Annotated in this window: 105 protein-coding genes, 2 tRNA genes, 2 other RNA genes, 1 pseudogene and 1 riboswitch (1 of these 111 cut by a window edge); of the genes and pseudogenes, 65 read left to right on the top strand and 45 right to left on the bottom strand. The window is 61.7% G+C overall.

The annotated features are described in order from the left end of the window. The 4 genes from AB5Y94_RS18685 to gcvP all read left to right on the top strand — a co-directional run. Positions 1-873, top strand: the 3' portion of a protein-coding gene (locus tag AB5Y94_RS18685) for an FAD-dependent 2-octaprenylphenol hydroxylase (protein WP_185450613.1). It extends 363 nt beyond the left edge of the window; only the last 873 of its 1236 coding nucleotides appear in the window; the start codon falls outside the window, past its left edge; the stop codon is at positions 871-873. A 479-nt stretch (positions 874-1352) separates the two neighbouring features. Then, positions 1353-2450, top strand: a complete 1098-nt coding sequence (gene gcvT / locus AB5Y94_RS18680; protein ID WP_005299702.1) for a glycine cleavage system aminomethyltransferase GcvT — start codon at positions 1353-1355, stop codon at positions 2448-2450. A gap of 107 nt (positions 2451-2557) precedes the next feature. After that, positions 2558-2947, top strand: a complete 390-nt coding sequence (gene gcvH, locus AB5Y94_RS18675) for a glycine cleavage system protein GcvH (protein ID WP_010634317.1) — start codon at positions 2558-2560, stop codon at positions 2945-2947. A 253-nt stretch (positions 2948-3200) separates the two neighbouring features. Next, entirely contained in the window at positions 3201-6077 is a 2877-nt protein-coding gene (gcvP, locus tag AB5Y94_RS18670; RefSeq protein ID WP_024942767.1) for an aminomethyl-transferring glycine dehydrogenase, read from the top strand. Between the two features lie 150 nt (positions 6078-6227). On the opposite strand, the gene AB5Y94_RS18665 is transcribed toward gcvP, so the two are convergent. Continuing rightward, positions 6228-7526: an anaerobic sulfatase maturase gene (locus AB5Y94_RS18665; protein WP_017786686.1), complete on the bottom strand. Its 1299-nt coding sequence runs from the start codon at positions 7524-7526 to the stop codon at positions 6228-6230. A gap of 112 nt (positions 7527-7638) precedes the next feature. Then, positions 7639-9180 carry an arylsulfatase gene (locus AB5Y94_RS18660; protein WP_117404154.1) on the bottom strand — a complete coding sequence of 514 codons (1542 nt, stop codon included), beginning with the start codon at positions 9178-9180 and terminating at the stop codon, positions 7639-7641. Between the two features lie 461 nt (positions 9181-9641). Here AB5Y94_RS18660 and AB5Y94_RS18655 point away from each other — a divergent pair, with 461 nt between their 5' ends. Next, a complete protein-coding gene (locus tag AB5Y94_RS18655) occupies positions 9642-10391 on the top strand; it encodes a class I SAM-dependent methyltransferase (protein ID WP_124250006.1) in 750 nt (249 codons plus the stop codon). Between the two features lie 91 nt (positions 10392-10482). On the opposite strand, the gene AB5Y94_RS18650 is transcribed toward AB5Y94_RS18655, so the two are convergent. Both AB5Y94_RS18650 and AB5Y94_RS18645 read right to left on the bottom strand, forming a co-directional pair. After that, positions 10483-10728, bottom strand: a complete 246-nt coding sequence (locus tag AB5Y94_RS18650) for a hypothetical protein (protein ID WP_005299713.1) — start codon at positions 10726-10728, stop codon at positions 10483-10485. A 110-nt stretch (positions 10729-10838) separates the two neighbouring features. Then, entirely contained in the window at positions 10839-12170 is a 1332-nt protein-coding gene (locus AB5Y94_RS18645) for an ATP-binding protein (protein ID WP_368206289.1), read from the bottom strand. A 171-nt stretch (positions 12171-12341) separates the two neighbouring features. On the opposite strand from AB5Y94_RS18645, the gene AB5Y94_RS18640 reads away from it, so the two are divergent. Then, positions 12342-13634 carry an MFS transporter gene (locus AB5Y94_RS18640; protein ID WP_124250004.1) on the top strand — a complete coding sequence of 431 codons (1293 nt, stop codon included), beginning with the start codon at positions 12342-12344 and terminating at the stop codon, positions 13632-13634. Between the two features lie 63 nt (positions 13635-13697). Here the strand turns inward: AB5Y94_RS18640 and ahpF are convergent, their stop codons facing one another. The 3 genes from ahpF to AB5Y94_RS18625 form a co-directional block, all read right to left on the bottom strand. Then, a complete protein-coding gene (gene ahpF / locus AB5Y94_RS18635; RefSeq protein ID WP_124250003.1) occupies positions 13698-15284 on the bottom strand; it encodes an alkyl hydroperoxide reductase subunit F in 1587 nt (528 codons plus the stop codon). 125 nt (positions 15285-15409) lie between these two features. Next, entirely contained in the window at positions 15410-15976 is a 567-nt protein-coding gene (ahpC, locus tag AB5Y94_RS18630; protein ID WP_005299724.1) for an alkyl hydroperoxide reductase subunit C, read from the bottom strand. A 664-nt stretch (positions 15977-16640) separates the two neighbouring features. Next, positions 16641-17087 carry a CBS domain-containing protein gene (locus AB5Y94_RS18625; RefSeq protein ID WP_017765922.1) on the bottom strand — a complete coding sequence of 149 codons (447 nt, stop codon included), beginning with the start codon at positions 17085-17087 and terminating at the stop codon, positions 16641-16643. 211 nt (positions 17088-17298) lie between these two features. On the opposite strand from AB5Y94_RS18625, the gene queA reads away from it, so the two are divergent. The 7 genes from queA (at position 17299) to nlpI (ending at position 24345) form a co-directional block, all read left to right on the top strand. Continuing rightward, positions 17299-18366, top strand: coding sequence for a tRNA preQ1(34) S-adenosylmethionine ribosyltransferase-isomerase QueA (queA, locus tag AB5Y94_RS18620; protein WP_258116558.1), 1068 nt, complete (start codon positions 17299-17301; stop codon positions 18364-18366). Between the two features lie 121 nt (positions 18367-18487). Then, positions 18488-19624, top strand: coding sequence for a tRNA guanosine(34) transglycosylase Tgt (gene tgt, locus AB5Y94_RS18615; RefSeq protein ID WP_016350389.1), 1137 nt, complete (start codon positions 18488-18490; stop codon positions 19622-19624). A gap of 50 nt (positions 19625-19674) precedes the next feature. After that, complete coding sequence (gene yajC, locus AB5Y94_RS18610) at positions 19675-20010, top strand: preprotein translocase subunit YajC (protein ID WP_005299732.1); 336 nt, start codon at positions 19675-19677, stop codon at positions 20008-20010. Between the two features lie 18 nt (positions 20011-20028). Continuing rightward, complete coding sequence (secD, locus tag AB5Y94_RS18605; protein WP_005299734.1) at positions 20029-21882, top strand: protein translocase subunit SecD; 1854 nt, start codon at positions 20029-20031, stop codon at positions 21880-21882. Between the two features lie 9 nt (positions 21883-21891). Further along, a complete protein-coding gene (gene secF, locus AB5Y94_RS18600) occupies positions 21892-22839 on the top strand; it encodes a protein translocase subunit SecF (RefSeq protein WP_017787216.1) in 948 nt (315 codons plus the stop codon). A gap of 99 nt (positions 22840-22938) precedes the next feature. Beyond that, positions 22939-23307 (top strand): rhodanese-like domain-containing protein, encoded by a 369-nt coding sequence (locus AB5Y94_RS18595; RefSeq protein ID WP_010634304.1) that lies wholly within the window; start codon positions 22939-22941, stop codon positions 23305-23307. Positions 23308-23397: 90 nt separating this feature from the next. Next, a complete protein-coding gene (gene nlpI / locus AB5Y94_RS18590) occupies positions 23398-24345 on the top strand; it encodes a lipoprotein NlpI (protein WP_005299750.1) in 948 nt (315 codons plus the stop codon). Between the two features lie 143 nt (positions 24346-24488). Here the strand turns inward: nlpI and AB5Y94_RS18585 are convergent, their stop codons facing one another. Together AB5Y94_RS18585 and AB5Y94_RS18580 are read right to left on the bottom strand one after the other, a co-directional pair. After that, positions 24489-25361 carry a U32 family peptidase gene (locus AB5Y94_RS18585; protein ID WP_368206288.1) on the bottom strand — a complete coding sequence of 291 codons (873 nt, stop codon included), beginning with the start codon at positions 25359-25361 and terminating at the stop codon, positions 24489-24491. Between the two features lie 12 nt (positions 25362-25373). Continuing rightward, complete coding sequence (locus AB5Y94_RS18580; RefSeq protein WP_054545101.1) at positions 25374-26369, bottom strand: peptidase U32 family protein; 996 nt, start codon at positions 26367-26369, stop codon at positions 25374-25376. Between the two features lie 190 nt (positions 26370-26559). Here AB5Y94_RS18580 and AB5Y94_RS18575 point away from each other — a divergent pair, with 190 nt between their 5' ends. Beyond that, positions 26560-27099: an SCP2 domain-containing protein gene (locus tag AB5Y94_RS18575; RefSeq protein ID WP_362818627.1), complete on the top strand. Its 540-nt coding sequence runs from the start codon at positions 26560-26562 to the stop codon at positions 27097-27099. On the opposite strand, the gene AB5Y94_RS18570 is transcribed toward AB5Y94_RS18575, so the two are convergent. Further along, positions 27046-27462 (bottom strand): hypothetical protein, encoded by a 417-nt coding sequence (locus AB5Y94_RS18570; RefSeq protein ID WP_010634300.1) that lies wholly within the window; start codon positions 27460-27462, stop codon positions 27046-27048. The genes AB5Y94_RS18575 and AB5Y94_RS18570 overlap by 54 nt on opposite strands. Positions 27463-27642: 180 nt before the next feature. On the opposite strand from AB5Y94_RS18570, the gene trmJ reads away from it, so the two are divergent. The 21 genes from trmJ to AB5Y94_RS18465 all read left to right on the top strand — a co-directional run bounded on the left by trmJ (position 27643) and on the right by AB5Y94_RS18465 (position 46890). Then, positions 27643-28371 carry a tRNA (cytosine(32)/uridine(32)-2'-O)-methyltransferase TrmJ gene (gene trmJ / locus AB5Y94_RS18565; RefSeq protein ID WP_117404188.1) on the top strand — a complete coding sequence of 243 codons (729 nt, stop codon included), beginning with the start codon at positions 27643-27645 and terminating at the stop codon, positions 28369-28371. Between the two features lie 93 nt (positions 28372-28464). Then, positions 28465-28968 carry a Fe-S cluster assembly transcriptional regulator IscR gene (iscR, locus tag AB5Y94_RS18560; protein WP_011705634.1) on the top strand — a complete coding sequence of 168 codons (504 nt, stop codon included), beginning with the start codon at positions 28465-28467 and terminating at the stop codon, positions 28966-28968. Between the two features lie 57 nt (positions 28969-29025). Further along, a complete protein-coding gene (locus AB5Y94_RS18555) occupies positions 29026-30240 on the top strand; it encodes an IscS subfamily cysteine desulfurase (protein WP_017781684.1) in 1215 nt (404 codons plus the stop codon). Positions 30241-30294: 54 nt separating this feature from the next. Further along, positions 30295-30678: a Fe-S cluster assembly scaffold IscU gene (gene iscU / locus AB5Y94_RS18550; protein ID WP_005310405.1), complete on the top strand. Its 384-nt coding sequence runs from the start codon at positions 30295-30297 to the stop codon at positions 30676-30678. Positions 30679-30693: 15 nt separating this feature from the next. Then, complete coding sequence (iscA, locus tag AB5Y94_RS18545) at positions 30694-31017, top strand: iron-sulfur cluster assembly protein IscA (protein ID WP_005299772.1); 324 nt, start codon at positions 30694-30696, stop codon at positions 31015-31017. Positions 31018-31138: 121 nt separating this feature from the next. Then, positions 31139-31657, top strand: coding sequence for a co-chaperone HscB (hscB, locus tag AB5Y94_RS18540; protein WP_017780043.1), 519 nt, complete (start codon positions 31139-31141; stop codon positions 31655-31657). A gap of 28 nt (positions 31658-31685) precedes the next feature. Further along, positions 31686-33533, top strand: a complete 1848-nt coding sequence (gene hscA / locus AB5Y94_RS18535) for a Fe-S protein assembly chaperone HscA (protein WP_368206287.1) — start codon at positions 31686-31688, stop codon at positions 33531-33533. Position 33534: 1 nt separating this feature from the next. After that, positions 33535-33873 carry an ISC system 2Fe-2S type ferredoxin gene (gene fdx, locus AB5Y94_RS18530; RefSeq protein WP_010634296.1) on the top strand — a complete coding sequence of 113 codons (339 nt, stop codon included), beginning with the start codon at positions 33535-33537 and terminating at the stop codon, positions 33871-33873. 157 nt (positions 33874-34030) lie between these two features. Beyond that, positions 34031-35335 carry an aminopeptidase PepB gene (pepB, locus tag AB5Y94_RS18525; protein ID WP_368206286.1) on the top strand — a complete coding sequence of 435 codons (1305 nt, stop codon included), beginning with the start codon at positions 34031-34033 and terminating at the stop codon, positions 35333-35335. Then, positions 35332-36615 (top strand): aminopeptidase PepB, encoded by a 1284-nt coding sequence (gene pepB / locus AB5Y94_RS18520; protein ID WP_005299784.1) that lies wholly within the window; start codon positions 35332-35334, stop codon positions 36613-36615. Before pepB (AB5Y94_RS18525) ends, pepB (AB5Y94_RS18520) begins: the two co-directional genes overlap by 4 nt. A gap of 272 nt (positions 36616-36887) precedes the next feature. After that, entirely contained in the window at positions 36888-37316 is a 429-nt protein-coding gene (ndk, locus tag AB5Y94_RS18515; RefSeq protein WP_005299787.1) for a nucleoside-diphosphate kinase, read from the top strand. Between the two features lie 168 nt (positions 37317-37484). Beyond that, entirely contained in the window at positions 37485-38588 is a 1104-nt protein-coding gene (locus AB5Y94_RS18510; RefSeq protein WP_005299790.1) for a bifunctional tRNA (adenosine(37)-C2)-methyltransferase TrmG/ribosomal RNA large subunit methyltransferase RlmN, read from the top strand. A gap of 12 nt (positions 38589-38600) precedes the next feature. Further along, complete coding sequence (gene tapF, locus AB5Y94_RS18505) at positions 38601-39392, top strand: PilW family type IVa pilus biogenesis/stability lipoprotein TapF (protein ID WP_017765910.1); 792 nt, start codon at positions 38601-38603, stop codon at positions 39390-39392. Beyond that, on the top strand, positions 39382-40323 hold the full coding sequence (rodZ, locus tag AB5Y94_RS18500; RefSeq protein ID WP_043170955.1) for a cytoskeleton protein RodZ: 942 nt from the start codon (positions 39382-39384) through the stop codon (positions 40321-40323). Before tapF ends, rodZ begins: the two co-directional genes overlap by 11 nt. Positions 40324-40333: 10 nt before the next feature. Beyond that, positions 40334-41449: a flavodoxin-dependent (E)-4-hydroxy-3-methylbut-2-enyl-diphosphate synthase gene (ispG, locus tag AB5Y94_RS18495; RefSeq protein WP_010634291.1), complete on the top strand. Its 1116-nt coding sequence runs from the start codon at positions 40334-40336 to the stop codon at positions 41447-41449. 138 nt (positions 41450-41587) lie between these two features. Next, entirely contained in the window at positions 41588-42865 is a 1278-nt protein-coding gene (hisS, locus tag AB5Y94_RS18490; RefSeq protein ID WP_017765907.1) for a histidine--tRNA ligase, read from the top strand. A gap of 3 nt (positions 42866-42868) precedes the next feature. Next, on the top strand, positions 42869-43519 hold the full coding sequence (locus AB5Y94_RS18485) for a tetratricopeptide repeat protein (RefSeq protein WP_010634289.1): 651 nt from the start codon (positions 42869-42871) through the stop codon (positions 43517-43519). Continuing rightward, positions 43512-44696 carry an outer membrane protein assembly factor BamB gene (gene bamB / locus AB5Y94_RS18480; RefSeq protein ID WP_010634288.1) on the top strand — a complete coding sequence of 395 codons (1185 nt, stop codon included), beginning with the start codon at positions 43512-43514 and terminating at the stop codon, positions 44694-44696. Before AB5Y94_RS18485 ends, bamB begins: the two co-directional genes overlap by 8 nt. Before the next feature lie 74 nt (positions 44697-44770). Further along, the gene (gene der, locus AB5Y94_RS18475; protein WP_005299803.1) at positions 44771-46270 is read left to right on the top strand and encodes a ribosome biogenesis GTPase Der; all 1500 of its coding nucleotides are present in this window, start codon (positions 44771-44773) and stop codon (positions 46268-46270) included. A gap of 107 nt (positions 46271-46377) precedes the next feature. Then, positions 46378-46611, top strand: a complete 234-nt coding sequence (locus AB5Y94_RS18470; protein WP_010634287.1) for a zinc ribbon domain-containing protein — start codon at positions 46378-46380, stop codon at positions 46609-46611. 90 nt (positions 46612-46701) lie between these two features. Next, the gene (locus tag AB5Y94_RS18465) at positions 46702-46890 is read left to right on the top strand and encodes a hypothetical protein (RefSeq protein WP_017780036.1); all 189 of its coding nucleotides are present in this window, start codon (positions 46702-46704) and stop codon (positions 46888-46890) included. A 77-nt stretch (positions 46891-46967) separates the two neighbouring features. Here the strand turns inward: AB5Y94_RS18465 and mltF are convergent, their stop codons facing one another. Further along, complete coding sequence (gene mltF / locus AB5Y94_RS18460; protein ID WP_029305869.1) at positions 46968-48458, bottom strand: membrane-bound lytic murein transglycosylase MltF; 1491 nt, start codon at positions 48456-48458, stop codon at positions 46968-46970. 149 nt (positions 48459-48607) lie between these two features. On the opposite strand from mltF, the gene purL reads away from it, so the two are divergent. Next, positions 48608-52513 carry a phosphoribosylformylglycinamidine synthase gene (gene purL / locus AB5Y94_RS18455; protein WP_368206285.1) on the top strand — a complete coding sequence of 1302 codons (3906 nt, stop codon included), beginning with the start codon at positions 48608-48610 and terminating at the stop codon, positions 52511-52513. A 59-nt stretch (positions 52514-52572) separates the two neighbouring features. On the opposite strand, the gene AB5Y94_RS18450 is transcribed toward purL, so the two are convergent. The 24 genes from AB5Y94_RS18450 to mepA all read right to left on the bottom strand — a co-directional run bounded on the left by AB5Y94_RS18450 (position 52573) and on the right by mepA (position 77728). Beyond that, entirely contained in the window at positions 52573-54099 is a 1527-nt protein-coding gene (locus tag AB5Y94_RS18450; RefSeq protein ID WP_368206284.1) for an HD domain-containing phosphohydrolase, read from the bottom strand. Positions 54100-54115: 16 nt separating this feature from the next. After that, entirely contained in the window at positions 54116-55549 is a 1434-nt protein-coding gene (locus AB5Y94_RS18445) for an HD domain-containing phosphohydrolase (RefSeq protein ID WP_368206283.1), read from the bottom strand. Next, entirely contained in the window at positions 55546-56676 is a 1131-nt protein-coding gene (locus tag AB5Y94_RS18440; RefSeq protein ID WP_368206282.1) for an FIST signal transduction protein, read from the bottom strand. The genes AB5Y94_RS18445 and AB5Y94_RS18440 overlap by 4 nt, the downstream gene beginning before the upstream one ends. A 190-nt stretch (positions 56677-56866) precedes the next feature. Then, positions 56867-58330: an NADH-quinone oxidoreductase subunit NuoN gene (gene nuoN, locus AB5Y94_RS18435; protein WP_010634280.1), complete on the bottom strand. Its 1464-nt coding sequence runs from the start codon at positions 58328-58330 to the stop codon at positions 56867-56869. A gap of 61 nt (positions 58331-58391) precedes the next feature. Beyond that, positions 58392-59912, bottom strand: a complete 1521-nt coding sequence (gene nuoM, locus AB5Y94_RS18430) for an NADH-quinone oxidoreductase subunit M (RefSeq protein ID WP_017787230.1) — start codon at positions 59910-59912, stop codon at positions 58392-58394. A gap of 78 nt (positions 59913-59990) precedes the next feature. Then, entirely contained in the window at positions 59991-61838 is a 1848-nt protein-coding gene (nuoL, locus tag AB5Y94_RS18425) for an NADH-quinone oxidoreductase subunit L (RefSeq protein ID WP_215269351.1), read from the bottom strand. Beyond that, positions 61835-62143, bottom strand: a complete 309-nt coding sequence (gene nuoK, locus AB5Y94_RS18420; RefSeq protein ID WP_005299823.1) for an NADH-quinone oxidoreductase subunit NuoK — start codon at positions 62141-62143, stop codon at positions 61835-61837. The genes nuoL and nuoK overlap by 4 nt, the downstream gene beginning before the upstream one ends. Further along, on the bottom strand, positions 62140-62691 hold the full coding sequence (gene nuoJ, locus AB5Y94_RS18415; RefSeq protein ID WP_368206281.1) for an NADH-quinone oxidoreductase subunit J: 552 nt from the start codon (positions 62689-62691) through the stop codon (positions 62140-62142). The genes nuoK and nuoJ overlap by 4 nt, the downstream gene beginning before the upstream one ends. A gap of 10 nt (positions 62692-62701) precedes the next feature. Next, complete coding sequence (gene nuoI / locus AB5Y94_RS18410; protein WP_005299827.1) at positions 62702-63244, bottom strand: NADH-quinone oxidoreductase subunit NuoI; 543 nt, start codon at positions 63242-63244, stop codon at positions 62702-62704. Between the two features lie 128 nt (positions 63245-63372). After that, positions 63373-64341 (bottom strand): NADH-quinone oxidoreductase subunit NuoH, encoded by a 969-nt coding sequence (gene nuoH, locus AB5Y94_RS18405; protein WP_024941387.1) that lies wholly within the window; start codon positions 64339-64341, stop codon positions 63373-63375. Next, positions 64338-67067, bottom strand: a complete 2730-nt coding sequence (nuoG, locus tag AB5Y94_RS18400) for an NADH-quinone oxidoreductase subunit NuoG (RefSeq protein ID WP_368206280.1) — start codon at positions 67065-67067, stop codon at positions 64338-64340. The genes nuoH and nuoG overlap by 4 nt, the downstream gene beginning before the upstream one ends. 68 nt (positions 67068-67135) lie before the next feature. Continuing rightward, positions 67136-68503 carry an NADH-quinone oxidoreductase subunit NuoF gene (gene nuoF / locus AB5Y94_RS18395; protein WP_368206279.1) on the bottom strand — a complete coding sequence of 456 codons (1368 nt, stop codon included), beginning with the start codon at positions 68501-68503 and terminating at the stop codon, positions 67136-67138. Then, positions 68500-69042 carry an NADH-quinone oxidoreductase subunit NuoE gene (gene nuoE, locus AB5Y94_RS18390; protein WP_368206278.1) on the bottom strand — a complete coding sequence of 181 codons (543 nt, stop codon included), beginning with the start codon at positions 69040-69042 and terminating at the stop codon, positions 68500-68502. Before nuoE ends, nuoF begins: the two co-directional genes overlap by 4 nt. 61 nt (positions 69043-69103) lie before the next feature. Continuing rightward, entirely contained in the window at positions 69104-70909 is a 1806-nt protein-coding gene (gene nuoC, locus AB5Y94_RS18385) for an NADH-quinone oxidoreductase subunit C/D (RefSeq protein ID WP_368206277.1), read from the bottom strand. A 2-nt stretch (positions 70910-70911) separates the two neighbouring features. Next, positions 70912-71586 carry an NADH-quinone oxidoreductase subunit B family protein gene (locus AB5Y94_RS18380; RefSeq protein WP_005299840.1) on the bottom strand — a complete coding sequence of 225 codons (675 nt, stop codon included), beginning with the start codon at positions 71584-71586 and terminating at the stop codon, positions 70912-70914. A 29-nt stretch (positions 71587-71615) separates the two neighbouring features. Further along, complete coding sequence (locus AB5Y94_RS18375) at positions 71616-72020, bottom strand: NADH-quinone oxidoreductase subunit A (protein ID WP_019839212.1); 405 nt, start codon at positions 72018-72020, stop codon at positions 71616-71618. A gap of 258 nt (positions 72021-72278) precedes the next feature. Beyond that, positions 72279-73157, bottom strand: a complete 879-nt coding sequence (locus AB5Y94_RS18370; RefSeq protein WP_042050908.1) for a flagellar motor protein MotB — start codon at positions 73155-73157, stop codon at positions 72279-72281. Next, positions 73132-73890, bottom strand: coding sequence for a flagellar motor protein (locus AB5Y94_RS18365; RefSeq protein WP_005299846.1), 759 nt, complete (start codon positions 73888-73890; stop codon positions 73132-73134). Before AB5Y94_RS18365 ends, AB5Y94_RS18370 begins: the two co-directional genes overlap by 26 nt. 433 nt (positions 73891-74323) lie before the next feature. Beyond that, positions 74324-74452: non-coding RNA, RtT sRNA (locus tag AB5Y94_RS18360), on the bottom strand. Between the two features lie 223 nt (positions 74453-74675). Beyond that, a tRNA-Ser gene (locus tag AB5Y94_RS18355) sits at positions 74676-74763 on the bottom strand. 177 nt (positions 74764-74940) lie between these two features. Beyond that, entirely contained in the window at positions 74941-75558 is a 618-nt protein-coding gene (locus tag AB5Y94_RS18350) for a TPM domain-containing protein (RefSeq protein ID WP_368206275.1), read from the bottom strand. A 20-nt stretch (positions 75559-75578) separates the two neighbouring features. Further along, entirely contained in the window at positions 75579-76319 is a 741-nt protein-coding gene (locus tag AB5Y94_RS18345) for a YgcG family protein (RefSeq protein ID WP_368206274.1), read from the bottom strand. Continuing rightward, positions 76316-76921 (bottom strand): LemA family protein, encoded by a 606-nt coding sequence (locus tag AB5Y94_RS18340; RefSeq protein WP_017781667.1) that lies wholly within the window; start codon positions 76919-76921, stop codon positions 76316-76318. The genes AB5Y94_RS18345 and AB5Y94_RS18340 overlap by 4 nt, the downstream gene beginning before the upstream one ends. A 42-nt stretch (positions 76922-76963) precedes the next feature. After that, positions 76964-77728, bottom strand: a complete 765-nt coding sequence (mepA, locus tag AB5Y94_RS18335) for a penicillin-insensitive murein endopeptidase (protein ID WP_025201825.1) — start codon at positions 77726-77728, stop codon at positions 76964-76966. A gap of 165 nt (positions 77729-77893) precedes the next feature. Here mepA and AB5Y94_RS18330 point away from each other — a divergent pair, with 165 nt between their 5' ends. Further along, on the top strand, positions 77894-78436 hold the full coding sequence (locus AB5Y94_RS18330) for a hypothetical protein (protein WP_017787266.1): 543 nt from the start codon (positions 77894-77896) through the stop codon (positions 78434-78436). A 219-nt stretch (positions 78437-78655) separates the two neighbouring features. Next, positions 78656-78934 (top strand): RNA-binding protein, encoded by a 279-nt coding sequence (locus tag AB5Y94_RS18325; RefSeq protein ID WP_005299863.1) that lies wholly within the window; start codon positions 78656-78658, stop codon positions 78932-78934. A 70-nt stretch (positions 78935-79004) separates the two neighbouring features. Here the strand turns inward: AB5Y94_RS18325 and AB5Y94_RS18320 are convergent, their stop codons facing one another. Continuing rightward, on the bottom strand, positions 79005-79904 hold the full coding sequence (locus tag AB5Y94_RS18320) for an aldo/keto reductase family oxidoreductase (RefSeq protein WP_005299866.1): 900 nt from the start codon (positions 79902-79904) through the stop codon (positions 79005-79007). Between the two features lie 116 nt (positions 79905-80020). Between AB5Y94_RS18320 and AB5Y94_RS18315 the strand changes: the two genes are divergently transcribed. From AB5Y94_RS18315 to ltaE, 3 genes are all read left to right on the top strand, one after another. Next, the gene (locus AB5Y94_RS18315; RefSeq protein ID WP_279484484.1) at positions 80021-80428 is read left to right on the top strand and encodes a helix-turn-helix transcriptional regulator; all 408 of its coding nucleotides are present in this window, start codon (positions 80021-80023) and stop codon (positions 80426-80428) included. Positions 80429-80508: 80 nt separating this feature from the next. Further along, complete coding sequence (locus AB5Y94_RS18310; RefSeq protein WP_139724647.1) at positions 80509-81210, top strand: short-chain dehydrogenase; 702 nt, start codon at positions 80509-80511, stop codon at positions 81208-81210. 90 nt (positions 81211-81300) lie between these two features. Then, entirely contained in the window at positions 81301-82320 is a 1020-nt protein-coding gene (gene ltaE, locus AB5Y94_RS18305; protein ID WP_123245982.1) for a low-specificity L-threonine aldolase, read from the top strand. Between the two features lie 60 nt (positions 82321-82380). Here the strand turns inward: ltaE and AB5Y94_RS18300 are convergent, their stop codons facing one another. From AB5Y94_RS18300 to AB5Y94_RS18285, 4 genes are all read right to left on the bottom strand, one after another. Continuing rightward, positions 82381-82812, bottom strand: coding sequence for a PAS domain-containing protein (locus tag AB5Y94_RS18300; RefSeq protein WP_005299876.1), 432 nt, complete (start codon positions 82810-82812; stop codon positions 82381-82383). Between the two features lie 8 nt (positions 82813-82820). Next, positions 82821-83855, bottom strand: a complete 1035-nt coding sequence (locus AB5Y94_RS18295; protein WP_042008168.1) for a response regulator — start codon at positions 83853-83855, stop codon at positions 82821-82823. 54 nt (positions 83856-83909) lie between these two features. After that, positions 83910-84848, bottom strand: coding sequence for a LysR family transcriptional regulator (locus tag AB5Y94_RS18290; protein WP_005299884.1), 939 nt, complete (start codon positions 84846-84848; stop codon positions 83910-83912). Between the two features lie 73 nt (positions 84849-84921). After that, entirely contained in the window at positions 84922-85623 is a 702-nt protein-coding gene (locus AB5Y94_RS18285) for a DUF2982 domain-containing protein (protein WP_005299887.1), read from the bottom strand. Positions 85624-85788: 165 nt separating this feature from the next. Between AB5Y94_RS18285 and AB5Y94_RS18280 the strand changes: the two genes are divergently transcribed. From AB5Y94_RS18280 to AB5Y94_RS18265, 4 genes are all read left to right on the top strand, one after another. After that, positions 85789-87726, top strand: coding sequence for a bifunctional diguanylate cyclase/phosphodiesterase (locus tag AB5Y94_RS18280; RefSeq protein WP_010634259.1), 1938 nt, complete (start codon positions 85789-85791; stop codon positions 87724-87726). Positions 87727-87812: 86 nt separating this feature from the next. Further along, positions 87813-88538 (top strand): oxygen-insensitive NADPH nitroreductase, encoded by a 726-nt coding sequence (nfsA, locus tag AB5Y94_RS18275; RefSeq protein WP_017786128.1) that lies wholly within the window; start codon positions 87813-87815, stop codon positions 88536-88538. Between the two features lie 187 nt (positions 88539-88725). Beyond that, positions 88726-89490, top strand: coding sequence for a hypothetical protein (locus tag AB5Y94_RS18270; RefSeq protein ID WP_005299895.1), 765 nt, complete (start codon positions 88726-88728; stop codon positions 89488-89490). Then, complete coding sequence (locus AB5Y94_RS18265; RefSeq protein ID WP_017786129.1) at positions 89484-90038, top strand: VOC family protein; 555 nt, start codon at positions 89484-89486, stop codon at positions 90036-90038. Before AB5Y94_RS18270 ends, AB5Y94_RS18265 begins: the two co-directional genes overlap by 7 nt. Before the next feature lie 46 nt (positions 90039-90084). Here the strand turns inward: AB5Y94_RS18265 and AB5Y94_RS18260 are convergent, their stop codons facing one another. Continuing rightward, complete coding sequence (locus tag AB5Y94_RS18260; RefSeq protein ID WP_368206273.1) at positions 90085-91293, bottom strand: MFS transporter; 1209 nt, start codon at positions 91291-91293, stop codon at positions 90085-90087. Between the two features lie 93 nt (positions 91294-91386). On the opposite strand from AB5Y94_RS18260, the gene AB5Y94_RS18255 reads away from it, so the two are divergent. From AB5Y94_RS18255 to AB5Y94_RS18240, 4 genes and pseudogenes are all read left to right on the top strand, one after another. Next, a complete protein-coding gene (locus tag AB5Y94_RS18255; protein ID WP_010634255.1) occupies positions 91387-92262 on the top strand; it encodes a LysR family transcriptional regulator in 876 nt (291 codons plus the stop codon). Between the two features lie 73 nt (positions 92263-92335). Beyond that, on the top strand, positions 92336-93310 hold the full coding sequence (gene cysB / locus AB5Y94_RS18250; RefSeq protein ID WP_139432485.1) for an HTH-type transcriptional regulator CysB: 975 nt from the start codon (positions 92336-92338) through the stop codon (positions 93308-93310). Positions 93311-93391: 81 nt separating this feature from the next. Next, a pseudogene (locus tag AB5Y94_RS18245) lies at positions 93392-93489 on the top strand (IS5/IS1182 family transposase); the annotation flags it as partial. Positions 93490-93785: 296 nt separating this feature from the next. Next, a complete protein-coding gene (locus tag AB5Y94_RS18240) occupies positions 93786-96365 on the top strand; it encodes a hypothetical protein (protein WP_368206272.1) in 2580 nt (859 codons plus the stop codon). Between the two features lie 715 nt (positions 96366-97080). Here AB5Y94_RS18240 and ribA read toward each other — a convergent pair. Beyond that, entirely contained in the window at positions 97081-97674 is a 594-nt protein-coding gene (ribA, locus tag AB5Y94_RS18235) for a GTP cyclohydrolase II (protein WP_005299914.1), read from the bottom strand. A 249-nt stretch (positions 97675-97923) separates the two neighbouring features. Here ribA and cmk point away from each other — a divergent pair, with 249 nt between their 5' ends. The 6 genes from cmk to pyrF all read left to right on the top strand — a co-directional run bounded on the left by cmk (position 97924) and on the right by pyrF (position 103178). Next, positions 97924-98616 (top strand): (d)CMP kinase, encoded by a 693-nt coding sequence (cmk, locus tag AB5Y94_RS18230; RefSeq protein ID WP_010634252.1) that lies wholly within the window; start codon positions 97924-97926, stop codon positions 98614-98616. Positions 98617-98710: 94 nt separating this feature from the next. After that, a complete protein-coding gene (rpsA, locus tag AB5Y94_RS18225) occupies positions 98711-100381 on the top strand; it encodes a 30S ribosomal protein S1 (protein ID WP_005299919.1) in 1671 nt (556 codons plus the stop codon). A gap of 94 nt (positions 100382-100475) precedes the next feature. Beyond that, positions 100476-100760, top strand: coding sequence for an integration host factor subunit beta (gene ihfB / locus AB5Y94_RS18220; RefSeq protein ID WP_005299934.1), 285 nt, complete (start codon positions 100476-100478; stop codon positions 100758-100760). A 156-nt stretch (positions 100761-100916) separates the two neighbouring features. Then, on the top strand, positions 100917-101201 hold the full coding sequence (locus tag AB5Y94_RS18215) for a LapA family protein (protein ID WP_005299936.1): 285 nt from the start codon (positions 100917-100919) through the stop codon (positions 101199-101201). Positions 101202-101210: 9 nt separating this feature from the next. Further along, on the top strand, positions 101211-102377 hold the full coding sequence (lapB, locus tag AB5Y94_RS18210; protein ID WP_123245985.1) for a lipopolysaccharide assembly protein LapB: 1167 nt from the start codon (positions 101211-101213) through the stop codon (positions 102375-102377). Between the two features lie 99 nt (positions 102378-102476). Further along, positions 102477-103178 (top strand): orotidine-5'-phosphate decarboxylase, encoded by a 702-nt coding sequence (gene pyrF / locus AB5Y94_RS18205; protein ID WP_368206271.1) that lies wholly within the window; start codon positions 102477-102479, stop codon positions 103176-103178. 51 nt (positions 103179-103229) lie between these two features. Here the strand turns inward: pyrF and rrtA are convergent, their stop codons facing one another. After that, positions 103230-103808, bottom strand: a complete 579-nt coding sequence (gene rrtA / locus AB5Y94_RS18200; protein WP_172442662.1) for a rhombosortase — start codon at positions 103806-103808, stop codon at positions 103230-103232. Here rrtA and AB5Y94_RS18195 point away from each other — a divergent pair. From AB5Y94_RS18195 to AB5Y94_RS18175, 5 genes are all read left to right on the top strand, one after another. Beyond that, positions 103738-104424: a tRNA-uridine aminocarboxypropyltransferase gene (locus AB5Y94_RS18195; RefSeq protein ID WP_368206270.1), complete on the top strand. Its 687-nt coding sequence runs from the start codon at positions 103738-103740 to the stop codon at positions 104422-104424. The two genes, rrtA and AB5Y94_RS18195, sit on opposite strands and share 71 nt — an antisense overlap. A gap of 22 nt (positions 104425-104446) precedes the next feature. Continuing rightward, entirely contained in the window at positions 104447-105154 is a 708-nt protein-coding gene (gene queC, locus AB5Y94_RS18190; RefSeq protein ID WP_054545073.1) for a 7-cyano-7-deazaguanine synthase QueC, read from the top strand. Between the two features lie 61 nt (positions 105155-105215). Continuing rightward, on the top strand, positions 105216-105887 hold the full coding sequence (gene queE, locus AB5Y94_RS18185; protein WP_368206268.1) for a 7-carboxy-7-deazaguanine synthase QueE: 672 nt from the start codon (positions 105216-105218) through the stop codon (positions 105885-105887). A gap of 1 nt (position 105888) precedes the next feature. Further along, entirely contained in the window at positions 105889-106119 is a 231-nt protein-coding gene (locus AB5Y94_RS18180; RefSeq protein ID WP_005299948.1) for a DUF3820 family protein, read from the top strand. Then, entirely contained in the window at positions 106116-106679 is a 564-nt protein-coding gene (locus AB5Y94_RS18175) for a cob(I)yrinic acid a,c-diamide adenosyltransferase (protein WP_005299950.1), read from the top strand. Before AB5Y94_RS18180 ends, AB5Y94_RS18175 begins: the two co-directional genes overlap by 4 nt. A gap of 65 nt (positions 106680-106744) precedes the next feature. Here AB5Y94_RS18175 and AB5Y94_RS18170 read toward each other — a convergent pair whose 3' ends face one another. Beyond that, entirely contained in the window at positions 106745-107149 is a 405-nt protein-coding gene (locus AB5Y94_RS18170; protein WP_005299952.1) for an H-NS family nucleoid-associated regulatory protein, read from the bottom strand. Between the two features lie 320 nt (positions 107150-107469). Continuing rightward, positions 107470-107641, top strand: a riboswitch (Lysine riboswitch). Between the two features lie 86 nt (positions 107642-107727). Here AB5Y94_RS18170 and AB5Y94_RS18165 point away from each other — a divergent pair. Both AB5Y94_RS18165 and AB5Y94_RS18160 read left to right on the top strand, forming a co-directional pair. Then, entirely contained in the window at positions 107728-109308 is a 1581-nt protein-coding gene (locus tag AB5Y94_RS18165; protein WP_010634245.1) for a Na+/H+ antiporter NhaC family protein, read from the top strand. An 86-nt stretch (positions 109309-109394) separates the two neighbouring features. Then, positions 109395-109976, top strand: coding sequence for a thymidine kinase (locus AB5Y94_RS18160; RefSeq protein ID WP_005299956.1), 582 nt, complete (start codon positions 109395-109397; stop codon positions 109974-109976). A gap of 68 nt (positions 109977-110044) precedes the next feature. Here the strand turns inward: AB5Y94_RS18160 and AB5Y94_RS18155 are convergent, their stop codons facing one another. After that, entirely contained in the window at positions 110045-111382 is a 1338-nt protein-coding gene (locus AB5Y94_RS18155; RefSeq protein ID WP_368206267.1) for a flavohemoglobin expression-modulating QEGLA motif protein, read from the bottom strand. Positions 111383-111540: 158 nt separating this feature from the next. Here AB5Y94_RS18155 and AB5Y94_RS18150 point away from each other — a divergent pair, with 158 nt between their 5' ends. The 3 genes from AB5Y94_RS18150 (at position 111541) to AB5Y94_RS18140 (ending at position 112503) form a co-directional block, all read left to right on the top strand. Beyond that, entirely contained in the window at positions 111541-111996 is a 456-nt protein-coding gene (locus tag AB5Y94_RS18150; protein WP_005299960.1) for a YbjN domain-containing protein, read from the top strand. A 235-nt stretch (positions 111997-112231) separates the two neighbouring features. After that, positions 112232-112319, top strand: a tRNA-Ser gene (locus AB5Y94_RS18145). Positions 112320-112374: 55 nt separating this feature from the next. Next, positions 112375-112503, top strand: a non-coding RNA gene (locus AB5Y94_RS18140) — RtT sRNA. The last annotated feature ends 1 nt before the right edge of the window (position 112504 follow it).

Here is a 112504-nt window from a genome sequence, read left to right as displayed (position 1 = left end):
ATCGAGGGGGCCAACAACATCCAGCTGCTGAGCCCGGCCCGGGTGAGCAGCCTGCAAAGCGGCGAGGCGGGCTCCCTGCTGCTGCTGGAAGATGGCCGCGCGCTGTCGGCCAAACTGGTGGTGGCGGCCGATGGCGCCCACTCCTGGGTCCGTCGACAGGCCGACATTCCACTCACCAGCTGGGATTACGGCCACCACGCGCTGGTGGCGACGGTACGTTGTGCCGAGCCCCACGAGGCGGTGGCGCGTCAGATCTTCACCCCCGAGGGGCCGCTCGCCTTCCTGCCCCTGTGGCAACCGGATCTCTGCTCCATCGTCTGGTCGCTGCCGGCCGCTCGTGCCGAGGCACTCTGTCAGTGCGACGACGAGCAGTTCAACCGCCAGCTCACCACCGCGTTCGACGGCCGCCTCGGCCTGTGCCAGGTGGAAGGGGCGCGCAGCGCCATCCCGCTCACCGCCCGCTATGCCCGTGACTTTGCCCGCGAGCGGCTGGTACTGGTGGGGGATGCCGCTCACACCATACACCCGCTGGCGGGGCAGGGGGTCAACCTGGGGCTGCTGGACGCCGCCGCCCTGGCCGAGCAGATCCTGCGCAATCAGGCGGCGGGCAAGGATATTGGTCTGCTCGCCAACCTGCGCGGCTACGAGCGCTGGCGCAAGAGCGAGGCGGCCAGCATGCTGGCGGCGATGGAGGGGCTCAAGCGGCTGTTTGCCGGTGCCAACCCGCTTAAGAAGCTGGTGCGCGGGGCGGGCCTGTGCGCCTTCGACCTGTTGACGCCGCTCAAGCAAAGTGTGATCAGGGCCGCCATGGGGTTAGAGGGTGAGTTGCCGGCCTTGGCCAAGGGGAACAATTTGCCGACCCGGCTGAAGTAAGAGGGTGATCCGGGCCGCCATGGGGCTGGAAGGAGAGCTGCCCGCTCTGGCCAAGGGTGAAAAAATCTAATAATACTAGGGTGTTTTCACAACAAAACTAATGTGAGGAGGCTGATGACCCGGTTTGGGCATCAGCCTTTAATCTGGGCTGGCGGCGAAACGTTTTTCTCCAAATTGTGACGAAACGGTAAAAATCGAAATTTAATATCGTCATTACCGAGTTTGGTCTGTTTTTATCGCTGTTTTTACCTTAGTGTCTGGAGTCTGTTGACTGGCGGTGGATTAGTTTTTTTTGAGCGGCATGCGCGTCCGCTTGGCATATAATCCGCTGCGTTCAAGGAATCACTCCGGCCTTGCGGGCCGGAACGAGCACAGACTCAGGCACTCTCTGCTCTTGCTGCGACCCCGGTGAACCGCCGGAGGGCGGCCGGGCGGGGCGGATCGTGAGTGTTGTCGCGAACGCTTAAGGAAACACAGCGATGATCCAGACTACAGTACTGCATCCCAAGCACCTGGAAGCCGGCGCCAAGATGGTGGACTTTCACGGTTGGGAAATGCCCATCAACTACGGCTCACAGCTGGAAGAGCACCATCAGGTGCGCACCGATGCCGGCATGTTCGACGTCTCCCACATGACCATCGTCGATTTGACCGGCGAGCGGGTCAAAGCCTTCCTGCAACACCTGCTGGCCAACGATGTGGCCAAGCTCACCCTTTTTGGCAAGGCCCTCTACAGCGGCATGCTGACCCCGGAAGGCGGCGTCATCGACGACCTCATCACCTATTACCTTGGCGAGACCTTCTACCGCCTGGTGGTCAACTCCGCCACCCGCGAGAAGGATCTGGCCTGGATCCGCCACCATGCCCAGGACTTCGGGGTGACCGTGACCGAGCGCCCAGAGCTCGCCATGATCGCGGTGCAGGGGCCCAACGCCAAGGCCAAGGCGGCCAAGGTGTTCAGCGCCGAGCAGAATGCCGCAGTGGAAGGCATGAAGCCCTTCTTCGGCGTGCAGGCCGGCGAGCTTTTCATCGCCACCACCGGCTACACAGGTGAAGACGGCTACGAGATCGTGGTGCCGCAAGAGCAGGCGTGCGATCTGTGGCAGGCGCTGCTGGACAACGGCGTGGCCCCCTGTGGCCTGGGTGCCCGTGACACCCTGCGCCTCGAGGCTGGCATGAACCTCTACGGCCAGGACATGGACGAAACCGTCTCTCCGTTGGCCGCCAACATGGCCTGGACCATCGCCTGGGAACCGAGCGATCGCCAGTTCATCGGCCGCGCCGCGCTGGAAGCCCAGAAAGCCGCCGGCAGCCAGCCCAAACTGGTGGGCCTGGTAATGGAAGAGAAGGGCGTGCTGCGCAGCGGCATGCCGGTCACCTTCACCACCGCCGCTGGTGAAGAGCGGGAAGGTGTGATCACCTCCGGCTCTTTCTCGCCCACTCTGGGCTACAGTATTGCCCTGGCGCGGGTGCCCCGTGATATCGGCGAGCAGGCCTCGGTGGAGATCCGCAAGAAGCTGGTCACCGTGAAAGTGACCAAGCCGGCTTTCGTGCGCAACGGCCAGAAGCTGGTGTAACGACCCCATTGCGGCGAAGGGGCTACCCTTCGCCAGACCCCCTTGCCCCGGCAACGCCTGTCGAACCCGCCGGGGACAAGTGATCCAAGTGAATAAAGGAAGCACAAATGAGCCATATCCCGAGCGAACTGAAATATGCCACCTCCCACGAGTGGATCCGTGTCGAAGCCAACGGCGAGGCCGTGGTCGGTATCACCGAGCACGCCCAGGAGCTGCTGGGTGACATGGTGTTCGTCGATCTGCCGGAAGTGGGCAAGCAGGTCGGTGCCGGTGATGACTGCGCCGTGGCCGAGTCGGTCAAGGCCGCCTCTGACATCTACAGCCCGGTGAGCGGCGAGATCCTGGCCGTCAACGAAGAGCTGGAAGGCAGCCCCGAGCTGGTCAACTCCGACCCCTACGGTGCCGGCTGGCTGTTCCGCATCAAGCTGGACGACGCGGGCGAGCTCGCCAACCTGCTGGATGCCGAAGGCTACCAGAACGTGGTGGACGAAGAGTAATGCCCCCGGGCCCTGCCAATCGCGCAGGGCCCGTTTGTATGCATGCCCGTCGGCCAGGAGGCCGGCCGGCGAGGGTGACGTCGTCCGTCCCGGTTTGCCCGCGGCAAACCGGGCAGCCACAAGACGACCCCCTGTCGCTATGAGCGACATCCGGTGCCGGCAGGGGCCACCCTGCCACCCGAACATGAGTGAAGCCGGCCGAGGCCGGCTGTCAGGCACTTAGTTATCAGGACTTTTTATCAGGAATAGGGAAATGACCCAGTCACTGTTTGAACTCGAGCAAAAAACCGATTTCATCCGCCGTCACATCGGGCCGGGTGAGGAAGATCTGCGCGCCCTGCTGGCCGTGGTGGGCGCCGAGAGCCTGGACGATCTGATTGAGCAGACGGTCCCCGCCGCCATTCGCCGGCCGGGCCCGCTCGGCATCGGTGCCTCCATGACCGAAGTGGAAGCGCTGGCCAAGCTCAAGGGCTATGCCGCCCAGAACAAGGTGGCCAAGAGCTACATCGGCATGGGCTATCACGACACCCACGTGCCCCACGTCATCCTGCGCAACGTGCTGGAAAATCCGGGCTGGTACACCGCCTACACCCCGTACCAGCCGGAGCTGGCACAGGGCCGTCTCGAAGCCCTGCTCAACTTCCAGCAGCTGACCCTGGATCTCACCGGCATGGATCTGGCCAGTGCCTCCCTGCTGGATGAGGCGACCGCCGCCGCCGAGGCGATGGCGCTGGCCAAGCGGATGGCCAAGTCCAAATCCCACCTCTTCTTCGTGGCCGACGACGTGCACCCGCAGGTGATCGACGTGGTCAAGGAGCGGGCGGTCCACTTCGGCTTTGACGTGGCAGTCGGCCCGGCCGAGCAGGCCTGCGCCGAAGAGGTGTTCGGTGCCCTGTTCCAGTACCCCACCACCACGGGGGAAGTGAAAGATCTGCGGGCGCTTATCGCCGCGGTGCAGGCCCAGAAAGGGCTGGCCTGCGTCAGCGCCGACATCTTGTCGCTCCTGCTGCTCAAGTCCCCGGGTGAGCTGGGTGCCGACGTGGTGCTGGGTTCGGCCCAGCGCTTTGGCGTGCCCATGGGCTACGGTGGCCCCCACGCAGCCTTCTTCGCCACCCGTGATGCCTACAAACGCTCCATGCCGGGCCGCATCATCGGCGTCTCCAAGGATGCCCGCGGCAAGGCCGCCCTGCGCATGGCGATGCAGACCCGCGAGCAGCATATCCGCCGCGAGAAGGCCAACTCCAACATCTGTACCGCCCAGGTGCTGCTGGCCAACATGGCGAGCTTCTACGCCGTCTACCACGGCCCGGTGGGACTGAAAACCATCGCTTCCCGCGTGCACCGTCTGACCACCATTCTGGCGCTCGGTCTGAAGGCCAAGGGCGTGGCCCTCAAGCACGCCAGCTGGTTCGATACCCTGACCGTACAGACCGCCGAGAAGGCTGCGCTGATCGCCAAGGCCGAGGGGCTCGGCATCAACCTGCGCGCGGATCTGGATGGTGCAGTGGGTGTCTCCCTTTCCGAGACCACTACCCGTGGCGATGTGGCCGAGCTGTTCGAGCTGTTCCTGGGCACAGGGCACGGTCTGGACATCGAGGCCCTCGACAAGGCGGCCCAGGCCCATCACGCCATCCCGCAGGATCTGCTGCGCACCGATGCCGTGCTGACCCATGAGGTGTTCAACAAGTACCACTCCGAGACCGAGATGCTGCGCTACATCCACCGTCTCGAAGCCAAAGATCTGGCCCTCAACTACGCCATGATCTCGCTCGGCTCCTGCACCATGAAGCTCAATGCCACCGCCGAGATGATCCCGGTGACCTGGCCCGAGTTCGGCAAGCTGCACCCGTTCGCCCCGCTGGCCCAGGCCAAGGGTTACCAGCTGCTGCTGGCCGACCTCGAAAACTGGCTGGTGAAGGTGACCGGTTACGATGCGGTCTGCATGCAGCCCAACTCCGGCGCCCAGGGCGAATACGCCGGTCTGCTCGCCATCAAGAAGTACCACGAGTCCCGCGGCGAGGGGCATCGCGACATCTGCCTCATTCCGGCCTCCGCGCACGGCACCAACCCGGCCTCCGCCCAGATGGCGGGCCTGCGGGTCATCGTCACCGCCTGTGACAAGTCGGGCAACGTGGACCTGGACGATCTGCGCGCCAAGGCCGCCGAGGCGGGTGATCAGCTCTCCTGTCTGATGGTGACCTATCCCTCCACCCACGGGGTGTACGAGGAGACCATCAAGGAGGTGTGCGACATCGTTCACCAGCACGGTGGTCAGGTCTATCTGGACGGCGCCAACATGAACGCGCAAGTCGGGCTGACGGCGCCGGGCTTTATCGGGGCGGACGTTTCCCACCTCAACCTGCACAAGACCTTCGCCATTCCTCATGGCGGTGGCGGCCCGGGCATGGGCCCCATCGGCGTGAAGAAACACCTGGCCCCCTTCGTGGCCGGTCACGCCGTGGTCAAGACCGACAAGGAGAGCCGCAACAACGGCGCCGTGTCGGCGGCACCGTTCGGCTCGGCCAGCATCCTGCCCATCAGCTGGATGTACATCGCCATGCTGGGAGACGAGGGGCTGAAGAAATCCACCCAGGTGGCCATCCTCAACGCCAACTACCTGGCCAAGAAGCTGGGTGAATCCTTCCCCGTGCTCTACTCCGGGCGCAACGGTCGGGTGGCTCACGAGTGCATCCTGGATATCCGCCCGCTCAAAGAGGCCTCCGGCATCAGCGAGATGGACGTGGCCAAGCGCCTGATGGACTACGGCTTCCACGCGCCGACCATGAGCTTCCCGGTAGCGGGCACCCTGATGGTCGAGCCGACCGAATCGGAATCCAAGCGCGAGCTGGACCGCTTCGTGGAGGCGATGACCGCCATTCGTGCCGAGATCGCCAAGGTGCAGGACGGCCACTGGAGCCTCGCCGACAACCCGCTGGTGCATGCCCCGCATACCCAGGATGACGTGATGGACGGTGAGTGGAATCGTGGCTACAGCCGCGCCGAGGCAGTGTTCCCGTCGGACGCCGTGCGCGCCGCCAAGCTGTGGCCGTCGGTCAACCGCATCGACGACGTCTACGGCGATCGCAACCTGTTCTGCTCCTGCATCCCGACCGAGGACTACGCCAAGTAAGCGCAGGTGCTCAGCGTGACCTGGGAAACAATGGCCTGGTCGGGCAATAGGGCTGAGCAGAGCTATCAAGGTGTCAAAATCCGAAACCCGTTGGCGGGTTTCGGATTTTTTTATGGGCATGTGGCAGACCCGGAACCAGGGCCTGCCGGCTTATCTGCCCTGCTGCTGCGTCGTCAACACCTGGGCTATGCCTGCCAGTATGGGGGCGGCGTAGTCGAAGAAGTGCTTGATCCCGGGGCAGAGGTAGTTCAGGCCAAGCTCGCCATCCGGGGCCCTGATCAGACGATTCTTGGGGCATTCGCCCCAGCAGAGCGTCAGGTAGGGGCACTGGCGGCAATATTCGGGCAGGCTGTCCCGCTTGGACATGCCAAAGGCCTCCTGGCGGGTGGAGAAGGCCATGTGGCTCAAGGGGCGCTGTTTGATATCCCCCAGCCGGTACTCCGGATAGACGAAGTGATCGCAGGAGAAGACGCTGCCATCGTGCTCGATGGCCAGGGCCTTGCCGCAAAACTCGGCGGTGACGCAGAGCTGGGAGGGGTATCCCATGGTCTGGGCCACGGCGGTTTCGAACAGATTGACCAGCACGCGCCCCAGGTCGTTGTTGACCCACTCCTCGAACACGGTTGCCAGAAAGGTGCCCCAGTCATCGGGATCCACCGACCAGTCCGTGACGATCGACATGGGGTGACCGGGTTTGCTCAGCTCGCTGCCGACCAGGGGCAACATGCTGTCGTTCCAGAATTGCGGGGCCGTGCGTTTGAAATCGCTGGCCTCGACACAGGGGGTGAACTGGATGTAGCTGGCCCCCAGCTCCTGGGTCAGAAAGCGATACACCTCGAGGGGATATTTTGCATTGTGCCGGTTGATGACGGTCAGGGCATTGAAGGGAACCTGATGCTGGCGCAGCAGTGCGGCCGCCGCCATCACCAGATCGAAGGTGGGTTTGCCGCTGCGGGTCACCCGGTATTTGTCGTGCAGTGCGCGGGGCCCGTCGATGGAGAGGCCGACCAGAAAGCCGTGCTCCTTGAGAAACCGGCACCACTCGTCATTGAGCAGGATGCCGTTGGTCTGCAGGTCGTTGCGGATGCTGACCCCGGGCGGGCAATGCTGTTGCTGCAGCACCACTATCCGGCGAAAGTAGTCGATGCCGAGCAGGGTCGGTTCACCGCCCTGCCAGGAGAAGACGATCTCGTCGCCATCCTGCCCCTCTATGTAGCTGCGGATGAAGGTAGCCAGCGTCTCCTCATCCATCCTGGGTTGTCTCGGTTGATGGAGCAGCTCTTCCTTGTGCAGGTAGAAGCAATATTGGCAATCGATGTTGCACTTGGAGCCCCCCGGTTTTGCCATGACGTGGAAGCGGCGGGCATAGGCGCCGCTGCTGTCACGGCTGGCGGTTTTGAGCGGGGTGACGTCCAGGTGTGTGGTGTCACGGGTCCGGATCTTGTTCATCGTTACTCTGCTGGTGGCGGCGGGCGAGGTCGGTCCGGGGTGGGTGCCTGACGAGGTGCCCAGCTCTGCCGCATGAAGAAGATGGCGGAGGGATAACCCTCCGCCGCGTGGTTTACTGCTGAGTTTTCTGCATGGCTTCCTGAATGACCTTGGCCATGTCGAAGGTGGTACTCCCCTGAACCGGCGGATACTTGACCAGGGTGTTGACGTGCTCGCCGACCATCTCGCTGACCGGTGCCAGCATCCAGGACATCTTCTGCAACAAGTGGCCGTTGGCATCGACGGAGTCGTAACTCTCGAACGGATCGGCTCTCAGGTTGTAGAGCTTGGGCTTGGAGAGCGGGGTGAGGTTGTCATAGTAGTTTTCGGCCACCGCGAAGTGGAACTTCCAGGGGCCGACTCGCACCGCAGAGAGCTTGTCCTCGAAGTAGTAGAAGATGGAGTCGCGAGCCGACTCCTTGCTCTTGCCTTCCCAGTAGGCGAGGTTGTTGACGCCATCTATGTACTGTTTCTTCTCGTCCATCATCTTCTTGCTGACGTCAGGAACGCCAGCAGCCGCCGCCAGGGTGGTAAAGAGATCCTGGTGACCCTGGATACCGTTGAGCACGCCACCCGCCGGGATCTGGGCCGGCCAGCGCGCCATCATGGGCACCCGGACGCCCCCCTCATAGGTGGTCATCTTCTCGCCGCGGAACGGCGTGGTGGCGCCATAAGGCCAGGAGGAGTGTTCCGGACCGTTGTCGGTGGTATAGATGACGATGGTGTTCTCTTTCAGCCCCCGTTTTTCCAGCTCGTCGAGCAGATAGCCGATGTCGCTGTCGTGCTGCATCATGCCGCTGCCATGGTAGTCGTATTCGCTGGTGTACTGCTCGGCTGCGTAGCGCCACTTGTCGTTGAGACGGGTATAGAGGTGCATGCGGCTGGTGTTGACCCAGGTGAAGAAGGGCTTGTCTTCCTTGATCGAGCCGTCGATGAACTTGAGGGCGGCCGGGATCATCTCGGCGCGGTCGAACTCCTTCATCCGCTCCTGACCCAGCGGGCCGGTATCGGTGCACTTCTGTTTGCCGACTTCGCCGAAACGCGGGTCAACCGTCTTGTCTTCGGTCTCGGTGGCATAGCAGTGCAGGACGCCGCGGGTACCGAACTTCTTGCTGTACGCCTCGAGCGAGCCTGAATACTGCTTGGCAAAATTCTGGTAATCCCGTTGCTCGTGTTCTTCCTGGGTATTGAGGTGATAGAGGTTGCCGAAGAATTCGTCGAAGCCGTGGACGGTCGGCAGGGCAAAGTTGTGATCCCCCAGGTGGTTCTTGCCGAACTGGCCGGTTTTGTAGCCGACTGCTTTGAGCACTTCGGCCAGAGATGGGGACTCTTTCTTCAGGCCCAGGGCGCCACCTGGCATGGCCACCGTCGTCATGCCGGAACGAATGGGGTACTGGCCGGTCAGGAAGGCGGCGCGGCCCGCTGTCGAACTCGGTTGGGCGTAGTGATCGGTGAACTTGATCCCCTCCTTGGCGATCCGGTCGATGTTGGGGGTGGTGTAACCCATGGTGCCCATGCCATAGGCGCTGACGTTCTGCCAGCCGATGTCGTCACCGAAGATGACCACTATGTTCGGTTTATCCGTTTTTGCCATGACGCCGGCAGAGAGGATCATGCTCACCGCCGCCGATATTTTCCCTAGTTGCATCTTTTCGCTCCGTGTAGGCTCAGAAAAAACCTCGTTGGCCGAACGACTTGAGCATTCATGACACGGCGGCCCGTTGAGCCCGGGGGCCCCATGCGAAGAATGACGCGGCAAGCCCCCAGCTTATTACTTAACCGCCGACTAATAACCTGAATGTCAGTTGTGTCGTGTGCAGAGTGTGATGGCGATCTCATGTCGCCGAGCAGACCTGCGTGATCGAGCTGTGCGTGGCAGGCGTGACAGGAAAAGGGTGAGGCGCCTCTTTATTCCGGCGCCATGACAGGTCAATCTGGTCAGATAGATGATGTGCCGCCTGCTCAGAGGGGGACCGCGCGGATCTGTGCCCGCGGCGACCGGATGACCACGAGGTGCATCGGTATGGAGGCGCTGGCGAGCAGCGCCATCAGGTGGCGACATGGCAGGAGAGAGGAATGGACAATACCGAACGATTTTCAGCTCGCGTTGAGGCTTATGTGAAATACCGCCCCGGCTACCCGCCGGCCATGCTGGACTTTCTGGCCGATGAGCTGGCCATGGGACCCGCTAGCCAGGTGGCCGACATAGGAGCGGGCACCGGCATCCTGACGGCGCTGCTGGCCCCTCGGGTGGCGCGGGTCTGGGCAGTGGAGCCGAATCAGGAGATGCGCGAGGCGGCGCAGCAGTTGCTGGCCGGGGTTGCCAATGTCGGCTGGTCTGACGGCCGGGCCGAGGTCACCGGTCTGCCGGATGGCTGTGTGGATCTCATCACGGTGGCCCAGGCGTTTCACTGGTTCGATCGTCCTGCCTTCAAGCAGGAGTGTCGGCGGCTGCTAAAGCCAGGTGGCAAAGTGGCCCTTATCTGGAACGACAGGCTGACTGACACCCCGTTTCTCAAGGCCTACGAGGCGGGGCTGCGCACCTATTCGGGGGACTATGCGGAGGTCAATCATCGCAACCTGGGGGAGGTGGATTTTGCCGCCTTCTTCGAGGGAGATTACCGGCTCGAGCGCTTCGCCAACCGTCAGCTGTTCGATCTCGACGGGGTGCTGGGGCGGCTAAACTCCTCCTCCTATGCCCCGGTGGCCGGTTCGCAGGCCCATATCGAGTTGACGGCGCTGATTGCCCGGGAATTTGAGCGCCACGCCGTCAACGGTGTGATTGCCTTCAACTACAACACCCTGCTCTACAGCGGCCGGGTGTAACCGGGTCAGATAAAAGCGGCCCCTCGCATCGGGGACGAGGGGCCGCAAGGGGGCAGTGCAATCGGCTCGCTGCCAGTGGGTTGCCGCCGGGCTAACCCTTGTTCAGGCCCAGCATGGCCATCGCCTTGGCCAGGGTATCGACGGATTCCTGATGCTTGCCCGCATTGTGCAGTGCTTCGCCTTCGGCACGCAGTTTCTTCACCTGTGCCAGTTGCTCGGTGCTCAGAGGTGGGGACTTGGCAAGGGCATCGTCAATCTTCTTCATGTCGGCGGGACAGTGAAAGGCGAGCACACTGCCGGTAAAGAGCAGGGTTAACAGAAACAGGGCTGGTTTCATCTTGATTACCTCGCTGGTGGACATCAGCAAGGATAGACCTCACCGCCGCCCTTGTGTTGGCCGGCATAGCAACTCGATTCACTCGGCGAGAGGGGGCTGAGCTCTGCCCCTCAGACGCGGCCAGGGGCGATGCGGGGAAAGGAGAGGGTAAAGCAGCTGCCTTTGCCCGGCGCCGAGCGAGCCGTCAGGCCACCACCCAGCACCGAGGTGGCGATGCGGCGGCAGATGGAGAGCCCCAGTCCGGAGCCCCCCTTGCCCAGGGTGGTGGTAAAGAAGGGATCGAAGATGTGGGCCAGTATGTTGGGCGCCATGCCGCGACCATTGTCCAGCACCTCCAGGTGGATGGATTGTTGGTCCTGATGGGCCCGGATCTCGATGCGTCCATCCTGGCGATCCCCGATGCCATGGAGGAGGGCGTTGTGGATCAGGTTGAGCAGCACCTGGCTGAGGGGGCCCGGGTAGCTGTCGCAGAGCAGCTCCTCGTCGATGAGATTGCGCAGCACGACCTGCTCAAACCCGGGGCCGGCCTTGAGGTTGGCCAGGTTGTCGTCGATGAGACGCCTGAGATCGAAGCTGCGCCGGCTCTCCGAGGTCTGCTCGATGGCCACCTGCTTGAAGCTGCTGATCAGCTTGGCCGACTGGGTGATGGCCAGCAGGGCCAGCTCGCTCATCTCCTGGCTGGCGTGCACAAACTCCTCCAGCGTGGTGCGACGGATAGTCTGAGCCCCCAGCTGGGCAGCCAGCTGCCGGGTTTGCTCCTGCAGGGCCGTGGTGGCGATCAGGGCGTTGCCGATGGGGGTGTTCAGCTCATGGGAGATGCCGGCCACCATGGCCCCCAGCGCCGCCAGGGTTTCGGTGTGGATGAGATCCTCCTGGGTTTTTTTCAGACTGTCGAGGGTGTGGGTCAACTGCGACTTGTGTTGCTCCAGCTCTTCTTGCGTCTCCTGCAGACGAATATTGTCGTAGAGGGTGTGCATGCCCTGCTGCACCGAATCACGAAACTGCAGGAGCAGTTGCCGGTAGAGGCCGCCGTAGTCGTTCTCCTCCCAGCTCAGCACGCAGATGGTGCCGAAGAGTCTGCCATCGGGCCAGCAGAGCGGCAGACCGCAATAGGAGATCATGCCGACTTTGATGTCCGGATTGTGCTGCCATTCGGGATCCTTGAGGGCATTGGGCACCAGGAGCTCCTGGCGGGTATCCATGACCCGTTCGCAATAGAGGCCGGAGTCGAGGTGCTCATGGGCCCCGGCCGGATAGCAGTTGTCCGGCGTCTGGCTGGTGATGAACACTTCTATCTCGCGAGGGTGTACCCGCATGATGAGCCCGGCCGGCACGTGAAACAGCTCAGCCATCAGGTTGACGGTCTTCTGCCAGGAGAGACGCAGGGAGTCCGGGATCTCGAACTCGGGGGCGATCGGGTATTTGGATAGGCTCGCGGACATGAAGGCGTTCCTGTTTGCTGGGGCTGGGGTGAATGGACTGTATTCCCATTCTAGTTGTCCGGCGCGTGCCCTGCGTGTCATGCGTTGACTGATCCCGCGGGGTTGAAGCGAGCGGGAAGCAAACGGTACCATGACTGTTTTGCTCACAATTGCGCCAACCAGGGAGACCCCATGACACTCGCAAGGTTCCTCTCACCCCTGACCAGTCTGGTGATCTTCATTCTGGGTCACGGCATGTTCAACACCCTGCTGACGGTGCGCCTCTCTGCCGAGCAGGTATCGGCCCAGGCCATCGGCCTGGTCTCGGCCGCCTATTTCGGCGGTCTGGTGCTGGGGGCCTTCGTCAACGCCCACCTCATCATCCGGGTGGGCCACATCCGGGCCTATGCGGCCTATGCCTCCCTGCTCTGCTTTCTGTTTCTGCTGCACGGCATGGTGGTGGAGCCGCTCAGCTGGGCGGCGCTGCGGCTGGTGGGGGGCTTTGCCACCGGCGGCCTGTTCGTGGTGCTGGAGTCCTGGATGCTGGTCTCCAGCACCCCGGCCAACCGGGGCCGGCTGATGTCCCTCTACATGATCCTGCTCTATGGCTCCCTGGCGCTGGGACAGCTGCTGCTCAAGTGGGTGGATCCCATGGTGCTGACCCCGTTCGCCCTGTGCGCCATGGCGGCGACCCTGTCGGTGATCCCGCTGGCTATCTCCCGGGTGGCGACCCCGGCCATGGTGGCGCCCCAGCCGGTGGGCGTCTTGGAGCTGGTGCGGCTCACTCCGGCGGGGATGGGCAGCAGTTTTACCTCCGGTCTGGTGCTGGGGGCCATTTATGGCCTGTTGCCGCTCTATTTCACCGACAGCGGCTCGTCCCTCTCCCAGGTGGCGGAGATGATGGCGCTGGTGATCCTGGGGGGGATGTGCCTGCAGTACCCCATCGGTCGCCTCTCCGATCGCTACGACAGGCGAGGGGTGATCCTGCTGCTCGGCGCCATTTTGGCGCTGCTGGCCCTGTTGATGGTGCTGCTGCCGGATGCCTGGCGCGGCACCGCCGAGGGGGGGCTGGTGTTCCTGCTGGGAGGGATGGCGTTCTCCATCTATCCCCTGAGCCTCAGTCACGCCTGTGACGAGCTGCGCCCGGATCAGGTGCTGGGGGCCAATCAGGGGCTGCTGCTCGCTTACAGCCTGGGGGCCATGACCGGGCCGCTGCTGGCACCGTTTGTCATGGCGCAGTTCGGGCCAGAGGGGCTGTTCGTCTACTTTGCCCTCTGCGGTCTGCTGCTGGCGGGTTATCTCGGCTGGCGCAGGCGGCAGCGGGCACCCATCCCCTTGGCCGAGCACCAGGTCTTCATGCCGGTGCCGCCCAATACCCCCATGACGGCGGAGCTGGAACCGAGAACGGATCTGGACGGGGAGGCGGTGCCCGCCAGCTACGCCACGCCCGGGCCGGATGAGGGCCAACCGTCGAAAGCCGGCTGAGCCTTTTCGCACCAATAAAAAAAGCCGACTCTGTGAGTCGGCTTTTTGTCCATCTGGTCGCTATCAGGCGGTCACGGCGTCGGCCTTGGTCGCAGTGGCTTCCGGCGCCGGGTTGCGAATGAGGTAATCAAACGCCCCCAGCGCGGCGGTCGCCCCTGCGCCCATGGAGATGATGATCTGCTTGAACGGCACCGTGGTGGCATCCCCTGCGGCATAGACGCCGGGCAGGGAGGTGGCGCCCTTGGTGTCGATCTCTATTTCGCCAAAGCGGGTCAGAGCCACTTCGCTCCCTTTGAGGAACTCGGTGTTCGGCACCAGACCGATCTGGACGAAGATACCCGCCACCGCCAGATGCTTGATCTCGCCTGTGGTGCGATCTTCGTAATCCATGCCCACCACCTTGCTGCCGTCACCGATCACCTCGGTGGTACGGGCGCTCATGATGATGTCGATGTTGCTCATGGAGCGGGCTTTCTTCTGCAGCACTTCGTCGGCACGCAGGGTGTCGGCGAACTCCACTACGGTGACGTGTTCGACGATGCCAGCCAGATCAATGGCCGCCTCGATGCCGGAGTTGCCGCCACCGATCACCGCCACTCGCTTGCCCTTGAAGAAGGGGCCGTCACAGTGCGGGCAGTAAGCCACGCCCTTGGTGCGGTACTCGAGCTCGCCCGGCACGTTCAGGTCGCGCCAGCGGGCACCGGTCGCCAGGATCACGGCGCGGCTCTTCAAGGTGGCGCCGGAGGCGAGATCCACATTGACGTAGCCATCACGGCTGATGGCGGCGGCGCGCTGCTCGGTGATCACTTCCACGCCGTACTGCTTGACGTGCTGCTCCAGGCTGGCGGCCAGCTTGGGGCCTTCGGTGTAGGGCACGGAGATGAAGTTCTCGATGCCGACGGTGTCCATCACCTGGCCACCGAAACGCTCGGCGACGATGGCGGTGCGAATGCCTTTGCGGGCGGCATAGATGGCCGCTGCGGCGCCGGCCGGGCCACCACCGACAACCAGCACGTCGTAGGGGGCTTTTTCGTTGAGTTCTTCAGCCTTGCGTTCGGCGGCGCCGGTGTCGAGCTTGGCGACGATCTCTTCGAGCGAAATGCGGCCCTGGCTGAACGGCTGACCGTTCAGGTAGACGTTCGGTACCGCCATGATCTGGCGCTCGTTGACCTCGTCCTGGAACAGGGCGCCGTCGATCATGGTGTGGGTGATGCCGGGGTTCAGGGTCGCCATCAGGTTGAGGGCCTGCACCACGTCCGGGCAGTTGTGGCAAGAGAGCGAAATATAGGTCTCGAAGTGGAACTCGCCCTTCAGATTCTTGATCTGCTCCTGTACGGCCGCATCGGCCTTGGAGGGGTGACCGCCGCTTTGCAGCAGGGCAAGCACCAGCGAAGTAAATTCATGACCCATGGGGATGCCGGCAAAATGAACGCGCGGGGCTTGGCCCTTCGGCGCGACGCTCATGGAAGGCTTGCGGGCGTTGGTGCCAGAGGTCTGGGTAATCTTGGGGGACATCTCGGCGATCTCGCTGGCCAATGCCAGCAGTTCGGCGGATTTGTCGCTGTCGTTGCCGGACACGCTGATCTCGATGGGATTGACGATGTACTGCAAGTAACCGTTGAGTTGTTGTTTGAGGTTGGTATCTAACATGGTCGAATTCCTTCTTGTTGAATGCGGGTCGGCGTTTTGTCAGGCCAGAAAGCAGACCGGTGCCTTTTCTGAGGTCCGTAAACAAAACCGGCCCTTGAACGGGCCGGTCTTCAGAGCGGGGAGGCTTAGATTTTGCCTACCAGATCCAGGGACGGGGCCAGGGTGGCGTCGCCTTCTTTCCACTTGGCCGGGCACACTTCACCCGGGTGAGCGGCAACGTACTGGGCAGCCTTGACCTTGCGCAGCAGCTCCAGGGCGTCACGGCCGATGCCGCCAGCGTTGATTTCAACGATCTGGATGATGCCCTGCGGGTCGATGACGAAGGTACCGCGGTCAGCCAGACCGGCTTCTTCGATCATCACGCCGAAGTTGCGGGTGATGGTGCCGGTGGGGTCGCCGATCATCGGGTACTGGATCTTCTGGATGGTGTCAGAAGTGTCGTGCCAGGCCTTGTGGGTGAAGTGGGTGTCAGTGGAGACGGCGTAGATCTCGACGCCCAGCTTCTGGAATTCGGCGTAGTTGTCAGCCAGGTCGCCCAGCTCGGTCGGGCAGACGAAGGTGAAATCAGCCGGGTAGAAGAACACCACGGACCACTTGCCTTTCAGGTCAGCGTCAGACACCTGAACGAATTTGCCATTGTGGTAGGCGGTAGCGTTGAACGGCTTGATTTCAGTGTTGATGTAGGTAGACATGTATTTGCTCCTTGGTGATGTACATGTGCTCGTCCGGTAGTGAAGAGTCGTGCCAGACGAGGCGTTTAACTTTCAATGGAGTCATCATAGGGGCTTTTCCTAATCGGTCAAAGCCGCAATTTTGAATCACTTAAATCGACTTATTAGATAAACCACCTCTGCTGTACCTAACATGAATATCGCCAGCATGCAGAGATAACTCCTTGTCGAGATTCAACATCTGTGCGCGACCTCGGCTTTTCAAGGGGGAGAGGGGAGAGTGCCGGCCAAGTCATGGCACAGAGGGGCGTCGGGGGTGAGCGAACGGGCGGCGCGAGCGTGCCAGGTGAAGGGGAGGGGGTAAAACGCGGATAAAAAAATCCCGGCGTCGTCGCAAGGACAAGGCCGGGTCATCAAACAAGGAATGGCTATATAAACAAAAGCTTTACAGCAAAGACTAACTACGGGGTGTGCAAACTTGCAGACAAATGAGAGGAAGAGGATGGGTGCACAATCCCTCGTCTCCCCCTCGGCAACTATTGCATGGCGGTCATGATAATGTGATGCAGATCACAAAGCAAGTTAATGGTGTAATTTTTCAGTCAAAATGAAAGTGTTTCACTATTTATGCCGATAATTCAGGCTTAAAACGCTTTTATTGTAATTTAATTACATGATGCACAGATCAAAAGTCATCAGATGGCTCCTGCTCTTCCATCAGCTCCAGCAGATTGATGGCCACGGCAATGAAGTCCGACTCGGTGACTATGCCTACCAGCTTGTGCCCTTTGAGTACCGGCAGGCAGCCATATTTGTGGCGCTGCAGATAGAGGGCCGCCTCCTTGATGCCGGCATGGGGATCCACGCTCGCCACCTGGCGGGTCATGATCTCGTCGAGCTGCACGCTGTCGGTGAACTCCGCCTCCCGCTCCGGATTGATCAGCAGCAGCTTGGATTCGCGGGTGGCCAGGATATCGGAGAGGGTGACCAGGCCCAGCAGATGATGGTGGTCGTCAACGATGGGGATGTGGCGGATCCGCTCCTGCTGCATCAGGTCCATCGCCTGTTTGACGCTGTTTTCCGGACCCAGGGTGAAGGGGTGTTCAGTCATGATCTCGGATAGGGTCATCATGGTGGGCCTCCTTGTGTATCTGCTTTCACCCTAGCCCAGCCCCCTTCGGCAAAACATGATCAGGGTCAATACAAAACCTTAAAGGTTTCTTAACTGGCCCTGCTTCACATAATTGCTCGCTATCCCTTGTCTCTCTTGGGTTTTTGGTCTTTTGGGTTGCCTTGCAAGAGGGGGATAACTAGACTAGCCGCCGATTCCCCCGAGGTGAAAGATGCAAGTATCCGATTTTCATTTTGATCTGCCAGACGAGCTGATTGCCCGCTATCCGATGGCGGAGCGTACCGCCAGTCGTCTGCTGCAGCTCGACGGTCAAACCGGCGCCCTGCGCCACGGTCAATTTGTCGATGTGCTGGACCAGCTCAACCCCGGCGATCTGCTGGTGTTCAACAATACCCGGGTCATCCCCGCACGCATGTTTGGCCAGAAAGCCAGCGGCGGCAAGCTGGAGGTGCTGGTGGAACGCATTCTGGACGAGCACAGCGTGCTGGCGCACGTGCGCTCATCCAAGTCCCCCAAACCAGGTACCCGCCTGATCCTGGATGCCGGTGCCGACGGCGTGCCCGTCGAGGCCGAGATGCGCGCCCGCCACAACGCCCTGTTCGAGATCCACTTCCTGGATCCGCGCCCGGTGCTGGAGATCCTGGAAGCCATCGGCCACATGCCGCTGCCTCCCTATATCGATCGTCCCGACGAGGATGCCGACAAGGAGCGCTACCAGACCGTCTACAACCAGAAGCCGGGCGCCGTGGCGGCGCCGACCGCCGGCCTGCACTTCGACGAGCCGCTGCTGGAGAAAATTCGTGCCAAGGGCGTGGAAACGGCCTTCGTCACCCTGCACGTGGGGGCGGGCACCTTCCAGCCGGTGCGGGTGGACAAGATTGAAGATCACCACATGCACTCGGAATACGCCGAAGTGCCGCAGGAGGTGGTGGACGCCATCGCGGCGACCCGTGCCCGCGGCGGCCGGGTGATTGCGGTGGGGACTACCTCGGTACGTTCGCTCGAGAGCGCGGCCAAGGTGACCCTGGCCCAGGGCAAGCCGCTGGCGCCGTTTTTCAGCGACACCGACATCTTCATCTTCCCGGGTTACCAGTTCCAGGTGGTCGATGCCATGGTCACCAACTTCCATCTGCCCGAGTCGACCCTGATCATGCTGGTCAGCGCCTTTGCCGGCTATGACAACGTGATGGCCGCCTACCAGGCCGCCGTGGCCGAGCAGTATCGTTTCTTCAGCTACGGGGACGCCATGTTTGTCACCCGTCGCCGGGCAGCGGCTTAAGCGGCTGCCCTTCAGAAGCCGTTCAGGACCTGATCGTCAGGATCCCGGCCGGCTTCTTGTACCGGGCCGGTGCGGCCCTACTATTTGTCAGACTGTTTCTCTGACTGAAACCGAGGTAGCAATGAAATTTGAACTGAAAACCACCGACGGCCGTGCCCGTCGCGGTCAGCTGGTATTCGAGCGCGGCACCGTGCAGACCCCGGCCTTCATGCCGGTCGGCACCTACGGCACCGTCAAGGGGATGACCCCGGAAGAGGTACGTGAAACTGGTGCCCAGATCCTGCTTGGCAACACCTTCCACCTCTGGCTGCGCCCGGGTCAGGAAGTGATGCGCGCCCACGGCGATCTGCATGACTTCATGAACTGGCAGGGCCCGATCCTGACCGACTCCGGCGGTTTCCAGGTGTTCAGCCTGGGGCATATCCGCAAGATCACCGAGGCGGGGGTGCACTTCCGTCACCCCATCAACGGCGAGAAGATCTTCCTCGACCCCGAGAAATCCATGGAGATCCAGTACGATCTGGGCTCCGACATCGTGATGATCTTCGACGAGTGCACGCCGTATCCGGCCACTTACGAAGAGGCGCGCAAGTCGATGGAGATGTCCCTGCGCTGGGGCAAGCGCTCGCGCGACAAGTTCGATGCGCTTGGCAACAAGAACGCCCTGTTCGGCATCATCCAGGGCTCCGTGTATGAAGATCTGCGGGATGTGTCGCTGGAAGGTCTCTTGGAGATCGGTTTCGACGGTTACGCGGTCGGCGGTTTGGCGGTGGGTGAGCCCAAAGAGGACATGCATCGCATCCTCGAGCACGTCTGCCCGAAAATCCCGGCCGACAAGCCGCGCTACCTGATGGGGGTGGGCAAGCCGGAAGATCTGGTGGAAGGGGTGCGTCGCGGTATCGACATGTTCGACTGCGTGATGCCGACCCGCAACGCCCGCAACGGTCACCTGTTCACCACCGACGGGGTGGTCAAGATCCGCAACGCCAAGTATCGCGAGGACACCAGCACCCTGGATGCGGACTGCGACTGCTACACCTGCAAGAACTACACCCGCAGTTATCTGTACCATCTGGACAAGTGCAACGAGATCCTCGGTGCCCGTCTGAACACCATTCACAACTTGCGTTATTACCAGCGTGTGATGCAGGGTTTGCGGGACGCGATCGAGCAGGGTAAATTAGACGACTTTGTAACTGAGTTTTACCGTCGGCAAGGGAAGCCCGTGCCTCCGTTAGCTGAAAATGACGTGAAATAACAACGATTTATAAGCTAGTTATCAAATTTACATCAATAAGAGGTTGTTAAATGAGCATTATCTCCAAGGCATATGCAGAAGGCGCGGCTCCGGCGGCACAGGGTGGTGGCATGGAAATGATCATCATGCTGGCCGTGTTCGGTCTCATCTTCTACTTCATGATCTATCGTCCCCAGGCCAAGCGTGCCAAGGATCACCGCAATCTGATGAGTTCCCTCTCCAAGGGTGACGAAGTGCTCACTTCCGGCGGCCTGGTCGGCAAGATCGCCAAGGTTTCCGCCGACAGCGAATACATTGTGCTGTCCCTGAACGATCAGACCCAGGTCACCATCAAGCGTGATTTCGTCTCTGCCGTTCTGCCCAAGGGTTCTATCCAGTCCCTCTAATCTCCCGAGGAGCACAGCGTGTTAAATCGCTATCCGCTGTGGAAATACCTGATGGTGATCGTGGTGATCGCCATCGGTTTTCTATATGCAGCCCCCAATCTTTACGGTGAAGACCCGGCCTTGCAGATCTCTGCCAGCCGGGGTGCCGAAGTCAAGCTTGATACCCTTGACCTGGTGAAAGCGACCCTCGACGAGGCGAAGATCCCGGTCAAGCATGCGGCGTTCGAACACGGCTTCATTCTGATCCGTTTCAAGAACACCGAAGAGCAGCTCAAGGCGCGCGATCTGGTCGCCAACAAGCTGGGTGACAACTTCATCACCGCGCTCAACCTGGCGCCTTCTACCCCTGCCTGGCTCGAAGCCATCGGTGCCAACCCGCTCAAGCTGGGTCTGGACCTGCGCGGCGGCGTGCACTTCCTGATGGAAGTGGACATGGCCGAAGCGCTGGCCAAGCAGCAGGAGCAGATGGTGCAGGATTTCCGCTCCGAGCTGCGTACCCAGAAGATCCGTTACTCCGGCGTGCGCCGGGTCGGTGATCAGGTGCAGGTGGTCTTCCGCGACGAAGCCGACCAGAGCAAGGCGGTCTCCTTCCTGCGTCGTCAGAACCCGGATCTCACCTTTACCACCGAGCAGAAGGGGGACGAGTTCGTCCTGCTGGCCTCCTTAAGTGAAGCCAAGGTCAAGGAGGTGAAGAAGTACGCCCTCGAGCAGAACATCACCATCATCCGCAACCGGGTGAACGAACTGGGTGTCGCCGAGCCGCTGGTACAACAGCAGGGTGCCGAGCGCATCGTGGTGGAACTGCCTGGTATCCAGGACACCGCCCGTGCCAAGGAGATCCTGGGCGCGACCGCGACCCTGGAATTCCACATGGTCGATGAGACCGCCGACATCCAGGCTGCGGCCGACGGTCGCGTACCGCCGAGCTCCAAGGTCTACAACGATCGCAACGGTCGTCCAGTGGTGCTGCAAAAGCGCATCATCCTGACCGGTGACCACATCGTGGGTGCCCAGTCCGGTTTCGACGAATACAGCCGCCCCCAGGTCAACATCAAGCTCGATGGCCAGGGTGGCAATAAGATGGCCAACTTTACCAAGGACAACGTCGGTAAGGGCATGGCCACCGTATTCATCGAATACAAGCCGGTCGGTCAGCCGGGTCCGGACGGCAAGCGCAAGTTCCGCAAGCAGGAGGAGGTGATCAACGTCGCCACCATCCAGTCGCGCCTTGGCAGCCAGTTCCGCATCACCGGCATCGACAACGCCAACGAAGCCCACAACCTGGCGCTGCTGCTGCGTGCCGGTGCGCTGATCGCCCCGATCCAGATCGTGGAAGAGCGCACCATTGGCCCGAGCCTGGGTCAGCAGAACATCGACAGCGGTATGGAAGCCATCGGCTGGGCCATGCTGGTGATCGTGCTGTTCATGGGGATCTACTACCGTGCCTTCGGTTGGGTGGCCAACATTGCTCTCTCCATGAACCTGGTGCTGATCGTCGGCATCATGTCGATGATCCCGGGGGCCACCATGACCCTGCCGGGCATCGCCGGTATCGTGCTGACGCTGGGCATGGCGGTGGACGCCAACGTGCTGATCTACGAGCGCATTCGTGAAGAGATCCGCAACGGCCGCGGCGTGCAGCAGGCGATCCACCTGGGCTTTGATCGGGCATTCTCGACCATCGCCGACTCCAACATCACCTCGCTCATCACCTGTGTGATCCTGTTCGGTATCGGTACCGGCGCCATCAAGGGCTTCGCCCTGACGCTGGGGATTGGTCTGAGTGCGTCCATGTTTACCGCCATCACGGTATCCCGCGCCATCATCAACCTGGCCTGGGGTGGTCGGCGCCTCGACAAGCTGCCGATCTAAGGAAGAGACATGTTTCAGATTCTACATTTTGAAAAGCCCATCCCCTTCATGCGCTTTGCCAAGCCGGGTGTGGTCTTCTCTACCCTGCTGATGGTGATTTCCCTGTTCTTCCTGTTCGATCGGGGTCTGAACTGGGGTCTGGACTTCACCGGCGGCACCACCATCGAGGTGGGCTTCCAGCAGTCGGTGAGCCTGGAGAAGATGCACGAGGTGCTGGACGAGCAGAAGATTGAAGGGGCGACCCTGCAACACTTCGGCTCCAGCCGTGACGTGCTGGTGCGCCTGACCCCGAAAGAGGGGGTCAAGGTGGAGCAGCAGGGCAACGAGGTGCTGGCGGCCGCCAAGGTGATCGATCAGGGCGCCGTGCTCAAGCGTGTGGAGTTCGTCGGCCCCTCCGTGGGTGACGAGCTGGCGACGGACGGTGCGCTGGCCATGCTGGCCTCCATCATCTGCATCCTGATCTACGTGGCGGTACGCTTCGAATGGCGTCTGGCCATGGGCGGCATCCTCTCCCTGGTGCACGACGTGGTGATCACCCTGGGCGTCTTCGCCTACTTCCAGTACGAGTTTGATTTGACCGTGCTGGCGGCCTTGATGACCCTTGTGGGTTACTCCCTGAACGACACCATAGTGGTGTTCGACCGCCTGCGGGAGAACTTTCGCAAGGTGCGCAAGGGGGATACCGAGTACATCCTGGATCTCTCCATGACCGAGACCCTGAGCCGGACCATCATCACCTCCGGCCTGACCTTCGTGGTGGTGCTGGCGCTGCTGCTCAAGGGCGGTCCCTTGATCCACGGTTTCTCGGTGGCCATGGTGATCGGTGTGGCGTTTGGTACCTACTCCTCCATCTATGTGGCGAGCTCGTTCGCCATGTTCTTCGGGGTCAAGCGGGAGCACATGCTGCCGACCCAGGTGGAGAAAGAGGGCGCGGATCAGCAAGAGATCCTGCCGTAAATGACAAGGGCGCCACGAGGCGCCCTTTCTCTTATCATCCGGGTGAGCCATTATGACGGTTTCACCCACGGCCATTGGCCAAGAGGCAAGGAGCAAGCCATGCAACACAATCCCCGTTTTCTGGCGCTGGTAGAGGCCATTCGCCCCCATGTGAAGGAGACCGACGTGCACCAGATCAAGCGCTGGCAGGAGGAGGGGCGTACCTTTCACCTGGTCGACGTGCGGGAAGAGAGCGAGTGGGCCAGGGGCCATCTGCCGGGCGCGACCTACCTCGGGCGCGGGGTGATCGAGCGGGATATCGAGACCCGTTATCCGGATCCCGACACCGAGCTCTACCTCTATTGTGGTGGCGGTTTTCGCTCCATTCTGGTGGCGGAAAACCTGCAGAAGATGGGCTACGGCCGGGTGGTCAGCGTGGATGGTGGCTTTCGGGGCTGGTGTGATGCCGGATACCCTGTCGAATCCTGATTTATTTGAGGGAGAGAGGCTCAGCCACATGACAAAGTGTCGGCTGACCTTTACCATATGCCGGGTCAAGCGTAAGCGTCGGAGTGTTCATTGAACGTCAGGAAAGGGATTGGATACCTCCTTGGTATCCTGTTGCTGCTCCCCATGTGGGGTTGCAGCAGTAGCAGTCAGGTTCAAACGCCTCAAGTTCCCAAGCCGCAACCCGCTTCACTGGTATTGGCGACCCCCCTGCAGGTCTCTTACCAGAGCGAGTTGGCGTTGGCGCGACTCGGGCAGATGCTCAGTGAGATGGAATTGACCACCGAGCAACGGGCCGAACTGTTTTATGAGCGTGCTGTCGTGTTTGACCGGGTAGGCTTGCGCTCTCTGGCGCGGCTGGATTTCAACCGCGCCCTGCGGGAGAAGCCGGATTTCGCCGAAGCCTACAACTTCATCGGCGTCTATCTGGTGCAACAGCAGAATTATGACGAAGCCTACGAGGCATTTGATTCCGCCCTCGAGCTGGCTCCCGATTATGACTATGCCTATCTGAACCGTGGTATTGCGCTCTATTACGGCAATCGCCCCGAGCTGGCCGCGGCCGATATGAAGCGCTTCTACGAGGCGCAGCCGGAAGATCCCTACCGGGTGATCTGGCTCTATCTGGCCGAGCAGAAGCTCAATGCGCCGGCCGCCATGAGCCGGATGCGCGAGCGGCTCAACAAGTATGACGACGACGCCTGGAACTGGGATCTGGTGCGCCTCTATACCGGTGAACTCAACGCCACCCAGTTGATGGGCAATGTGGTGAAAGGGGTGAAGGACAACCGGGAGCTCGCCGAGCGCCTGTGCGAAACCTACTTCTACCTCGGCAAGTTCGAGCTGGCCAGGGGCAACCGCAAGGAGGCCATCAGCTACTTCAAGCTGGCGCTGGCCAACAACGTGTATGACTTCATCGAGCACAGATATGCCCTGCTCGAGCTGGAGCTGATGGCGCGCAAACCCCTGCCGCCCGGCGCCCAGAGTGCCCAGGGCAAGAGCAGCAAGCAGGCATCCTGAATCTTGCTGGCTGTCGCCGCTTTGAACGATATGGAAAAGGCCTCATAGCGAGGCCTTTTTGCTGTTTGGGTGTCAGGCTTTACGGTGCCATTGCATCGGAATCGGCCAGTGACCACCGTGCCCGCCCGCCAGTAAGGCCGCAATTACTGCGCCAGCATCATGCCGGGGATCTGGCGCCAGTAGCCGTTGCAGTCCCGCTCTTGTTGCAGGGGCAGGGGGGCCTGACCCCGTTCGTTGGCCTTGAAGCGATCCAGCATCGTCAGGGTATCCAACCCCTCAGGGGAGAGCCGTACCACATCCACCAGTCCTTCCATGCCGGCCAGCTCGTTGCCCAGGTTGTAGCAGTAACCGGACTGGGTCTGGATGCCGTTGAGGTTGAACACCTTCTGCCCCTCGCGGCTGCTGGCGAGCCGGCCGGTGGGGTAGTCGATGCAGGCCAGTTCACAGTTGTCCTTGGGCCGATCGAGTGAACGTGCGGTGAAACAGCGCGCCGAGTAGGCGAGCGGCAGGTGGCCGTAGGCGAACACCTCCACCTCGAACTGCTGGCGGGCGTTGCCGAGATCCTGATTGAGCTGCACCAGCCAGTCGCGCGACAGCTCCACCGGCATCACCCAGCGCTGCATCCCCTGTTTGAGCAGCATGCGCAGCACGTCGGCGTTGTAGGCGTTGATGGCGGGGCCGCAGACGAACGGCAGCCCGGCCTCGCTGGCGAGCTGGACCGCGCCCAGATCGTTGGCCTCGATCATCAGCTCGCCGTTGTCGACCAGCCGCTTGACCTCCTTGAGCTCGGAAGGGGCGGAGATGAGCGCCAGGGTGGAGAGCACCGCCTGCTTGCCGGAGCCGGCCACCTGGCGGGCGAGGGCAATCCAGTCATCCGCTTTCAGTTCGCGGCGCTTGCTGCAGACGGTTTCCCCCAGATAGACGATATCGGCCTGGCTTTGGGTTGCCGCCTGATAGAAGGCCTGGGTGTCGGTCTTGGGCCAGTAGAAGAGCAGGGGGCCGAGAGAGAATTTCATGAACAGGGCTCCTTATTGCCACTGGCGATGATAGGCGCCGAGGGTGGTCTGGCTCCCCTCGGAGACGCGGGCGAGCTGGGCATCCCACTCGGCCTTGACCCGATAGGCCTCGGGGTTGGCCTGATAGGCGTCGATGGCGGCGCGCCAGACCCGGGTCACCTGCTCCACGTAGGCGGGGCTGCGTTGGCGCCCCTCGATCTTGACCGACTGGATGCCGGTCTGGAACAGCTCGGGCAACAGGCCCAGGGTGTTGAGGCTGGTGGGCTCCTCCAGCGCGTGGTAGGTCTGACCGTCCACCTCGAAGCGCCCCTTGCACAGGGTCGGGTAGCCGGCGTTCTCCCCCGGGCCGTAACGGTCGATGAGCACCTCGTTGAGGCGAGACTCGAGGCCGCTTGGGGTCTCTTCCCAGCGCACGAACTTGGCCGGTGAACAGGCACCGACGGTGTTGGGGCTCTCGCCGGTCATGTAGGAGGAGAGGTAGCAGCGCCCCTCCGCCATGATGCAGAGGCTGCCGAAGGCGAAGACTTCGAGGCCGACGTCGGTCTCGCGGGCCAGCTGTTTCACCTGGTGCATGGAGAGCACGCGGGGCAACACCACCCGACCGACGTTGAAGTGCTGCTGGTAGAAACGGATGGCGGCGGTGTTGGTGGCGCTGGCCTGCACCGAGACGTGCAGCTCCAGATCCGGGTAGCGGCGGCTGGCATAATCGAGCACGGCGAGATCGGCGATGATCAGGGCATCGGCTCCCAGTGCGGCGCCCTTGTCCACCGCCTGCTGCCAGCGGGCATCGGAGCCCGGGTGGGCGAAGGTGTTGATGGCTATGTGCAGCTTGCGGCCATGTTGATGCACGTAGTCGACCGCTTTCTCCAGCTTGCTGTCGGTGAAGTTGAGCCCGGCGAAATGGCGGGCGTTGGTGTCATCCTTGAAGCCGATATAGACGGCATCGGCCCCGTTATCCACGGCTGTTTTCAGTGCCGGCAGACTGCCTGCCGGACAGAGTAATTCCATCGGTACGCTCCGAGAGGGCAAAAAATGCAAAAAGTGGCCCGATTGTATTCACCGGCGTCCTTCCACTTTTTGACCTGAGGCAGCTTTGTGTGGCTTTACCCTTCTTGAGGTAAGTGGGCACAAGTTTGATTTCCAACAGGATCATGGAGCCGACCCTGTGTTTGAATGCGCAAAAAACTGGGAGTTTATCGTGTTCAAACAACTGCAGCATCGCTTGGTCGAACAGGCACCCCGCTTCTTGCGCCATCCTCTCAAGCTGGTGCCCTTTGCCCTGCAACAGCATCTGATGGAGCGCATGCTGGCCAGCGTCTTCAAGGAGGCCATCGCCGATGGCGACTTTGCATTTCTGGCCGGCAAGTGGCTCAAGGTCGAGGTATCGGATCTCGAGCTCTGCTGGTTCATCAGCGAACAGGAGGGCAAGCTGGTGGTGGCCCGTCACTGTGAACAGGCCGATGTCTGCTTTAGCGGCAGCAGCAACGATCTCATCCTGATCGCCGGTCGCAAGGAAGACCCCGATTCCCTCTTCTTCCAGCGCAAGCTGAAGATTGAAGGCAATACCGAGCTGGGACTGGAGGTGAAAAACCTGATGGACAGCCTGGATCTGGACGGGTTGCCGAGCCTGGTGCGCTATCCGCTGATGGATCTCGCCACCTTTATCGAGCAGGCCAGGGCCAGCTCAGCGCAAGAGGCGCATTCTGCGCCGGCGGGTGGGGTGGCGTCTCAGCTGTGAGGCTAGCCCCTCGGCATGATGGCGATAGTGGTTGCGGGCCCACAGGCAGCGCAGGGCCCAGAGGCAGGGCAGCAGAGCCAGCAGGGCACCGGCGCCTTGCTGGCGTGACAACAGCAGACCCAGCACCAGCCAGAGGAAAGGTTGGGCCTCGTAGAGCCACTCCGGCTGCAGCCAGACCTTGTTTGGGAAGATGACCAGATCGGTGCGCCGATAGCTGGAGCGCATCATCCAGCTGGCGGCCCCGGCGACAAACAGCAGGCCCCCCGCCAGCCAGAGCAGCGGGGAGTGGCTGAGCGCGATGATGCCGATGGCTGCCAGCAGATAGCAGGCCGGCAGCTTCTCATAAAGCCAGCGCGGACACATGTTGTCTCCCCTCTTTCACCTTCCCATCCTCCAAGTTTAGCCCGCCCTTGTGCCCGCCTCATGCCGCTTTGTTCTACAAACCGGCGCGATAGTTGTGAAATGGAGCGCCATTTACGGTGCCAAAATAGCGATTGGCTATGTTACAATTGCGCGCCATTTTTGACTGAAGATTGACTGGGCATGTTGGATCAGATTCGTATCGTGTTGGTAAACACCTCTCACACCGGCAACATGGGGTCTGCGGCACGCGCCATGAAGACCATGGGCTTGAGTCAGATGGTGCTGGTTGATCCGCAAGCCCTGCCTGATGGCAATGCCAATGCATTGGCTGCCGGTGCCAGCGACATCCTGGCCAATGCCCGTGTCGTGGCGACGCTGGATGAAGCCATCGCCGACTGCGGCCTGGTGATCGGTACCAGTGCCCGTTCCCGCACCCTGAGCTGGCCCATGCTGGATCCCCGCGAAGCGGGCGAGAAGCTGGTGGCCGAGGGTATGCAGCACCCGGTGGCGCTGGTGTTTGGCCGTGAACGTACCGGCCTCACCAACGACGAGTTGCAAAAGTGCCACTACCATGTGGCCATCCCGGCCAATCCCGAGTACAGCTCTCTCAATCTGGCCATGGCGGTGCAGACCCTCTGCTATGAGGTGCGCATGCACTGGCTTCAGCAGCAAGAGCAAGCCGTCGACAGCGAAATGACAGTGGAGTATCCCAGTGCCGAGCAACTGGAAGGCTTCTATCAGCATCTGGAACAGACGCTGCTCAAGACCGGTTTCATCACCGATGACCACCCGGGGCAGGTGATGAACAAGCTGCGTCGCCTGTTCAACCGGGCGCGTCCGGAGGCGGTGGAGCTCAACATTCTGCGCGGCATTCTGACCTCGGTGCAAAAACCCAGGCCGCAGGATTAAACCCGACTGAATTACTCAACCATATACTTGACTGATTTAGTCGGGTATGTGACCATATGCCCATATTGATTGGTTCGCAAGACGGTAAGGCATATGAGACTGACCTCAAAAGGACGTTACGCTGTGACTGCCATGCTCGACGTGGCGTTACATGCAGAGCAGGGGCCCGTGCCCCTGGCTGATATTTCAGAGCGCCAGGGCATCTCCTTGTCCTATCTGGAGCAACTTTTTGCCCGCCTGCGCAAGCATGGCCTGGTAAGCAGCGTGCGTGGCCCCGGTGGCGGCTATCGCCTCGGTCTGGCCCCGAATGCCATCTCGGTCGGTCAGGTGATCACCGCGGTGGATGAATCGGTGGATGCCACCAAGTGCCTCGGCAAGGGCGGCTGCCACGGCGGCACCCAGTGTCTTACTCACTCCTTGTGGCGTGACCTGAGCGAGCGGATCTCCAGCTTCCTGGGGGATATCACCCTGGCCGAGCTGGTTGATCAGGCGGATGTGCGCCGCATTGCCGGCAAGCAAGACGAACAGATGAAAACCGTGTTGTCCCTGGTTGATCGGGCAGAACGCGGCGATGTGAGCTTGAAAGTCCAACTATAAACAAACGTGCTTTCCACAGCCGGTCGATGTATGACCCAGGCTGTAACGGAGAAAAACATGAAACTGCCTATTTACCTTGATTATTCGGCAACCTGTCCGGTGGACCCGCGTGTCGCAGAAAAAATGATGCAGTGTCTCACCATGGATGGCCTGTTCGGCAATCCAGCTTCCCGTTCCCACCGTTTCGGCTGGCAAGCCGAAGAGGCGGTTGACCTGGCCCGTAATCAAGTGGCAGAGCTGATCGGTGCCGACCCGCGCGAGATCGTCTTCACCTCCGGCGCCACCGAGTCCAACAACCTGGCCATCAAGGGCGTTGCCCACTTCTACGCCGGCAAGGGCAAGCACATCGTTACCTCCAAGACCGAGCACAAGGCGGTACTGGATACCTGCCGCCAGCTGGAGCGCGAAGGCTATGAGGTGACCTACCTCGAGCCGATGCCCAACGGCCTGTTCACTCTGGAACAGATCGAAGGCGCCCTGCGCGATGACACCATCCTGGTCAGCATCATGCACGTCAACAACGAGATCGGCGTGGTGCAGAACATTGCCGCCATCGGCGAGCTGTGCCGCTCCCGCAAGATCCTGCTGCACGTGGATGCAGTACAGAGCGTGGGTAAAATTCCGGTAGACGTGGAAGCGCTCAAGGTTGACCTGCTCTCCATGTCTGCTCACAAGGTATATGGCCCGAAAGGCATTGGTGCCCTCTACGTGCGCCGCAAGCCGCGTGTGCGCCTGGAAGCCCAGATGCACGGTGGTGGCCATGAGCGCGGCATGCGTTCCGGCACCCTGCCGACCCACCAGATCGTCGGCATGGGCGAAGCCTTCCGCATCGCCAAGGAAGAGATGGCGAGCGAGGGTGAGCGCATCATGGCCCTGCGTCAGCGTCTGTGGGACGGCATCAAGGATATCGAAGAGGTCTACATCAACGGTGACCTGGAACAGCGTGTGCCGGGCAACCTCAACGTCAGCTTCGCCTATGTGGAAGGGGAATCCCTGATCATGGCGCTCAAGGATCTGGCGGTCTCTTCCGGTTCTGCCTGTACCTCGGCCAGCCTGGAGCCCTCCTACGTGCTGCGCGCACTGGGCCTGAACGACGAGCTGGCGCACAGCTCCATCCGTTTCAGCATGGGTCGCTTCACCACCGAAGAAGAGATTGATTACGCAATCAAGCTTATCCGTGACTCCATCGGTCGTCTGCGCGAGATGTCTCCCCTGTGGGAGATGTACAAGGACGGCGTCGATCTGAACACGGTCGAATGGGCTCATCACTGATCCTTGCCAAGAGAGCAAGTGTTTGGTGAACAACGGAATTAGCAGGAGTTAGATATGGCTTACAGTGAAAAAGTAATCGACCACTACGAGAACCCCCGTAACGTAGGCGGCTTCGACAAGAACGATCCCAACATCGCTACCGGCATGGTCGGTGCACCGGCCTGTGGGGACGTGATGAAGCTGCAGCTGAAGATCAGCGACGACGGCATCATCGAAGATGCCAAGTTCAAGACCTATGGTTGTGGCTCCGCCATCGCCTCCAGCTCCCTGGTGACCGAGTGGGTCAAGGGCAAGACCCTGGACGAAGCAGCCGGCATCAAGAACACCGACATCGCCGAAGAGCTGGCGCTGCCGCCGGTGAAGATCCACTGCTCCATTCTGGCCGAGGATGCCATCAAGGCCGCCATCGCCGATTACAAGCAGAAGAAAGGTCTCTAAGGTCAGGAGCGCAGTATGGCCATTACCATGACAGATGCCGCAGCGGCACGGGTTTCCTCTTTTCTGGCCAACCGGGGCAAGGGCATCGGCCTGCGCCTCGGCGTCAAGACCACCGGCTGTTCCGGTCTTGCCTACGTGCTCGAATTTGTCGACGAGCTGGCGGATGAAGATCAGGTATTCGAGCAGGACGGCGTCAAGATCATCGTCGATGCCAAGAGCCTGATCCACCTGGATGGTACCCAGCTGGACTTCGTCAAGGAGGGCCTCAACGAGGGCTTCCAGTTCAACAACCCCAACGCCAAGGGCGAGTGTGGTTGCGGCGAAAGCTTCAGTGTCTGAGATGTTTGCTACACCTGATTGCGCATGTGTTGAACCGGCCGGCCACGGCCAGTTCAACCACGCCGTCCCGTTTGCCGAGGGCGAGCAGGACGGCGGTCGCATCAGGGTCTAAGAGGTCTGCATGAATCATTTCGAGCTGTTTGGGCTGGTGGAAGGCTTCGAGCTCGATACCCGTCAGTTGGCGGATACCTACCGTCAGTTGCAAACCCAGTTCCATCCCGATCGTTTTGCCACGGCTCCCGAGCGGGAACAGCTGGCCGCGGTGCAACGTGCCGCCCAGATCAACGATGCCTTCACTACCCTCAAGGCGCCCCTGCGCCGAGCCGAGTACCTGCTCTCCCTGCGTGGTACCGATATCCGCGGCGAGCAGCAGACGCTGCAAGATCCCGCCTTCCTGATGCAGCAACTGGAGTGGCGCGAGCGGCTGGCCGATCTGAAAGGCGAAGCCGACCCTGAGCGGGCCATCAAGGATTTTCGCCAGGAGATCAGGCATGATCACCAGCAGTTGATGCAACAGCTGACCCTGAGCCTCGCCACCGGCGATGATCAGAAGGCCGCTGACTGCGTTCGCAAGCTCAAGTTTGTCGACAAGCTCCTCGAGGAGCTGGAACGATTCGAAGACTCCCTGTTCGAGTCTTGATCCTTTAACGCTGGAAGTTTGATTACCCATGGCATTACTGCAAATCGCCGAGCCCGGCCAGAGCGCCGCACCTCATCAGCACAAGCGTGCCGTCGGCATCGACCTTGGCACCACCAACTCGCTGGTCGCCGCCGTGCGCAGCGGTCAGGCCGACACCCTCTGCGACGAGCAGGGGCGTGATCTGCTGCCCTCCGTCGTGCATTACCAGGCCGATACCATCCGGGTCGGCTTCGATGCCAAGCGCGAGGCCGCCCTCGATCCCCACAACACCATCGTCTCCGCCAAGCGGATGATGGGCAAGGCGCTGGCCGACATCGATACCCGCCAGCAGCCCTACGAATTCGTGGCGGCCGACAACGGCATGCCGCAGCTGCAGACCCGTCAGGGGTTGGTCAACCCGGTGCAGGTCTCGGCCGAGATCCTGAAAAAACTGGCCGAGCGGGGCGCCGCCGCCCTCGGTGGCGATCTCGACGGCGTGGTGATCACAGTGCCCGCCTATTTCGACGACGCCCAGCGTCAGGGCACCAAGGATGCGGCCAGACTGGCCGGTCTGCACGTGCTGCGCCTGCTCAATGAACCGACCGCCGCCGCCATCGCCTATGGCCTCGACTCCGGTCAGGAAGGGGTGATCGCCGTCTATGACCTGGGGGGCGGTACCTTCGACATCTCCATTCTGCGTCTGCATCGCGGGGTGTTTGAGGTGATGGCCACTGGCGGCGACTCGGCCCTCGGTGGCGATGATTTCGACCACCTGCTGGCGGACTGGCTCAAAGAGCAAGCCGGGTTGTCCGGTCAGCTCGATGCCCGGACCCAGCGCGAGCTGCTGGACGCCGCCGCCGCTGTCAAGCACGGCTTGACCGATGCCGATACCGTTGCCTGCGCCTTTGCCGGCTGGCAGGGCTCTGTCACCCGTAGCCAGTTTGACCAGCTGATCCAGCCACTGGTCAAACGCACCCTGCTGGCCTGTCGCCGCGCCCTGCGCGATGCGGGTCTCGAACAGGAAGAGGTGCTGGAAGTGGTGATGGTCGGTGGCTCGACCCGGGTGCCGCTGGTGCGCGAGCTGGTGGGGGAGTTCTTCCAGCGCACGCCATTGACCAGTATCGACCCCGACAAGGTGGTGGCCATCGGTGCCGCCATCCAGGCCGACATCTTGGTGGGCAACAAGCCCGATGCCGAGATGCTGCTGCTGGACGTCATTCCGCTCTCCTTAGGGTTAGAAACCATGGGGGGCCTCGCCGAGAAGGTGATCCCGCGCAACACCACCATTCCGGTGGCCCGCGCTCAGGAGTTCACCACCTTCAAGGACGGCCAGACTGCGATGGCGATCCACGTGGTGCAGGGGGAGCGCGAGCTGGTGGCCGATTGCCGCTCCCTGGCCCGCTTCACCCTGACCGGCATTCCGCCCATGGCGGCGGGGGCGGCCCACATTCGCGTCACCTTCCAGGTGGATGCGGACGGTCTGCTGTCGGTCAGCGCCATGGAGAAATCCTCCGGCGTGCAGGCCGAGATCCAGGTCAAGCCCTCCTACGGGCTGGGGGAAGACGACATCCTCAGCATGCTGAGCGCCTCCATCGCCAATGCCCAGCAGGACATGGACGCCCGCATGCTGGCGGAGCAGCAGGTCGAGGCCGACCGGGTGGTCGAGAGCCTCAACGCCGCTCTGGCCGCCGATGGCGAAGCGCTGTTGAGCGCCGCCGAGCGGGCCGAGCTGGATGCTGCCATCGCCCATCTGCTGACCATGCGCAGCACGGGTACCACCAACCAGATCAAAGAGGCCATCGAGGCGGCGGACGCTGCCAGTGGCGAATTTGCAGCCCGCCGGATGGATGCCTCCATCCGCAAGGTGCTGACCGGACAAAACGTCAACAAGGTGTAATATGCCAAAACTGATTATTCTGCCCCATCCCGAGCTCTGTCCGGACGGCGCGGCCCTCGAAGGCACGACCGGTGAAACCATTCTGGACATCGCGCTGCGCAACGGCATCGAGATCGAGCACGCCTGCGAGAAGTCCTGCGCCTGCACCACCTGCCACTGTGTGGTGCGGGAAGGGTTCGACTCCCTCGAGCCGAGCGACGAGCTGGAAGACGACATGCTGGACAAGGCGTGGGGACTGGAGCCTGAATCCCGTCTCAGCTGCCAGGCCAGACTGGCGGACGAGGATCTGGTGGTGGAACTGCCCAAGTACACCCTGAATCTGGCGTCTGAGCGCCACTGATGACCCCTTAATTACACATGAGTGAATTGCGCGTGCAGCATCTCGTGGTGCAGTAATGATATGGTGAAGGCCGTGACCCTTGAGGGCGCGGCCTTTTTTGTGCCCGCGATCTCCCTATTCGTTGATGAAAGTGCCAATAAAAAGGAAGCAAGAGAACATGGCTGACATGATGAACGTACGGTTGTCTTCCCAGGCTGCCGCCGCCCACTGGGGCGAGGGTGCCCTGCTCAGTTTCAACGGCGACGAAGCCCATCTCCATCTGGGCAGCGGCGGCCAGGAGAAGGAGGCGCTGCGCGCCATCCAGCGCGGGGCCAGACGCCTCGAGTCGAGCGGCATCAAGCGCGTCAAGCTGGTGGGTGAGGGCTGGGATCGGGAGCGTCGCTACGCCTTCACCCAGGGCTTCTATGCCGCCAAGGGGGTGCGCGAGCTCGACTTTGGTGAGCAGAGCGACAAGGAAGCCGGCGAGCTGGCGGCCCTGCTCAAGGCGGCCCGCTGGGTGCGCGAGGTGACCAACGGCTGCCCGCAGGAGATCTATCCCATGAGCCTGGCGGAGTCCGCCCTGCTGCTCATTCGCAGCCTCGCCGGTGACAAGGTGACCGCCCGCATTACCGCCGGGGAGGCGCTGCAGGAGGCCGGTCACATCGGGATCTGGTCGGTGGGCCGTGGCAGCGAGCGCGAGCCGGTGCTGCTCGAGCTCGACTACAACCCGACCGGGGATGCCAACGCTCCCGTGCTGGCGGCCCTGGTGGGCAAGGGGATCACCTTCGATTCCGGCGGCTACTCCATGAAGTCCTCCGACAACATGCTGCCGATGAAATCCGACATGGGGGGCGCCGCCATGGTGACCGGCGCGCTGGCGCTGGCCATCAGCCGTGGCCTCGACAAACGGGTCAAGCTGATCCTCTGCTGCGCCGAGAACCTGGTCTCCGGCCACGCCTTCAAGCTCGGCGACATCCTCACCTATCGCAACGGTATCTCGGTCGAGATCCAGAACACCGACGCGGAAGGCCGTCTGGTGCTGGCCGATGGCCTGCTGGCCGCCAGCGAAAGCGGGGCAGCCTACATCCTCGACGCCGCTACCCTGACCGGCGCCGCCAAGACTGCGCTGGGTCGCGACTACAATGCCGTGTTTGCCCTCGATGAGGCTGAGCAGGCGCGCGCGCTGGCGGCCGCCAAAGCCGAAAACGAGCAGGCCTGGGCGCTGCCGCTGGAGCCCTGGCACGCGGGCCAGCTCACCTCTGCCTTTGCCGAGCTGGGCAACGTGGCATCCGCCGAAGGCACCGCCGGTGCCACCACGGCAGCCGCCTTCCTGTCGCGCTTCGTGCGCGATGAAGGCAAGGGTTGGGTACACCTGGACCTGGCCGCCTCCTATCAAAAATCGGGCAACGATCTGTGGGCGACCGGTGCCAAGGGCCACGGTCTGCGCACCATTGCCCGCTGGTTGCAGGAGGTGGGCGCATGAACGTCTGGTTGAGCCGAGAATTTGCGCCGACCGAGTGGGGGGAGGGGGCGCTGCTCTCTCACCGCGCCGATGGCATGGTGATCCATCTGGTGACCGCCACCCCCTTGCTGGACATCCAGCAGGCGGCGCGGCGCCTGTGCAGCCAGGGGATCCAGCAGGTGGTGCTGGCCGGTCACTGGGAGCGCGAGCAGCAGTGGGCCTTTGCCCAGGGGCTGCAGACACCCAAGGCGGAAGTGGCGCTGCAGTGGGCCACCTCGTCCGAGGAGGACAGAGAGGAGCTGGAGGCGCGCTGGCTGTGCGGGCGCTGGGTGCGGGAGATGACCAATGCCACCCCCGAGCAGCTGGGGCCGCTGGAGCTGGCGGTCGAAGCCGCCGCCTTCCTCACCGAGCTGGCCCCCGACAAGATCAGCCATCGCATCCTCAAAGGGGAAGCGCTGCAACAGGCGGGCTGGGTCGGTCTCTACCAGGTCGGTCGTGGCAGCGAGCGCGAGCCCGTGATGCTGGAGCTGGACTTCAATCCAGGCCGGGATCCCAAGGCCCCGGTGGCCGCGGCCCTGGTGGGCAAGGGGATCACCTTTGACTCTGGCGGCTACTCCATGAAGACCTCCCAGGGCATGCTGACCATGAAGCACGACATGGGGGGCGCCGCCATCGTCACCGGCGCGCTGGCGCTGGCCATCCTGCGCGGCCTCGACAAGCGGGTGAAGCTCATCCTCTGCTGCGCCGAGAACCTGGTCTCGGGTCACGCCTACAAGCTGGGTGACATCCTCACCTACAAGAACGGCACCACGGTGGAGATAGTCAACACCGACGCCGAGGGGCGCCTGGTGCTGGCCGACGGTCTGCAACTGGCCGGCGAATCCGGCGCGCCGCTGGTCATCGACGCCGCTACCCTGACCGGGGCGGCGGTGATGGCGCTGGGCGGACGCTACAACGCGCTGTTTGGCCTCGACAAGGGGCTGGTGAGCCGCGCTATGGCCTATGCGGATGCTGAGCAAGAGCCTGCCTGGCCGTTGCCGCTGGAGCCCTGGCACAGCCAGCAGTGTCCGTCCCACTATGCTGACACCGCCAACAGCCGCCCCGTGCCGGGCGGTGGCCCGGGCGGCGCCTCCAATGCGGCCGGCTTCCTCTCCCGCTTCGTGGGCAACGAAGGGCGAGGCTGGTTGCACGTGGATCTCGCTGCCTGCTTCAGCGACAACGGCGACAATCTGTGGGCACCGGGGGCCAATACCCTGGGGATGCGCACCATCGCCCACACCCTGCTGGCGGAAACCCGCTGAGAGAACCACATCAAGGGCACCTGCGGGTGCCCTTTCCCATATTGCAGAAGATGGGCAATAGCCAATGTTTCAGGGGATTAGCATGGTGATCGTGCGCAAGCGCACATTTTTTCCTGCCGGCCTGGGCCAAGATGAGTGGTGATGTTGTTTTAGGGATGGAATTGTTTAATAAAAAGTTGCTTTTCTGTGTGTTATTTCGGTTTTTGTTTACGTATAATCGCCGCCGAACATGGATTCTAACAATAAATCTCTGTAGTTAAGGAAAGATCTCAATGGCCATCGAACGTACCTTCTCCATCATCAAGCCGGACGCCGTCAGCAAGAACCTGATCGGTGCCATCTACAACCGTTTCGAGAGCGCTGGCCTGAAAGTCATCGCCGCCAAGATGCTGCACATGAGCAGCGAACAAGCCGCCGGTTTCTACGCCGAGCACCAGGGCAAGCCTTTCTATGACGGTCTGGTCAGCTTCATGACCTCCGGCCCCGTCATGATCCAGGTGCTGGAAGGCGAAGAAGCCATCCGTCGTCACCGTGAAATCATGGGCGCCACCAACCCGAAAGAGGCCCTGGCCGGCACCCTGCGCGCCTGCTACGCCGAGAGCATCGATCGCAACGCCGTGCACGGCTCCGATGCGCCGGCCTCTGCCGCTCGTGAAATCGCCTACTTCTTCTCTGACGCCGAGATCTGCCCGCGCGGTTGATTTTCGTCAGCAGAATCTCAAGGGAGCCTCGGCTCCCTTTTGTTTTTTGGTCATTCGGTCAATATCCCCTTATTCTCCAGGTGGAAAGCCGGACCCATAATTTGTACAATGCCGCCCCCTGACGTAGGTCAGCCGATAATTTATGAAGTGTGTGAGCTGAGGCCCTTGATGAGCGAAACAAAAACCAACCTGCTGGATCTCGATCGGGATGCCATGCGTGCCTTCTTCGTCGAACTGGGCGAGAAGCCGTTCCGGGCAGATCAGGTAATGAAGTGGATTTATCACTTTGGTTGTGATGATTTCGATCAGATGAACAACGTCAACAAGGTGCTGCGCGAGCGTCTCAAGGAAATCGCCGAGATCCGGGCGCCGGAAGTGAGCCGCGAACAGCGCTCCTCCGACGGCACCATCAAGTGGGCGCTGCAGGTTGGCGGCCAGGAGGTGGAGACCGTCTACATCCCCGAGGACGATCGGGCGACCCTGTGTGTCTCCTCCCAGGTGGGCTGCGCCCTGGAGTGCAAGTTCTGCTCCACCGCCCAGCAGGGCTTCAACCGCAACCTGAAAGTCTCCGAGATCATCGGTCAGGTGTGGCGCGCCGCCAAGATCGTCGGCGGCAAGCGTCCCATCACCAACGTGGTGATGATGGGCATGGGCGAGCCGCTGCTCAACCTTGCCAACGTGGTACCGGCCATGCGCCTGATGATGGATGACTACGGCTACGGCATCTCCAAGCGCCGGGTCACCATCTCCACCTCCGGCGTGGTGCCGGCACTGGACATGCTGGGCGACCAGATCGACGTGGCGCTGGCCATCTCCCTGCACGCTCCCAACGACAAACTGCGCTCCGAGATCATGCCGATCAACGACAAGTACAACATCGAGGCCTTCCTGGCCGGTGTGCGTCGCTACCTCGGCAAGTCCAACGCCAACGGCGGCCGGGTCACGGTGGAGTATGTGCTGCTCGATCACATCAATGACGACATGCAGCATGCCCACGAACTGGCCAAGGTGCTCAAGGACACCCCGAGCAAGATCAACCTGATCCCGTTCAACCCCTTCCCGGGCAACCCTTACGGCAAGCCGAGCAACAGTCGCATCGACCGTTTCTCCAAGGTACTGATGGAGTACGGCTTCACCGTCATCGTCCGCAAGACCCGTGGTGACGACATCGATGCCGCCTGCGGTCAGCTGGTGGGGGAGGTGATCGATCGCACCAAGCGCACCATGAAAAATCGGATGCAACAGGATGGGATTTCCGTCAAAATGGTTTAACTTGCTAAGCCATTGTATAGTCAGGGAATGGATACACGTACATTGATCGTAGTGGCAGCGCTCTGTGCGCTGCCAGGCTGTGTTACCGAGACCACTTACGCTGGCCAGAATTCCACCCAGCGTGAGGTCGGTCCCGACCTCAAGGCGGCAGCCCAGACCCGTCTGGATTTGGGCATCCAGTATCTGCAGCAGGGCAACGCCGAGCAGGCCAAGTTCAACCTTGATCGCGCCCTCCAGTACGACGCCGCCAATCCTCAGGTTTACATCGGTTTTGCCTACTTCTACCAGCAGGTGCAAGATTACAAGGCAGCCGAGGCCAGTTACCAGAAAGCCCTTGCCGTGGATCCGTCCAATGCTGACGCGATGAACAACTATGGCGCCTTCCTTTGCAATCGCGGTCGTTTCGACGAGGCTGAGAAAGCCTTCCTGCAGGCCGTCAGCCAGCCGAACTACATCAAGATCGCCGATACCTATGAAAACGCGGCACTTTGCGCCGCGCAAAATCGCAGAAATGATAAAGCAAGCGAGTACTATCGCTTGGCCTTGGGGTATAATCCCCGCAATCCAAGGTTATTGCTGGACATGGCGGAGCTTTCCATGAAAGATGGCAAGCTGCCTGATGTGCAGGCCTATCTCGCCCGTTTTGCCGATGTATCGGACGAGAACGAGAACAGTCTCTGGTTGAGATTGCGGCTGGCGCAGGCCATGGACAAACCGGCACTACTTCACCAATTCGGGACTGAGCTGGTAAGGCAATATCCCACTTCGCAACAAGCCAAGCGTTACTTAGCCAATGACTACTGAACAGCCACACGATTTCCAAGACGACTCCCAGGCAGTTGGCCCAGGCCAGCTGCTGCGCAACGCCCGTGAACAGCTCGGCTGGACGCGAGAACAGGTTGCGTCCCGCATTCACCTTCGTCTGACCCTGATTGCCGCGATTGAATCGGATACGTATGACAAACATACCTCCCATACCTTCATCCGCGGCTATCTGCGTACCTATGCCAAGCTGGTCGGCATTCCGGAAGAGACCATCTTGGCCGCTTATGACAAGCTGGGCCTGACACCGCCCGACAACATCGACATGCAGAGCTTCTCCCGCCGCTCCCGCCAGCAGGCCAATGACAGTCGCCTCAAGGTGGTGACCTGGCTGGTGATCCTGGTGCTGATCGCCCTCTCCGTCGTCTGGTGGTGGCAGAGCACGGCGCGTCGCTCCGCCGGTGACGAGGCCCTGGCCGCGACCGAAATGGGCGCAGCCCGCAACACCAATACTCCGAGCGCCACTCCGGCCGTCGATGTTGCCGAGCCTGTACTGGCTCCTGCCGCTTCCGCCGCCGCAGATGCTGCCGTAACCCCCGTGGTGAGCGATGCCGCTGCGACCACTCTGCCGGCGGATGCCAGCAGCGCCGTAGCGACCACCACTGCCGAGACGTCTGCCGCTGCCGCCACGCAACCGGCTGACGACACCGCCGCGAGCGAGCCTGCCAAGGTGCCCCAGCTCAAGATGAGCTTCACCGCCGACTGCTGGCTGGACGTCAAGGATGCCAATGGCAAGACCCTGTTCAGCGGCCTCAAGAAGGCCAATGACGAACTGGTACTGGAAGGACCCGAGCCGCTCAAATTCATCATTGGTGCGCCCATGGCCATCAATATCGAATACAAGGGCAAGTCCATCGACATGAGCCGTTACAACAACGGCCGGACTGCTCGCCTCTCACTGCCGCAGGAGTAATCTGTCCGCCATGTCCGCTCACGAATCTCCCATCATTCGTCGTAAATCCAGGCAGATCATGGTCGGCAACGTACCGGTCGGGGGCGATGCCCCCATCACGGTACAGACCATGACCAACACCAAGACCACGGACGTGGCCGCCACCGTCGAGCAGATCCAGCGGATCGAGCGGGTCGGCGCCGACATCGTCCGGGTCTCCGTCCCCACCATGGAGGCGGCGGAAGCGTTCAAGCTCATCAAGCAGCAGACCCGCATCCCCATCGTGGCCGACATCCACTTCGACTACCGCATCGCCCTCAAAGTGGCCGAATACGGCGCCGATTGCCTGCGCATCAACCCGGGCAACATCGGCAACGAGGAGCGGGTCCGCGCCGTGGTGGACTGTGCCCGCCACTACAACATCCCGATCCGCATCGGCGTCAACGGCGGCTCGCTGGAGCGGGACATCCAGGAAAAATATGGCGAACCCACCCCCGAGGCGCTGCTCGAGTCAGCCATGCGCCACGTGGACTATCTGGATCGCCTGAACTTCGACAATTTCAAGGTGAGCGTCAAGGCTTCCGACGTCTTCCTGGCGGTCGGCGCCTATCGCCTGCTGGCCAAGCAGATCGAGCAGCCGCTGCATCTGGGCATCACAGAAGCGGGCGGTTTTCGCGCCGGCGCGGTGAAGTCTGCCATCGGTCTTGGCATGCTGCTGAGCGAAGGCATCGGCGACACCCTGCGCATCTCGCTGGCGGCCGATCCGGTGGAAGAGATCAAGGTGGGCTTCGACATCCTCAAGTCCCTGCGCATCCGTTCCCGCGGCATCAACTTCATCGCCTGTCCCTCCTGCTCCCGCCAGGAGTTCGACGTCATCGGCACCGTCAATGCGCTGGAAGAGCGGCTCGAAGACATCATCACCCCGATGGATGTTTCCATCATCGGCTGCGTGGTGAACGGTCCGGGGGAGGCGCTGGTCTCCGATCTGGGCCTCGCCGGGGCGGCCAACAAGAGCGCCTTCTATGAAGGGGGCCAGCGGGTCGACCGGCTCGACAACAAGGATCTCATTCCGACCCTGGAGCGCCGCATTCGCGCCCGGGCCGCCATGCTGGATCCGGCCAACCAGATCCAGGTGGACGAGGGTTGAGCAACCAAGGGCCACTCAGGGTGGCCCTGTCTTTAGGTTGCTGATTTTACATCCCGCATTGGTACACCCTGATTTTACCTCGGGGTCGAAAATCCCTATAATGCGGCCAAATTTTACCTCTTTTTCTCGAGTATCAACGTGGCAAAACAGATCCAAGCTATTCGCGGTATGAATGATTGCCTGCCGGAGCAGAGCCCGGTATGGCAGAAAGTAGAACAGATCCTGCGCCAGGTCGTGGCCAGCTATGGCTACAGCGAAGTGCGCATGCCGATTGTCGAGCAGACCCATCTGTTCAAGCGCGCCATCGGTGAAGTGACCGACGTGGTCGAAAAAGAGATGTACACCTTTGAAGACCGCAACGGCGACAGCCTGAGCCTGCGTCCGGAAGGGACCGCCAGCTGCGTGCGTGCCGGTATCGAGCACGGTCTGCTTTACAACCAGGAACGCCGGATGTGGTACATGGGCCCCATGTTCCGTCACGAGCGTCCCCAGAAGGGCCGTTATCGCCAGTTCCACCAGTTCGGGGTCGAGCTGTTTGGCATCAACGGGCCGGACATCGATGCCGAGCTCATCATGCTGACTCACCGCCTGTGGCGTCTGTTCGGCATCAGCGAACACGTGACCCTGCAGCTCAACACCCTCGGTCAGAGTGCCGAACGTGCCGCCTACCGCGATGCGCTGGTCGCCTACCTGGAGCAGTACAAGAGCGAGCTGGACGAAGAGAGCCAGCGCCGCATGTACAGCAACCCGCTGCGGGTGCTCGACTCCAAGGACGAGAAGGTACAGGCCATCCTGGTGGGCGCGCCGCGTCTGTTTGATCACCTGGGCGAAGAGAGCCTGGCCCACTTCGAGGGGCTCAAGCGCCTGCTCGAGTCTGCCGGCATCAAGTACGAGGTGAACGAGCGTCTGGTGCGCGGCCTTGACTACTACAACCTCACCGTGTTCGAGTGGGTCACCAACAGCCTGGGTGCCCAGGGCACCGTCTGTGCCGGTGGCCGCTACGACGGTCTGGTGGAGCAGCTGGGCGGTCAGCCGACCCCGGCGGTGGGCTTTGCCATGGGCATGGAGCGTCTGGTGCTGATGCTGGAAACCCTCGAACTCAATGCCGACATCCGCCCGGCGGTGGATGTCTATCTCTGCATGGTGGGTGAGGGCACTGAACAGGCCGGTTTCCAGCTGGCCGAGCGGCTGCGCGATGCCCTGCCTGATTTACGCCTGATGAGCCACTGCGGCGGCGGCAATTTCAAGAAACAACTCAAGCGTGCCGACAAGAGCGGCGCGGCCATTGCCCTGATCCTTGGCGAGACCGAGGTGCAAAACGGGGAGATCACCATCAAATATCTGCGTGGCCAGGCCGAGCAACAGACCGTCACGGTCGACGCCGCCATTGCCCTGCTGGCAGCGAAAGGAGAGTAAGCTGTGGAAGTTTATACCACCGAAGAACAACAGGTTGAGGTCATCAAGAACTGGTGGAAAGAGAACGGAACCTCGGTGATCGCAGGAACTGTTATCGGTCTGGTTGGACTCTTTGGCTGGCGCTACTACAACGAGCATCAGCAGACCACCCAGGAAGCCGCCTCCCAGGCTTACAACGAGATGAGCGCCCAGCTGGCCAAGGGTGACGCGGCCGGCTTCGAGCAGGCACAAAGCTTCATCAGCGCCCACAAGGGCGACTCCTACGCCGAGCTGGCGGCGCTGCAACTGGCGGCAGCCGCGGTCAAGGCGGACAAGCTGGATCTGGCGGCCGAGCAGCTGACCCAGGTGGCTACCAGCGGTGACGAGAGCATTCGTCCCATCGCCGCCCTGCGTCTGGCCCGGGTGCTGAACGATCAGGGCAAGGCCGATGAAGCGCTGGCCCAGCTTGGCAAGATCAACAACGACGCCTTCAAGGCCCAGGTGGCCGAAGTGCGCGGCGACATCCTGCAAAAGCAGGGCAAGAGCGAAGAGGCTCGCGATGCCTATCAGGCGGCGGCCGATGCCGGCGGTCTGCAGAGCAGCGCCGAGCTCAAGCTGAAAATGGACGATTTGGCGTTGCCAGCGGTGACCACGGGTGAGGCTCCGGATGCGTAATCTGTTCAAGATGGTGGCGTTGGGGGCTGCGGTCTCCTTCGCCCTGCAGGGTTGCTCCCTGTTCAGTTCGGAAGAGGATCTCAACCCCATGGCTCCGCTGCCCAAGGTCGAGTCCGCGTTCACCGCCGATACCGCCTGGTCCTCCTCGGTGGGTGACGGTATCGGTGACTTCTACTCCCAGCTCAAGCCGGTGGTAGAAGAGGAGCGCATCTATGCGGCGGCCCGCGACGGTGATGTCACCGCCTTTGACCGCGAAAGCGGCAAGGAGCTGTGGAGCGTCGATCTGGCGGATCTGCCAATCAACGCCGACAAGCGCAGCGCCCGCCTCTCCGGTGGCCTGGTTTCCCGCTACGGCAAGCTGTTCCTGGGCTCCGAGAACGGGGTGGTCTACGCCCTGAACGAAGAGAACGGGGAAGTGCTGTGGCAGACCACGGTACCGGGTGAAGTGGTGGCGAGCCCCGCCGTCGAGGATGGCCGGGTGGTGGTACTGACCACCTCGGGTCGCCTGGTGGCGCTTGATACCGACGAGGGCAAGCTGCAGTGGACCTTGGCGGAAGAGCAGCCGCCGCTGACCCTGCGCAGCGCCGGTGCCCCCATCATCACCAACGGCGCCGTGCTGTACGGCCGCGCCGATGGCAAGGTGGGCATCGCCCTGCTGAGCAACGGCCAGCCGGTGCGCCAGTCCAAGGTGGCCGACCCGCGCGGCGCCACCGAGCTCGACCGCATGGTGGACGTGGATGCCACGCCGCTCATCGCCGGCGATGAGCTCTATGCCATCGCGTATAATGGCCAGTTGATGGCGCGCAAGCTGATGAGCGGCGACGAAGTGTGGAAGCGCAAGTATTCCGGCTACCGCGACATGGCGGTGACCGGCAATGCCATCGTGCTGACCGACAGCCGCAGCCATCTGTTTGCGGTCGACCGTCGCAACGGTCTCGAGCTGTGGTCCAACACCCAGCTGGAAAACCGCACCGTGACCGCCCCCGTCATCATGGGTGACTATGTGGTGGTCGGCGATGTGGAAGGTTACCTGTATTGGCTGGATCGGACCGACGGGTCCATCAAGGCCATGCAGCAGCTCGACAGCAGTGGTCTGTACGCCGCCCCCCTGGTGGACGGTGACACCCTGTATGTGCAGAGCCGTGGCGGCAAGCTGTACGCTGTCAAGCGTCCCTGATCGCCCGATAATGTGAATATCCGGCTCCTGGTCTTCGGACCCGGAGCCTTTGTCGTCTTGAGAATGAGGCTTTTATGACTCCTGTAGTAGCCCTGGTGGGCCGCCCCAACGTGGGGAAATCCACCCTGTTTAACCGCCTGACCCGTACCCGGGACGCCCTGGTGGCCGACTTCCCCGGTCTGACCCGGGACCGCAAATATGGCCAGGCGAAGCTGGGCGAGCTGGAATTTATCGTGGTGGATACCGGTGGTATCGACGGCACCGAAGAGGGGATCGAGCTGAAGATGGCCGAGCAGTCCCTGCTGGCCATCGAAGAGGCCGATGTGGTGCTGTTCATGGTGGATGCGCGCGCCGGTCTGACCGCGGCGGATCAGGCCATCGCCGAGCACCTGCGCAAGACCCACAAGAAGGTGTTTCTGGTGGCCAACAAGACCGACGGCATCGACGGTGACTCCGCCGTCTCCGAGTTCTACGGTCTGGCCCTGGGCGAGGTCTACCAGATGGCGGCCGCCCACGGTCGCGGCGTATTGAGCCTGCTGGAGCTGGCGCTGGCCCCCCATCTGGAGACCCTGGTCGAAGCCGCCGGCGAAGAAGCCGAGCTGGATGAAGAAGAGGAAGACTTCGACGAAGAGGCCCTGCTGCGCATGGTGGCCGCCGGTGAACTCGACACCAAGGAAGACACCAAGGAGACCCCGTTCGCCGACCTGCCCATCAAGTTCGCCATCGTCGGTCGCCCCAACGTCGGCAAGTCGACCCTGACCAACCGCATGCTGGGTGAAGATCGGGTCATCGTCTATGACATGCCGGGCACCACCCGCGACTCCGTCTACATCCCGATGGAACGCGACGAGCAGAAGTACGTCATCATCGACACCGCCGGCGTGCGTCGTCGCGGCAAGGTGCACGAGACGGTGGAGAAGTTCTCCGTCATCAAGACCCTCAAGGCGATTGAAGATGCCAACGTCTGCCTGCTGGTGATCGACGCCCAGGAGACCATCACCGATCAGGATCTCAGCATCCTCGGTTTCGTGCTCAACACCGGCCGCTCCGTGGTGCTGGTAGTGAACAAGTGGGACGGTCTGGATCAGAAGGTGAAAGAGGACGTCAAGAACGAGCTCGATCGTCGTCTGGGCTTCATCGACTTCGCCCGCGTGCACTTCATCTCCGCCCTGCACGGCAGCGGCGTCGGCCACCTGTTCGAATCCATCCAGGAGGCCTACCAGTCCGCCACCCGCCGTACCAGCACCGCCATGCTGACCCGCATCATGCAGATGGCGCAGGAAGACCACCAGCCGCCCATGGTGAACGGTCGCCGGGTCAAGCTGAAGTACGCCCACGCCGGTGGCTACAACCCGCCGCGCATCGTGATCCACGGCAACCAGCTCAACGACCTGCCGGACTCCTACAAGCGCTACCTCATCAACTACTTCCGCAAGTCGTTGAAGATCATGGGGACGCCGGTTCGAGTCGAGTTCCAGGAGTCGGTCAACCCGTTCGAGGGCAAGAAGAACACCCTGACCCTGAGCCAGGAGCGCCAGCGCAAGCGCCTGCTCAAGGCCAAAGCCAAGAAATAAGGCCCAGCGGCTGCCCTCACCGGCAGCCGTTTTTCTAGTGGTCTTGAAGGGGAGGGGAATGTGCAGTGGGGCCGCCCAGTGCACATTCACTTTGCAAGGAGCCAACCATGAGTCAACTTGTCTGCCCTGCCTGCCAGGGCGAGCTGGACAGCCGCAGCCGTGAGACCACCTGTGGTCAATGCCAGGCCCGTTACCAGATCCGGGCGCTCTGCCCGACCTGCCGGCAGGAGCTGGAGCGGCTCAAGGCCTGCGGCGCGGTGGATTACTTCTGCAACCACTGCAACAGCCTGGTGTCGAAGCGGGCGGTGCTCTTCGAAGTGAGCCCGCTGACGGAAAATTGAGGCAATAAAAAACCCGGCGAATGCCGGGTTTATGCTGTGTGCTCTGCTATCAGCAAGGTGAAGGAGCGGTTTCGGCGCCATATCTTGCGTTTGATCTCGTTGAGCTTGAGCTTGCGTCTGGGGCTCCAGCCGCACCTTGTCTTCTTGACCAGTGTCGTTCTTCTGCGAGCTCGCATCTTGGTCTCCTCCCATGGGGTGGCCATCCCGGCCTTGGGTGATGATGGGAGCCTATCTGAAAGTGCTGTCATCCGAGTGCAAGTGGATGAAATAGCGCGATAAAAACAGATTCGGATAGGCTCCGGTGTGGTCGGATGGTAACAGAGAAACCACCCGAAAAACAAACCTGTCAACAGGGATCAGCGCAGGGTGATCTGCTTGACCACTTCGGCAATGACGGTGGGACGTTCGGCACTGGTCGGCTCGCTGCTGTCATCCTCATCCAGCTCTTCGCGGCGATGGGCTTTCTGCTGCTCGTTGTCGAGCCAGAGCAGGCTCTGGTAGTACTGGCGCACGTTGTTGACGTAGTTGCGCGCCTCGCCGCCGCGGGCATAGCCGTAGCGCACCTTGCGGTGCCAGCGCGACTGCTGCAGCAGCGGCAGCACCTCTTTCACGTCGCTCCAGGCGTCCGGGTTCTTGCCGAGCTCCTTGGTCAGGCGGCGGGCATCCATCATGTGGCCGTAGCCGATGTTGTAGGCGGTGAGGGCAAACCACACCTTCTCGTCATCGGGCACCGAGGCGGGCACCTTCGCCATCATCTGCTCGAGATAACGGGCGCCCCCCTTGATGCTCTCCTCCGGGTGCAGCCGGTTGTTGACCCCCATCGCCTTGGCGGTGGGCTCGGTCAGCATCATCATGCCACGCACCCCTGTGTAGGAGCGCGCCTCCGGATCCCAGTGGGACTCCTGATAGCTGATGGCGGCCAGCAGGCGCCAGTCCACCAGCTTGGCGTGGGTCTTGAACAGATCCTGGTACTTGGGCAGCAGGCTCTTGGCCCGCTGCAGGAAGGTGCGGGTGTCGACGAAGTCGAAATTCTGCACGTGGCCAAAGTACTTCTCGTCGAGCTTGGCGATGGCGCCATCCATGAAGCGCTGGCCGAAGAAGTCGATGATGCTGGCGTAGAGGCTGTCGTCCGGCAGCTTGGTCATGGCCCAGGCCACGGTCTGGTTCTTGGCCAGCGTCATCCCCTCGGTGAGTTCGGGGTAGTAGCGCTGGGTACGGGCCAGCACGGTATCCTGCACCACCGTGTAGTCAATCTTGCCGTCGGCCACCTGCTTGAGCAGCTCCTCCACGTCGGCGTCCCGGTTGGTGCTCCACTTGAGGTTGGGGTGCTGCTTGGCCAGCTCCTTGAGCAGATCCTCCCCGGTGGAGCCGGCAGGCACCACTATGTTGCCCTTGAGATCGCCGATGTCCCTGGGCTTGGGGGAGCCGTTGCGATAGACCAGCTTGGGCGAGACTTGGTAGAAGCCGGGGCCGAAGCGAAACAGCTGGCGCCGCTCCGGGGTGATGACGATGGCGGCCGCGGCCAGATCGAGCTTGCCCTTCTTGAGCAGATCCACCAGCTCGGCGGTGGAGTAGACAGGCACTATGGTCAGCTTGACCCCCAGCCAGTCGGCATAGCTTCTCGCCAGCTCGTAATCGAACCCCTGGGCGGTGTCGTCACGCTGGTAATAAGAGGTGGGGCCGTAGATGGTGCCAACCCGGATCTCGCCCCGCTGGCGGATCTGCTCCAGCTGGCTGGAGGGGGTGTAGAAGTCGCAACCGACCAGGGTCAGCAGCAGCATCAGCCCGATAAACAGTCGAAAAATGCAGCGCAAGTAGGTGAGTACCCTTGTTGAAAAAATCGGCATTTGTCAAAAAAGAGGCACCTTTATACCAGAGAGTGTGGACCGAGTCACACTTGGCAAAACAAGAAAAACGTTTGTCCGCCGTCGGCCTGATCCCTATAATACGCGCGTCTCAATTCCCCCCCACTTCAACACTTGGTGAGAAAGGTCATATGGATATCTTGCGTGGTGCCCCCGCACTGTCTGAGTTTCGTGTCCAAAAACTGCTGCAACGCTTCGCGCAGATGAAACAGGAGAGAGGAGTAGAGATAGAGGATGTCTATGCCGAATATGTGCACTTCGCCGAGCTCTCGAGCCCGCTGTCGCCCCCGGAGCGAGCGACCTTGGGCCAGCTCCTGCGCTACGGCCCGACCATCCCCGAACACACCCCCAGCGGTCAGCTGTTTCTCGTTACCCCCCGCCCCGGCACTATCTCCCCCTGGTCTTCCAAAGCAACCGACATCGCCCACAACTGCGGCCTGACCCAGGTCAAGCGGCTCGAGCGCGGCATCGCCTATTACGTGCAGGCCAAGGGTGAGCTGAGCGCCGCCCAGCGCGCCGACGTGGCCGCCGTGCTGCACGACCGCATGATGGAGACGGTGTTTGGCGAGATGAACGAGGCCGCCGCCCTGTTTGCCCATCAGGAGCCGCGCCCCTTCACCCAGGTGGATGTGCTGGCCGGTGGCCGCGCCGCCCTGGCCGAGGCCAACGTGGCACTGGGTCTGGCGCTGGCCGACGACGAAATCGACTATCTGGTGGAGAACTTCACCCGGCTGGGTCGCAATCCCAACGACATCGAGCTCTACATGTTTGCCCAGGCAAACTCCGAGCACTGCCGCCACAAGATCTTCAACGCCGACTGGACCATCGACGGTGAGCAGCAGCCCAAGTCGCTGTTCAAGATGATCAAGAACACCTTCGAGCAGACGCCGGATCATGTCCTGTCTGCCTATAAAGACAACGCCGCCGTGATGGAAGGGAGCCAGGGTGGCCGCTTCTTCCCGAGCCCCGCCAACGGCGAATATCAGTACCACCAGGAGCAGGTCGACATCCTGATGAAGGTGGAGACCCACAACCACCCAACCGCCATCTCTCCCTTCCCCGGCGCCGCCACCGGCTCCGGCGGCGAAATCCGCGACGAGGGTGCGACAGGCCGTGGCGCCAAGCCCAAGGCGGGCCTGGTGGGCTTCTCCGTCTCCAACCTGCGCATCCCCGGTTTCGAACAGCCCTGGGAGCAGGATTTCGGCAAGCCGAGCCGCATCGTCAGCGCCTTTGACATCATGCAGGAGGGGCCGCTTGGCGGGGCTGCCTTCAACAACGAGTTCGGCCGTCCGGCCATTCTCGGTTACTTCCGTACCTTCGAAGAGGAGGTGCCGAGCCACAACGGCGTCGAGGTGCGTGGCTACCACAAACCCATCATGTTGGCGGGCGGCATCGGCAACATCCGAAGCGAACACGTCCAGAAAGGGGAGATCCCGGTGGGGGCTGCCCTCATCGTGTTGGGTGGCCCGGCCATGAACATCGGTCTGGGCGGCGGCGCCGCATCCTCCATGGCCTCCGGTCAGTCGGCCGAGGACCTCGACTTTGCCTCGGTGCAGCGTGACAACCCCGAGATGGAGCGCCGCTGCCAGGAGGTGATCGATCGCTGCTGGCAGCTGGGGGACGACAACCCCATCGTCTTCATTCACGACGTGGGTGCTGGTGGCCTCTCCAACGCCATGCCGGAGCTGGTGAGCGACGGCGATCGCGGTGGTCGTTTCGACCTGCGCGCCATTCCGAACGACGAGCCGGGCATGAGCCCGCTGGAGATCTGGTGCAACGAATCCCAGGAGCGTTACGTACTGGCGGTGGCCAAAGAGAAGCTGCCGCTGTTCAAGGCGCTGTGCGAGCGTGAGCGTGCACCCTATGCCGTCATCGGCAGCGCTACCGAAGAGAAACACCTGACCCTCTCCGACCAGCACTTTGACAACCACCCCATCGATCTGCCGCTCGATGTGCTGCTGGGCAAGACCCCCAAGATGCACCGCGACGTAGCGAGCCTGCCGGCCCAGGGCAAGGCACTGCAACTGGATGGCATCACCCTCGGCGACGCCGCCGAGCGGGTGTTGCGTCTGCCGACCGTGGCGGAGAAATCCTTCCTCATCACCATCGGCGATCGCACCGTGACGGGCCTGGTCAATCGCGACCAGATGGTCGGCCCCTGGCAGATCCCGGTGGCCGATTGCGCCGTCACCGCCGCCACCTACGACAGCTACCACGGCGAAGCCATGTCCATGGGCGAGCGTACCCCGGTGGCGCTGCTCTCCCACGCGGCTTCTGCCCGTATGGCGGTGGCCGAAGCGCTCACCAACCTGGCACCGGCCCATATCGGTTCGCTCAAGCGGGTCAAGCTCTCCGCCAACTGGATGGCCGCCGCCGGTCACCCGGGTGAAGATGCCGGTCTCTACGAGGCGGTCAAGGCGGTGGGCGAGGAGCTCTGCCCGGCCCTTGGCATCACCATTCCGGTGGGCAAGGACTCCATGTCCATGAAGACCCGATGGCAGCAGGATGGCGAGTCGCGATGCGTCACCTCGCCGCTCTCCCTGCTTATCTCGGCGTTTGCCCGGGTCGAAGACGTACGCAATACCGTCACGCCGCAACTGCGCACCGATCTCGGTGAAACCGACCTGATCCTCATCGACCTTGGCAACGGCAAGCAGCGCCTTGGCGCCTCCGCCCTGGCCCAGGTCTATCGCCAGCTGGGTGACAAGGCTCCGGATCTGGACAACCCGGTTCAGCTCAAGGGCTTCTTCAACGCCATCCAGGCGCTGGTGGCCGATCGCAAGCTGATTGCTTACCACGACCGCTCCGACGGTGGCCTCTTCATCACCCTGGTGGAGATGGCCTTCGCCGGTCACTGCGGCCTCGACCTGCAACTGGATCGCGTCGGTGGCGACCTGCTGCCGGCCCTGTTCAACGAGGAGCTGGGTGCCGTCATCCAGGTGCGCCGTGAAGAGAAGGAAGCGGTGATGACCCTGTTGGCCGGCCATGGTCTGGCAGCCTGCTCCCACGTGCTTGGCACGGTGCGTGAGGGGGACCTCATCACCCTGCAACGGGCCGGTGAAGAGGTTTATCGCGCCAGCCGCACTGCCCTTCGCACTATCTGGGGCGAGACCAGCTGGCAGATGCAGCGCCTGCGCGATAACCCTGAGTGCGCGGATCAGGAGCACGCCGCCCGTCAGGATGCCACCGATCCGGGCCTGCAGGCCAAGCTGACCTACAACCCGTCCGACGATGTGGCCGCGCCCTATATCGCCAAGGGGGCCTCGCCACGTCTGGCGGTGCTGCGCGAGCAGGGGGTCAACTCCCACGTGGAGATGGCGGCGGCGTTTGACCGCGCCGGCTTCACCGCGGTCGACGTGCATATGAGCGATATCCTCGAAGGCCGTATCAAGCTGGAGCAGTTCCAAACCCTGGTGGCCTGTGGGGGCTTCTCCTACGGCGACGTGCTGGGGGCGGGCGAGGGCTGGGCCAAGTCCATCCTGTTCAACGAGGGCGCTCGCGAGCAGTTCCAGCGCTTCTTCGAGCGTGGCGATACTCTCTCCTTGGGTGTCTGCAACGGTTGCCAGATGATGTCCAACCTGCGCGAGCTCATCCCGGGCGCCGATCTGTGGCCGCGCTTCGTGCGCAACCGCTCCGAGCGCTTCGAGGCCCGCTTCAGCCTGGTCGAGGTGCAGGAGTCACCCTCTGCCTTCTTCGCAGGCATGGCAGGCTCCATGATGCCGATCGCCGTCTCCCACGGGGAGGGACGGGTGGAGGTGCGCGATGCCGCCCACCTGGCGGCGTTGCAAGCCAGCGGCCTGGTGGGGCTGCGTTTCGTGGATAACCGTGGTCAGGTGACCGAGCAGTACCCGGCCAACCCGAACGGCTCGCCGGACGGCATCACCGCCGTGACCACCACGGATGGTCGCGCCACCATCATGATGCCGCACCCGGAGCGAGTGTTCCGCACCGTCGCCAACTCCTGGCACCCGGACAACTGGGGCGAGGATGGCGCCTGGATGCGGATGTTCCGCAATGCCCGGGTTCGTCTGGGCTAAGCCTGCGACGCAAACAAAAACCGGCCCTTGTGGCCGGTTTTTTTATGGTGACGTTCCCGCTAGGGGCGGCCGTGACCCAGTTCGTGGGGGATGAAGTCACCGCGATCGAGAATGCGCAGGCAGGCGTCCACGACGGCTTCATCCAGCCGGGTGCCGCGCAGCTGGATGATATGGGCCCTGGCCTGGGGAATGCCGAGGGCGGCGCGGTAGGGGCGATCGGATGACATGGATTCCACTATGTCGGCCACCGTGAGGATGCGGGCCTCCAGCAGGATCTGCTCGCCCTTGAGCCCGGCCGGGTAGCCGGAGCCGTCGATGTACTCGTGGTGCTGGTGGATCATCTGGGCGATGGGCCAGGGCAGGGCGATGTCCTTGAGCACCTGATAGCCGGCGCCCGGGTGCTCCTTGACCAGGTTGAACTCCTGGGGCGTGAGCCGCCCCGGCTTGGTGAGGATGTCGACCGGCACCTGGATCTTGCCGATGTCGTGCACCATGGCCCCCAGATAGAGTCCCCGCAACCGCTTCTCATCGAGCTTCAGCTCGCGACCGATGGCCAGCGCCAGGGTAGCGACGTGCTTCTGGTGGCCGGCGGTGTAGGGATCGCGCTGCTCCAGCACGGCGGCAATGGCACCGAGGGCATCTTCCAGCGCCAGCTCCAGCTGACGGGCATGCAGCATCTTGTCGCGCTGGGCGGTGAGGTAGGCCTGCTGGGTGCTGCGGGCCTGCAGGCCATAGGCAAGGTAGTCCGCCAGCTGGCTGAAGAGGTGCACCTCCTCGTCGGTGAAGGGGCGGGCCTGCTCGCTGTGAATGAGCAGGCCGCCACGCCCGCCGGTGTGCCACTGCAGCGGCAGCAGCAGGCGGGCGCGCAGGGTGGCCGAATGATGTACCAGCTCGCAGGGGAGCGCCTCGTTGCACGGCATCTCTGTGCTGATGGCCTGGTGCAGGGCGGGATCCCGGGTCAGCCACTCGTCGCTGGCAAACCAGGTTGCGTTGCCCGCCTGCGCCAGCACCTGCAGGGTGTGCTGGTCAGGTTTTTCCTGCAGCACGGTCACGAGGGGGAAACGGCCATCGAAGGTGATGGCGTCGCAGATCTCCTGCAGCAGCGTCTGCTCGTCGTCCGGCCTGAGCATGGCGTGATGGGCGCGGCCGATAGCCTCCAGGGTCCAGGTGTACTGTTGCAGCCGCTCCTGCTGCTGCTTCTTCTCGGTGATGTCATCGAAGAAGACCCCGACGCCGACCACCTGACCCAGCTCGTCGTGCAGGGGAAACTTGGTGGTGCTGAGCCAGCGGGCCTCGCCTCCCTTGAGATAAGGCTCCTCGTGGCGCTGGGTGGTGCCGCTGGTCATGACCCTGAGATCGTCGTCCCGATAGCGCTGGGCCAGCTCGGCCGGGAAGAAGTCGGCATCGCACTTGCCGACCAGTTCGGCCGGGCTGAGAGCGAGATCGTCTGCCAGCAGCCGGTTGCAGGCGATGAAGAGGGAGCGGGTATCCTTGAGCAGCACCCGGTAGGGCAACTGATCCATCACCTGGCCAAGCAGGGCGGCCGTGGGCTGCGGGGTAAAGGGCGGTGTGGGTCTTGAACTCATCGTCATCCAGCCTCGGTCAAAGGGGGGCGAAGCGGTAGCCTGCCTGCCAGACGGCGAAGCAGGCGCTGACCACCTGTTCGTCGTAGTGGACACCGGCATAGCGGGTCAGCTCGGCGAAGGCATCGGTGAAGGAGAGGGCCCGCCGAAACGGACGGTGGGCGGTCATGGCCGCCAGGGAGTCGGCCACCCGGATGATGCGCGCCTCCAGGCAGATAGCATCCCCCTGCAATCCCTGCGGATAGCCACTGCCGTCCATGTTCTCATGGTGCTGCTGCACTATGGTGGCGATGGGCCAGGGGAAGTCTATCTGCTGCAAAATTTCACAGCCCGCCTGCGGGTGCAGCTTGATGAGCTCGAACTCCACCTCCCGCAATTCGCGGGGGCGGGTGAGGATCTCCGCCGGGATCTGCAGCAGGCCGATGTTGTGCACCATGGCGGCGAGGCCCAGTCCATCCAGCCGCTCTTGCGCGAGTTGCAGATGCTGGCCGATGGCCAGCGCCAGATCGTGCACGCGCCGTTCGTGGCCCGCGGTGCTGGGATCCTTGTGGGCGATGGCGGAGGAGAGCGCCGCTATGGTCTGGAACAGCAGGGTGCGCTGCTGCTGCTCACTCTCCTTGATATGGGTGATGTCGACCAGCGCACCTATGATGCCGGCCACCTCGCCCTGATGGTCGTAGAAGAGATCCTTGAAGTTGAGCACCTGATAGCGGCGGCCCTCCCGGTCAAACAGGGTGTGCTCGAAATATTGCGGCTGCCTGCTGCGCAGCACTTCCTGGTCGCGCTGGGTGTATTCGTCGGCCATCTCGGGGGGGAGGAGCTCGTCCACCCGCTTGCCCTGCAGCTCGGCCTTGCTGATGCCGGTGATCTGGGTGAAGGTCGGGTTGCAGCTGATGAAACGCCCCTCGACATCCTTGTAGAACACCGGGATGGGGATTGCCCTTAACAGGGATTCGTTGAAGCGCTGCATGTCGACCAGCTCCGCCTGCTGGCGCAGGGCCAGCTGCTCGCTGTCCCGGCACAGCTGGATGGCGCGGGACAGGTTGCCGAGAATGGGGCTGAACAGGTGACAGAGCCGCTCCCCCTGCTGCTCCGGGTTGGGGGAGAGCAGCAGCATCAGATAGCCCCCCTCGATCCGCAGCCGGTAGGCAAAGGGGTAGGGGCGTGCAGCGGGCAGCGGCAGCGGGGCGCGCAGGATGCACTGCTCGCCGGCGCCGACCCAGTGGGGCAGCGCGAGCGGCTCTCCCTGATGGCGGACCAGCTGCTCATCCCCGATCGCCTTGATGATCTTGTACTCACCCTGCGGCAACTGCTGCAGCACCAGCCCGACCGGGCAGGCACAGTGAAACAGAAAACGCTGCAGCACCTTGGTCAACAGGGCGTCCAGAGTGACCTCGCGACCGATGCAGAGAGCAAGATCGCAGACGATGGTCATGGCGTGGTCGTTGTTCATCGTCGTCCCTCCCCGTTGCAGAGAATGGCGCCGTTGTGAAACAGCGGATACTCCCCCGGCCGCAGGCTGCCAATCTCGCCAAGGGAGAGGGCGCCCACCAGATCGTGGGCACCGCTGTGGCTGAAGAGGGTCTTCAGCTCCAGCGTGCTCTGCTCGCCGAAGTGCTGCTGACGGCCGGCGCAGTAGTAGATCTCGAGGCGCTCGGGGGCGCCGTGCCGGCTCAGCTTTTCGGCCAGCTCGATGGCGTGGGCGGTCGGGCTCTGCGGCGCCTTGAGCAGGGTGAGGATGCTGTGATCCGGCACCTCCCCGACGCAGAGCAGAGCCCCCTCGTCGGTGACGGCGACCGGGATGCGCACGATGACGTCGCCGTTGGCCCGCAGCAGCCCGAGCGGCAGGTGGACACCGTACTGGTAGAACTGATCCGGCGTCAGGCGCTGTTGGAACTGTTGCTGGACCAGGGACTGGTAGCGACTGAAGGCCGGCTCCCAGTCGATGAAGGCAATCTTGTTGCCCTCGCTGCTGGTGGCCAGCATGGGCTGGGCGGTGAGCTGATAGCCGTGCTCGAGCAGCGGGTAGCTGTGGTGGGGCAGCAGGGTGCAGCAGACCGCCTGCGCCAGCAATCTGTGGTTGTCGAACAGGCAGGGCATGGGGCGGAACTGGCCGCTGCCGGCATTGACGCCGGCATAATTGACCCTGTCCGCGAGATGCAGATAGATCCCCTCGAGGAGGGAGGCGATGTTGGGGATCATGGCATCAAAGGTCAGAAAGAGGGTCGGTACGCCTGCGGCTTCTGGCCACTGCGCAAGCTGGGGGAGCAGCGCATCGCAAAGGGTGCTGACTTGCAGGTCTGTGCTGGCGGCGGGATCGAGCGGGATGAGCAGGGGGGCGTGGGAAGCCGGGCGCGGCAGCAGCCAGGCACCGTGCTCATGAAAGCCGTGGCGGCTGATGAGGCGGGGAAAGAGTGCGCCGCTGAGCCGAATATCGAGCCGCCGGCACTGCTGCTGCAACTCGGCCACGTGCCCGGCATCCTGCTCGGCCAGCAAGACATCGAGCCGCTCCCCGCGATAGGGCTGCAGTGCATCGGCCAGTGGCTGCGTATCGAATGAAAGAAAAGCGGGCTGCATCATCCCTCGGAACTCCTTTCCTGCCAATGGCCAATATATCAGCAAGGGGGGCGAGGTGGATACCCGGTCGTGTCCGATAAGCGCTTATAAGCCGTTATAAAGGCAGATAAATTTGAGACAGCTGAGCGGACATCCCGCTCTGGGCAGATAAAAAAACCGGCCACTTGGGCCGGTTTTTTTGGGTGGCGTGAAATCAGCGCAGCACCACGTTCTGGAAGCCCTGCACCAGGCTGATGACCGGCTGGGGATAGAGACCCAGTGCCACCACCAGTGCGGCGGAGAGCAGCACCACCAGACCACCGGAGGTGATGGCCCAGTCCCCCTTGGCGTCGCGCAGCTGCATGCCGGGCTCGCGCAGGTAGAGGGTGACCATGACCCGCAGGTAGTAATAGAGACCCAGTGCACTGCCGAGCACGATGGCGCCGGAGAGCCACCACAGCTTGGCATCGACGGTCACCCCGATGAGGTAGAACTTGCCGATGAAGCCGAGCGTCATGGGGATACCGGCCAGCGAGAGCATCATCACGGTCAGCACGGCGGTCAGGTAGGGGCGACGCCAGAACAGGCCGCGGTAGCTGTGCAGGGAGTCCGCATCCTTGCCGCGATAGGGGCTGGACATCATGCTGATGACGCCGAAGGCCCCCAAGCTGGTGAACAGATACATCAGCAGATAGACGCCGGCCGCTTCCACCGGCATCTGGCCGAGACGGCTCGCCACGATCACCGCCAGCAGGTAGCCGAAGTGGGAGATGGAGGAGTAACCCATCATCCGCTTGATGTTGGTCTGCAGCAGGGCCAGCAGGTTGCCGATGACGATGGAGACCACCGCCATGGCGGCCAGCAGCCAGTGGATCATGGGATCCGCGGCGGCGGGCACCGCCAGGTAGAAACGCAGCAGCACGCAGAACACCGCGATCTTGCTGACGGTGGCGAGGAAGGTGGCCACCGGGGCCGGCGCCCCTTCGTACACGTCCGGGGTCCAGAGGTGGAACGGTGCCAGGGAGAGCTTGAAGGCAAAGCCGACCAGCATCAGACCCAGACCGCCCATCAGCAGCGGGTGGTGGGCCGGGGTGGTGGCCAGGGTCAGCCCCAGATCGCTGAAGCTGAGGCTCCCTGCCTGGGCATAGAGCAGCGCCATGCCGAACAGCAGGAAGGCGGTGGCGGCGGCGGAGAGCACCATGTACTTGATGCTGGCCTCCAGCGAGTGGCGCTCGCGATAGGCGTAGCCCACCAGACCGAACATCGGCAGGGTCAGCATCTCGATCCCGATAAACAGCGAGGCGAGGTGACGGGAGCCCGCCAGCACCAGGCCACCGGCGGTGGCGATCAGCAGCAGCAGGTAGAACTCTTCCCGGTTGTCCGGATAGCCCTTGAGCCAGGAGCGGCCGAAGGTACAGGTGGCCAGGGCGCCGATGAGCACCAGCCCCATGTAGAAGACGGCGTAGCCATCGATCTGCAGCAGCGGGGTGACCCCCTGATCGCCTTGCGCCATCACGATGGGCAGGGAGAAGAGCGCGAGGTTGAGACCGGCGATGGTGACCACGAAGGCGGTGTCATCGCACCGTTTCCAGGCGATGGCCAGCATCAGGGCCACCATGGCCCCGGTTGTCAGCAACAGGGGCAGCAGGGCCAGCAGTTGCGAAGCGGTGAAAGTCATTGCAGTGCTCCTGTAAGGGACAAGGAAGGCAACAGGGCCAGCGGTTTAACAGCGGTCACTCTCATTGCAATGCTCCTGCGAAGGGCAGGGCGTACCAGTGCAGTACGCTCAGCAGGCTGTTGCCCGCGGTGTCGAGCACAGGTTGGGGATAGACACCGAGCAGCACCAAAAGACCGGCGATGGTCATCATCATCACCAGCTCGCGGCTGTCGAGCCCCTTGAGCACGCTCTCGTCCTTGGGGGTACCGAAGCAGGCGCGCTGCAGCATGATGAGGGAGTAGACCGAGGCCAGCACCAGCCCGAAGGTGGCGATGATGGTGAGCACGGGGGCAACCTGGAAGCTGCCGATGAGGATCAGGAACTCGCCGACGAAGTTGCCGGTGCCCGGCATCCCCAGAGAGGCGACCGAGAAGAACAACATCACGCCGGGCAGGTAGCGCAGCCGGCCCCACAGCCCGCCCATCAGGCGCAGGTCCCGGGTGTGCAGACGCTCGTAGAGCTGACCGCACAGGATGAAGAGGCCGGCGGCGGAGAGACCGTGGGCGATCATCTGTACCACGGCGCCCTGCAGGGCCAGCTCGCTGCCCGAATAGATGGCGATCATCACGAAGCCCATGTGGGAGATGCTGGTGTAGGCCACCAGCCGCTTGATGTCGGTCTGGGCGAACGCCACGATGGCGCCGTAGACGATGCCGATGAGGCCCAGCACCATGGCGTAGGGGGCAAATTCGGCGGACGCCTCGGGGAAGAGCGGCAGGGCGAAGCGCAGCAGACCGTAGGCGGCGGTTTTGAGCAGGATCCCCGCCAAGTCCACGGAACCCGCGGTCGGTGCCTGGCTGTGGGCATCCGGCAGCCAGCCGTGCAGCGGCACCAGCGGCATCTTGACCGCGAAGGCGATGAAGAAGCCCAGCATCAGCAGCCACTGCACCCCCTCGCTCATGGGGGTGTTCAGCAACTCCTGATAGTTGAAGGTGAACACGCCGGTGGCGGCGTGGTGAGTCAGCACCAGGCCCAGGATGGCGACCAGCATGATGAGGCCGCTGACCTGGGTGTAGATGAAGAACTTGGTGGCGGCGTTGATCCGGGATTTGCCGTCGGTGACCGAGTGGCCCCACAGCGCAATCAGGAAGTACATGGGCACCAGCATCATCTCCCAGAAGAAGAAGAAGAGGAACAGGTCCAGCGCCATGAAGACGCCGAGCACGCCACCCAAAATCCACAGCAGGTTGAGGTGGAAGAAGCCGATGCGCTGCACTATCTCCTTCCAGGAACAGAGGATGGCCAGCACGCCGATGAAGCAGGTGAGGATCACCATCAGCAGCGACAAGCCATCCACCGCCAGGTGCAGTGAGATTCCGAAGCGGGGGATCCAGGGCAGTTGCAGTTCGGCGGCCCAGACGGGTACGCCGCCCTGGGCTGCCAGGGTGAAGTCACCGCTCCACCAGATGGCGCAGGAGAGCAGCAGGCAGGCGCTCATCGACAGCAGGGCGACCCAGCGTACGAAGTACTCGCCGAATCGCTCGGTCTGCCAACAGAGCAGACCGCCGATGAAGGGTATTAACAAGATCCAGAGTAAGGTCACGATATCAGCTCTCGTCTATGTTCTAGTCACTGTGCAGGCCCGTGGGCTTGCTGCGAGTTCAGGGGCTGCATCACGGGATCAGCCGAGCAGCAGCAGGGCCAGGATCAGGGCGGCGCCCATCCCCATGGAGGCTGCATACCAGCGCAACTTGCCGGAAACGGTCCAGGCCAACAGCTGGTGGCCACTCTGTGCCAGCCAGGCCGGCAGGTTCATCATCCAGTCCAGCGGATCCTTGCCGAGCAGCCGGGTCGCCAGCAGATACGGCTTGACCCACAGCTGATCGTAAAGCCAGTCAAAGCCCCAGGCATTGAACCAGAGAGTGCTGAGCAACTTGCCCGGCGCACTGTTGGCTATGCTGCTGGCCAGACGGCGCTCGCCCAGGAACAGGAAGGCGGCCAGAGCAATGCCGGCGATGGCGATGACGGCGGAGGTGATCTCCAGCGCGTGGCGCCCCTCTTCGATGTGATCCCCCGGACCCGCCGGCAATACCCCCGCCAGCGGCGGCACTATCAGGGCGCCGATGCCGGTGGAGAGCACCATCAGCACCAGCAGCGGCAGCTGGTGGGCCAGGCCGTGGCCGGGATGGGCCTCGGTCTTCGCCTCGCCGTGGAAGGCGATGAAGATGAGGCGGAAGGTGTAGAGGGAGGTGAGGAAGGCACCGCCAAGGCCAGCCCACAGCAGGGCGCTCTGGCCGCTGGCCTGCACCTGCCACAGGATGGCGTCTTTACTGTAGAAACCGGCGGTCACCAGCGGCAGCGCGGCCAAGGCCGAGCCCCCTACCAGGAAGCAGGCATAGACCAGCGGCAGGCTCTTGCGCAAGCCCCCCATCTTGAAGATGTTCTGCTCGTGGTGGGTGGCGACGATCACGGCACCGGCGGAGAGGAACAACAGCGCCTTGAAGAAGGCGTGGGTCATCAGGTGGAAGATGGCCCCTTCCCAGGCACCAACGCCGAGGGCCAGGAACATGTAGCCGATCTGGCTCATGGTGGAGTAGGCCAGGATCCGCTTGATGTCGGTTTGCACCAGGGCCGCAAAGCCCGCCAGCACCAGGGTAATGGCCCCGACCAGCGCCACCAGATGCAGGATCTCGGGGGCCAGCAGGAACAGACCGTGGGTACGGGCGATGAGATAGACACCGGCGGTCACCATGGTGGCCGCGTGGATCAGCGCCGAGACCGGGGTCGGGCCCGCCATGGCATCCGCCAGCCAGGTCTGCAGCGGCAGCTGGGCCGATTTGCCGACGGCGCCGCCGAGCAGCATCAGGCAGGCCAGCGACAGGGCGGGGGAGCCTTCGGCAAACAGGGTGGGGGCACGCACCAGCAGCTCGTGGATGTTGAGTGTGCCGAGCTCGCGATAGAGGATGAACAGGCCGATGGCGAGGAAGACGTCGCCGACCCGGGTCACCACGAACGCCTTGAGGGCGGCGGCACCGTTATTGCGATCCTTGTAGTAGAAGCCGATCAGCAGGTAGCTGCACAGACCCACCCCTTCCCAGCCCAGATACACGAACAGCAGGTCATCGGCCAGCACCAGGAACAGCATGCTGGCGATGAAGAGGTTGGTGTAGGTGAAGAAGCGCGAATAACCCTCTTCCCCACGCATGTACCAGGAGGCGAACAGGTGGATGAAGAAGCCCACCCCGGTGACCACGCCGAGCATGGTCAGCGACAGGCCGTCCAGTGCCAGGCGGAAGCTGGGGCTGAAGCTGCCCACCGAGATCCACTGCCACAGGGTCTGGGTATAGACGCCGCCCGCCGGCATGGTGTTGAGAAAATCGATGCCGACCCACAGGGTAGTGAGGGCCGACAACCCTATGCTGCCGACGCCGATGAGCGCCGAGGTGCGCTCGCCGAAACGACCGAGGGAGAAGGCCAGCACCAGCCATCCCAGCAGCGGAAACAGAAAAGTCAGGTATAGGAGGCTCATCCGCGCATCTCGCTCACAGTGTCCACGTTGAGGGTGTGGTAACGACGATAGAGCAGCAGTAACAGGGCGAGGCCGATACTGGCCTCCGCTGCCGCCAGAGAAATCACCAGTATGTACATGATCTGGCCATCGGCCTGGGCCCAGCGGCTGCCAGCCACCACGAATGCCAGTGCCGAGGCGTTCATCATGATCTCGATACTCATGAGGATAAACAGCAAGTTGCGGCGGATCAGCAGGCCGCACAGGCCGATGCAGAACAGCACGGCGGCGAGCAGCAGTCCGTGCTCCATGGGGATGCCATTCATTGCTGACCTCCTTCTTGTGATGGACGGGCCGGGGTGCGGGGCACCGAGAGTACCTCGCCGCTCTTGTCTTCACGGCCAAGGTGATAGGCGGTCACCATACCCGCCAGCAGCAGGATGGAGGCGAGCTCCACCGCCAGCACGTAAGGGCCGAACAGGGCGATGCCGACCGCTTTGGCACTGACGTCGGTCAGACCGAGTTCACCGCCGGTGACCCCGAGAATGCCGTAGGCCAGAAAACCCAGCAGAATGAGCGAAAGCAGGCCCGGGCCCACCCAGGTGGTGGGAGTGAGCCAGTGCTTCTCCTGATCCTGGGCCGAGCCCAGGTTCAGCATCATCACCACGAACACGAACAGCACCATGATGGCGCCCGCGTAGACGATCACCTGCAGGGCTCCTGCGAAGGCGGCGCCCAGGCAGAAGAAGATCATGGCCACGGCGATGAGGGAGATGATGAGATTGAGCAGCGCGTGCATCGGATTGCTGGTGCTGATCACCCGCAGCGTGCTGTAAACGGCGACCAGGGCCGCGGCATAGAATGCCAGTTCCATGATTGACTCCTCAGGGCAGCAGGCTCTTGACATCGATGGGCTTGGCTTCGTTCTCGGCATCCCCTTTCGGCTTGCCGTCGATGGCCATCCCGCTCATGCGATAGAAGTTGTAGTCCGGGTACTTGCCGGGCCCGCTTATCAGCAGATCCTCCTTCTCGTACACCAGATCCTGGCGGCGGTACTCGCCCATCTCGAAATCCGGCGTCAGCTGGATGGCGGTGGTGGGGCAGGCCTCTTCGCACAGGCCGCAGAAGATGCAGCGGGAGAAGTTGATGCGAAAGAACTCCGGGTACCAGCGACCATCTTCCCGCTCGGATTTTTGCAGCGAGATGCAGCCGACCGGGCAGGCCACCGCACACAGGTTGCAGGCCACGCAGCGCTCGTCGCCATCCGGATCGCGGGTCAGCACGATGCGGCCGCGATAGCGGGGCGCCGCATAGACGGCCTGCTCCGGGTAGTTGAGGGTCTCGCGGGGGCGCCAGGCATGGGAGAACACCATGCCGAGGCTGCGTAACTGGGTGCCGACACCCTTGATAATGTTAATAATTTTCATAGTTGTGCCTCACTGCACATTCATCAGCACCACAGCCCGTACCGGCTGCATCCCGTGCGGGATGCAGGGCGGCGGGCAAGCAGACGTTCCAGCCAAACGGCATCACAATTTTTCTGTCCATTGCGGCCTCACTGCGCATTCATCAGCACCACGGCGCCGGTGACCAGCATGTTGAGCAGGGTCAGCGGCAGGCAGACTTTCCAGCCAAACGACATCACCTGGTCAAAGCGCGGGCGGGGCAGGGAGGCCCGCAGCAGGATGAAGAACACCATGAAGCAGGCGGTCTTCAGGGCAAACCAGATGAAGGGCGGCAGCCAGGGGCCGTGCCAGCCACCGAAGAAGAGGGTCACGATGAGGGAGGAGACCAGCACGATGCCGATGTACTCACCCACGAAGAACAGACCCCACTTCATGCCCGCATACTCGATGTGATAACCGTCAGCGAGCTCCTGCTCGGCTTCCGGCTGGTCAAACGGATGGCGGTGGGTGACGGCGACGCCGGCAAACAGGAAGGTGATGAAGCCCAGGAACTGGGGGATGATGTTCCACAGTCCTGCCTGGGCTTCCACGATATCCCGCAGGTTGAAACTGCCGGTCTGGATGACGATGCCCATCAAGGAGAGGCCGAGGAACACCTCGTAGGAGAGGGTCTGGGCCGAGGCGCGCAGGCTGCCGAGCAAGGAGTACTTGTTGTTGCTCGACCAGCCGGCGAACAGCACGGCGTAGACCGCCAGCCCCGCGATGGCCAGGATGTAGAGCAGCCCCACGTTGAGATCCGCCACGCCCCAGGTGGGGGTGATCGGCACCACCGCAAACGCCAGAATGAAGGCGGTAAAGGCGATGATGGGGGCCAGCACGAAGATCCGCCGATCGGCGAAGGGCGGGATCCAGTCCTCCTTGAAGAACATCTTGATCATGTCGGCCGCCAGCTGCAGCAGGCCGAAGGGGCCTACCCGGTTGGGGCCGTAACGATCCTGCCACAGCGCCAGCAAACGGCGCTCGATGAAGCTCATGAAGGCGCCGGCCCCCACGATCCCCACCAGCACGATCAGTGCCTTGCCGATCTCCAGCAACAGATCGATCAGAGAGTCGCTCATGCGATGGCCTCCTGCAGGTTGGCGAGATATTGCTGGTGCAGGGCGGTCGGCAGACCGTTGACACCAAGCGGCAGACCCACCAGACCGGCGCTCAGATGCTCGCTCAGACGCAGGGTCAACCGCCAGTGGTGGCCACCCCAGGAGAAGGCGACCTGGCTGCCGGCATTAAGGGAGAGACGGTTGGCGTCGGCCGGGTTCAGCACCAGCACGGGCTCGCTCATGCGGGCCTGGATGACCGGGCTTCTGGCCGAGAGCTCTTCGCCGCCAAACAGCTGGTCATAGCTCACCACCTGCAGCACCTCTCTGGCGCTGAACGGGGCGGGGACGGTGTCGAACCAGCCGAGGCTCTCCTCACCTGCTTCCAGCAGACGGCGACCGGGATCCCCGGCGCGCAGGTTGCCACCCACCTCGTCCTGGAACTTGTTCCAGGCGGACGGGGAGTTCCAGCCCGGCGCCCAGGCGAACGGCACCTGTTGCAGCGGCTGGCGGGCACCGGCGTAGCCTTCCATGGAGAAGTTGAAGGGGGAGTCGGGATCCTGGGCGACTCTGGGCTCGCTCACGTTCTGATCCGCCAGCATGGAGGTGCGGCCACTGTAGCGGTGCGGTTCGCGGGCGAGCTTCATGCCGCGGATGCGCAGACCCGCGTTGGGTGCGGCTTCACGCATGCTGGTCAGCAGCGGGGCGCTGGCTGCGCAGGCACTGCTCACCTCGTCGAAGGTGTTCCAGCGCAGCGGTTTGCGATCCAGCGCCCCTTGCAGGGCGGCCAGCCAGCGCCAGCTCTCGCGCACCTGGATGTCGGCGTCGTAGAAGGCGGGGGCATAGACCTGGAAGAAACGCTGGGCGCGACCTTCCATGTTGATGAGGGTACCGTCGGCCTCGGCGAAGCTGGCGGCAGGCAGTATCAGGTTCGCCTTCTGGGCGGTGCCGGTGTCCTGGTGATCGACCACCAGCAGGTGCTGCAGGCGGTCGATGGCGGCATCGACGCGGCTGCGCGGTGCGCGGCGGTAGAGATCGTTCTCGAGCATCACCAGCGCGAGCTTCTCTTCTCTTTCGATACGCTCGAGGGCGGCTTCCAGCGGGGCGGCATTGCCGGCCAGCATGGCCAGCCCCAGGCTGTTGGTCTCCTGGGCTACCAGAGCGAGCTCCACGGCCTGGCCACGGCCCTTGAGGGCACGGGCGATGTTGCTGGCCGCCTCGAGCAGCGCCTGGCTGCGGGCACCGGTGCCGGCGATGATGAGCGGCTTCTTGGCGTTGCCGAGCAGCGCGGCCCAGCTGGCGGCCAGGGCCTGCTGCTCGGGGGCGAGATCGGGCAGGGCAGGGGCGCTGCCATCGAGCAGATGGGCGATGGCGAAGCCGAGGCGCGCCTGATCCGCGTGGGGGGCGTGCAGGGTGCCGCTCGCCACGTCGTCCAGTCGGGTGGTGTCGAGACTGGTGATGAGCAGCGGGTAGCGCTCGTTCTGGGCCAGGGTCTGCACCGCGGCGACCTGCCACAGATCCACCTTCAGCTTGCGGGCGATTTCACGGCCCTTGCCCTTGACTGCCTGACGCAGGGCCAGGGCAATGCGGGCGGCGGTCTGGGTGACATCCTCGCCGAGCACCAGCACGGCGTCGGCCTCTTCCATGTCGCGCAGGCTGGGGGTGCGTACGCCGCCGTGCTGCAGGATCTGCAGCATTCTCTGCAGACATTCCCATTCGCTTTGCTCGACGCCGCTGTAGAAGTTGGCGGCGCCCACCAGTTCGCGCAGGGCAAAGTTGCTCTCAAGCGACGCCCGGGGGGAGCCGATGCCGATGACGCCGGCGGCGGTGCGCAGGGCGTCGGCGGCCCGGTTCAGGGCACCGTCCACCGTGATGGCCAGCCTGTCACTGCCATCCTGCAGCAGGGGTTGGCGCGGGCGGTCGGTCAGATTGACGTGGCCGTAGCCGAAGCGGCCGCGGTCACACAGGAAGTAGTGGTTCAGGGCGCCGTGGAAGCGGTTCTCGATGCGGCGCAGCTCGCCATAACGCTCACCCGGGCTGATGTTGCAGCCGACCGAGCACCCCTGGCAGATGCTGGGGGCGAACTGCATGTCCCACTTGCGGTTGTAGCGCTCGGAGTGGGTCTTGTCGGTGAACACGCCGGTGGGGCAGACCTCCACCAGGTTGCCGGAGAACTCGCTCTCCAGGGTGCCATCCTCGACCCGGCCGAAGTAGACGTTGTCGTGGGCGCCATAGACCCCGAGATCCTCGCCGCCGGCGTAATCCTTGTAGTAACGGACGCAGCGATAGCAGGCGATACAGCGGTTCATCTCGTGGTTGATGAAGGGACCCAGATCCTGATTCTGGTGGGTGCGTTTGGTGAAGCGGTAGCGCCGGCTGTTGTGGCCGGTCATCACCGTCATGTCCTGCAGGTGGCAGGCTCCACCCTCTTCACACACCGGGCAGTCGTGGGGGTGGTTGGTCATCTGCCACTCCACCACTGTCTTGCGGAACTCCTTCGCCTCCTCATCCTCGATGGAGATATAGGTGCCATCGGTGGAGGGGGTCATGCAGGACATGACCAGGCGGCCGCGCTTGTCGTCGGCATTCTGATACTGCTTCACCGCACACTGGCGGCAGGCGCCGACGCTACCGAGCGCCGGGTGCCAGCAAAAATAGGGGACGTCCAGCCCAAGGGAGAGACAGGCTTGCAGCAGGTTATCTGCCCCGTCTACCTCGAACTCTTTACCGTCTACATGAATGGTGGCCATACAACTTCCCTGACTTCAATGAGATAAATTCTGTGGCTCGCGCCGGTTCTGCGGGCGCACTGGGCGCCTTACCAGCGCTCGCCCAGCAGGTTGGGCTGGATACCCTTGAGCTGCTTGTGACTATCCTGCGGCGCTTTGACGCCGGCCTCGAATTCGGACCGGAAATACTTCATCGCACTGCCCAGCGGCTCGATGGCGCCAGGGGCATGGGCACAGAAGGTCTTGCCTGGGCCGAGGAAGCTGACCAGCTGCTCCAGGGTGGCGAGATCCCCTGGCTGACCCTCGCCCCGCTCCAGCGCGCGCAGCAGCTTGACGCTCCAGGGCAGGCCGTCGCGGCAGGGGGTGCACCAGCCACAGGACTCGCGGGCGAAGAACTCTTCCATGTTGCGCAGCAGGGAGACCATGTTGATGCTGTCATCCACCGCCATGGCAAGGCCCGTGCCCATCCGGGTGCCGACCTTGCCGATGCCGCCGGCATACATCTGGGCATCCAGGTGTTCGGGCAGCAGGAAGCCGGTACCGGCACCGCCCGGTTGCCAGGCTTTCAGGCGATAGCCGGGCTTCATGCCGCCGGCGTAGTTCTCGAACAGCTCGCGGGCGGTGATGCCAAACGGCAGCTCCCACAGGCCGGGGTTGTTGACCTTGCCGGAGAAGCCCATCAGCTTGGTGCCGTGATCTTCCGACCCCGGCAGCGCCAGCCCCTGATACCAGGCCACACCGTTGCCGATGATGGCGGGCACGTTGCACAGGGTCTCGACGTTGTTGACACAGGTGGGCTTGCCCCAGACGCCGGAAACGGCGGGGAAGGGGGGCTTGGCGCGTGGGTTGGCGCGCCGCCCTTCCAGGGAGTTGATGAGCGCCGTCTCTTCGCCGCAGATGTAACGGCCGGCGCCGGTGTGGACGAACAGCTCGAAGTCAATGCCCGAGCCCAGGATGTTCTTGCCAAGGAGCCCGGCGGCCTTGGCCTCTTCTACCGCCCGGCGCAGGTTGGTGGCGGCATCGACGTACTCGCCGCGCAGGAAGATGTAGCCACGGTAGGCCTTGAGGGCCTTGGCCGAGATGATCATCCCCTCGATCAGCAGGTGGGGCAGTTGCTCCATCAACAGCCGATCCTTGTAGGTGTTCGGCTCCATCTCGTCGGCGTTGCAGAGCAGGTAACGGATGTTCATGCTCTCGTCTTTGGGCATCAGGCCCCACTTCACGCCGGTGGAGAAGCCGGCGCCGCCGCGACCCTTGAGGCCGGCATCCTTGACGGTGCCGACGATCTCGTCCGGGCTCATCTGGCCCAGTGCCTTGCGGGCCGCATCGTAACCCTGCTTGCTCTGGTATTCATCCAGCCAGACCGGCTGGCCGTCATCGCGCAGCCGCCAGGTGAGGGGATGGGTCTCGGCGGCGCGGGCGATGCGGTTGGCGGTACCAAGGGATGCCAGACTCATGGGTAAGCCTCCAGGGTCTTGAGCAGGCTGACGGCGTCGAGCCCACCGTAGGTGTCATCGTCGATCATCAGCGCCGGCCCCTTGTCGCAGTTGCCGAGGCAGCAGACTGGCAGCAGGGTGAAGCGGCCGTCGGCGGAGGTCTGGCCGGGGGCCAGGTTCATCACCTCTTTCAGGCCGGCCAGCAGTTGCTCGTGGCCGTTGATGTAGCAGACCATGCTGTCGCAGACGCGGATGATGTGGCGACCGACCGGCTGGCGGAAGATCTGGCTGTAGAAGGTGGCGACCCCCTCCACGTCGCTGGCGGGGATACCGAGCTCGGCGGCGATGGCGTGGATGGCACCGTCAGGAACCCAGCCGCGGGCCTGCTGCACTATCTTGAGCGCTTCGATACTGGCGGCACGGGGATCTTCGTAGTGGTGTTTCTCATGCTCGATGGCATCGCGTTCTGCCTGGCTCAGGACGAAATCGTTCCCCTTGCCCTGGCATGAACTCTGTCCCTGCTGGGACGGATTGTGTTGGCACTGACATTGCTGGCTCATGGCATAACCTTTTGTGGCTTGTTCTTGTTGTCGTGTAACGGCGCTTGGTAACAGCCGTTACTCAACGGTCCACATCCGACATAACGAAATCGATACTGCCCAGATAGACGATGAGGTCCGACACCATCTGGCCACGGATCACCGAGGGGATCTGTTGCAGGTGAGCAAAGCTCGGGGTGCGGATCCGGGTCCGGTAGCTCATGGTGGAGCCATCGCTGGTCAGGTAATAACTGTTGATCCCCTTGGTCGCCTCGATCATCTGGAAGGACTCGGCGGCCGGCATGACCGGGCCCCACGACACTTGCAGGAAGTGGGTGATCAGGGTCTCGATGTCCTGCAGGGTGCGCTCTTTGGGCGGCGGCGTGGTGAGCGGGTGATCCGCCTTGAACGGCCCCTCCGGCATGTTCTTCATGCACTGCTCTATGATGCGCATGCTCTGGCGCATCTCCTCGATGCGCACCAGGGCGCGATCGTAGGCATCGCCGTTGGCACCGACCGGTACCTCGAATTCGAACTGATCGTAGCCGGAGTAGGGGCGCCACTTGCGCACGTCGAAGTTGAGGCCGGTGGCGCGCAGACCGCCACCCGTGGTGCCCCAGGCCAGCGCCTGTTCGGTGGTGTAGGCGGCGACGCCTATGGTGCGGCCACGCAGTATGCTGTTGCGCATGGCGGCCTTCTCATAGTCCATCAGCCGCTTGGGCAGCCAGCTCAGCAGGTTGTCCTGCACCAGTCGCTGCCAGCCGACGGGCAGATCGTGGGCCACGCCGCCGATGCGGAACCAGGCCGGATGCATACGGGCGCCGGTGATGGCCTCGATGATGGTGTAAATCCGCTGCCGGTCGGTGAAGGTGAAGAAGACCGGGGTCATGGCGCCCACGTCCTGGATATAGGTACCGATGAACAGCAGGTGACTCTGGATGCGGAACAGCTCAGCCAGCATCACCCGGATCATGTCGACCCGCTGTGGCACCTTGATACCGGCCAGCTTCTCGACCGCCAGCACGTAGGGCAGGTTGTTCATCACGCCGCCCAGGTACTCGACCCGGTCGGTGTAGGGGATGTAGCTGTGCCAGGACTGGCGCTCGCCCATCTTCTCGGCACCGCGGTGGTGATAGCCGATATCGGGCACGCAGTCGCGGATCTCCTCGCCATCGAGCTGCAGTACCAGGCGGAAGGCGCCGTGGGCGGAGGGGTGGTTGGGGCCCAGGTTCAAGAACATGTAGTCCTCGTTCTCGTTGCCGCGGCTCATGCCCCACTCTTCCGGCTTGAACATCAGGTTGCCCTGCTCCATGTCCTGCTTGGCGGCATCGAGTATGAAGGGATCAAATTCGGTGGCGCGCGCCGGATAATCCTTGCGCAGCGGGTGACCCTGCCAGCTCTTGGGCATCATGATGCGGGTCAGGTGCGGGTGACCGTCGAAGTTGATGCCCATCAGATCCCACACTTCCCGTTCATACCAGTTGGCGTTGGGGAAGTGGCGGCTGACGGTGGGCAGCGTCAGATCCCCCTCCTTGAGCGGCACCTTCAACATCAGGTCGGCGTTGCGATCGATGGAGATGAGGTGATAGAAGACGGTGAAGTCGCTGTCGGGCAGATCGTGACGATGGCTGCGCATCCGCTCGTCGGTGGCGCTCAAGTCAAACAGCATCACGAACGGGGAGGGCAGCTTTTTAAGGAACCCCATCACGTCCAGCAGCAGCTCGCGGGAGAGCCAGACCACCGGCACGCCGGTGCGGGTATTCTGGATGGTGAAGCGTTCGGCACCGAAATGGGCAAACAGCTCGCCGACTACCTGAGCGTCTTTGTGATCACTCGGTTGCCACTGGGCCATGGCGTAGTTGCTGGGAAATTCTCGAGTCAGTTTCATGGTCAGATCTCATCCGGCGTGCGCAGGTTGGTGACGTTGATCCGCTCGCCACGCTTGCGGTCCTTCTCGGCAGGCATCTGGGGGCGATAGATGCCCTGATCGCCCACCACCCAGGAGAGCGGACGGCGCTCCTTGCCGATGGAGTCCTGTAGCAACATCAAGGCCTGCAGGAATGCCTCGGGACGGGGCGGGCAGCCCGGAATGTAGACGTCGACCGGCAGGAACTTGTCGACGCCCTGAACGACCGAGTAGATGTCATACATGCCGCCCGAGTTGGCGCAGGCCCCCATGGAGATGACCCACTTGGGTTCGAGCAGCTGTTCGTACAGGCGCTGGATGACCGGGGCCATCTTGATGAAGGGGGTGCCGGCGATGACCATGAAATCGGCCTGGCGCGGTGAGGCCCGGATGACTTCGGCGCCGAAGCGGGCCACGTCGTGAGGGGAGGTGAAGGCGGTACACATCTCCACGTAGCAGCAGGAGATGCCGAAGTTGTAGGGCCAGAGGGAGTTCTTGCGGCCCCAGTTGACCGTGTCCTGCAGCACCTCTTCGAGGCGCCCGATCATGATGCCGCGTGAGGCCTCTTGAGCCAGGGGATCCTCGACGGTCTGGCGCTGTTCCTGGGGGTAGCGCTCAACCGGCGCATCCGGGTCAATCCGGGTCAGGGTGTACTTCATGGTGCAACCTCAAAGGGATAATCAGTAATTCAGTCTGGCTTCTTGTCGGTCAGGACGTGTTTTTTCGGTGCCCAGTCGAGGGCGCCAATGCGCCACAGGTAGATGAGTCCTACCAGCAGCAAGGAGATGAAGATGGCGGCCTCGATGAAGCCGACCCAGCCGCTCTCCCGAACGGAGACGGACCAGGCAAAGAGATAGAGCGCCTCCACGTCGAAGATGACGAAGAACATGGCAACCAGATAGAACTTGGCGGAGAAGCGCAGACGGGCATTGCCCACGGAGTCCACGCCTGATTCGAAGGGCTTGTTCTTGGCTCGGCCGTAGGCGCGGCCTCCCAGCAGGGCTGCCAGGCCGATCATGATCAGGCAGATACAGATGGCCCCAACTACATAGACAGCAAAAGCCCAATGCTGGACAGCAATATCAGCAAACATAGGAGTTTTCCCTAACCAAATTAATCACGAGACTTAACAAGGATGTTACGTATTATGCCACCTTGATACTGATTTACATGTCATTTCAGGGGATTAATTATTAATCAGCGGGAGGAAAATCGTATTTTGCAAGCGGGGTCAATGTTCCTATTTGAGAATCATTTTCACTCGCTTTTGTGATAGGGGGAAAATCGCAGGGCAGTTTGAAAAATAAACTAATCGAGAAAAGCGAGACCCCGCTTGGCGGGGTCTGCTGGATCAGGGTTTGAGGACGGGGAGGGACTCTTCGGCGGCCTTGCCCTGGGAGAGGGTGATCTCGACCCGGCGATTGGCTTGCCGGTGTTCCGGGGTGTCGTTGGGATAGCGGGGCTGGGCATCAGCCACCCCTTGGGCGATGATCCGGGAGGCATCGAGCTTGGGATTGGTGAGCAGGGTGTGCACGATGGAGGCCGAACGCAGCACCGACAGCTCCCAGTTGCTGCGATAGAGTTCCACCGGCGCCTGGGTGTTGTCGGTGTGGCCTGTGACCACCACCTTGCCCGGGATATCCGCCAGAATGCCGGAGATCTTGTTGACCAGCGGAATGAACTGGGGCTGCAGGAAGGCGGAATCGGCCGGGAACAGCGCCTTTTCACCGATGCGGATCACCAGCTGGCTGCCGAGCTGTTCCACCTCCAGATCCTTGGATTCGATCTGCGCCTTGAGCTGCTGCTCCAGCTTCTTCTTGGTGACCTGCACCCACTCCTGCTCCTGGGTCTTGTGTGGCCAGGATTCCGTTGCGCTCGGCTTCTCAGAGGCGCCTATGGTCTCGTTGAAGGGATCCGAGGCTGCTGCGGGGGCATCTTTCTCCAGCACCGTCTCCTTCTCGGGGCTGCTCGGGGTGGTCTTGGATTCTGGCTCAAGAATGCCGGTCCCCCCTTGCATGACCGGTGAACCCGCAGGCGGAGAGATCAGGCCTATTTTACCCAGCGACTCGATGAAGCCCTGGATCAGCACCCGGGTTTCAGACTGCTTGGCCATCGCGAAGGAGTAGAGCACCACGAACAGGGCGAACAGCAGGGTCATGAAGTCGGCATAGGAGACCAGCCAGCGTTCGTGGTTCTCCGGCGCCTCAGCCTTTTTCTTTTTTGCCACCATGGCCTCCTAAGTAGGGTTCGAGGGTGACTTGCAGACGTTGTTGGGATTCGCCGTCCACGATGCAGAGGATGCCGGTCAGGGTCATCTCCTTGTAGTGGCGGATCTGGTGGGCAAAGGCCTTGTAGCGGTTGCCGAAGGGCAGGAAGATGAGGTTGGCGGCCGATACCCCGTAGATGGTGGCGATGAAGGCCACCGCAATGGCGCCCCCCAGCTTGTCCGGGGCATCCAGCAGCCCCATGGCGTGAATGAGGCCAAATACCGCCCCCACGATCCCCATGGTCGGGCAATAACCCCCCATGGCCTCATAAAACTTGACGGTCTGCTCGAGATCTTCCTGTTCGAACTCGATCTCGTTCTCCAGCACCTCGTGGATCTTGGTCTTCTCGTAGCCGTCGACCATCATCTGTACCCCCTTTTGCAGGAAGGGGTCCTTGATGTCGTCGATCATCCCTTCCAGGGCCAGCATGCCGCTGCGTCTGGCGTTGCCTGCCAGGTTCTCCAGCAGTTCGGCCTGCTCCTGCATGTCGAGTTTGAGAGGGGTCAGCAACCACTTGAAACGCTTGAGGGTGCTGCCGACGACGGAGAAGGGGAACTGGGTCAGAGCGGCACCGACAGTACCACCGATCACGATGAGGAAGGCGGGCAGATCGAGCAGGGCGCTGGGGTGGCCGCCCTCGATCATGTTGCCGCCCAGAATGGCGATCAATGCCAGAACCAGGCCGATTAAGCTCATTTATTACGCATCCCTGAAGATTGATAATGGCTAGTGTAGCTACTTAAGTATCAGTTTTTCAAAATGATATCCAATCGGTGAGCAATAACGCGCGTCAGCGTCAGCTGCCGCCTGGGAGAGGTGTTTTCCGGATGGGAAGGGGTGTGCCACCAAGGTGGACGTTGCTGCCAGCAGAGGGAATTTGGCGGTGCTGTGGTCTTGCGTTTGAGGCGCTTGGCTGCAGAGGCTGGCTGGCGGCGGAATGTCACTATCAGCCATCAGGCTGGCCGTTCAAATGGGTGGTGAAATCGGCGCACCATGGGGCGGGTCATAGCCAGCAGGACGGCCTGGAGGATAGATAGAGGCTTCCGGCCTGCTCGACGTTGGGTGAGAGGGCCGCTTTCGTCAGAGTCTGAAAGCAAAAAACCGACCATCGGGTCGGTTCTTTAAGATTTGGCGGTGAGGGAGGGATGATTCGCCACTGCGTGGCTCACCCCTTCGGGGCGGCCTGCGGCCGTTCATCGCAGCAAGCTGCTCTGCTCGAACCCAGCGAGGGTTCTCACCCTCCCTCTTTGACATGAGCTGATAATTCTTCCCGAAAGCAAAAAACCGACCATCGGGTCGGTTTTAACATCAGAGGATGGGTCGGGATTGACTCGCACCGTCCCTGGCGCTCGCCCTGCGGGCGGCCTCTGGCCGTCCAGGCAGGCTGTCCTGCCCGCCTGTCGAACCAGGGCCCGAACCAAGCCGCCCGTCACCGGATAAAACAAAAGGGCCTGTCTTTCGACAGGCCCTTTTGTTTTATTTGGCGGTGAGGGAGGGATTCGAACCCTCGATACGTTGCCGTATACACACTTTCCAGGCGTGCTCCTTCAGCCACTCGGACACCTCACCAAATTTTGGTCTGTTGTTTAACGTGCTCAGCCAGCACGTCGTTCGTTGCGCCGTTGCGCTGGAACGGGGCGTAATTTAGGGGAAAGGGCTGCCGGGGTCAACCACTTTTCCCCTTATTTTTCATAATCTTTATCGAATGCCTATCCCTTGAACAGAATGCCGGTTTTTTAATCCTGTTCAGGGCTTGTCGAGGATGATCAGACTGTCCGGCAGCTCGTTCTGGTCCCGGGTGGCGGGGAAGGCGTCGGTCAGAATGGCGCTGGTCCGCTCGATGCACTCGAGGAAACCCTGTTCCACCTCCTTGTTGCGCACCCGGCGGGTGAAGTCATCGATGATCTCCTGCCACTGGGTGTTGTCGATGTGCTGGGCGATGCCGTCATCCACCAGGATCTCCACGTAGTGCTCGGCCACCGAGACGAAGATCAGCACCCCGAGCCGATCCCGGGTGCGGTGCAGTCCCTGCTCGACAAACTGCAGGCGTGCCATCAGGGCGGCCCTGTGCTGGCGCACCTGTTTCGGGATCAGGTACATCTTGATGGGGGTCCAGTGGAACAGGATGCTCAACACCAGCCAGACCGACCACTGCACCAGCAGGATCTCGTACCAGCCGAGCCAGAAGCCGAGCTCGAACACCAGCAGGGGTGTCAGCATGGCCAGCAGGGCCGCCCACAGGGTGGGGATGTAGCGATAGCCGTCGCTGGCGGGTGCCAGCACGGTCACCAGCTCGGCATCGGTTGCCTGCTCCGCCTGTTTGACCCTGGCCTGCAACGTGTGAAAGAACTGTTTCGAAATCATGTGTCGTCTCTTAATCCCTGTTACCAACCACCGGAAGCGCCGCCGCCACCAAAACTGCCGCCCCCTCCGCTGAAACCACCGCCACCACCAAAGCCGCCGCCGGAGCGACCGGCACCGAAGCCACCGGCGAGGTAAGCTGCACGACGCCGGCCACCTCGACCACCACCGCCGCCACCGCCACCGCCACGCAGGTTGTGCAGCACGATCATCACAATCACCATCAGGATGAACAGCCAGGGGCCGCCCAGCTTGCCCTTGCTGGCGTTGTCTACCGGTTTGTACTCGCCCGCCAAGGCCTGCATGATCGCCTGGCTGCCGGCCACCACCCCGGCCACCATGTCGCCGCGTTTGAACGCGGGCAGGATCCGGGTCTGGATGATGTTGGCGGCGATGGCATCGGGCAGGGCCCCTTCCAGTCCGTAGCCTACCTCGATGCGCACCTTGCGCTCATCCTGGGCGATCAAGAGCAGTACGCCGTTGTCCTTGCCTTTCTGGCCGATCCCCCAGTGGCGGCCGAGCTGATAGCCGTACTCTTCGATGGTGTCACCCGCCAGCGTGTCGATGGAGACCACTACCAGCTGGATGCCGCTGCGCTTCTCGAACGCCGCCAGCTGCTGGGTGAGCTGGTGGGCCTGCTTGCGGGACATCAGGTTGGCCTCGTCCACCACCCGTCCGCTCAGGGCGGGGAAGGTGGGGGCGGCGGACACCACCGCCGTCCACAACAGCAGGCAGGGCAGCAGGGCACGGATCACGTGGTTCATTGGAAGCTGACCTTGGGCGCCTCATCGGCACCGGGCTTGGCGCTGAACGTGGGTTTGGCCTCCAGATCCGAGTAGAGCAGCTTGGACCAGATGACGCCCGGGAAGGTGCGGATCTCGGTATTGAATTGGCGTACCGCCTCTATGTAATCGCGCCGGGCCACCGAGATGCGGTTCTCGGTGCCTTCCAGCTGGGCCTGCAGGGTGAGGAACTGCTGATCGGCCTTGAGCTCGGGATAGCGCTCGACCACCACCATCAAGCGGGAGAGGGCGCCGGAGAGCTGGTTCTGGGCCGCTTCAAACTCCTTGAGCTGGGCAGGATCGCTCACCTGCAGGCTGCCGACCCGGGCTCTGGCATCGGTCACCGCCTTGAGGGTCTCCTGCTCGTGGCTGGCGTAGCCCTTGACGGTGGCCACCAGATTGGGGACCAGATCGGCGCGGCGCTGATACTGGTTCTCGACCTGGCCCCAGCTCGCCTTGACCTGCTCATCCAGGGTGGGAATGTTGTTCATGCCGCAACCGGTCAGGCTCAGCAGCAGCGTCAGGGTCAACAGGGACTGGGTCGCCCTCTGCCAGAGTGAAGTGGCCATCTTGTTGTTCTCCATTGATATTTTTTACAGATAACGGTTCACCATACCAGCTTGTGGTCAACCGCCACAACGGGCGGGCAGCCTGGGTTTGTGATAAGCCATCGAAACCTTGGGCAGCTGCGGCTTGTCCTTGAGCCAGGAGGCCAGCTCGGCACCGCAGCCGTTGCCGGGCGGGATCGGGGCCTGGGGCTGGCAATCCGGACTGTCGGCCGGGCAGCGCAGGCGCACATGAAAGTGGCTGAAGTGGCCGACCCAGGGGCGCAGCTTGCCGACCCAGGGCTCATCGGCCGCCCGTTTGCATACCTCGGCCTTGAGCACAGGGTTGATGAAGATGCGGGCCACCTCGGGCTTGCTGGCCGCCAGGCGCAGCAGATTGAGCTGCTGGGGGCCGAAGCGTCCGGGCAGCACCCGATAGCTGGGTTCGTCGATCAGCGCCCACTCCTTGGGGGCATCCTGCTCCCAGCGAGAGATGGGCTGGTTGGCCATGCGAAACCAGATGTCGGCATCGAGGCCGGTTTGATGGCTGCGATGGCCGGAGGTGAACGGGCCGCCGCGGGCCATGGCGAGATCGGCGATGTAGAGATCCGGCATGCCGGCCATGCGGGTCTGGTTGGCCAGGGTGGTGAGGTAGGCGATGAGCTCGGGGTGGCCGTAGTAGCGCAGTCGCTTGGTGCGGATCACCTGATAGCCGGGACCGCTCAGCGGCAGCGCTACCCCGTTCTTGAGGCAGCCGGCGGAGTAGCCGCCAATGGCCTCGGCCTGGCGGGGGTGAGGTTCGGCAAGAAAGGCACTGGCCATGAAAAGCAGGGTGGTGGCAAGCATGAGACTCCCGACAAGCGTGCAAATGGACTCAGATGGAGGGAATCATATCAAGAGTGCGGCGAAGCCGTCATCCAGCTGGCGGCACGGGTTGCATCCTGCGGGGCGGCTCGCGCACAATGCGCGACAAAAATGGCGCGTCCAGCGTCTATGAATAAGGAGAGATGAATGAAGGTCAGTGAGCTGGTGAACAAAACGGGGCTGGTCTGGCTGATGCCCCCCGCCCGCCGTTTCTATCCGGTGATGGCGGTTTTGCTGCTGGCGAGCCTGCTCACCGTGCTGGCCGCCATCGCTTTGGGTTACCCACAGATGGGGCTGCTGCCCTGGGTCGGGCTGGTGTTCGGCGGTATCGTGCTGCTGATGATGGTGCTGCCTCGCAGCTGGCAGCGCTGGCGGCTGGCGGAGCTGGCCTGGGACGAGACCCATCTCTATCTGCTCAATGGCAGCAACGATCAGGCGCTGGCGCTGCCCAGGGCGGCATTGGTCGGGGTCGAGCGGGATCGCAAGGTGGGCCACGATGGCCAGTGGCTGGCTTTCAGCCTGGATCTGGCGCTCGATGAAGAACAACTGGCCGCCGCCACCGCGCTGATGGGGCTCGGCCGCGAGGGAACCCACGCCGTGGCGCCCGGCATCTATCGTTTCGGCTTTAAGCGGGCCTGGCATGGCCGGCGTACGCTGCAGGGGCTGCTGGACGCCCTGCTCCCCATATGAGCTGACTATTTTCTCGACAATCTTTGCCAAAGCTCAGATACTGCCATTGACTCGAATTGATCTTGTCCGCTCTGTTCGCCCAACAGATCAATGAGTTGAGTAAACGGAGCGGGGAAGTGCCCGGACACGACGTCCCGGCAGGTCCGGCATGGGGGGTGTGCCCTTACCTTTGTGTTGGTGATTGGATAGAGAAGGCACCTTGAATCGAGAGTGGATGGCATGAAGATTTACGTAGGTAATCTGTCGTACCGGATGACGGCCGACGAACTGAAAACCGTGTTCAGCCAATTTGGGCAGGTAGACAAGGTCGATATCATCATCGATCGCGATACCGGTCAGTCCAAGGGGTTTGGCTTCATTGAAATGCCTGTCAATGGCGAGGCCGAAAAAGCCATCGCCGGTTTGCATGGCACCGAGATTGGTGGCCGTACCATTACGGTCAACCAGGCCAAACCGAAGACAGATGCACCACGTGGTCGCCCCCAGCGTCATCGCTGAGCTGCCTCGATAACGCAAAACGGCATGGGTTTCCCCCATGCCGTTTTTGTTTGCGCCTCTGGCCGGTTCGTCAGGGCACGTCGTAGCCGAGCGCCGCCTTGCGGATGCGGAACCACTGCTGACGGCTGAGGACGATGGACTGGGAGGCCACGGCGGCGGCGATCCGCTCCCGCTTGCCGGAGCCTATCAGCGGCAGTGGCTGGCTTGGCAGCATCATGACCCAGGCATAGACCACCTGCTCGATCTGCTCTGCGCCCACCTCATGGCGGATCTGCTCGAGCTCGGCGCGCAGCGGGGCATATTCGGGGGCCTGGAACAGGCGTCCCCCCCCGAGGCAGGACCAGGCCATCGGCTTGATGCGCAGCTGCTGGCACTGATCCAGGGTGCCGTCCAGGGTGGTGCTCTGATTGAGCGGCGAGATCTCCAGCTGGTTGGTCACCAGCGGGAAGGGCAGGCGTGACTGCAGCAGCTCGAACTGGCGGGCTGTGAAGTTGGAGACGCCGGCATGCTTGATCTTGCCCGCCTGCTTGAGGGTGATGAAGGCATCGGCCACCTCGTCGGCATCCATCAGGGGATCCGGGCGGTGGATCAGCAGCAGATCCAGGTGATCGGTGCCGAGCTTTTGCAGGGAGGCCTCGGCGCTGGCGATGATGTGTGCCTTGCCGGTGTTGTAGTGATTCAGCGCGTGCTCCGGCTTGGCGGTGAGGGCGATGCCGCACTTGCTGACGATCTCCATCCGGTTGCGCAGGGAGGGGTCAAGGCGCAGCGCCTCGCCGAAGGCCTGCTCGCACTGGTAGCCGCCATAGATGTCTGCGTGATCGATGGTGGTGACCCCCAGATCCAGGTGGTACTTCATCAGATCCAGCAGGGCGCTCGGGGAGAGCTGCCACTCCATCAGGCGCCAGTAGCCCATGATGAGACGGGAGAAGGTCGGGCCCTCGGGGTGGAGGGGGAGGCGAGATACGGACATGGAGGCTCCTTGGCTCATAAGGGTAAAAAGATGCTGCCCGCATCTTGGTCTCTTCTGGTGGGCAAGGCAATAATGCGGCTTTTGTTAATTCGAACTTTGGTTCTGAGGGAGAGGAAATGGACGGTTTTGCCGAACGCTTGCAGAGCTTGATAGGAACGGGCAGCGTCAGCGCCTTTGCCCGCAAGGTGGGGTTGAGCGAGGCTCTGATCCGCAAATATCTGAAGGGTGCTGAACCCGGGCTTGGCAAGGCGAACCAGATTGCCATGGCCGCCAACTGCTCGCTGGAGTGGCTCGCCACCGGCTGTGGCTACCTCTATCGGCAGGCTGAGGTAGTGGATCGGGAAGCCCTGGAGGCGGCCGGCAGCCTGTTGCAGGAGCAGAAGCCCGGATTGTCGCTGCCGGAAGCAGACGCGCAGGTGATCCTGCTCGCCTATTACCAGTTCTTGCGCAGCCACAAGCAGTCTGACGGGTTTCTCGATCTGGCGCGGGCCCGCGAATTTGGCAGGCACCTGCATGAGGCATAAGCCCGGATGGGGATGGCCCGGCTACGGCCGGGGATTATTCTGATACCCTCTAAACAGATGAGGGCAGCGGGGAGAGGGCGATGGGCTATCTGATCTTGGGCAGCGGCGGCTTGGGCACGGCACTGGCACATGAGCTGTCCGCTCGCGGCGAGGAGCTGGTGCTGGCTGGCCGGCAACTGCCAAAAGGGGTGGATCCCGCCTGTTATTTCCCGCTGCAGGAGGTGGACGCCCTCTCCTTCGATGCCCTGTTCACCCTCTATGACACGGCGGCGTTGCCGAGCGTGGTGATCAACACCATAGGTCTGCTGCACGACATCAACTTCATGCCGGAGCGGCGGGTGGAGGAGGTCAACCCCAGGTGGCTGTGCGACAGCCTGCTGGCCAATGCCTGGCCTCATCTGGCTCTGGCCGCCTGCCTGAGCCGGCGCATGACGCCGGACACCCGGCTCTGGCTCTGCACCCTCTCCGATCTGGCCGGCAGCCTCGGCGCCAACGAGACGGGCAGCCGTTACAGCTACCGGATGAGCAAGGCGGCGCTCAACATGGGGGCGAAAACGCTGGCCCACGAGTGGCGCGAACGCTTTCCCGCCGCCGGAGTGATCACCGTCCATCCCGGGCTGATGGATACCCCCATGAATCAACCCTTCCTGCATGAGCTGGCAACCGAGACCCTGCAGGATCCGGCGCTTGTGGCGCCGCGTCTGCTTGATCTTCTCAACCAGTTGTCGCCGGCCCAGTCCGGCAGCTTCCTCGACCTGCAGGGCCAGCCGCTGCCCTGGTAAGCCGTCACCGGCTTCACATTCCGGAAACGGCCCGCTTGCCAAGCCAGCCATGGCTGGCTAACGTCATGCTCCAGCTTCAGGAGGGATGTCATGCGCTATATCGATTTACGAAGTGATACGGTCACCCAGCCCACGGATGCCATGCGCCAGAGCATGCTGCATGCCGAGGTGGGGGATGATGTCTACGGGGAAGATCCCGGCGTCAATGCACTGGAGGCCCGCGGGGCCGAGCTGCTGGGCAAGGAGGCCGCGCTGTTTGTCCCCTCCGGCACCATGTCCAACCTGCTGGCGGTGATGAGCCATTGTCAGCGCGGGGAGGGGGCCATCGTGGGTCAAGGGGCCCACATCTATCGTTATGAAGCCCAGGGGAGCGCCGTGCTGGGCTCGGTCGCACTGCAGGCGGTGCCCATGCAGGCTGACGGTTCGCTGGCGGTGGCCGATGTGGCCGCGGCTATCGCCCCTGACGATGCCCATTTTGTGCAGACCCGGCTGGTCTGCCTCGAAAACACCCACAATGGCAAGGTGCTGCCACTTCACTACCTGCAGGCGATGCGCGAGTTCGTTGACGAACGTGGGCTACAGCTGCATCTGGACGGGGCGCGTCTGTTCAACGCCGCCGTGGCGAGCGGTCACGGGGTACACGAACTGGCCGCTCCCTTTGACAGCATCTCCATTTGCCTCTCCAAGGGGCTGGGGGCGCCGGTGGGATCGCTGCTGGTGGGCTCTCGCGCCTTCATCGCCCGCGCCAGACGGCTGCGCAAGATGCTGGGGGGCGGCATGCGACAGGCGGGGATCCTGGCCCAGGCTGGTCTGTTTGCCCTCGAACAGCACGTCACCCGCCTGGCGGACGATCACCGCCGGGCCAGACGTCTGGCCGAGGGGTTGGCTGCCTTGCCCGGCATCACCCTGGACCTGGCCCAGGTGCAGACCAACATGGTCTTCCTGCAGCTGGCAAAAGAGCAGAGCGGCCCCCTGCTTGCCTTCATGAAGGAGCGGGGGATCCTCTTCTCCGGTTACGGCGAGATGCGGCTGGTGACCCATCTGCAGATCACCGATGACGACATCGACGAGGTGATCGACGCCTTCACCGAGTACCTCGGGGCCCGCTGAGCGCCTCACAACAAAACAGGGCGCCAAGGCGCCCTGTTTTCATTGTGCTGCAAAGTGTCTTCATGCCTGGCGCTGGCCGCTCATCAGCATGGCCTCGTCGGTGGCGTCGTAGATCATCACTGCGATGTGGGTTACCTGACCGCCGAAGTCGGCCAGCGGCACCAGGGTCAGGTTCTGGAACATGTGGGGCGCTGAGCCCGTGATGGGGCGGTAGTTGGAGAAGCGCAGCAGATAGGGTTTCTGCTCCCAGGTGCTGAAGGCGCGGTTGTTGAGCTTGAACACCATGTTGGCTTTGCGTTCGAACCAGGCGCGATCCACGTCGGGGAAGAGGTCGAACAGCACGCCATCGCGCACCTCACCGGCCAGCCGGCCGCTGTGGCTCTCCATGAAGCCGTTCCACACCTGCACCCTGTACTCCTTGTCGAGCACGACCAGCCCTACGTCCAGGTTCTGGACTATGTTCATCAGCCAATGAAATTCACGGATTTCCATGGTCACTCCTAGAGCATGTGCATGATTTTGTTGTTCATGGTGGCGATGGAATCTTCGGTAAACAGCAGCAGCAGATCGCACTGCACCGCATAATCCTGGACCCGGTAGTTGATCTCGATGGCCAGCGTGCGGCGCCAGCGACTCTTGTTAGTGTTGATGAGCTCGTTGATGGGTCTGTGCTGGCCGAGCACCACGGGGTGACCCTGACTGAAGGGGGTATCGAGCTGGCTGGCGTAGCCGCGCAGGAAGGCGCCGATCAGCACGTTGGCGGTGTCCATCAAGAGCTCCAGCTCGGCGTTGCGATCGAGTGTGCCCTGATGGTTCATCAGCCGGGCCAGATCCTTGAAGCTGGAGTCGTGAAACAGGATCAGCGCCTCGCCGGCGATGCCCGCGCCGATGAAGCCCTGGCAGACGGCGGAGAGGGTGTCCGAGTCGGCGGCGGCCGAGAGGGCCATGTGTAGTTCGGATACCTCCAGCACGTTGACGTTGGGGATGGGCAGCACCACGAAGGCGTTGAGCAGGCGGGCCAGCAGGTCGGCGGCCTGACCCATGGAGACATTGGCGAGCTCCTGATAGGCATCGCGTACTTCGGGGCTGATCTTGATGCCGGTATCGACGCTGCCGGCATCGACCATCGCCTGAGCTGCGGGGCTGGCGGCTTCCGGTACGGCGCTACCCTTGGCCTGCCACAGATCATGCTGCTTCAACAGGGCGCTGAGGGTCTCCGGGGCGGCCGGTTTCTTGATGAAGTCGAGCGCCCCCAGTCCCATCACCCGCTGATAGGCTTCCGGCTGGATGTCGCCGGAGACCACGATCACCTTGTTGCGCAGCCCTTCGCGCTTGAGAGTCTCCAGTACGCCGTAGCCGTCCATCTCCGGCATGGTCAGATCCAGAAAGATCAGATCCCCATGCCCCATCAGGACCTGCTCTATCCCTTCCAGCCCGTTGGCGGCGTAGTGGAGCGTCACGTCCCAGTCTGCGGGGAGGGCGCGGGCCAGCTGTTTACGGGCGAATCCTGAGTCATCACATATCAATACATTCATAGTGTTAGGCCGGCCTGGTCAACGAGGATTGCTATAAGTGTGGCCCGCCAACGGTCAGATGCAATGAGACAGGCTGGTCGCCGGTGAAAATTGGTTGTCCCACTGCAGGCTCCGGTAGCGCGCTGAGTATTTTTCAACAAAATCAGCGAACATCTTAACACGCAACGGGGCAAACTGAGGTTGGCAACGCAACATGTAGAAGGGGCGGTTGCCGGTTTTCCAGTCGGGCAGCACCGCGACCAGCTGCTCATCCTGCAGGAAGGGGTGCACGTAGTGGAGCGGGGCGTTGACGATCCCCAGGTGCCGTCTGGCCGCGCGAACGGCGGCCTGGGTCTGGTTGACGGTGAGCCTGGCGGCCCGCTTGATCTGCACCGTTTGCTCCTCCCGGTCGGTCAGTTGCCAGTGCTGATGGGGCCAGCAGTAGATGAGCGCATGCTCCTCCAGCTGGCCCGGATGGGAGGGGGTGCCCATCTTCTCCAGATAGAGGGGGGAGGCAAACAGGCCGTATTCGATGTGACCTAGGCAGAGCGCATTGGGCAGGGACTGGGGGAGCTCACCGTTGAAAAACACCAGATCCCGGTCGTTGTCGAACAGGTGTTGATGATCGTTGGTCTGGGTTATGTCGAACTGCACCTCGGGGTAGCGCAGGCCAAAGTCCGCCAGCATGTCGACCAGGATGGTGTTGGAGAGGGCGATGGGGGCCGCCAGGCGGATTACGCCGTTGAGGTCGGCCTCTTTGCCCTGGATCTCGCCAGTGGCCTGCTCGATTTCACCGAGCGGGGTGCACAGGCGCTCGTAGTAGCGCAGTCCTTCATCGGTCAGGCGGAGTTTGCGGGTGGATCTGTGTAGCAAGGAGCAGCCGAGCTGCTCTTCCAGCTGAGAAATACGTCGACTGATGGTGCCGGTGGGCATGCCCAGTGCGGCGGCCGCGTGGGAGAAGCCTCCCTCTTGTACCACCTTGACGAACAGATAGAACTCTTCGATGTACTTCATAAGCGGTGTTCTGGGTGTAACAAGGCAGTGACCTTAAGAAGTGCGGCCAGCCTTGGCAAGCTCAATTCGGCGTTTAATTGATCTGGATTAGATTCGACTCCCGCTGGTACTGGTGCAAAAGTCGGACAAATTCGGCCGGATCCCGGTCCAGGCTGTTGTCCGGCACCAGCAGATCGTAGCCGAGCAGATCACGCAGCCGGGTCATGCGGTTGGCCAGCATGGCGATCACCCCCTCATAACGTTGACCGGAGGGGGAGCGAAAGTGACTCTCTTCCAGCAAGCCTTCCCCCTGAAAAGGGTCGCCGCAGCCCCCGCCGATGCATTCGGGTTGCTCACTGCGCAGTGCCTGCAACAGGACGCCACGCTGCTCGGTCAGCAGGCGCACTGCCAATCTGGGTGTGATCAATGTCAAAAAATCGTCGTAATCTTTGATCTTCAAACCTATGTAGGGCAGGGGGACCAGATCCCAGCCCAGATGAATGCGTGGCTGGTCGATTCGCTGAATATTTCTCCATTTCAGGATCCAACCGCCGTATTTGTGGTGATATTGCAGACAATCGTGACAGAGCGACAGGCTGAAATGGGGCTCGACCAGCTTCAATGAGCCGATAAAGATCATCATCAGACCCGCCAACAGGCCGGAGACTGGGGGGATTAGTGGTTGTTCACCGAGTAAAAAAAGTATAAAAATCATAGCAATGCTTACTATGATGCCCAACAATACCAACGTGAGTCCGTTTTTCCTGACCATGGGTTTCACATGTAGCGTTTTCATATGAAGTCAGCCCCTTGCGCATGCTTGTTTCCATTATGGGCTGGATCCGATTTTGTACCAGCATCGGTTGCCCGGGAGGGCTCTCCGCCGCTGGGTTTCCCAGTGATCACATACCATGAATCACCATATTAGATGAATACGCTAGACGAACGGTTATTGAACGGGATGGATGTGTTGCATACCCCAATCTGGGTGTATGACATCCGGCATCACCATATCTATTGGGCCAATCGCGCCGCCTTGAACGTGTGGGAAGCCAGCTCGCTGGACGAACTGCAGTCGCGTGACTTCTCGGCCGACATGGCACAGGCCATCGATCTGCTGTTGCAGCGCTACCTCGGGGACTTTCAGCAGGGGCGCAGCTACAGCGAGTGGTGGACCCTCTCCCCAAAGGGGGTCAAGAAACAGGTTTATCTGCGCCTCTCCGGCATCCAGCTGGCGGGGCGGCTGATGATGATGACCGAGGCGGTCATCGATGCCGACACCCTCTATCAGGAGTCCTCCCTCGCCACTGGCGATACCCTGGCCTGCCTGTTTGACAACCTGGGCCGGCTCGAGAGCGGCAATCACCACTTCGAGATGTGTTTCGGTGATGAGGTACATCACCTCTCCCAGCTCTTCTCCGGCAATGACGACGCCTTCTATCAGAAGCTCTCCCGGCTCGATGAAGTGGTGGCCGAGGGGGAGTGCCGCACCCTCAAGGGGATGCGCTGGTTTCAGTACCAGTTTCGTCACATCCAGCAGGGGGCCCAGATCCTGCTCACCATGCGTGACATCACCGACCGCAAGCTGGAGGAGCTGGAGCATCGCCACCTGGCCTGGCACGACTCGCTGACCGGGCTGCTCAATCGCTATGGCTTGATGAAATCGCTGGAAGCTTACTGCGGGCTGGGCGGGCGTTTCGCCCTGGTGTTCATGGACCTGGACAACTTCAAGCTGGTCAACGACAACTACGGCCACAAGGCCGGTGACCGGCTGCTGGAGCGGGTTGCCGGCCGGCTCAAGCAGATCTGTCCGCGCGATGTGGAGCTGGCCCGGCTCGGTGGCGACGAATTTACCGCGCTGGTGCCGCTCAGCCACTCCAGCGATCGGGCGCAGGAGGTGGCCGATCTCATGCTTTCCCAGATGACCAAGCCGTTGCAGCTGAGCGGGGTGCCCGAGGTGACCATTGGCGGCAGCATCGGCATCGCCATCTATCCGGATGATGCGGACGATGGCGACAACCTCATCACCCGCGCCGACATGGCCATGTACCAGGCCAAGCAGATGGGGCGGCTGCGCTGGCAGCGTTTCACCCCCAGCATGCAGCAGACCTTGCATCGCAAGCTGACCCTGAAGCAGTTCCTGGCCAAGGCCATCGGGCGGGGGGAGCTCAGTCTCTGTTACCAGCCCCAGGTGGATGTGGCAAAAGGCAGGTTGCTCGGGTACGAGGCGCTGCTGCGCTGGCACAATCCCGTATTGGGCCATGTCTCACCGGTGGAATTCATCCCGCTGGCGGAAGAGATGGGGCTGATCCGCGAGATAGGTGGCTGGGTGTTGTCGACGGCGCTGGCCCAGATGGCCCACTGGCAGAAGGAGTGGCGGGTGAGCGTGCCGGTGTCGGTCAATCTCTCCGGCTTTCAGCTCTCGTCCTCCCTGCCGGAGCTGGTGGCCCAGCAGCTCAAGGAGTTTGGCGTGGATGCCGGCCTGCTCACGCTGGAGCTGACCGAGACGGTATTGATGCTGGACATGAAGGGGTGCATCGAGATCCTCGATGGCCTGAGCGAGCAGGGGATCAAGATTGCCATCGACGATTTCGGTACCGGCTACTCGTCGCTGGCCTATCTCAACCGGCTGCCCATCGACACCATCAAGCTGGATCGCTCCTTCGTGGTGGGGCTCAACCTGCCGGTGATCCGGGCCACCGTCGCCATGGCCACCAGCCTGGGCCTTGGCATCATGGCCGAAGGGGTGGAGGACGAACACGAACTGGCCGCCCTGCGCACCCAGGGCTGCCACGTGTTTCAGGGATTCTTGTTCAGCAAGCCGATGTCGGTGGCGCAGGTGGAAGAGAGCGGCTTCGTGGTCAGCTGCAAGGCGGGCAACTATCCGCTGGCCGGTTAGCCGGTCGTGCTGTGACGCGAGCGCGGGGGGCCTTGGGCCCCCCGCTGTTTTTGGGTAGAGTGTGGGCTTCTTCATATGGAGGCAACATGAACCCGACTCTCGACCTTATTCTTGCCCATCGCTCCATTCGTCAATTCACCGCCGACCCCATCAGCGAGGCCCAGCTCGACCAGATCCTGAGTGCGGCCCAGGCCGCCTCCAGCTCCAGCTTTCTGCAGGCCAACAGCATCATCCGGGTGACCGACAAGGCTCTGCGCAGCAAGCTTGCCGAACTGGCGGGGCATCAGGCCTATGTGGCCCAGGCGGCCGAGTTCCTGCTCTTTTGCGCCGATTATCATCGCCACTGCGAGGTGGTACCGGATGCCCAGACCGGCTTTGTCGAGCAGCTGCTGATCGGTGCCATCGACGGCGCTCTGATGGCCCAGAATGCCCTGCTGGCAGCCCAATCCATGGGGCTTGGCGGTGTCTATATCGGCGGGATCCGCAACAACCCGGCTGCGGTGAGCGAGGCGGTGGGTTTGCCGCATCAGGTGATCCCGCTGTTCGGCCTCTGTCTCGGCCATCCGGCTCAGGCGCCTGAGCAAAAACCCCGCTTGCCCCGCGCTCTGGTGGTGCATGAAAATCGCTATCAGGCCGAACTGGATCGGGGGCTGCTTGCCAGCTATGACCGGCAGATCGAGGCTTATTACCAGTCCCGCAGCAGCAACAACAAGCAGCAGAGCTGGAGCGGCCAGATCCGGGGCATTCTTGGCAAGGAGGCGCGGCCCTTCATGCAGGATTTCCTGCGATCCCGGGGCTTCAGCCTCAAGTAATGAACCCGATGGGCGATACTAAGGGGTAATGGCGGTGTCGCCAGCGCCGCGTGATCCCGGTTTTCCCCCGTTTTTACGCCCACCTTGTGGCACAAATCGGGGGCAAGCCTTGCGGTGCGGACTACCTTAACTAGGTAAGCTGTTGTAGGATCACGCAATTGAATTGGGACAGGAGTTTGGACTTCCTATGATTTTAACCTTGGTATTGCTGTCTATTGGCGCACTCCTGTTTCTGGTCATCGCCTATAACGTGATGCAGCAATATAAGCAGAAGGCTGAGGCCGACAAGCGTCACGCCATCGCCCGCTACAAGTCGGTGGTGGATGAAACCGAAGAGATGCTGCTCAACGTCAACCTGGTGCCCTTCTCCAAGAACATAGTGCTGCTGTTGCAGCACCGGATCCTTGATGCCTATCGCGCCATCGCCCTGGTGATGCCCAATGCCCAGATCAAGCAGCGCATTGTCGACGTGCAGACCCAGATCAAGAACGTGCAGGAGAACTACAGCAGCCAGGATGAGGGGCACTTCAAGACCCCCGAATCGGATCGTCAGGCCATCCAGATGTTGCAGCTGGTCAAGAAGATGCGGGCCGTGCTGCGGGTCGAGCACAACAAGGGCAAGATAGATCCGCAGGGCTTTGCCCAGGAGGATCGCCGCCTCGAGCTGATGCAGCTCAAGGTCAACATCGCCAACCTGGTGAAGCGGGCCATGGATGCCCAGATCCAGGGGCAATACGGCACCTGTCGCCAGCTCTACACCAAGGGGCTCTCCGCCCTGGCCAGCGTCGCGGATAAAGATCCCTACCTGATGGCGCGGGAAGAGGACATGCGCCAGGGACTGGCCGGACTCGACGCCCATCTGCAGGAGCACAGCGAAAAAGAGTTGCAAAACATCAAGGACAAAGAGGCGGACGAACTGGACGTCTTGTTCCAACCCAAGAAGAAATGGTGATCATGTCACATCCACTCGATACCACACTGGGGCCGATGGCCCCATTTGTTTGCCAACTGTTGACCGAGCTGGACGCACTTGCCATCCATCCCGCCGCCATCGAGGTCGACCACCTCTGCTATCGGGCCGCCACCCTGGTGGAGTACCAGACCCTGAAGGGGCTGCTGGCAACCCATGGCGACCTGCTGGTGGAGGGGATGATCGGCGGACGGCCCATCGCCACCTATCGCCTGCATCAACCAGTGCCCCATGCCCACGGCAGCGTGCCCTGCATCGAGCTGGCGGCGCCCAAACCCGGTCGCAGCCATCAGGCCGGGCTGGAACATATCGAGCTGGTGGTGCTTTCGCTGGATGCCTTGCTGGCAGCCCATCCCGAGGTGGCCTTCAAGACCGGCAACCTGAATGATGAACGCAATCCCGATGTGGCGGTGATGCTGGCCTCTGGGCAGATCAAATTCCATCTGCGCACCTTGGCCGAGGTGATCGAAGAAGAGGTGGCGAGCGGCGCCGTGGTGCCGGTGCCTGCCGGATACTACGACCAGGCTTGATGAGACGGGGCCGCTTGACTGGCCCCGTCTGATATCAGGAATAGCGTCAGGGATGACAGATGCGGGGGCGGGCGGGGCGTCCCTTCAAGTGACCGAGCCAGAGGCTCAATCCCGCCGTGACCGCCAGTACCAGCTCGATGCCGAGCACCAATCCCCCGAGTCCTCCCTGCTCCCAGAAGGGGTGAAGATAAAGTCCCCCCAGACTGGCCCCCAGATAGTAACCCACCAGATAGAGCGATGAGGCGAGCGCCCGGTTGTGCTCCACGTGCTGGCCGACCCAGGCGCTGGCACAGGCGTGGGCCAGAAAAAAGCCGAAACTCGAGATGAGCAGACCGGACAGGATGGCCCCGAGCGAGCCGCACAGCAGCAGGGCACTGCCGAGTGCCATCAGCGTTATGCCGACCAGCAGCAGACGCTGTGCCCTCCAGCGATGGGCGCAGCGCCCGCTGAGGGAGGAGGCCACCGTCCCCGACAGATAGGTCAGAAACAACATGCCGAGCCACTGGGTCGGCAAGGAGAAGGGGGGGCTGGCCAGCAGGAAGGTGAGGTAGCTGTATTGGTTCAGAAACACCATGAAGTTGAGGCCGCCGATGAGGTAGGCCCCCACCAGCAGCGGATTGCCGAGGTGGCTGGTGATGGCCTGGCGAAACTGGCCCGGCTTGGCGATGACGGGCACGAAGCGGGTCTGGGCCGGCAGCAGCCAGATGACGAGGGGCAGCAGCGCCAGGCTGATGAGGCCGATACCGAGAAAGGTGTGCTGCCAGTCGCCAAACCAGCCGGCCAGCAGACCGCCGACCACCCGGCCGGCGATGCCCCCCAGCGAGTTGGCGGCGATGTAGACCCCGACGGCGGAGAGCAGGGCCCGCTTGCTGAACTCTTCCCCCATGTAGGCGATGGCGGTGGCGGGCAGCCCCGCCAGCAGCACACCCTGCAGGATACGCAGCAGCAGCAGCTGTTCAAACTGGCTGACCAGGCTGATGAGCAAGGAGAGCAGGATGGCACCGGCCAGGCTCCACAACATGATCCGGCGCCGACCGAAGCGATCCGCCAGCCGGGCGCAGACGAGCAGCGAAACGGCGAGCCCTGCGGTGCAGCCGGCCAGAGCCCAGCTGGCCGACAGCGAGCTGACGGAAAACACCTCGGCCAGCAGCGGCAGCAGGGGGTGGGTTTGATAGAGATTGAGAAACACCAGGAAGGAGCCCAGGCTGAGGGCCAGGGTGGCGCGGATCCATTCACGACTACCGACTTCGATCATATGCAATTGTCCTGACAGCTTTGTTGCAGGTTAGTGCGCGCCAGAACATAAATATAATATATTTAAGTTATCCATCTAATAAACCAAATTGATATGGACCTCAAACAGCTCACCTATCTGCTGGCGGTGCGGGATGCCGGCTCCTTTACCAAGGCTGCCAACGGGTTGCACGTGGCACAGCCCGCCATCAGCATGGCCATCGCCAAGCTGGAGCAGCAGCTCGAGCTGCGCCTGTTCGACCGTCAGGATCGCAACGTGCGGCTCACCCCGGAAGGGGAGGTGCTCTGCCGCCATGCCGAGCGCCTGCTGCGCCAGATGCACCAGGCCGAGGCCGAGATGGCCGAGCTCAAGGGGCTGGAGCGCGGAGAGGTGCGCATCGGCATCCCCTACATGATGGGCTCCTATTACTTCCCACCGATCCTGATGGCCTTCAAGCACCGCTACCCCGGCCTCAAGATCCGGGTGGAGGAGGCGGGTACCCGCGAGCTGTTGAGCCGGATGGTGGACGGTTCGCTGGATCTCGCCATCCTCATCACCAGCGATCTGCCGCCGGCGCTGGAAGGGGCCCAGCTGCTGCGTGAAGAGATGCTGATGGTGGTGGGGGAGGAGCATCCGCTGCGTCAGGCCCGGAGTGTGTCGTTGAGCGAGTTCTTCAGCCAGGAGCTGGCGATGTTTCGCCGTGGCTTCTATCACCGCGAGCACATGGAAGCGCTGGCTCAGGGGCTGGGCTGCGAGCCCGACATCGCCTTTGAGAGCAACCTCATCCCGCTGCTCAAGGCGGTGGTGAAGCAGGGCTTTGCGGTGACCACCTTCTTGCGGATGGCGCTGGACGAAGAGCCGGCCCTGACCGGGATCCCGTTCGCGCCCCCGATCTTTCTCGATCTCTGTGTGGCGTGGCGGCGGGGGGATCCGCTCTCCATGGCCAACCGGGCCTTGCGGGATTTTCTGCTGGCGCAGGCACAGCCATAAATGGCCAAGAAGGAAAGGCTATCAGTCAAAAGTTTGTTAGTATTAGTTCAAGTCGCCTTTAGAGCCTAACATCATGAAACTCCAACAATTGCGTTATATCGTTGAGGTTGCCAACCACAGACTGAACGTGTCGGCAACGGCAGAGAGTCTCTACACCTCTCAGCCAGGGATCAGCAAGCAGGTGCGCATGCTGGAAGATGAGCTGGGGATCCAGATTTTCGAGCGCAGCGGCAAACACCTGACCCAGATCACCCCGGCGGGACGGGACGTGATCAAGATTGCCAACGAGATCCTGGGCAAGGTGGAGAGCATCAAGTCGGTGGCGAGTCAGCACACTCATCCCGAACAGGGTACGCTCCATATCGCGACGACCCACACCCAGGCCCGTTATGCACTGCCTGACGTGATAAAAGGCTTCATCAAGCGCTTTCCCAAGGTCTCCCTGCACATGCATCAGGGCACGCCAACCCAGATCAGCGAAGCCGTGGTCAAGGGGCAGGCCGACTTTGCCATCGCCACCGAGGCGCTGCACCTGTACGAAGATCTCATCATGCTGCCTTGCTATCACTGGAACCGCAGCGTGATCGTGCCCAAGGGGCATCCGCTGACCCAGGTCGGCAAGCTGTCGATTGCCGATATCGCCCGCTTCCCGCTGGTGACCTATGTGTTCGGCTTTACCGGTCGCTCCGAGCTCGACACTGCCTTCAACCGGGCCGGTTTCGAGCCCAACATTGTCTTCACTGCCACCGATGCCGACGTGATCAAGACCTATGTCCGGTTGGGGGTGGGGATCGGCGTGATGGCGACCATGGCGCTGGATCCCCAGGTCGATACCGATCTGGTGGCCCTCGATGCCAGCCATCTGTTTGCCCACAGCACCACCAAGATCGGCTTTCGCAAGGGCTCCTTCCTGCGTACCTACATGTATGACTTCATGACCCGCTTTGCCCCCCATCTGACCCGGGACGTGGTGGAGCGGGCCATTGCGCTGCGCTCCAGTGACGACGTGGATGCCATGTTTGCCGATATCGATCTGCCCATCCGCTAGGCTCTGCTCTTAACGTGATAAGAATATAATCTCACATTTTATCAACAGTTTAAGACCTATGCCGCGTCCCGCCACTATCGGTTGACCGATGTACAATGGGGCTTGTCGAGCCCCTGTTTCCACATCACTGCATAAGCAGAGACGCTACTCGGGATCCACGTCAGGTACCCGCAGGCATGCGACAAATGCGTTGGCCATGGCAAGGATGCCAACCTCATCAGGCCGTTATCGCACGCGTCCATCGAGCAAGCGGATGACTCATCACTGTCGAGTTGTGTGCGTCAAGCACTGGCCGGCAAACGGTTGCATTTCGTGGGCGGTGGCTGCCGCTCCGAAGGCTCTGTTGCCATCTGTCCTCTGCTGGATCTTCTCAAAAAAGACTCGATTCAGTCTGAATTCAGCTTGGCATGACTAGATTGAAAGTTGGACCGCCTGCGTGCCGGGGGCGGGATACACCCTAGACTCGGAGTCCCCGATGAAACATCGCATCATACGTCTGGATGAGCTGATGGCTCACGACGCCCTTCGCATCGAAGCCCATCTTCTCCATGCACATTTTGACCTGCCTCTTGGCATGAACGAGGCGATGGTGTGGCGGGGGCTCGAGTCTGGGGAGCTGCTCCTGTTGGCCGACTCGCCCAATATCGCTCTGCTTAAACCGGGGGCACAAGGTGAGTGGCAGATAAGTGAAATCGCGGCGCCGCTGGTGGGGTATGAGTTGCAGTCGCGTGTATTGAGCAGAGTCGGGGCGAGACACGACTATGGGGGGGCCGGGTTTGGCTCTGCAATGGTGCCGCAGGCCCAGGATGGCGGCGCTGTCAGGGATGTAGTGCAGGAGCCGTACCAGTACCCCACCGAGGTGGTGACGCAGGAGCCCGAGCCCCGCGAAGCGTTCCATTATGAGGTTCAGGTGGTCTGCCCGCCGGCCACCCTGCGGCGCTTCATTGATCCCCATTTTGTATTGGCCACGACGGAGCAGGAGCGAGAAGTGACCTTGATGCCGTGCCCCGAGCGCGCCGGGACGCGCTGTGAGGCCACTACCCGGACCGATACCCCCCGAAGATTGCGGGTCATGAAGGGAGGCCGATGTCACGAGGGGCTGTGTATCGACGAGGTGGCGCCACAATCGCGCCATGGGGTGGTGAGGGAACGTTATCTGGCGGTCATGCCCACGGTGCAGGTTGGTCAACGGTTGGCCTTTCCTGCTCGCGGTTATTACTACCACTTCGTCGATGGGCGACTGGTCCAGGAGTATGAGATTGCCTCGGGCTGGGCGTTTGCACGTACCTGCAGCGTAGCGGGGCGTCTTGTCGACGGTCGTGATGAGGGGCTCCAGTCCGCCCTGCTGGTTTTAGACCTGGTTCATGGGGTTGCGCCGGGTGCGCAGCACCTGGCTTACCGCCCGCTGCGCTTCAGTCAGGAGGATCTCGATGCGATCACCCCCGAATGGTTGCAACTAAACGCTTTGCATCTCGACCTGGCAGCCCTGTACCGGGCCATCGGTGAAGGTGCCGTGGCCGCCAGAGGTTCCCTGCCGGCGCAAGAGCCGGCGATGATAAATAGCGCTGCCAACAGTCATTACGCCTGGGGCGATACGTATCTCGATAGTGGTGGGTGCTACTTTGCCATTGGAAACAAGCAGTTGGTGGACAGACATCTTCCACTGGTCAATTTGGGGAAGGCACCTTCTCTGCTGGCTTATGTGATCAACAGCATACTGCCTTATCAGGAGCTGAATCGGCTGCCCGAGGTGGTAGCGGCGATGATCCAAGGGCTGGGGTCGTCCTATCTGGAGCGGGTGGCCATAGTGCTGGGTGTCAACGGGAACACAGTCGACGCAGATGCCGTTCAGGCGGCCGTGGCAGAAGCCCAAAATGGTCTAGCCAGCCTGATGGTTGAGGTGAAACTGGTGCCCATGACGTTTCAGGGCAACAAGTTTCCTTACGGCACCATGCGAAACACCCTGATGTATAGCGAGGAGACTTGCAACCAAGTGCAGCAGTTTGTCGAGCAAGGGTGGACACCCTATATCTCGTTTCAAGATTTCGACACCGGTTCGCGCTCTTTGGAGAGTGGTGAGCATATCTTCCAGGGCATTGATATCCTGCTGGCCCAAGACGAGGACGGTAGTGTGCTTCGCCCGCTGATGATAGCGGGCGGCTACCGGCCGCAGCCTCGAGAGAGTCTGATTGCGATGACGGCGGCGCGCTATCCAGATGGGATCATGCCAGAGGAAGACAAGAAGAAGCTGGATGGCTTCGAGACTGGTATTCGTGACGACATGACGCTCCGGGGTCGCTACGCAGCCCTGGACCCCATGTTGCCTTATGCTCCTGAGCCCAACCTCTTCATCGATGGCACCCTGTTGCTTGGCGGGGGGGCAATACCAATGTTCAGCCCCAATGGTGCAGAGTATGAGGGGCTCTCCTCGAGCCTTGTTGCTTGCAATAGGGCCGAGCTGGAGGCGCATTTTGCTCCCCTGTTTGAAGCGGCCGGTGATGTGCCTGTACCCAATAATCGACAGCCAGCACGGGAGTTTTTGACACTCCCGCCTGACCGTGAGGAGATCGCCAGCCAGTTGGAGGCATGCTCCCAGACCAACCGACATCCCAGGCGAGGTATTTCGTTTCTCCTCGATTTCACCATGACGGTGGAGACTGACCTTTCGCGTCTTGCCTACTCGTATCTTGCCAAAAACAGGATGCCCCAGCTACATAACCTGACCTATCTGGTCACTCGATTGTTCCAAACCCGGGCGGACAAGAAGGGGGTGAAACTGAGCAGCATTCGCACTGACTTTGACTATGAGAGATCTATGGCCGCGGCGATGAGGGAGGGTTATGCGCCGGTGGGGGAATTTCTGAGGCGACACCGGCAGGAGCTGGTCGGGATGGAGGGGGCCCGTTTCTCCGATTACTTTGCCCGGCGTTTCAGCGAGCAGGGGGTATTTGCCACCCGTAGCTATAACGTTCCTCCGTCACATCAGGCTGCCTTTGCTTATCAGGTGGCCATTGAGCCGAAGATCACCAAATGGCGTCGTATGGATTCTGAGTAGGCATGCCAGTTGTAACCCCCACTAAGCATGAAAAACCGGGAGCGGATGAAAACCAGTGTGAGATGATAGGACAAACGCAGGTGTGGCGAGGCTTGCAGCTCGATGCGATTAAATTGGTCAGTCCTGCTGGAACGGTACCTGTCGGGCTTGCCGCCGTTATGAGAGTGGCGACCTCGGCAAGGCGCCGTATCTGCACCGACTCAGGTGCTATCGGCAGAGCTGACTAAAGCAGTCAGAACAAGGTGCAGTACTCTGCCCGAAGCGCTACCGGGGGAGTCGTTCATCAAGGAGGATGAGATGCTGTGGTGCAAAGGGGCTTCCATCGGAGAGGCGGTTTCGTCAGCGAATACAGTCGTTGCTGGAGACGGTCAAACGACTGGGGCACACTCTCAGGAGTGACTGCACGCTGCCGTTCGGGCTCTATTAAGAAAACGGATGACCCCATTCCTGCCGGGTTGTGTACGTCAAGCCCTTGCTGGTGAACGGTTATCCTTGCAGCTTTGGCTCTTGATTGACGCATCTAAATAACGATGGTTGTTTATTGTTCAACCTGATGGAAGCCGCAACAAAAAAGCCCCGTGTCTTTATACTTGCCTTTATGGCGTACTTCTACGATCAGGGTTACAGCATTTTTTTACGCTAGATCTAGATTTTCATCATGAAAAACGCCTCCCGATGGAAGGCGTTTTTCATGGCAACGAGCGGCGAGGCGGGATCACTTCTTGAACATGTGATCCAGCTTGCTGGCCTTGGTCGAGAGGTAGAACTCGTTGTGGGGATTGCGCCCTTCCTGCAGGGGCACCCGCTCCGCCACCGGAATGCCGAAGGATTCCATCGCCTTCATCTTGCGCGGGTTGTTGGTCATCAGCTTGAGGGATTTCACCTCCAGCTGCTTGAGCATGTCGGCGCAGATGGTGTAGTCGCGCATGTCGGCGGCAAAGCCGAGCGCCACGTTGGCTTCAACGGTGTCGGCGCCCTGATCCTGCAGATGGTAGGCCCGGATCTTGTTGAGCAGACCGATGCCGCGTCCTTCCTGACGCACGTACAACAAGACGCCACGGCCTGCCTTGGCGATGTTTTCCAGTGCGGCCTGCAACTGGAAGCCGCAGTCGCAACGCAGACTGAACAGGGCATCGCCGGTCAGGCATTCGGAGTGAATTCGGCCCAGCACCGGCTCATCACCCGTGATATCGCCCATCACCAGCGCGGCGTGATCCTTGCCGGTACCGGTTTCCTGAAAGCCGACCAGCGTGAAGGTGCCCCAGGGGGTTGGCAACTTGGATTTGGCCACGAGGGTAACGCTGCTCATAGGTTGCTCCTTACTACAGCTGCTTAAAAAAGGGCGGCCAGTTTAGCGCGCCTTGTCCGGAACAACCATAAGAACAAAACCTTGCACTGTTTAATGGCTTGCCCCGTTGTACACAAAGAGGACAGTTGCGACCGGTTTTGCGCAATTGTGTGTGCTGGCGACTGCCAGGCTCGGCACATTTGGGTATAATCGGCGCCCATTACCCCATCCCTCCCGGGATGTGTGCAACAAGTGTGCAGGAGAGACGTTATGCCGCAGATGGCCCCCGTGATGACAATTGATGGCCCAAGTGGTGCCGGCAAGGGCACCCTGTGCCAGTTGCTGGCTGAAAAACTGGGTTGGCACCTGCTCGACTCCGGCGCCATCTACCGGGTGCTGGCCTTGGCGGCCTTGCATCACGATGTCGAGCTCGATTCCGAAGCCGCGCTGGTCCCCCTGGCCGCCAATCTGGACGTGCAGTTCCAGGTCGATGCCGAGCAGGTGAAGGTCGTGCTGGAAGGGGAGGATGTTTCCCGTACCATTCGTACCGAGGAAGTGGGCAATGCCGCGAGTAAGATTGCCGCCTTCCCGCGGGTGCGCGAAGCCCTGCTGCGCCGTCAGCGTGCATTTCGCCAGGCCCCCGGCCTCATCGCCGACGGTCGCGACATGGGCACCGTGGTGTTCCCCGAGGCGGAAGTGAAGATTTTCCTCGACGCCAGCGCCGAAGAACGGGCGGCTCGCCGCTATAAGCAGTTGCAAGATAAGGGCTTTGATGTTAACTTTGAGCGTCTTTTAACCGAGATTCGGGAGCGTGACGATCGCGACAGAAATCGCGCCGTTGCCCCCCTGAAACCGGCAGAAGATGCTCTCGTGGTGGATTCAACCGCCATGTCCATAGACGAAGTGCTGGCAACGGTGCTTGCCTATGCGGAGCAACAACTCGGCGATGCCAGCGCAAGCTGACATCCGGTCGTCTGCACCATGGATGGCGCAGATTATTTAAAACAACCCCGCTTGTGCTGGATGACAAGTGGATGTTTCATTTGTGACATAAACAATGATCGAATCTTTTGCTCAACTCTTTGAAGAGTCCCTGAACGCCGTTGAAACCCGTCAAGGTTCCATCGTCAAGGGTACTGTCGTTGCTATCGAAAATGGTTTCGTACTGGTTGACGCCGGTCTGAAATCTGAGTCCGCTATCCCGGCTGAAGAATTCAAGAACGCCATGGGCGAGCTGGAAATCAACGTAGGCGACTCCGTTGACGTGGCTCTGGACTCTATCGAAGATGGTTTCGGCGAAACCAAGCTGTCCCGCGAAAAAGCCAAGCGCCACGAAGCCTGGCTGCAGCTTGAAAAAGCTTACGAAGAGCAAGCTACCGTTATCGGTATCATCAACGGCAAGGTCAAGGGTGGTTTCACCGTTGAACTGAATGGCATCCGTGCCTTCCTGCCGGGTTCTCTGGTTGACGTGCGTCCGATCCGTGACACCGCTCACCTGGAAAACAAAGAACTCGAGTTCAAAGTCATCAAGCTGGACCAGAAGCGCAACAACGTTGTTGTTTCCCGTCGTGCCGTGATCGAGACCGAGAACACCTCCGAGCGCGAAAGCCTGCTGGCTAACCTGCAAGAAGGTCAAGAAGTTAAGGGTATCGTCAAGAACCTGACCGACTACGGTGCATTCGTAGATCTGGGCGGTGTTGACGGCCTGCTGCACATCACCGACATGGCGTGGAAGCGTGTTAAGCATCCTTCCGAAATCGTCAACGTTGGCGACGAGATCGCAGTCAAGGTTCTGAAGTTCGACCGCGAGCGTACCCGTGTATCCCTGGGTCTGAAGCAGCTGGGCGAAGATCCCTGGGTTGCTATCGCCAAGCGTTACCCGGAGACCACCCGTCTGTCTGGCCGCGTGACCAACCTGACCGACTACGGCTGCTTCGTTGAAATCGAAGAAGGCGTTGAAGGCCTGGTACACGTATCCGAGATGGATTGGACCAACAAGAACATCCACCCGTCCAAGGTTGTTAACGTTGGCGACGTGGTTGACGTGATGGTTCTGGACATCGACGAAGAGCGTCGTCGTATCTCCCTGGGTCTGAAGCAGTGCAAATCCAACCCGTGGCAGCTGTTTGCCGAAACTCACGCCAAGGGCGACCGTGTTTCCGGCAAGATCAAGTCCATCACTGACTTCGGTATCTTCATCGGTCTGGACGGCGGTATCGACGGTCTGGTTCACCTGTCTGACATCTCCTGGAACAACCAGGGTGAAGAAGCAGTTCGTGAATTCAAGAAAGGCGACGAAATCGAAGCCGTTGTTCTGCAAGTTGACCCGGAGCGTGAGCGCATCTCCCTGGGCGTCAAGCAGATCGAAGAAGACCCGTTCAATAAGTACCTGTCTGACAACAAGAAAGGTGCTATTGTGAAGGGTAAGGTTACCGAGGTTGATGCCAAGGGTGCCGTGATCGAACTGGCTGACGGCGTAGAAGGCTACCTGCGTGCCTCCGACGCTGCTCGTGACCGCGTAGAAGACGCCACTCTGGTGCTGTCTGTTGGTGACGAAGTTGAAGCTAAATTCATGGGCGTTGATCGCAAGAACCGCACCGTGAGCCTGTCTGTCCGTGCCAAGGACGAGGCTGACGAGCGTGTTGCCATCGACAACCTGAACCAACAAGAAGAAGTTGTGTTCAGCAATGCCATGGCTGAAGCGTTCAAAGCCGCCAAGGGTGAATAATCCTTGATGCAAGAAAAGGGCGGCGTGTCACGCCGCCCTTTTTTATCTTGGCGTAATGAATATTGCATGTGATCGGGGAAGGAGATTTAACGTTATGACCAAATCAGATCTCATCGAACAATTGGCTGCCAGCCGCATGCATATGCCGGCCAAAGATGTCGAAGCCGCCATCAAGGAGATCCTTGAGCAGATGGCGTCGACTTTGCAAAACGGCGACCGGATTGAAATCCGCGGATTTGGAAGTTTTTCACTGCACTATCGTGCACCCCGTGTGGGCCGCAACCCCAAGACTGGGGACAAGGTTGAATTGACCGGGAAATATGTTCCGCATTTCAAGCCCGGCAAAGAGTTACGCGAGCGCGTGAACATCATCGAATAATGCAGAAAATGGCATACCTGGGTATGCCTTTTTTGTTTTTACGGTTTCTATTGTGGCAATTGTCCGGTTTTGCCAAGTCTTTTCCCATTCGCTCTAGAGTCTGCCGGTGATTTTAAGGATAATCAGCCTCTCATTAGCTACTGACAGGGAGCTCCTATGAAGCGTATCTTGGCCCTCATTCCACTGGTGCTGGTGTTTATCCTGACGCTGGCCATCGGTTCGCAAAATGGCCAGCTGGTGCAGTTCAATTATCTGATTGCCCAAGGGGAATTCTCGCTCTCCATGTTGCTGGGATTCTTCTTTGGTGGTGGCTTCCTGCTGGGCTGGCTGGTCTTCGGTCTGCTGTTCTTGCGCCTCAAGATGCAAAACCGCACCCTCAATCGCACCATGCGCCGTCAATCCCGTGAATTGGAGCTGGCCCGAACGGCTGCCAAGGAATAATGTCCCTCGATGCTTGAACTGCTTTTCCTGCTGTTGCCCATTGCCGCCGGCTACGGCTGGTATATGGGGCGCAGGAGTGTTCGCCAGGACACCCAGAAACAGAGTAACCAGTTTTCCCGCCAGTATGTGGCGGGTCTCAATTATTTGCTGTCCGACGAATCCGACAAGGCGGTGGATCTCTTTATCCAGCTGCTGGAAGTGGACAGCGAGACCATCGAAACCCACCTCTCTCTCGGCAACCTGTTCCGTCAACGGGGTGAGGTAGACCGGGCCATCAAGATCCACCAGAACCTCATCACCCGCCAGCTCACCATGGAGCAGCGTCAGCTCGCCCTGCAGGAGTTGGCGAGGGACTTCCTCGCCGCCGGCCTGCTCGATCGGGCCGAGAAGCTGTGGCTCGAGCTCACCGAGGACGGGGACTATGAGGAGACCGCGCTGGCCCAGTTGCAGCTTATATATCAGCAGTTGCGTGATTGGGACAAGGCGATCGCGGTGAGCGAGCGGTTGCAAAAATTCCAGGGCAAGAAGCTGGCGCCCACCATCGCCCATTATCAGTGCGAGCTGGCCGACATGGCCCTGCGCGAAGAGAATCGCAAGCAGGCCCAGCTGCGTTTTCGCAAGGCCCTGACCGCCGATGGCAACTGTGTGCGTGCCTCGCTCGGCCTCGGCTGGCTGGCCAAGGGGGAGGGCGATCCGCGCCAGGCGGCCCGCGAGTTTGAGCGAGTGCTGACCCAGGACATCGATTTCGCGAGCGAAGTGCTGGAACCCCTGTGCGAGAGCCTGGAGCTGTGCGGCGAGGAGGCGCGTATCCCCGAGCTGCTCGGCCAGGCCCAGGAGGCGAGGGCCGGCTTCCCAGTCACCTTGCGGCTGGCCGATTATGTGGAGCGCCACAACGGGCGCGAGGCAGCCTCCGAGCTGGTGCTGCGCCAGCTGCGGCGCACGCCGTCGCTGCGCGGCTTCCAGCACCTGATGGCGCTGCAGTTGCGTGGTGCTGAAGAGGGGCAGGCCAAGGAGAGCCTGACCATGCTCAAGGCGCTGGTCGACGAGCAGATCAAGATCAAATCCACCCACAAGTGCCGGCAGTGCGGGTTTGCCACCCACTCCCTGTTCTGGCAGTGCCCCTCCTGCCGCCAGTGGGGAGCCATCAAGCCAATCCGCGGTCTGGACGGGGAGTAAGAGCCACAACAATGTCATCAACCAGGCCCCTGTGGCCTGGTTTTTTCAGGCCGGGCCGGACTCGTTCCGGACGGCGCATAACCATCGATAGGAAGTGAGATGCTAGATCCCAAAGTACTGGTTGCGCTGGATTATCAGCACGAGGCCGATGCCTTCGCCTTCATTGAACGTATCTCCCCGGCCCAGTGCCGTCTCAAGGTAGGTAAGGAGATGTTTACCCTGTTTGGCCCCCAGTTCGTGCGTCAGCTGGTTGCCAATGGGTTCGATGTCTTTCTGGATCTGAAGTTTCACGACATTCCCAACACCGTCGCCAAGGCAGTCGCCGCCAGTGCCGAACTCGGCGTCTGGATGGTGAACGTGCACGCCAGTGGTGGCGAGCGGATGATGCGGGCCGCCAAGGAGGCGCTGCTGCCTTATGGCGACAAGGCGCCGCTGCTTATCGGGGTGACCGTGCTGACCAGCATGGAGCAGTCCGACATGGCACCGCTGGGTCTTGATGTGACGCCGGCCGAGCAGGTGATCCGGCTGGCCAAATTGACCAAAGACGCGGGGCTGGACGGGGTGGTCTGCTCCGCCAACGAAGCGCGTGAGCTCAAGGCGCTGTTCGGTGACGAGTTCAAACTGGTGACGCCGGGGATCCGTCCCACCGGTTCGGCTGCCGGGGATCAGCGCCGGGTCATGACGCCACTGGCGGCGGTGGAGGCGGGTGCCGACTATCTGGTGATTGGCCGCCCCATCACCCAGGCGGCCGATCCTGCCGCCATGCTGGCCGGCATCAACGCGGAGCTGGCGGGTCGCTGATAAAAAATAGAATGCCGGCCCGATGGGGCCGGCATTGTATCCGGTGCAGGCTCACTCCTTGACGGCGTGGGGGCGCAGGGTGACCGGCAGCAGGCCGAGCAACAGGCCGGCGCCCGAGCCAATCAGATGTGATTCAATGTGTACCCTGGCCCCGATGAGGGCGGACACCGGACTTTCCCCCGCACTGTAGAAATCCACCCCAAGCTTGATCGCTACCCCTGCCAGCATCAACCAGCCGGAGTGGCGGCGATAGCGGATATCCTGCAGCGCGCCCCACACGAACAGGCCGTGCAGCGCTCCCGACAGCCCCATGTACCACTGGGTCTGCGGACACCACCACCAGATGCCGAGCCCGACGGCGCTCCCCAGCAGCAGCAGCAGCAGCGGCAGGCGACAGCCTGTCAGGTATTCGCGAAACAGGCTGTAGAGCACGCACAGCCCGCTCAGGTTGAGCAGCAGGTGCCACAGATTGGTGTGGGCCAGATTGCCTGTTATGATGCGCCACCCTTCACCCTGGGCTATCAGGGTACGATCGAAGGAGAGCTGGTGATTCGGCACGGTGAAAAAGAGCAGCAAACTGGCGAGTGAAAGCGTGATGACCCAGAGCAATCCTGATTTTTCTGACAACATGAAACAGTCCGACGACAACAAGAGTCGATACTGTACACGTTGCACCAGAGCCCTCAAAGCCTGTCTGTGCGATTATATTCGGCCGGTTTCACCCCATGCGCCCCTGCACATCCTGCAGCATCCGGGGGAGGTGGGTCATCCCAAGGGGACCGCCGTCCTTTTGGCCGCCTCGCTGGCGCAGGCCCGTCTGCATGTGGGTGAACAGGTAGCCGACGTTCCCGAGCTGGCGGCCTTGTTGGCCGATCCCGCGCTGCAGTGTTATCTGCTGTGGCCGGATGAGGAGGCCATCACCCTTGCCGAGGTGCGAGAGCGGGAGACGGCCGAGCCGGCTCGCCGAGTCTGTTTTCTGCTGCTCGATGGCACCTGGCGCAAGGCCTACCGGATGCTGCACAGCAACCCCGAGTTGCAGCAGTTGCCACGAATTGGGCTGGATGCCGTCTCGGGACAGTACTCCATTCGCAAGAAGCCGTTTCCAGAGGCGCTGTCGACCCTGGAAGCGGGCTACCATCTGTTGTCCCAGTGGGAGGGCGCACCGGATCGCTTCGCCCCGCTGATGACCCTTTTTACCCATTTGAACCGGCAGTGGCATGATTTTGCCCAGGGCCGACGCAGTTGAACTGCCCAGAGGAGTGACATACGTGAAAAAAGCCGTCGTGGTATTCAGTGGTGGTCAGGACAGCACCACCTGCCTGGTCCAGGCCTTGTCCCGTTATGACGAGGTGCACGCCATCACCTTCGATTATGGCCAGCGCCATAGTGAAGAGATCGAGACGGCGCGCCGTCTGGCCAACCGGCTCGGCATCGCCGCCCACAAGGTGATGGACGTGACCATGCTGGGGGAGCTTGCCATCTCGGCCCTGACCCGGGACGAGATCCCGGTGAGCTTCGAGCTGCAGGAAAATGGCCTGCCCAATACCTTCGTGCCGGGCCGCAACATCCTGTTTTTGACCTTGGCCGCCATCTACGCCTATCAGGTGGGCGCCGAGGCAGTGATCACCGGGGTGTGCGAGACCGATTTCTCCGGTTATCCCGATTGCCGCGACGAGTTCGTCAAGGCGCTCAATCAGGCCGTCTCGCTGGGGCTGGATCGCGCCATCCGCTTCGAGACCCCGCTGATGTGGCTCGACAAGGCCGAGACCTGGGCGCTGGCGGATCACTACGGCCACCTCGATACCGTGCGCCAGCAGACGCTCACCTGCTACAACGGCATTGCTGGCGATGGCTGCGGCGCCTGTCCGGCCTGCGATCTGCGCAGCCGCGGCCTGCAGCAGTACCTGGCTGACAAGGCGGGCGTGCTGGCGCGTCTGCACCAAAAAACCGGGCTCGGTGAGAAAAGCGGATGCTGAGCCTGCGTCTCGGCCATGCTTGGGGTATAATCCGCGACTTTTGCAACCAGCCGTGACCAAGATGCATTACCCAATCAACGAGATATTCCAGACCATCCAGGGGGAGGGGGTCTTCACCGGCCTGCCCGCCATTTTCGTTCGCCTGCAGGGTTGCCCGGTGGGATGCCCCTGGTGCGATACCCGTCATACCTGGGTGGTCGATCCTGCTCGTGAAGTGGGCGTGCAGGCGGTGCTCGATTGCTCCAACGAATCCGATGGCTGGAGCAAGATGAGCACGGCGCAGATCCTGGCCAGCTTTCAGCAACTTGGCTATCAGGCGCGTCACGTGGTGATCACCGGGGGCGAACCCTGCCTCTATGACCTGCAGGATCTCTCTACCGCCCTCATTGCGGCAGGCTATCAGGTGCAGATCGAAACCAGTGGTACCAGCGAGATCAAAACCCATGAGCAGACCTGGGTCACCGTATCCCCCAAGATCAATATGAAGGGTGGGTTGCCGGTGCTGCTCTCGGCCCTTGAGCGCGCCAACGAGGTCAAGCATCCGGTGGCCACCGAGCGCCACGTGGAGGAGCTGGATGCGCTGCTGGCCACCGCTCGTCTGCGCGACGACGTGGTGATTGCACTGCAACCCATCAGCCAGAAACCCAGGGCGACCCAGCTGGCCATGGCAACCTGCATTGCCCGCAATTGGCGGCTCTCCATCCAGACCCACAAATATCTGGATATCGATTGAAATGGAGTGGTTGTCCGACGAGCGGGTCTTGCTGTCGCTGGCCAACAAGATGCCGTACGGCAAATATCGGGGGCGCCGCATCATCGATATTCCGGAGCCTTATCTGGTGTGGCTGGCCCGCACCGGTTTCCCGGCCGGATCGCTTGGTCAAACGCTGGCGCTTGCCTATGAAATCAAGCTAAACGGGCTTGAATCCATGATTGTTCCCATTATTAACAGGATGTCGGTATGAGAATATATACGAGGCAGGGCGACAAGGGCATGACTCGGCTGGCCGATGGCGTGCAATTGGCCAAAGACGATATGCGGGTGGAAACCTATGGCTATATCGATGAATTAAATTCTCATATAGGTCTTCTTATTGCCGAGGTGCCCGCAGCGGAAACCGGATTATTGGCAGACCTGTTATTGCTGCAACAGGAATTGTTCGATCTTGGCGGGGAACTGGCATTTTCCAGTGACGCTCAGGAGGCCGCCATCTGGCAGGTGAATAACGAGTGGACCCTGCGACTGGAACAACAGATCGATGCTTACAGCGCCAATTTGCCGCTGCTGCGCAATTTCATTCTGCCCAGCGGTTCCCGGGCGGCGGCGCAAGCCCATGTGGTGCGCACCCTGACCCGGCGCTGCGAGCGTCTGCTGCTGACTTTGGGCCGCAGCGAGCAGCTCAACCCGGCCATTCTGCCCTACATGAACCGGCTGAGTGACTGGTTCTTCACCATAGCCCGCTACCTGCTGGCCTGTACCGCGACGCCCGAAGTGCTCTGGGTCAAGGCGGCAGAGCGGGGCTGACGGCAGGCCGCAGGCAATAAAAAACCTCGCAAGGCGAGGTTTTTTATTGGGCCAATGCTGTTTTATCAGATGGCAAAGTCTTCGACGGATTTACCTTCGGCGACCGCCTTGGCAATCACGGACGGCATGCGACCCTGACCGGTCCAGGTTTTTTCCACACCGTTGTCCATATAGCGATATTTGGCCGGGCGAGGGGCACGTTTGCTCTTGGTCGCCTTGGCCGGTTCGGCTGCGACTGTACCAACCAGTTCAGCCGGATCAATACCGGCGGCTTTCAGCATTTCGGCATATTCATTAATTTTGCGCTGATGTTCTTCACGAGCCTGACGCTCGGCGGCTTCATCCTGCTGGCGTTCGCCGACAATCGCGGAGAGCTTTTCCAGGCCTTCTTCCAATTGTTCCAGCGTCAGCTCACGGCAAGCGGCGCGCAGGCTACGGATATTCAGCAGTACTTTCAAAAATTCGTTCATAGTGTTCACCACGCGAGCAAAAGAGTGAATTAAATAAAAATAGTTATTTTGGCTAATTTATACGGCCGTTCGGGATTAAGTCAAGCGAGTCGAATTAATAAATTCATGCCTGGAATTAAGTAATGCAATTGAATTCAGGCCCGATTCAGCAATATTGGCCAGTGGCATACTCGACTGAGTTCCAAGTAGATGAAAATAGCGACAAAATCATAATGTTTGCACCATTTGACTACCTCTTTGCCCTTTTGATCTGGCTTGTTTGGGGATTTAATCAAAAAACTTGCTATAACGTGTCGGCACGATAAAATGTGCCTCGAATACCTTTAAGTAGAGGCGCGCTGCCTATGACTACTTGTGCGGAGGGTGATGCCGATGATGCACAAGGAAAGGAGTCAGCGCCGAAGTGGCCAGGCCATCATACCGGGCTGCTGGTTCTGCATCTAATAGGTGCAGGACTGCCATAGTCATCCACTATGGAGCGCTACCTGAAGGGGCTGAGGAGTATTACCTCCCCATGGGTTTTGTTTCTTTATCCTCTCGGTAGATCTCCACCTGCTGTCTTTAGGTGCAAAGAGATCATGGACATTGTTCACTACGCCGACTCCGGTTGGTCAATCATTCCCCCTCTGCTGGCCGTCGCACTGGCGATCCTCACCCGCCGTGTGCTGCTGTCGCTTGGCGTCGGTATCGTTACCGGCAGCCTGCTGCTGAACCAGTTTTCCCCCCTCGACTCCCTGCATTACATGTTGAACACAGTGCTCAAGATCTTCTGGGTCGACGGGGCGCTTAACCGTGACAACATCAATATGCTGCTGTTCATGCTGCTGCTGGGCGGCCTCATCAGCCTGATGAGCGTCTCCGGTGCGACCCGAGCGTTTGCCGAGTGGGCTGCCAAGCGCGCCAGGACCCGCAAGGGGGCCAAGGCGCTCACCGGCATGATGGTGTTTGCCTTCTTCATCGACGACTTCTTCCACAGCCTGTCGGTGGGGGCCATCTGCCGTCCGGTCACCGACCGCTTCCAGATCTCCCGCGCCAAGCTGGCCTACTTGCTGGACTCCACCGCGGCGCCGGTCTGCGTGCTGATGCCCATCTCCTCCTGGGGGGCCTACATCATCGCCCTGGTGGGCGGCATCATGACGGCTCACGGCATCACCGGGCAGAGCCCCATCTCAGCCTTCGTCGAGATGATCCCGATGAACCTCTATGCGGTGTTTACCCTCATCATGGTGCTGGTGGTGATCGCGTTTCAACTCGACATCGGGCCGATGCGCCAGCACGAGCAGTGGGCGCTGGAAGGCAAGCTGTGGGATGAGTCCAAAGGCCGCCCCATCGGTCTGGACATGGAGAGCCCGGAGGAGAGCAACGGCGGCATGATCGACATGGTGTTGCCGATCCTGACCCTGACCGCGGCCACCGTCTACTTCATGATTGACTCCGGCGCCGCCGTGCTGGCCGCCAATGGCGAGCCGTTCAGTGTCCTTGGCTCGTTCGAGAATACCAACGTGGGTTCCTCCCTGGTCTACGGTGCCCTGTGCAGCCTGGTGGTCTCCATCGGTCTGGCCATGCGTCTGAAGCTCGGTGCCAAGAACTGGCTCAAGGCAGCGCCGCAAGGGGTGATGGCCATGCTGCCGGCCATCAACATCCTGCTGTTTGCCTGGACCATTGGCGCCGTGGTGCGCGATGTGGAGACCGGCAAGTACCTGGCCTCCCTGGCCAACGGCAATCTGCCGGTGGAAGTGCTGCCGGCCGTGGTGTTCGTGCTCTCCTGCGCCATGGCGTTTGCCACCGGCACCAGCTGGGGTACTTTTGGCATCATGCTGCCGCTGGCGGGCGACATGGCGGCCGCCAGCGATGCGGCCCTGATGTTGCCGATGCTGGCCGCCGTGCTGGCGGGGTCGGTGTTCGGGGATCATAGCTCGCCCATCTCCAGCACCAGTATCCTGTCGGCCACCGGTGCCGGTTGCCATCACATCGATCACGTGATGACCCAGCTGCCCTATGCCCTGGCCATCGCCTTTGGCGCCGCCCTCGGTTATCTGGTGATGGGGCTGATGCACTCGGTGCTGGCGGGCTTCAGCGTCAGCGCCCTCTGGTTCGTCATCTTCTCCAGCTACCATTTGCGCAAGGCAAGGTCCCAGGCGGACCTGGCTGTTGCTTAAAACGTACAAGGGGCCGCAAGGCCCCTTGGTTTTGTTGGGGGCTTTAGTTAGCATGCGCCCCATAAATTCAGTTTCGGAACAGTATCATGGCTTCACTGCACTACAAGTTTGCCACCATGAATTCAGGCAAATCGACCCAGCTCATTCAGGCGCACTTCAATTATCTGGAGCGGGGCATGCATCCCTTGGCCATGACACCCGCCATCGACGATCGCTTCGGGGTCGGGGTGATCAGCGCCCGGGTGGGGTTGGAGCTGAAAGTTGAAGTGTTCAGAGAGCGCTGTGATCTGTTCGAGATGGTGAAAGCTCGTCATGCCGAGAAGCGTATCGATGTATTCATCGTCGATGAGGCCCAGTTCCTGACCAGGGAGCAGGTCTATCAGCTGGCCCGTATCGTCGACGAGCAGGACATTCCGGTGATCGCCTACGGCCTCAAGACCGATTTTCGCGGCGAGCTGTTTCCCGGCTCCTATCATCTGCTCTGCCTGGCCGACAAGTTCGAGGAGCTCAAAAGCATCTGCTGGTGCGGCAACAAGGCGCACATGAACTCCCGGGTCAACGAAGCAGGCCAGGTGATGCGCGATGGCGAGCAGGTGGAGATCGGCGGCAACGATCGCTATGTCTCCCTGTGCCGCAAGCACTACCTGGAAGGGCGGGCCTTCAAATAACCCGCGGCTGATGGGGATAACATGAACAAGCAAGGCGCCAATCTGGCGCCTTGCTTGTTTCCGAGGGGTCAATCTATCTCGATATCGACCGGGGCGATAATGGGATCGGCCACCGGCAGGCGGTGGAACAGCTGGCGAAAGTGCTGCTGTACCCGGCCGATATCCACCAGAGACATGCCGGAGGCGAAGCCGAACCAGACGTAGAGGCCGGTGAGATCGCGAAACATGGGGGGCAGATAACGGGGCGCACTGATGAGCCCCTCCAGATAGTGCTGATAGAGCACCGGGATGTCGTCCAGGGTCACCTTGCCGACAAACAGCATGGGCAGGATCTCGGGGACTCCCTCCAGCACGGCGCTGCGGATGAAGTTGACCGTCTCCACATAACCCTTCACATAGGAGAGATCCTTGGTGAAGCAGGCGCCTCCCTCGACCATGCCGCCGCGAAACACCCGCTGGGTGATCTTGTAGGCATCGTGCTCGCTGGCACCCTGATCGACGAAATGGCGGAACACCTCGATGAAGTCGGCGCCGCGCTCCGCCATATCGATGGCCATCACCCGATCCGAGATACGCTTGGCCCTGTCCGGAAAGGAGCTGAAAGTGAGGGTCTCTATCAGTACCGCCAGCCCTTCCTGGCAGGCGGTGATGCGCGGCGAGCCGGCACTCAGCCAGGTGGCATAGGGTTGCTGGCGCCCGTTGAGGGTGGTGCCCACATGCACCCAGCCCTCATGGACCTCCAGCACCTGCAGATCCAGTTCTGAGAAGCGGGCGTGGGAGTTGAGCTTGATGTAATCGCCGCCGGCCGCGGCATCGGAGACGATGCCATCGCTCAGCTTGACCTGCACTGTGCCGTCACTGAAATAGCTCGACAGCTTGCCCTGCAATCTGGCCACCGCCGCTTCCCCCTCGAACTCCTTGGGGTAGGGACGCACCAGGTGGCGGGCGCCGGGCAGGGAGAAGATGTCGCACAGCCTGGCTCCCAGCTCCTTGAGGGTCTTGCGATCGCCGCGCAGGTGATCGCCGGCCGAACCGTAGAGCAGTCGGCTGTAGCGCAGAAAGTCCGGTTGCCCGCGCTGGCGCAGCATCTCGATGACCACCATGTATTGATCCACCGTCTCCTGCAGGATGCGGCCAAGCTCATCCTGGGGACCGAGCCGGCGCCGGATCCTGTCCCGCAGCTCCTTGAGCTCCAGGTACTTGTTGCGGGGATCGAAGCCGAGGGGGAGGCCATCATAGAAGGCCTTGTCGACGGCCGGCAGCGTGCGCCTTCCGCTGGCCAGAAAGTCAGCCTGCAGGTGACGGGGCCACTTGATGGCATCCAGAATGCGGATGGGCTTTTGCAGGATCAAGAGTTCATCCGAGAGGGATTTCAGATGCAGACGGTACTTTTCTTGGATGGTCATTTAGCCCCCTGTGGGGCGAGTGTGGTGCTGGAATGGGCTGAGTATATGCAGGCTGCTTGCCAAAAAGAAGCGAGGGCCGTGCTTATCCGGCCAGTGCGCTTTTGGTTGCCGGAAAATTGGTTTAGACTGCGCCCCTTGATCCCAATTGTGTCGTGGAAATGATGAATATCCCCAGCTCCGAAATGATAATGCGTTGGTTGCAGCAGGCTCGTATCGAGCACTATGTCTGTGATCAGTGCCATGGTATCCACATAGTCTCCCTGCAGTCCGTCGAGGGCATCCAGGAGAGCCGGATCTTCGTCGAAGAGGAAGGGGTGCTGTTTTCATCCGAGCTGGAGGTGCGTCCCTCCGCCTTGCTGCCGCTGGTGGCCGAGCTGGGTCGCCTCAACATGCAGTACCCGTCGCTCAAGGTGTTCCTCGACATCATCGATGACAACCTGCCGCGTCTGGTGGTCGGGCATACCGTCTTTACCAAGGCGGGGCTCAGCGTTGAGCAGTTCCTGCTGTTTGTGGAGAGCACCATAGCCGCGACCCATGAAGTGGTCTCCGAATGCGAGCGGTTGGGCTTCCTGAATCTGCCGGAAATCCAGGTCGCACCGGAGTCTGTGCACTGATTTGTGCGTTAAATGTGCGAACGGTTCGCCTGATGCAAAAAGCCGTTGACGCCGGCGGGGCTTTCCCCTAAATTACGCCCCGTTCCAGCGCAACGGCGCAACGAACGACGTGCTGGCTGAGCACGTTAAACAGCAGACCAAAATTTGGTGAGGTGACCGAGAGGCTGCCCACCGACGAAGTCGGCAAGATGCACGCGCAGCGTGCTCCGAAAGCCACTTCAAGAAGTAAAAATTTGGTGAGGTGTCCGAGTGGCTGAAGGAGCACGCCTGGAAAGTGTGTATACGGCAACGTATCGAGGGTTCGAATCCCTCCCTCACCGCCAAATTTTAAAGAACCGACCTGATGGTCGGTTTTTTTGCTTTGGGGAAGAATTATCCGCTCATGTCGAAGAGGGAGGGTGAGAACCCTCGCCGGGTTCGAGCAGAGCAGCTTGCTGCGATGAACGGCCGCAGGCCGCCCCGAAGGGGTGAGCCACGCAGTGGCGAATCATCCCTCCCTCACCGCCAA

Source organism: Aeromonas sp. s5 (assembly GCF_040907865.1).
Classification (GTDB): domain Bacteria; phylum Pseudomonadota; class Gammaproteobacteria; order Enterobacterales; family Aeromonadaceae; genus Aeromonas; species Aeromonas dhakensis.
This window is presented reverse-complemented; position numbering and strand designations above follow the sequence as displayed.

Bases quoted from the DNA above. Each gene is read 5' to 3' on its own strand.
- gcvT (WP_005299702.1), top strand. From the start codon at position 1,353: ATGATCCAGACTACAGTACTGCATCCCAAGCACCTGGAAGCCGGCGCC.
- gcvH (WP_010634317.1), top strand. From the start codon at position 2,558: ATGAGCCATATCCCGAGCGAACTGAAATATGCCACCTCCCACGAGTGG.
- gcvP (WP_024942767.1), top strand. From the start codon at position 3,201: ATGACCCAGTCACTGTTTGAACTCGAGCAAAAAACCGATTTCATCCGC.
- AB5Y94_RS18665 (WP_017786686.1), bottom strand. From the start codon at position 7,526: ATGAACAAGATCCGGACCCGTGACACCACACACCTGGACGTCACCCCG.
- AB5Y94_RS18660 (WP_117404154.1), bottom strand. From the start codon at position 9,180: ATGATCCTCTCTGCCGGCGTCATGGCAAAAACGGATAAACCGAACATA.
- AB5Y94_RS18655 (WP_124250006.1), top strand. From the start codon at position 9,642: ATGGACAATACCGAACGATTTTCAGCTCGCGTTGAGGCTTATGTGAAA.
- AB5Y94_RS18650 (WP_005299713.1), bottom strand. From the start codon at position 10,728: ATGAAACCAGCCCTGTTTCTGTTAACCCTGCTCTTTACCGGCAGTGTG.
- AB5Y94_RS18645 (WP_368206289.1), bottom strand. From the start codon at position 12,170: ATGTCCGCGAGCCTATCCAAATACCCGATCGCCCCCGAGTTCGAGATC.
- AB5Y94_RS18640 (WP_124250004.1), top strand. From the start codon at position 12,342: ATGACACTCGCAAGGTTCCTCTCACCCCTGACCAGTCTGGTGATCTTC.
- ahpF (WP_124250003.1), bottom strand. From the start codon at position 15,284: ATGTTAGATACCAACCTCAAACAACAACTCAACGGTTACTTGCAGTAC.
- ahpC (WP_005299724.1), bottom strand. From the start codon at position 15,976: ATGTCTACCTACATCAACACTGAAATCAAGCCGTTCAACGCTACCGCC.
- AB5Y94_RS18625 (WP_017765922.1), bottom strand. From the start codon at position 17,087: ATGATGACCCTATCCGAGATCATGACTGAACACCCCTTCACCCTGGGT.
- queA (WP_258116558.1), top strand. From the start codon at position 17,299: ATGCAAGTATCCGATTTTCATTTTGATCTGCCAGACGAGCTGATTGCC.
- tgt (WP_016350389.1), top strand. From the start codon at position 18,488: ATGAAATTTGAACTGAAAACCACCGACGGCCGTGCCCGTCGCGGTCAG.
- yajC (WP_005299732.1), top strand. From the start codon at position 19,675: ATGAGCATTATCTCCAAGGCATATGCAGAAGGCGCGGCTCCGGCGGCA.
- secF (WP_017787216.1), top strand. From the start codon at position 21,892: ATGTTTCAGATTCTACATTTTGAAAAGCCCATCCCCTTCATGCGCTTT.
- AB5Y94_RS18595 (WP_010634304.1), top strand. From the start codon at position 22,939: ATGCAACACAATCCCCGTTTTCTGGCGCTGGTAGAGGCCATTCGCCCC.
- AB5Y94_RS18585 (WP_368206288.1), bottom strand. From the start codon at position 25,361: ATGAAATTCTCTCTCGGCCCCCTGCTCTTCTACTGGCCCAAGACCGAC.
- AB5Y94_RS18580 (WP_054545101.1), bottom strand. From the start codon at position 26,369: ATGGAATTACTCTGTCCGGCAGGCAGTCTGCCGGCACTGAAAACAGCC.
- AB5Y94_RS18570 (WP_010634300.1), bottom strand. From the start codon at position 27,462: ATGTGTCCGCGCTGGCTTTATGAGAAGCTGCCGGCCTGCTATCTGCTG.
- trmJ (WP_117404188.1), top strand. From the start codon at position 27,643: ATGTTGGATCAGATTCGTATCGTGTTGGTAAACACCTCTCACACCGGC.
- iscR (WP_011705634.1), top strand. From the start codon at position 28,465: ATGAGACTGACCTCAAAAGGACGTTACGCTGTGACTGCCATGCTCGAC.
- AB5Y94_RS18555 (WP_017781684.1), top strand. From the start codon at position 29,026: ATGAAACTGCCTATTTACCTTGATTATTCGGCAACCTGTCCGGTGGAC.
- iscU (WP_005310405.1), top strand. From the start codon at position 30,295: ATGGCTTACAGTGAAAAAGTAATCGACCACTACGAGAACCCCCGTAAC.
- iscA (WP_005299772.1), top strand. From the start codon at position 30,694: ATGGCCATTACCATGACAGATGCCGCAGCGGCACGGGTTTCCTCTTTT.
- hscB (WP_017780043.1), top strand. From the start codon at position 31,139: ATGAATCATTTCGAGCTGTTTGGGCTGGTGGAAGGCTTCGAGCTCGAT.
- hscA (WP_368206287.1), top strand. From the start codon at position 31,686: ATGGCATTACTGCAAATCGCCGAGCCCGGCCAGAGCGCCGCACCTCAT.
- fdx (WP_010634296.1), top strand. From the start codon at position 33,535: ATGCCAAAACTGATTATTCTGCCCCATCCCGAGCTCTGTCCGGACGGC.
- pepB (WP_368206286.1), top strand. From the start codon at position 34,031: ATGGCTGACATGATGAACGTACGGTTGTCTTCCCAGGCTGCCGCCGCC.
- pepB (WP_005299784.1), top strand. From the start codon at position 35,332: ATGAACGTCTGGTTGAGCCGAGAATTTGCGCCGACCGAGTGGGGGGAG.
- ndk (WP_005299787.1), top strand. From the start codon at position 36,888: ATGGCCATCGAACGTACCTTCTCCATCATCAAGCCGGACGCCGTCAGC.
- AB5Y94_RS18510 (WP_005299790.1), top strand. From the start codon at position 37,485: ATGAGCGAAACAAAAACCAACCTGCTGGATCTCGATCGGGATGCCATG.
- rodZ (WP_043170955.1), top strand. From the start codon at position 39,382: ATGACTACTGAACAGCCACACGATTTCCAAGACGACTCCCAGGCAGTT.
- ispG (WP_010634291.1), top strand. From the start codon at position 40,334: ATGTCCGCTCACGAATCTCCCATCATTCGTCGTAAATCCAGGCAGATC.
- bamB (WP_010634288.1), top strand. From the start codon at position 43,512: ATGCGTAATCTGTTCAAGATGGTGGCGTTGGGGGCTGCGGTCTCCTTC.
- der (WP_005299803.1), top strand. From the start codon at position 44,771: ATGACTCCTGTAGTAGCCCTGGTGGGCCGCCCCAACGTGGGGAAATCC.
- AB5Y94_RS18470 (WP_010634287.1), top strand. From the start codon at position 46,378: ATGAGTCAACTTGTCTGCCCTGCCTGCCAGGGCGAGCTGGACAGCCGC.
- mltF (WP_029305869.1), bottom strand. From the start codon at position 48,458: ATGCCGATTTTTTCAACAAGGGTACTCACCTACTTGCGCTGCATTTTT.
- purL (WP_368206285.1), top strand. From the start codon at position 48,608: ATGGATATCTTGCGTGGTGCCCCCGCACTGTCTGAGTTTCGTGTCCAA.
- AB5Y94_RS18450 (WP_368206284.1), bottom strand. From the start codon at position 54,099: ATGAGTTCAAGACCCACACCGCCCTTTACCCCGCAGCCCACGGCCGCC.
- AB5Y94_RS18445 (WP_368206283.1), bottom strand. From the start codon at position 55,549: ATGAACAACGACCACGCCATGACCATCGTCTGCGATCTTGCTCTCTGC.
- AB5Y94_RS18440 (WP_368206282.1), bottom strand. From the start codon at position 56,676: ATGATGCAGCCCGCTTTTCTTTCATTCGATACGCAGCCACTGGCCGAT.
- nuoN (WP_010634280.1), bottom strand. From the start codon at position 58,330: ATGACTTTCACCGCTTCGCAACTGCTGGCCCTGCTGCCCCTGTTGCTG.
- nuoL (WP_215269351.1), bottom strand. From the start codon at position 61,838: ATGAGCCTCCTATACCTGACTTTTCTGTTTCCGCTGCTGGGATGGCTG.
- nuoK (WP_005299823.1), bottom strand. From the start codon at position 62,143: ATGAATGGCATCCCCATGGAGCACGGACTGCTGCTCGCCGCCGTGCTG.
- nuoJ (WP_368206281.1), bottom strand. From the start codon at position 62,691: ATGGAACTGGCATTCTATGCCGCGGCCCTGGTCGCCGTTTACAGCACG.
- nuoI (WP_005299827.1), bottom strand. From the start codon at position 63,244: ATGAAAATTATTAACATTATCAAGGGTGTCGGCACCCAGTTACGCAGC.
- nuoH (WP_024941387.1), bottom strand. From the start codon at position 64,341: ATGAGCGACTCTCTGATCGATCTGTTGCTGGAGATCGGCAAGGCACTG.
- nuoG (WP_368206280.1), bottom strand. From the start codon at position 67,067: ATGGCCACCATTCATGTAGACGGTAAAGAGTTCGAGGTAGACGGGGCA.
- nuoF (WP_368206279.1), bottom strand. From the start codon at position 68,503: ATGAGTCTGGCATCCCTTGGTACCGCCAACCGCATCGCCCGCGCCGCC.
- nuoE (WP_368206278.1), bottom strand. From the start codon at position 69,042: ATGAGCCAGCAATGTCAGTGCCAACACAATCCGTCCCAGCAGGGACAG.
- nuoC (WP_368206277.1), bottom strand. From the start codon at position 70,909: ATGAAACTGACTCGAGAATTTCCCAGCAACTACGCCATGGCCCAGTGG.
- AB5Y94_RS18380 (WP_005299840.1), bottom strand. From the start codon at position 71,586: ATGAAGTACACCCTGACCCGGATTGACCCGGATGCGCCGGTTGAGCGC.
- AB5Y94_RS18375 (WP_019839212.1), bottom strand. From the start codon at position 72,020: ATGTTTGCTGATATTGCTGTCCAGCATTGGGCTTTTGCTGTCTATGTA.
- AB5Y94_RS18370 (WP_042050908.1), bottom strand. From the start codon at position 73,157: ATGGTGGCAAAAAAGAAAAAGGCTGAGGCGCCGGAGAACCACGAACGC.
- AB5Y94_RS18365 (WP_005299846.1), bottom strand. From the start codon at position 73,890: ATGAGCTTAATCGGCCTGGTTCTGGCATTGATCGCCATTCTGGGCGGC.
- AB5Y94_RS18350 (WP_368206275.1), bottom strand. From the start codon at position 75,558: ATGATTTCGAAACAGTTCTTTCACACGTTGCAGGCCAGGGTCAAACAG.
- AB5Y94_RS18345 (WP_368206274.1), bottom strand. From the start codon at position 76,319: ATGAACCACGTGATCCGTGCCCTGCTGCCCTGCCTGCTGTTGTGGACG.
- AB5Y94_RS18340 (WP_017781667.1), bottom strand. From the start codon at position 76,921: ATGGAGAACAACAAGATGGCCACTTCACTCTGGCAGAGGGCGACCCAG.
- mepA (WP_025201825.1), bottom strand. From the start codon at position 77,728: ATGCTTGCCACCACCCTGCTTTTCATGGCCAGTGCCTTTCTTGCCGAA.
- AB5Y94_RS18330 (WP_017787266.1), top strand. From the start codon at position 77,894: ATGAAGGTCAGTGAGCTGGTGAACAAAACGGGGCTGGTCTGGCTGATG.
- AB5Y94_RS18325 (WP_005299863.1), top strand. From the start codon at position 78,656: ATGAAGATTTACGTAGGTAATCTGTCGTACCGGATGACGGCCGACGAA.
- AB5Y94_RS18320 (WP_005299866.1), bottom strand. From the start codon at position 79,904: ATGTCCGTATCTCGCCTCCCCCTCCACCCCGAGGGCCCGACCTTCTCC.
- AB5Y94_RS18315 (WP_279484484.1), top strand. From the start codon at position 80,021: ATGGACGGTTTTGCCGAACGCTTGCAGAGCTTGATAGGAACGGGCAGC.
- AB5Y94_RS18310 (WP_139724647.1), top strand. From the start codon at position 80,509: ATGGGCTATCTGATCTTGGGCAGCGGCGGCTTGGGCACGGCACTGGCA.
- ltaE (WP_123245982.1), top strand. From the start codon at position 81,301: ATGCGCTATATCGATTTACGAAGTGATACGGTCACCCAGCCCACGGAT.
- AB5Y94_RS18300 (WP_005299876.1), bottom strand. From the start codon at position 82,812: ATGGAAATCCGTGAATTTCATTGGCTGATGAACATAGTCCAGAACCTG.
- AB5Y94_RS18295 (WP_042008168.1), bottom strand. From the start codon at position 83,855: ATGAATGTATTGATATGTGATGACTCAGGATTCGCCCGTAAACAGCTG.
- AB5Y94_RS18290 (WP_005299884.1), bottom strand. From the start codon at position 84,848: ATGAAGTACATCGAAGAGTTCTATCTGTTCGTCAAGGTGGTACAAGAG.
- AB5Y94_RS18285 (WP_005299887.1), bottom strand. From the start codon at position 85,623: ATGAAAACGCTACATGTGAAACCCATGGTCAGGAAAAACGGACTCACG.
- AB5Y94_RS18280 (WP_010634259.1), top strand. From the start codon at position 85,789: ATGGATGTGTTGCATACCCCAATCTGGGTGTATGACATCCGGCATCAC.
- nfsA (WP_017786128.1), top strand. From the start codon at position 87,813: ATGAACCCGACTCTCGACCTTATTCTTGCCCATCGCTCCATTCGTCAA.
- AB5Y94_RS18270 (WP_005299895.1), top strand. From the start codon at position 88,726: ATGATTTTAACCTTGGTATTGCTGTCTATTGGCGCACTCCTGTTTCTG.
- AB5Y94_RS18265 (WP_017786129.1), top strand. From the start codon at position 89,484: ATGGTGATCATGTCACATCCACTCGATACCACACTGGGGCCGATGGCC.
- AB5Y94_RS18260 (WP_368206273.1), bottom strand. From the start codon at position 91,293: ATGATCGAAGTCGGTAGTCGTGAATGGATCCGCGCCACCCTGGCCCTC.
- AB5Y94_RS18255 (WP_010634255.1), top strand. From the start codon at position 91,387: ATGGACCTCAAACAGCTCACCTATCTGCTGGCGGTGCGGGATGCCGGC.
- cysB (WP_139432485.1), top strand. From the start codon at position 92,336: ATGAAACTCCAACAATTGCGTTATATCGTTGAGGTTGCCAACCACAGA.
- AB5Y94_RS18240 (WP_368206272.1), top strand. From the start codon at position 93,786: ATGAAACATCGCATCATACGTCTGGATGAGCTGATGGCTCACGACGCC.
- ribA (WP_005299914.1), bottom strand. From the start codon at position 97,674: ATGAGCAGCGTTACCCTCGTGGCCAAATCCAAGTTGCCAACCCCCTGG.
- cmk (WP_010634252.1), top strand. From the start codon at position 97,924: ATGCCGCAGATGGCCCCCGTGATGACAATTGATGGCCCAAGTGGTGCC.
- rpsA (WP_005299919.1), top strand. From the start codon at position 98,711: ATGATCGAATCTTTTGCTCAACTCTTTGAAGAGTCCCTGAACGCCGTT.
- ihfB (WP_005299934.1), top strand. From the start codon at position 100,476: ATGACCAAATCAGATCTCATCGAACAATTGGCTGCCAGCCGCATGCAT.
- AB5Y94_RS18215 (WP_005299936.1), top strand. From the start codon at position 100,917: ATGAAGCGTATCTTGGCCCTCATTCCACTGGTGCTGGTGTTTATCCTG.
- lapB (WP_123245985.1), top strand. From the start codon at position 101,211: ATGCTTGAACTGCTTTTCCTGCTGTTGCCCATTGCCGCCGGCTACGGC.
- pyrF (WP_368206271.1), top strand. From the start codon at position 102,477: ATGCTAGATCCCAAAGTACTGGTTGCGCTGGATTATCAGCACGAGGCC.
- rrtA (WP_172442662.1), bottom strand. From the start codon at position 103,808: ATGTTGTCAGAAAAATCAGGATTGCTCTGGGTCATCACGCTTTCACTC.
- queE (WP_368206268.1), top strand. From the start codon at position 105,216: ATGCATTACCCAATCAACGAGATATTCCAGACCATCCAGGGGGAGGGG.
- AB5Y94_RS18180 (WP_005299948.1), top strand. From the start codon at position 105,889: ATGGAGTGGTTGTCCGACGAGCGGGTCTTGCTGTCGCTGGCCAACAAG.
- AB5Y94_RS18175 (WP_005299950.1), top strand. From the start codon at position 106,116: ATGAGAATATATACGAGGCAGGGCGACAAGGGCATGACTCGGCTGGCC.
- AB5Y94_RS18170 (WP_005299952.1), bottom strand. From the start codon at position 107,149: ATGAACGAATTTTTGAAAGTACTGCTGAATATCCGTAGCCTGCGCGCC.
- AB5Y94_RS18165 (WP_010634245.1), top strand. From the start codon at position 107,728: ATGGACATTGTTCACTACGCCGACTCCGGTTGGTCAATCATTCCCCCT.
- AB5Y94_RS18160 (WP_005299956.1), top strand. From the start codon at position 109,395: ATGGCTTCACTGCACTACAAGTTTGCCACCATGAATTCAGGCAAATCG.
- AB5Y94_RS18155 (WP_368206267.1), bottom strand. From the start codon at position 111,382: ATGACCATCCAAGAAAAGTACCGTCTGCATCTGAAATCCCTCTCGGAT.
- AB5Y94_RS18150 (WP_005299960.1), top strand. From the start codon at position 111,541: ATGATGAATATCCCCAGCTCCGAAATGATAATGCGTTGGTTGCAGCAG.